The sequence below is a fragment of the Bacillus sp. MYb209 genome (assembly GCF_002975175.1).
GTDB lineage: Bacteria > Bacillota > Bacilli > Bacillales > Bacillaceae_G > Bacillus_A.
The window spans coordinates 1-115,343 of sequence record NZ_PCNZ01000011.1; the positions used below are offsets into that span (position 1 = coordinate 1).

At 34.5% G+C, this 115,343-nt stretch carries 114 protein-coding genes, 7 pseudogenes and 4 other annotated features; of the genes and pseudogenes, 21 read left to right on the forward strand and 100 right to left on the reverse strand.

Features of this window, described 5'->3' with window-relative positions:
- Positions 1–14 precede the first annotated feature (14 nt).
- Positions 15–440, reverse strand: coding sequence for a phage holin family protein (locus tag CQZ94_RS16910; protein WP_105586299.1), 426 nt, complete (start codon positions 438–440; stop codon positions 15–17).
- A gap of 335 nt (positions 441–775) precedes the next feature.
- On the opposite strand from CQZ94_RS16910, the gene CQZ94_RS16915 reads away from it, so the two are divergent.
- Positions 776–1,504, forward strand: coding sequence for a hypothetical protein (locus CQZ94_RS16915; RefSeq protein ID WP_105586300.1), 729 nt, complete (start codon positions 776–778; stop codon positions 1,502–1,504).
- On the opposite strand, the gene CQZ94_RS31230 is transcribed toward CQZ94_RS16915, so the two are convergent.
- The 22 genes from CQZ94_RS31230 to CQZ94_RS17025 all read right to left on the reverse strand — a co-directional run bounded on the left by CQZ94_RS31230 (position 1,501) and on the right by CQZ94_RS17025 (position 20,836).
- Entirely contained in the window at positions 1,501–1,677 is a 177-nt protein-coding gene (locus CQZ94_RS31230; protein ID WP_181149515.1) for a hypothetical protein, read from the reverse strand. The two genes, CQZ94_RS16915 and CQZ94_RS31230, sit on opposite strands and share 4 nt — an antisense overlap.
- 156 nt (positions 1,678–1,833) lie before the next feature.
- Positions 1,834–3,042, reverse strand: coding sequence for a BppU family phage baseplate upper protein (locus CQZ94_RS16920; protein ID WP_105586301.1), 1,209 nt, complete (start codon positions 3,040–3,042; stop codon positions 1,834–1,836).
- A gap of 3 nt (positions 3,043–3,045) precedes the next feature.
- Positions 3,046–5,490 (reverse strand): phage tail spike protein, encoded by a 2,445-nt coding sequence (locus tag CQZ94_RS16925; protein WP_105586302.1) that lies wholly within the window; start codon positions 5,488–5,490, stop codon positions 3,046–3,048.
- Positions 5,487–6,170 carry a distal tail protein Dit gene (locus CQZ94_RS16930; RefSeq protein ID WP_105586303.1) on the reverse strand — a complete coding sequence of 228 codons (684 nt, stop codon included), beginning with the start codon at positions 6,168–6,170 and terminating at the stop codon, positions 5,487–5,489. The genes CQZ94_RS16925 and CQZ94_RS16930 overlap by 4 nt, the downstream gene beginning before the upstream one ends.
- Before the next feature lies 1 nt (position 6,171).
- Positions 6,172–9,723: a phage tail tape measure protein gene (locus tag CQZ94_RS16935; RefSeq protein WP_105586304.1), complete on the reverse strand. Its 3,552-nt coding sequence runs from the start codon at positions 9,721–9,723 to the stop codon at positions 6,172–6,174.
- Between the two features lie 16 nt (positions 9,724–9,739).
- A complete protein-coding gene (locus CQZ94_RS16940) occupies positions 9,740–9,955 on the reverse strand; it encodes a hypothetical protein (protein ID WP_000494315.1) in 216 nt (71 codons plus the stop codon).
- Between the two features lie 5 nt (positions 9,956–9,960).
- Positions 9,961–10,350, reverse strand: a complete 390-nt coding sequence (locus CQZ94_RS16945; protein ID WP_105586305.1) for a hypothetical protein — start codon at positions 10,348–10,350, stop codon at positions 9,961–9,963.
- A 13-nt stretch (positions 10,351–10,363) separates the two neighbouring features.
- A complete protein-coding gene (locus tag CQZ94_RS16950) occupies positions 10,364–11,002 on the reverse strand; it encodes a major tail protein (protein ID WP_105586306.1) in 639 nt (212 codons plus the stop codon).
- 5 nt (positions 11,003–11,007) lie between these two features.
- The gene (locus CQZ94_RS16955) at positions 11,008–11,391 is read right to left on the reverse strand and encodes an HK97-gp10 family putative phage morphogenesis protein (protein ID WP_105586307.1); all 384 of its coding nucleotides are present in this window, start codon (positions 11,389–11,391) and stop codon (positions 11,008–11,010) included.
- Positions 11,391–11,720, reverse strand: coding sequence for a hypothetical protein (locus tag CQZ94_RS16960; RefSeq protein ID WP_105586308.1), 330 nt, complete (start codon positions 11,718–11,720; stop codon positions 11,391–11,393). The genes CQZ94_RS16955 and CQZ94_RS16960 overlap by 1 nt, the downstream gene beginning before the upstream one ends.
- Positions 11,710–12,042 carry a phage head completion protein gene (locus tag CQZ94_RS16965; RefSeq protein WP_105586309.1) on the reverse strand — a complete coding sequence of 111 codons (333 nt, stop codon included), beginning with the start codon at positions 12,040–12,042 and terminating at the stop codon, positions 11,710–11,712. Before CQZ94_RS16965 ends, CQZ94_RS16960 begins: the two co-directional genes overlap by 11 nt.
- On the reverse strand, positions 12,020–12,280 hold the full coding sequence (locus tag CQZ94_RS16970; protein WP_105586310.1) for a head-tail connector protein: 261 nt from the start codon (positions 12,278–12,280) through the stop codon (positions 12,020–12,022). The genes CQZ94_RS16965 and CQZ94_RS16970 overlap by 23 nt, the downstream gene beginning before the upstream one ends.
- Before the next feature lies 1 nt (position 12,281).
- Positions 12,282–13,586, reverse strand: a complete 1,305-nt coding sequence (locus CQZ94_RS16975; protein ID WP_105586311.1) for a phage major capsid protein — start codon at positions 13,584–13,586, stop codon at positions 12,282–12,284.
- A 1-nt stretch (position 13,587) separates the two neighbouring features.
- Positions 13,588–14,172 (reverse strand): HK97 family phage prohead protease, encoded by a 585-nt coding sequence (locus CQZ94_RS16980; RefSeq protein ID WP_142395857.1) that lies wholly within the window; start codon positions 14,170–14,172, stop codon positions 13,588–13,590.
- Complete coding sequence (locus CQZ94_RS16985; protein WP_105586313.1) at positions 14,162–15,346, reverse strand: phage portal protein; 1,185 nt, start codon at positions 15,344–15,346, stop codon at positions 14,162–14,164. Before CQZ94_RS16985 ends, CQZ94_RS16980 begins: the two co-directional genes overlap by 11 nt.
- Before the next feature lie 649 nt (positions 15,347–15,995).
- Positions 15,996–16,544, reverse strand: a complete 549-nt coding sequence (locus CQZ94_RS16995; protein WP_105586315.1) for a tail fiber domain-containing protein — start codon at positions 16,542–16,544, stop codon at positions 15,996–15,998.
- Between the two features lie 113 nt (positions 16,545–16,657).
- Positions 16,658–18,379: a terminase large subunit gene (locus CQZ94_RS17000; RefSeq protein WP_105586316.1), complete on the reverse strand. Its 1,722-nt coding sequence runs from the start codon at positions 18,377–18,379 to the stop codon at positions 16,658–16,660.
- 56 nt (positions 18,380–18,435) lie between these two features.
- The gene (locus CQZ94_RS17005) at positions 18,436–18,987 is read right to left on the reverse strand and encodes a hypothetical protein (RefSeq protein WP_105586317.1); all 552 of its coding nucleotides are present in this window, start codon (positions 18,985–18,987) and stop codon (positions 18,436–18,438) included.
- Positions 18,988–19,025: 38 nt separating this feature from the next.
- On the reverse strand, positions 19,026–19,469 hold the full coding sequence (locus CQZ94_RS17010) for a P27 family phage terminase small subunit (RefSeq protein WP_105586318.1): 444 nt from the start codon (positions 19,467–19,469) through the stop codon (positions 19,026–19,028).
- A gap of 104 nt (positions 19,470–19,573) precedes the next feature.
- Positions 19,574–19,948 carry an HNH endonuclease gene (locus CQZ94_RS17015; protein ID WP_105586319.1) on the reverse strand — a complete coding sequence of 125 codons (375 nt, stop codon included), beginning with the start codon at positions 19,946–19,948 and terminating at the stop codon, positions 19,574–19,576.
- Positions 19,945–20,226: a Rho termination factor N-terminal domain-containing protein gene (locus tag CQZ94_RS17020; protein ID WP_105586320.1), complete on the reverse strand. Its 282-nt coding sequence runs from the start codon at positions 20,224–20,226 to the stop codon at positions 19,945–19,947. Before CQZ94_RS17020 ends, CQZ94_RS17015 begins: the two co-directional genes overlap by 4 nt.
- A gap of 145 nt (positions 20,227–20,371) precedes the next feature.
- Positions 20,372–20,836, reverse strand: coding sequence for a hypothetical protein (locus CQZ94_RS17025; RefSeq protein ID WP_097969941.1), 465 nt, complete (start codon positions 20,834–20,836; stop codon positions 20,372–20,374).
- Positions 20,837–20,952: 116 nt separating this feature from the next.
- Between CQZ94_RS17025 and CQZ94_RS17030 the strand changes: the two genes are divergently transcribed.
- On the forward strand, positions 20,953–21,537 hold the full coding sequence (locus tag CQZ94_RS17030; protein ID WP_105586321.1) for a hypothetical protein: 585 nt from the start codon (positions 20,953–20,955) through the stop codon (positions 21,535–21,537).
- Between the two features lie 83 nt (positions 21,538–21,620).
- Here the strand turns inward: CQZ94_RS17030 and CQZ94_RS17035 are convergent, their stop codons facing one another.
- Positions 21,621–22,016 (reverse strand): hypothetical protein, encoded by a 396-nt coding sequence (locus tag CQZ94_RS17035; protein ID WP_105586322.1) that lies wholly within the window; start codon positions 22,014–22,016, stop codon positions 21,621–21,623.
- A 101-nt stretch (positions 22,017–22,117) separates the two neighbouring features.
- Between CQZ94_RS17035 and CQZ94_RS17040 the strand changes: the two genes are divergently transcribed.
- Together CQZ94_RS17040 and CQZ94_RS17045 are read left to right on the forward strand one after the other, a co-directional pair.
- Positions 22,118–22,942, forward strand: a complete 825-nt coding sequence (locus tag CQZ94_RS17040) for a short-chain dehydrogenase (RefSeq protein WP_105586323.1) — start codon at positions 22,118–22,120, stop codon at positions 22,940–22,942.
- A 272-nt stretch (positions 22,943–23,214) separates the two neighbouring features.
- Positions 23,215–23,820, forward strand: coding sequence for a restriction endonuclease (locus tag CQZ94_RS17045; RefSeq protein ID WP_258166027.1), 606 nt, complete (start codon positions 23,215–23,217; stop codon positions 23,818–23,820).
- Positions 23,821–23,893: 73 nt separating this feature from the next.
- Here CQZ94_RS17045 and CQZ94_RS17050 read toward each other — a convergent pair whose 3' ends face one another.
- The 13 genes from CQZ94_RS17050 to CQZ94_RS17105 all read right to left on the reverse strand — a co-directional run bounded on the left by CQZ94_RS17050 (position 23,894) and on the right by CQZ94_RS17105 (position 31,496).
- Positions 23,894–24,331 (reverse strand): hypothetical protein, encoded by a 438-nt coding sequence (locus CQZ94_RS17050; protein ID WP_105586324.1) that lies wholly within the window; start codon positions 24,329–24,331, stop codon positions 23,894–23,896.
- 50 nt (positions 24,332–24,381) lie between these two features.
- Complete coding sequence (locus tag CQZ94_RS17055) at positions 24,382–24,654, reverse strand: hypothetical protein (protein ID WP_105586325.1); 273 nt, start codon at positions 24,652–24,654, stop codon at positions 24,382–24,384.
- A 1-nt stretch (position 24,655) separates the two neighbouring features.
- Positions 24,656–25,195, reverse strand: coding sequence for an ERCC4 domain-containing protein (locus tag CQZ94_RS17060; protein ID WP_105586326.1), 540 nt, complete (start codon positions 25,193–25,195; stop codon positions 24,656–24,658).
- A gap of 2 nt (positions 25,196–25,197) precedes the next feature.
- Positions 25,198–25,626, reverse strand: a complete 429-nt coding sequence (locus CQZ94_RS17065; protein ID WP_105586327.1) for a hypothetical protein — start codon at positions 25,624–25,626, stop codon at positions 25,198–25,200.
- Positions 25,627–25,892: 266 nt separating this feature from the next.
- Complete coding sequence (locus CQZ94_RS17070; protein ID WP_105586328.1) at positions 25,893–28,247, reverse strand: phage/plasmid primase, P4 family; 2,355 nt, start codon at positions 28,245–28,247, stop codon at positions 25,893–25,895.
- A 71-nt stretch (positions 28,248–28,318) separates the two neighbouring features.
- The gene (locus CQZ94_RS17075) at positions 28,319–28,777 is read right to left on the reverse strand and encodes a DUF669 domain-containing protein (protein WP_105586329.1); all 459 of its coding nucleotides are present in this window, start codon (positions 28,775–28,777) and stop codon (positions 28,319–28,321) included.
- Positions 28,778–28,806: 29 nt separating this feature from the next.
- Positions 28,807–29,478 carry an AAA family ATPase gene (locus CQZ94_RS17080; RefSeq protein ID WP_105586330.1) on the reverse strand — a complete coding sequence of 224 codons (672 nt, stop codon included), beginning with the start codon at positions 29,476–29,478 and terminating at the stop codon, positions 28,807–28,809.
- A 5-nt stretch (positions 29,479–29,483) separates the two neighbouring features.
- Positions 29,484–30,032, reverse strand: coding sequence for a host-nuclease inhibitor Gam family protein (locus CQZ94_RS17085; protein WP_105586331.1), 549 nt, complete (start codon positions 30,030–30,032; stop codon positions 29,484–29,486).
- The gene (locus CQZ94_RS17090; RefSeq protein WP_105586332.1) at positions 30,010–30,294 is read right to left on the reverse strand and encodes a hypothetical protein; all 285 of its coding nucleotides are present in this window, start codon (positions 30,292–30,294) and stop codon (positions 30,010–30,012) included. Before CQZ94_RS17090 ends, CQZ94_RS17085 begins: the two co-directional genes overlap by 23 nt.
- Positions 30,295–30,388: 94 nt before the next feature.
- Positions 30,389–30,739, reverse strand: a complete 351-nt coding sequence (locus CQZ94_RS17095; RefSeq protein WP_105586333.1) for a YqaI family protein — start codon at positions 30,737–30,739, stop codon at positions 30,389–30,391.
- Positions 30,740–30,907 (reverse strand): hypothetical protein, encoded by a 168-nt coding sequence (locus CQZ94_RS31235; RefSeq protein ID WP_181149517.1) that lies wholly within the window; start codon positions 30,905–30,907, stop codon positions 30,740–30,742. It abuts the gene before it with no gap.
- A gap of 19 nt (positions 30,908–30,926) precedes the next feature.
- Positions 30,927–31,115, reverse strand: coding sequence for a helix-turn-helix transcriptional regulator (locus tag CQZ94_RS17100; protein ID WP_105586334.1), 189 nt, complete (start codon positions 31,113–31,115; stop codon positions 30,927–30,929).
- 135 nt (positions 31,116–31,250) lie between these two features.
- Positions 31,251–31,496 (reverse strand): helix-turn-helix domain-containing protein, encoded by a 246-nt coding sequence (locus tag CQZ94_RS17105; RefSeq protein WP_105586335.1) that lies wholly within the window; start codon positions 31,494–31,496, stop codon positions 31,251–31,253.
- A 158-nt stretch (positions 31,497–31,654) separates the two neighbouring features.
- Between CQZ94_RS17105 and CQZ94_RS17110 the strand changes: the two genes are divergently transcribed.
- Positions 31,655–32,284 carry a LexA family protein gene (locus CQZ94_RS17110; protein WP_105586336.1) on the forward strand — a complete coding sequence of 210 codons (630 nt, stop codon included), beginning with the start codon at positions 31,655–31,657 and terminating at the stop codon, positions 32,282–32,284.
- A 75-nt stretch (positions 32,285–32,359) separates the two neighbouring features.
- The gene (locus CQZ94_RS17115) at positions 32,360–33,421 is read left to right on the forward strand and encodes a tyrosine-type recombinase/integrase (RefSeq protein WP_105586337.1); all 1,062 of its coding nucleotides are present in this window, start codon (positions 32,360–32,362) and stop codon (positions 33,419–33,421) included.
- A 56-nt stretch (positions 33,422–33,477) separates the two neighbouring features.
- On the opposite strand, the pseudogene CQZ94_RS17120 reads toward CQZ94_RS17115, so the two are convergent.
- From CQZ94_RS17120 to CQZ94_RS17180, 12 genes and pseudogenes are all read right to left on the reverse strand, one after another.
- A pseudogene (locus tag CQZ94_RS17120) lies at positions 33,478–34,158 on the reverse strand (MFS transporter); the annotation flags it as partial.
- 1 nt (position 34,159) lies between these two features.
- Positions 34,160–34,695: pseudogene (locus CQZ94_RS17125) on the reverse strand (NADPH-dependent FMN reductase).
- 144 nt (positions 34,696–34,839) lie between these two features.
- Complete coding sequence (locus tag CQZ94_RS17130; protein ID WP_105586339.1) at positions 34,840–35,994, reverse strand: CgeB family protein; 1,155 nt, start codon at positions 35,992–35,994, stop codon at positions 34,840–34,842.
- A 34-nt stretch (positions 35,995–36,028) separates the two neighbouring features.
- Positions 36,029–37,249, reverse strand: a complete 1,221-nt coding sequence (locus tag CQZ94_RS17135; protein WP_105586340.1) for a tetratricopeptide repeat-containing glycosyltransferase — start codon at positions 37,247–37,249, stop codon at positions 36,029–36,031.
- Between the two features lie 287 nt (positions 37,250–37,536).
- The gene (gene gnd / locus CQZ94_RS17140) at positions 37,537–38,433 is read right to left on the reverse strand and encodes a phosphogluconate dehydrogenase (NAD(+)-dependent, decarboxylating) (RefSeq protein WP_105586341.1); all 897 of its coding nucleotides are present in this window, start codon (positions 38,431–38,433) and stop codon (positions 37,537–37,539) included.
- A gap of 18 nt (positions 38,434–38,451) precedes the next feature.
- A complete protein-coding gene (locus tag CQZ94_RS17145) occupies positions 38,452–39,801 on the reverse strand; it encodes a GntP family permease (RefSeq protein ID WP_142395858.1) in 1,350 nt (449 codons plus the stop codon).
- A 14-nt stretch (positions 39,802–39,815) separates the two neighbouring features.
- On the reverse strand, positions 39,816–41,354 hold the full coding sequence (gene gntK, locus CQZ94_RS17150; protein WP_105586343.1) for a gluconokinase: 1,539 nt from the start codon (positions 41,352–41,354) through the stop codon (positions 39,816–39,818).
- Between the two features lie 430 nt (positions 41,355–41,784).
- Positions 41,785–42,828 (reverse strand): alcohol dehydrogenase AdhP, encoded by a 1,044-nt coding sequence (gene adhP, locus CQZ94_RS17160; protein ID WP_105586344.1) that lies wholly within the window; start codon positions 42,826–42,828, stop codon positions 41,785–41,787.
- 663 nt (positions 42,829–43,491) lie between these two features.
- Entirely contained in the window at positions 43,492–44,346 is an 855-nt protein-coding gene (locus CQZ94_RS17165; protein WP_002136112.1) for a MurR/RpiR family transcriptional regulator, read from the reverse strand.
- A gap of 141 nt (positions 44,347–44,487) precedes the next feature.
- The gene (locus tag CQZ94_RS17170) at positions 44,488–45,123 is read right to left on the reverse strand and encodes a response regulator (protein WP_105586345.1); all 636 of its coding nucleotides are present in this window, start codon (positions 45,121–45,123) and stop codon (positions 44,488–44,490) included.
- 14 nt (positions 45,124–45,137) lie between these two features.
- Positions 45,138–46,256: a GAF domain-containing sensor histidine kinase gene (locus CQZ94_RS17175; RefSeq protein WP_002202134.1), complete on the reverse strand. Its 1,119-nt coding sequence runs from the start codon at positions 46,254–46,256 to the stop codon at positions 45,138–45,140.
- A gap of 168 nt (positions 46,257–46,424) precedes the next feature.
- Positions 46,425–47,318 carry a mechanosensitive ion channel family protein gene (locus CQZ94_RS17180; RefSeq protein WP_105586347.1) on the reverse strand — a complete coding sequence of 298 codons (894 nt, stop codon included), beginning with the start codon at positions 47,316–47,318 and terminating at the stop codon, positions 46,425–46,427.
- 365 nt (positions 47,319–47,683) lie between these two features.
- Here CQZ94_RS17180 and CQZ94_RS17185 point away from each other — a divergent pair, with 365 nt between their 5' ends.
- On the forward strand, positions 47,684–48,133 hold the full coding sequence (locus CQZ94_RS17185) for an NUDIX hydrolase (protein WP_105586348.1): 450 nt from the start codon (positions 47,684–47,686) through the stop codon (positions 48,131–48,133).
- Between the two features lie 34 nt (positions 48,134–48,167).
- Here CQZ94_RS17185 and CQZ94_RS17190 read toward each other — a convergent pair whose 3' ends face one another.
- From CQZ94_RS17190 to asnB, 10 genes and pseudogenes are all read right to left on the reverse strand, one after another.
- A complete protein-coding gene (locus CQZ94_RS17190; protein ID WP_105586349.1) occupies positions 48,168–48,716 on the reverse strand; it encodes a cysteine hydrolase family protein in 549 nt (182 codons plus the stop codon).
- Between the two features lie 254 nt (positions 48,717–48,970).
- Complete coding sequence (locus CQZ94_RS17195; protein ID WP_255834012.1) at positions 48,971–49,153, reverse strand: hypothetical protein; 183 nt, start codon at positions 49,151–49,153, stop codon at positions 48,971–48,973.
- 143 nt (positions 49,154–49,296) lie between these two features.
- Positions 49,297–49,785 (reverse strand): putative periplasmic lipoprotein, encoded by a 489-nt coding sequence (locus tag CQZ94_RS17200; RefSeq protein WP_105586350.1) that lies wholly within the window; start codon positions 49,783–49,785, stop codon positions 49,297–49,299.
- A 260-nt stretch (positions 49,786–50,045) separates the two neighbouring features.
- Positions 50,046–50,693, reverse strand: a complete 648-nt coding sequence (locus tag CQZ94_RS17205) for a nitroreductase family protein (protein WP_002012699.1) — start codon at positions 50,691–50,693, stop codon at positions 50,046–50,048.
- Positions 50,694–50,791: 98 nt separating this feature from the next.
- The gene (gene dat / locus CQZ94_RS17210; RefSeq protein ID WP_105586351.1) at positions 50,792–51,667 is read right to left on the reverse strand and encodes a D-amino-acid transaminase; all 876 of its coding nucleotides are present in this window, start codon (positions 51,665–51,667) and stop codon (positions 50,792–50,794) included.
- A gap of 131 nt (positions 51,668–51,798) precedes the next feature.
- On the reverse strand, positions 51,799–52,761 hold the full coding sequence (locus CQZ94_RS17215) for an ABC transporter substrate-binding protein (RefSeq protein ID WP_105586352.1): 963 nt from the start codon (positions 52,759–52,761) through the stop codon (positions 51,799–51,801).
- Between the two features lie 298 nt (positions 52,762–53,059).
- Positions 53,060–54,061, reverse strand: a pseudogene (locus CQZ94_RS17220) (N-acetylmuramoyl-L-alanine amidase).
- Positions 54,062–54,166: 105 nt separating this feature from the next.
- The gene (locus tag CQZ94_RS17225) at positions 54,167–54,502 is read right to left on the reverse strand and encodes a hypothetical protein (protein ID WP_105586353.1); all 336 of its coding nucleotides are present in this window, start codon (positions 54,500–54,502) and stop codon (positions 54,167–54,169) included.
- A 45-nt stretch (positions 54,503–54,547) separates the two neighbouring features.
- A complete protein-coding gene (locus CQZ94_RS17230) occupies positions 54,548–54,907 on the reverse strand; it encodes a GNAT family N-acetyltransferase (protein ID WP_105586354.1) in 360 nt (119 codons plus the stop codon).
- Positions 54,908–54,998: 91 nt separating this feature from the next.
- The gene (gene asnB, locus CQZ94_RS17235) at positions 54,999–56,900 is read right to left on the reverse strand and encodes an asparagine synthase (glutamine-hydrolyzing) (RefSeq protein ID WP_002158005.1); all 1,902 of its coding nucleotides are present in this window, start codon (positions 56,898–56,900) and stop codon (positions 54,999–55,001) included.
- 217 nt (positions 56,901–57,117) lie between these two features.
- On the opposite strand from asnB, the gene CQZ94_RS17240 reads away from it, so the two are divergent.
- Positions 57,118–57,585, forward strand: coding sequence for an Hsp20/alpha crystallin family protein (locus CQZ94_RS17240; RefSeq protein ID WP_105586355.1), 468 nt, complete (start codon positions 57,118–57,120; stop codon positions 57,583–57,585).
- Positions 57,586–57,620: 35 nt separating this feature from the next.
- Here CQZ94_RS17240 and CQZ94_RS17245 read toward each other — a convergent pair whose 3' ends face one another.
- Entirely contained in the window at positions 57,621–58,208 is a 588-nt protein-coding gene (locus CQZ94_RS17245) for an SCO family protein (RefSeq protein WP_105586356.1), read from the reverse strand.
- Positions 58,209–58,617: 409 nt separating this feature from the next.
- Between CQZ94_RS17245 and CQZ94_RS17250 the strand changes: the two genes are divergently transcribed.
- Positions 58,618–59,592: an MBL fold metallo-hydrolase gene (locus CQZ94_RS17250; RefSeq protein ID WP_142395859.1), complete on the forward strand. Its 975-nt coding sequence runs from the start codon at positions 58,618–58,620 to the stop codon at positions 59,590–59,592.
- A gap of 180 nt (positions 59,593–59,772) precedes the next feature.
- Here CQZ94_RS17250 and CQZ94_RS17255 read toward each other — a convergent pair whose 3' ends face one another.
- From CQZ94_RS17255 to CQZ94_RS17270, 4 genes are all read right to left on the reverse strand, one after another.
- Positions 59,773–60,615 carry a DegV family protein gene (locus CQZ94_RS17255; protein ID WP_105586410.1) on the reverse strand — a complete coding sequence of 281 codons (843 nt, stop codon included), beginning with the start codon at positions 60,613–60,615 and terminating at the stop codon, positions 59,773–59,775.
- 152 nt (positions 60,616–60,767) lie between these two features.
- Positions 60,768–61,019, reverse strand: coding sequence for a DUF2535 family protein (locus CQZ94_RS17260; protein ID WP_105586358.1), 252 nt, complete (start codon positions 61,017–61,019; stop codon positions 60,768–60,770).
- 409 nt (positions 61,020–61,428) lie between these two features.
- Positions 61,429–62,169 (reverse strand): twin-arginine translocase subunit TatC, encoded by a 741-nt coding sequence (tatC, locus tag CQZ94_RS17265; protein ID WP_105586359.1) that lies wholly within the window; start codon positions 62,167–62,169, stop codon positions 61,429–61,431.
- A 53-nt stretch (positions 62,170–62,222) separates the two neighbouring features.
- Entirely contained in the window at positions 62,223–62,399 is a 177-nt protein-coding gene (locus CQZ94_RS17270; RefSeq protein WP_002141629.1) for a twin-arginine translocase TatA/TatE family subunit, read from the reverse strand.
- 213 nt (positions 62,400–62,612) lie between these two features.
- On the opposite strand from CQZ94_RS17270, the gene trhA reads away from it, so the two are divergent.
- Positions 62,613–63,269, forward strand: coding sequence for a PAQR family membrane homeostasis protein TrhA (trhA, locus tag CQZ94_RS17275; RefSeq protein ID WP_105586360.1), 657 nt, complete (start codon positions 62,613–62,615; stop codon positions 63,267–63,269).
- Positions 63,270–63,306: 37 nt separating this feature from the next.
- Here trhA and CQZ94_RS17280 read toward each other — a convergent pair whose 3' ends face one another.
- From CQZ94_RS17280 to CQZ94_RS17300, 5 genes are all read right to left on the reverse strand, one after another.
- Positions 63,307–64,026, reverse strand: a complete 720-nt coding sequence (locus CQZ94_RS17280) for a lysophospholipid acyltransferase family protein (protein ID WP_105586361.1) — start codon at positions 64,024–64,026, stop codon at positions 63,307–63,309.
- 112 nt (positions 64,027–64,138) lie between these two features.
- On the reverse strand, positions 64,139–64,774 hold the full coding sequence (locus CQZ94_RS17285) for an FMN-dependent NADH-azoreductase (RefSeq protein WP_105586362.1): 636 nt from the start codon (positions 64,772–64,774) through the stop codon (positions 64,139–64,141).
- A gap of 236 nt (positions 64,775–65,010) precedes the next feature.
- Entirely contained in the window at positions 65,011–66,996 is a 1,986-nt protein-coding gene (gene pbpC / locus CQZ94_RS17290) for a penicillin-binding protein 3 (protein WP_105586363.1), read from the reverse strand.
- A 156-nt stretch (positions 66,997–67,152) separates the two neighbouring features.
- Complete coding sequence (locus CQZ94_RS17295) at positions 67,153–67,641, reverse strand: dihydrofolate reductase (protein WP_105586364.1); 489 nt, start codon at positions 67,639–67,641, stop codon at positions 67,153–67,155.
- 19 nt (positions 67,642–67,660) lie between these two features.
- Positions 67,661–68,617, reverse strand: coding sequence for a thymidylate synthase (locus tag CQZ94_RS17300; protein ID WP_105586365.1), 957 nt, complete (start codon positions 68,615–68,617; stop codon positions 67,661–67,663).
- Positions 68,618–68,815: 198 nt separating this feature from the next.
- On the opposite strand from CQZ94_RS17300, the gene CQZ94_RS17305 reads away from it, so the two are divergent.
- Complete coding sequence (locus CQZ94_RS17305; protein ID WP_105586366.1) at positions 68,816–70,273, forward strand: serine hydrolase; 1,458 nt, start codon at positions 68,816–68,818, stop codon at positions 70,271–70,273.
- Between the two features lie 197 nt (positions 70,274–70,470).
- On the opposite strand, the gene CQZ94_RS17310 is transcribed toward CQZ94_RS17305, so the two are convergent.
- The 7 genes from CQZ94_RS17310 to CQZ94_RS17340 all read right to left on the reverse strand — a co-directional run bounded on the left by CQZ94_RS17310 (position 70,471) and on the right by CQZ94_RS17340 (position 77,130).
- Positions 70,471–71,334 carry a phosphatase PAP2 family protein gene (locus CQZ94_RS17310; protein WP_105586367.1) on the reverse strand — a complete coding sequence of 288 codons (864 nt, stop codon included), beginning with the start codon at positions 71,332–71,334 and terminating at the stop codon, positions 70,471–70,473.
- 8 nt (positions 71,335–71,342) lie between these two features.
- Entirely contained in the window at positions 71,343–72,452 is a 1,110-nt protein-coding gene (locus tag CQZ94_RS17315) for an alpha/beta hydrolase (RefSeq protein ID WP_105586368.1), read from the reverse strand.
- Positions 72,453–72,584: 132 nt separating this feature from the next.
- On the reverse strand, positions 72,585–73,466 hold the full coding sequence (locus tag CQZ94_RS17320; RefSeq protein ID WP_105586369.1) for an AraC family transcriptional regulator: 882 nt from the start codon (positions 73,464–73,466) through the stop codon (positions 72,585–72,587).
- Positions 73,467–73,614: 148 nt separating this feature from the next.
- Entirely contained in the window at positions 73,615–74,250 is a 636-nt protein-coding gene (locus CQZ94_RS17325) for an HAD family hydrolase (RefSeq protein ID WP_142395860.1), read from the reverse strand.
- 107 nt (positions 74,251–74,357) lie between these two features.
- Positions 74,358–74,945 (reverse strand): YpjP family protein, encoded by a 588-nt coding sequence (locus CQZ94_RS17330; protein ID WP_002031682.1) that lies wholly within the window; start codon positions 74,943–74,945, stop codon positions 74,358–74,360.
- A 282-nt stretch (positions 74,946–75,227) separates the two neighbouring features.
- Positions 75,228–76,427, reverse strand: a complete 1,200-nt coding sequence (locus tag CQZ94_RS17335) for an ABC transporter permease (RefSeq protein ID WP_105586371.1) — start codon at positions 76,425–76,427, stop codon at positions 75,228–75,230.
- Positions 76,420–77,130 carry an ABC transporter ATP-binding protein gene (locus tag CQZ94_RS17340; RefSeq protein WP_105586372.1) on the reverse strand — a complete coding sequence of 237 codons (711 nt, stop codon included), beginning with the start codon at positions 77,128–77,130 and terminating at the stop codon, positions 76,420–76,422. The genes CQZ94_RS17335 and CQZ94_RS17340 overlap by 8 nt, the downstream gene beginning before the upstream one ends.
- Before the next feature lie 166 nt (positions 77,131–77,296).
- Here CQZ94_RS17340 and CQZ94_RS17345 point away from each other — a divergent pair, with 166 nt between their 5' ends.
- Together CQZ94_RS17345 and CQZ94_RS17350 are read left to right on the forward strand one after the other, a co-directional pair.
- Positions 77,297–77,728 carry a GNAT family N-acetyltransferase gene (locus tag CQZ94_RS17345; RefSeq protein WP_105586373.1) on the forward strand — a complete coding sequence of 144 codons (432 nt, stop codon included), beginning with the start codon at positions 77,297–77,299 and terminating at the stop codon, positions 77,726–77,728.
- 29 nt (positions 77,729–77,757) lie between these two features.
- A pseudogene (locus CQZ94_RS17350) lies at positions 77,758–78,282 on the forward strand (HAD-IIIA family hydrolase).
- Between the two features lie 60 nt (positions 78,283–78,342).
- Here CQZ94_RS17350 and CQZ94_RS17355 read toward each other — a convergent pair.
- The 7 genes and pseudogenes from CQZ94_RS17355 to CQZ94_RS17385 form a co-directional block, all read right to left on the reverse strand.
- Positions 78,343–79,086 carry a DUF3888 domain-containing protein gene (locus tag CQZ94_RS17355; protein ID WP_105586374.1) on the reverse strand — a complete coding sequence of 248 codons (744 nt, stop codon included), beginning with the start codon at positions 79,084–79,086 and terminating at the stop codon, positions 78,343–78,345.
- A gap of 102 nt (positions 79,087–79,188) precedes the next feature.
- Complete coding sequence (locus CQZ94_RS17360; protein ID WP_060750294.1) at positions 79,189–79,629, reverse strand: GNAT family N-acetyltransferase; 441 nt, start codon at positions 79,627–79,629, stop codon at positions 79,189–79,191.
- Positions 79,626–80,099: an SAM-dependent methyltransferase gene (locus tag CQZ94_RS17365; protein WP_105586375.1), complete on the reverse strand. Its 474-nt coding sequence runs from the start codon at positions 80,097–80,099 to the stop codon at positions 79,626–79,628. Before CQZ94_RS17365 ends, CQZ94_RS17360 begins: the two co-directional genes overlap by 4 nt.
- 88 nt (positions 80,100–80,187) lie before the next feature.
- A pseudogene (locus CQZ94_RS17370) lies at positions 80,188–80,885 on the reverse strand (aspartate/glutamate racemase family protein).
- Between the two features lie 164 nt (positions 80,886–81,049).
- Positions 81,050–82,249, reverse strand: a complete 1,200-nt coding sequence (locus tag CQZ94_RS17375) for an iron-containing alcohol dehydrogenase (protein ID WP_105586376.1) — start codon at positions 82,247–82,249, stop codon at positions 81,050–81,052.
- An 88-nt stretch (positions 82,250–82,337) separates the two neighbouring features.
- Positions 82,338–83,777, reverse strand: a complete 1,440-nt coding sequence (locus tag CQZ94_RS17380; RefSeq protein ID WP_105586377.1) for a GntP family permease — start codon at positions 83,775–83,777, stop codon at positions 82,338–82,340.
- 217 nt (positions 83,778–83,994) lie between these two features.
- Positions 83,995–84,660 (reverse strand): annotated as a pseudogene (locus CQZ94_RS17385) (HAD family hydrolase).
- Positions 84,661–84,851: 191 nt separating this feature from the next.
- On the opposite strand from CQZ94_RS17385, the gene CQZ94_RS17390 reads away from it, so the two are divergent.
- Positions 84,852–85,649: a lipid II flippase Amj family protein gene (locus CQZ94_RS17390; protein WP_071745224.1), complete on the forward strand. Its 798-nt coding sequence runs from the start codon at positions 84,852–84,854 to the stop codon at positions 85,647–85,649.
- A 24-nt stretch (positions 85,650–85,673) separates the two neighbouring features.
- Positions 85,674–86,249, forward strand: coding sequence for a nucleotidyltransferase family protein (locus CQZ94_RS17395; protein WP_105586378.1), 576 nt, complete (start codon positions 85,674–85,676; stop codon positions 86,247–86,249).
- A gap of 39 nt (positions 86,250–86,288) precedes the next feature.
- Here CQZ94_RS17395 and CQZ94_RS17400 read toward each other — a convergent pair whose 3' ends face one another.
- Complete coding sequence (locus CQZ94_RS17400; protein WP_105586379.1) at positions 86,289–87,203, reverse strand: alpha/beta fold hydrolase; 915 nt, start codon at positions 87,201–87,203, stop codon at positions 86,289–86,291.
- A gap of 36 nt (positions 87,204–87,239) precedes the next feature.
- Positions 87,240–88,580 (reverse strand): sodium-dependent transporter, encoded by a 1,341-nt coding sequence (locus CQZ94_RS17405; protein ID WP_105586380.1) that lies wholly within the window; start codon positions 88,578–88,580, stop codon positions 87,240–87,242.
- A 117-nt stretch (positions 88,581–88,697) separates the two neighbouring features.
- Positions 88,698–88,946, reverse strand: a binding site (T-box leader).
- 152 nt (positions 88,947–89,098) lie between these two features.
- Between CQZ94_RS17405 and CQZ94_RS17410 the strand changes: the two genes are divergently transcribed.
- A complete protein-coding gene (locus tag CQZ94_RS17410; RefSeq protein WP_105586381.1) occupies positions 89,099–90,025 on the forward strand; it encodes an ABC transporter permease subunit in 927 nt (308 codons plus the stop codon).
- Complete coding sequence (locus tag CQZ94_RS17415; protein ID WP_105586382.1) at positions 90,018–90,989, forward strand: peptide ABC transporter permease; 972 nt, start codon at positions 90,018–90,020, stop codon at positions 90,987–90,989. The genes CQZ94_RS17410 and CQZ94_RS17415 overlap by 8 nt, the downstream gene beginning before the upstream one ends.
- 35 nt (positions 90,990–91,024) lie before the next feature.
- On the opposite strand, the pseudogene aspS reads toward CQZ94_RS17415, so the two are convergent.
- Together aspS and CQZ94_RS17430 are read right to left on the reverse strand one after the other, a co-directional pair.
- Positions 91,025–92,323: pseudogene (gene aspS, locus CQZ94_RS17420) on the reverse strand (aspartate--tRNA(Asn) ligase).
- 110 nt (positions 92,324–92,433) lie between these two features.
- Positions 92,434–92,645, reverse strand: a binding site (T-box leader).
- A gap of 67 nt (positions 92,646–92,712) precedes the next feature.
- Positions 92,713–94,080, reverse strand: a complete 1,368-nt coding sequence (locus CQZ94_RS17430; RefSeq protein WP_105586383.1) for a UDP-N-acetylmuramoyl-tripeptide--D-alanyl-D-alanine ligase — start codon at positions 94,078–94,080, stop codon at positions 92,713–92,715.
- 81 nt (positions 94,081–94,161) lie between these two features.
- On the opposite strand from CQZ94_RS17430, the gene CQZ94_RS17435 reads away from it, so the two are divergent.
- A complete protein-coding gene (locus CQZ94_RS17435) occupies positions 94,162–94,641 on the forward strand; it encodes a hypothetical protein (RefSeq protein ID WP_105586384.1) in 480 nt (159 codons plus the stop codon).
- A gap of 108 nt (positions 94,642–94,749) precedes the next feature.
- Here the strand turns inward: CQZ94_RS17435 and CQZ94_RS17440 are convergent, their stop codons facing one another.
- A complete protein-coding gene (locus tag CQZ94_RS17440; protein WP_105586385.1) occupies positions 94,750–96,261 on the reverse strand; it encodes a M36 family metallopeptidase in 1,512 nt (503 codons plus the stop codon).
- 327 nt (positions 96,262–96,588) lie between these two features.
- On the opposite strand from CQZ94_RS17440, the gene CQZ94_RS17445 reads away from it, so the two are divergent.
- Entirely contained in the window at positions 96,589–97,185 is a 597-nt protein-coding gene (locus CQZ94_RS17445; protein ID WP_105586386.1) for a TetR/AcrR family transcriptional regulator, read from the forward strand.
- Positions 97,175–98,260 (forward strand): DUF418 domain-containing protein, encoded by a 1,086-nt coding sequence (locus CQZ94_RS17450; protein WP_105586387.1) that lies wholly within the window; start codon positions 97,175–97,177, stop codon positions 98,258–98,260. Before CQZ94_RS17445 ends, CQZ94_RS17450 begins: the two co-directional genes overlap by 11 nt.
- A 204-nt stretch (positions 98,261–98,464) precedes the next feature.
- Here the strand turns inward: CQZ94_RS17450 and ileS are convergent, their stop codons facing one another.
- From ileS to CQZ94_RS17475, 4 genes are all read right to left on the reverse strand, one after another.
- A complete protein-coding gene (ileS, locus tag CQZ94_RS17455) occupies positions 98,465–101,566 on the reverse strand; it encodes an isoleucine--tRNA ligase (protein ID WP_105586388.1) in 3,102 nt (1,033 codons plus the stop codon).
- A 55-nt stretch (positions 101,567–101,621) separates the two neighbouring features.
- Positions 101,622–101,860: a binding site (T-box leader), on the reverse strand.
- Positions 101,861–101,958: 98 nt separating this feature from the next.
- Positions 101,959–106,161, reverse strand: coding sequence for a bacteriocin-processing peptidase family protein (locus tag CQZ94_RS17460; protein WP_105586389.1), 4,203 nt, complete (start codon positions 106,159–106,161; stop codon positions 101,959–101,961).
- A gap of 465 nt (positions 106,162–106,626) precedes the next feature.
- On the reverse strand, positions 106,627–107,400 hold the full coding sequence (locus tag CQZ94_RS17470) for an endonuclease/exonuclease/phosphatase family protein (protein ID WP_105586411.1): 774 nt from the start codon (positions 107,398–107,400) through the stop codon (positions 106,627–106,629).
- A gap of 31 nt (positions 107,401–107,431) precedes the next feature.
- Positions 107,432–108,307 (reverse strand): class I SAM-dependent methyltransferase, encoded by an 876-nt coding sequence (locus tag CQZ94_RS17475; protein ID WP_105586390.1) that lies wholly within the window; start codon positions 108,305–108,307, stop codon positions 107,432–107,434.
- Between the two features lie 294 nt (positions 108,308–108,601).
- Between CQZ94_RS17475 and CQZ94_RS17480 the strand changes: the two genes are divergently transcribed.
- A complete protein-coding gene (locus CQZ94_RS17480) occupies positions 108,602–109,057 on the forward strand; it encodes a stage III sporulation protein AH (protein WP_105586391.1) in 456 nt (151 codons plus the stop codon).
- Between the two features lie 73 nt (positions 109,058–109,130).
- Here the strand turns inward: CQZ94_RS17480 and CQZ94_RS17485 are convergent, their stop codons facing one another.
- The 8 genes from CQZ94_RS17485 to CQZ94_RS17520 all read right to left on the reverse strand — a co-directional run bounded on the left by CQZ94_RS17485 (position 109,131) and on the right by CQZ94_RS17520 (position 115,316).
- Positions 109,131–109,349, reverse strand: a complete 219-nt coding sequence (locus CQZ94_RS17485; protein ID WP_105586392.1) for a hypothetical protein — start codon at positions 109,347–109,349, stop codon at positions 109,131–109,133.
- A 29-nt stretch (positions 109,350–109,378) separates the two neighbouring features.
- Positions 109,379–109,708 carry a DUF2085 domain-containing protein gene (locus tag CQZ94_RS17490; protein WP_105586393.1) on the reverse strand — a complete coding sequence of 110 codons (330 nt, stop codon included), beginning with the start codon at positions 109,706–109,708 and terminating at the stop codon, positions 109,379–109,381.
- A 256-nt stretch (positions 109,709–109,964) separates the two neighbouring features.
- Positions 109,965–111,653 (reverse strand): arginine--tRNA ligase, encoded by a 1,689-nt coding sequence (gene argS, locus CQZ94_RS17495; RefSeq protein ID WP_105586394.1) that lies wholly within the window; start codon positions 111,651–111,653, stop codon positions 109,965–109,967.
- 45 nt (positions 111,654–111,698) lie between these two features.
- Positions 111,699–111,913 (reverse strand) — a binding site (T-box leader).
- 40 nt (positions 111,914–111,953) lie between these two features.
- Positions 111,954–112,730, reverse strand: a complete 777-nt coding sequence (locus CQZ94_RS17500) for a class I SAM-dependent methyltransferase (protein ID WP_105586395.1) — start codon at positions 112,728–112,730, stop codon at positions 111,954–111,956.
- 49 nt (positions 112,731–112,779) lie between these two features.
- Positions 112,780–113,214 (reverse strand): BrxA/BrxB family bacilliredoxin, encoded by a 435-nt coding sequence (locus CQZ94_RS17505; RefSeq protein ID WP_105586396.1) that lies wholly within the window; start codon positions 113,212–113,214, stop codon positions 112,780–112,782.
- 83 nt (positions 113,215–113,297) lie between these two features.
- Positions 113,298–113,681, reverse strand: coding sequence for a thiol-disulfide oxidoreductase DCC family protein (locus CQZ94_RS17510; protein WP_105586397.1), 384 nt, complete (start codon positions 113,679–113,681; stop codon positions 113,298–113,300).
- A 3-nt stretch (positions 113,682–113,684) separates the two neighbouring features.
- Positions 113,685–114,812 (reverse strand): conserved virulence factor C family protein, encoded by a 1,128-nt coding sequence (locus CQZ94_RS17515; protein WP_105586398.1) that lies wholly within the window; start codon positions 114,810–114,812, stop codon positions 113,685–113,687.
- A 165-nt stretch (positions 114,813–114,977) separates the two neighbouring features.
- Entirely contained in the window at positions 114,978–115,316 is a 339-nt protein-coding gene (locus CQZ94_RS17520; RefSeq protein WP_105586399.1) for a single-stranded DNA-binding protein, read from the reverse strand.
- Positions 115,317–115,343: the final 27 nt, after the last annotated feature.

The following is a 115,343-nucleotide window of genomic DNA, read 5'->3' on the forward strand; positions in this document are numbered from 1 at the left end:
AATATGTTTTTTCATTATTGAACATCTCCCTTTTTATCTTCTTGTTTTTGTTTACTACCTAAAATTTCAACCGCGTTTGTCAAAGCTTGTGGAAGTGGGATTCCCATACGACCAGCATTTTCTAAAAGTGATAATAATTCATTACCGATAAAGAAAAAGATTGTCGCTTCACGAATTGCGCTATTTGTGCCCAAAACCGCATCTGCTTGAGTAGCTGCTGCAACCAAAAGAAAAAGCACCACCTTTTTGGCGATGCCTTTGAAACCTACTTTACTTTTTAATTCCCCATTGAATCCTGCTGCAAATACTCCTGTTAAATAATCGATAGCTGCCATAATTACCAAGACTTTCAAAGTTGTATCCCACCCTCCCAAAAAGTACCCACAGAAACCTCCAAAACCGGTAATAAAGGCTTTTAATAATACATCGATACGATCCAAATTCTTTCCTCCTTCTTCAAAATAAAAAGAGAAGCACGTTATGTGCCCCTCTTTGTTATATAAGCCGTATTTTGTTTGAAATTATCATTCCTGATTTAAAGATTCAAAAAAACCTTTGTCTATAATCCTTAACTTCTTGATCTAAATCTTCATATGCATAATCGTTGTTACAACTTTATTCAATAACACACCTCATAGACATCTCCCATTTTTTTAATACTTCCTCAAATACTACCATTAACTTTTGTTTATCAAGGGATTCACAATAAAATAATCACTCTCCCTTACCTATTAAAAAATGTTAATATTATAAAAGATAGAAGGAGGTGATTTAATTGCGTTATGACGATATAAAAGAATTACTAGCTGAAGTTGAAGAGTCCCTACTAGTAATTAAGGATAAATATGAAGAAGTTACATTGTCTAAAGATGTACGAGAAATTGCTAAGCCAAAAATTTTAGCTACAATGGTCCAATTAAGAAGTTGCTTAGATTATTGCATGAAGGACATTAACGAAATAGTTCTCAAACAAAATGGCGGAAAGCAATACTTCCCATATACTGATACTAAAAGGCGTTTTAAGGAAAAAATCAAGTCCGATTATCCTAAATTACGAAATGAAAACTCTAACGTCTACGCTATATTAGAATCTGTTCAGGATTTTAATAACACTGAGTATTCGTGGCTATCCCTACTTTGTAGAAAAGCAAATAAAAATAAACATGACTCACTAATAAAACAGAGCAGACAAGACAACTTCACAATTGATATTCCAGGATTTATGAAAATTGAGAATAGCACCAATATTACAGTTGAAAATTGTGCGGTTGCTTTTGGAAATGACCTCATACCTTTAAATTTCACAATAGACGAGAATGGACAATCTTCTGATCTAAAATTACTAGACAAACGTTTATCTGCTGAACGAATTGACTGGGTTACCTTCAATATAGAAGGGACAGATAAGGATGTATTAGAGTTTCTAACAAAATGCACGCGTGAGATTAGATGTATGGTAGAAAAATTATATAAAGAACTCACTAACCAAAGAACTAATCATTAATTATAATTTTCTTTGTGTGCTTTTATCGATAAGGGGCTGTTTGGCACAACAGCCCACCCTTTACAATCAGCCTCTCCACATCTGCATGATAATGTCACGAAATACTCGTGATATTCTTCTAACGTAATGCCTGAACGTTTACAATATTCTTCTTCAAATTTTTCTTTTGTCATAGTGTCCTCACCTGTTTTAAGTCATATTTTTAAAGGTTATTCGTTATAAACTCTATTTAATCCTTTTAAAAATATTATATGCACCTCTTATGAAATTAACTTTGGGCATCGTTTCAAAATAAAAAAGCCTGCTTCTGCACGCTTGATTTATTATTTCTAAACTGAAAAGCTCATTGCAATATGAACTGTATTTCCACTTTGAACCCCATTTACAAAAATTCCACCATCACTCTTTGCTGTGACTTCACAAATTGTTGGCACATTTCCATATGCAAGTGCTGGGAAAGCAATGTTTTGTACTGGTCTAAATCCAGCTGGAAGTGTTGCAAATATTGTAGTATTTACTGCATTTTTAACTGAACCAATTACCGTAATCTGTTCACCACTTCTTTTATATTTCGGAATCCTGTCAGGTACATTTTCTACACCAGTTGTTGGAAGGTTTGTCCAATCTTTATCCATTGCTTGTTTAATTGTGCCATCCGGTTTAATTCTGAATGCCTTTGACCAATTCCAGTCAGAACCTCCAGGTGTAATACTAGGAACAAATGTACATTCTCCGTTACTAGATTGGTACATTCTCCAACGCGCAGCATCTAAACCGCCACCCTGAATGATACCTGCTCCTAACGACTCAAACATTGATGTTCCTGCCATTTTTAAGTCACCTGTCATCGTACCGCCTGCTGTCTTGAGGAGATTCGTATTTGGTGTGTTAACTAGTAACCCAAGCGTCGTGTTATATCTCATGATAACTGCACCTGATGTGTAATCATACAAGTATATCTCTTTATCAGTTCCCGTTTGTCTCCCCGTAATAGCAAACGCTGGAACATTGTTTATATCATATCTTAAATTGATAGATTCAGGAGCATTAAGTACTAAATGCCCTGTCATTGTATCTCCGGTTTTCTTAACAACATCCATCTTATCAACTTTTTTTTGCAACTCATCTATCGTTTTCTTAAGAATCTCAAAATCAGAAATATAGTTTTCTATTTTAATATTTCCCTCTTTAACATCTCTCTTTAACGAAATTCGGATATCAGGTGTACTCGTTCGCTCTGTACTTTTTTCCATAACGAAATAAGCAGTCCAATCTGCCGATGTTGAAACAGCTTCAGCAGATAGCGTGTATGCAAATACACCATTCTTTGCATCAATTACTTGGGCATCATCACGCATAAATTGTCCTGTATGATTTTCCGCTTCATATTTGACTGTGTATCCTGTTAAATCTTCGCTTTTACCTTTGTTCTTTAGATGTACAATAATTTTCAAACCATTTTTATCATTCTGCCGAGAACGGATTGTTTTCGTAAACACTGGATCAGCCAAGTCGATAATAATTTCTTCCTCTCGCATATACTAAACCCCTTTCTGCAACATCCTACTTTTAATGTGTCTAGTTTGTCTTCTGTTGCGTTTTGTTTTATTCCTATGTTTTATATTACCCTTTGGTTGTATTGGTTCTAATTCTCGGATTCTAGCGTCTGTTTTTGTTACGTATTCTTGAAAGGCTCTAACCTGCTGTGAAATCATCCCATACAAACCCTTTCCTGTTTCTTCAGATTCGTTTGGAATGACAATACCATAATGAGTTGGAATGTCATTTGTCGTTAAAGTTGGTTCCCCCTCTTTACGATCCATACGCATTTCATAAAGTTTGGCTACATCCATTTTAAGGTTATATTGTTTTATATCCCAATTCATTACTTCATCTAATACATCAAATTTAATGTCTCGGATATTGGTTTTATATTTCCGTTTTGAGGAGACTTTAAAATCCCCTGCAATTATTCCACCATAGAATGAACCTGTACCAGATTTAACTTGAAGATACCCATTCTCATAATCCGAATTACGCAACATACAATATTGCATGATAAGATCCGTGTCTCCACCAGAAGAAGTATCAAAAGATAATATTCTTTTACCGTTTTTATGGTAATAAAACTTTTGCCCAGCAGTGAAATGCATATTTCCATTTGTGGCTTCAGCGATAAAATCATTTTTTGCTTTTGCTGCAAAGTTTGTACCAGCTTGTAGGTTCATATATGACAATTGAGATTCAAGTTGCAAATATTCCTCTGCTTTTACGTTTATATCGCCATTTTGACCAAATTTAATAATGGCAGGAAAATATAAGTCTGTATTACTTCCACCAATATAACCTCGTGTAATTCCTATCCCTGCTGCTTTAGGATAAATATTTGAATACTGATAAAGTGCAAGGGCTCCTTGTGAAGCTGTAATATCATTGTCTCCACCTATAAGTAAAGTGGGTTGTAATTCATTCCTCGAATTTTTGTAGTATCCTAAAAACATACGAGCAATATCACTTTCCATAATTCGCATGAATTGTTTAGATATGCTTACATAGTTTTTTGTATCATCGGATCTTAAAGTGGTACCACTAATTTCTCCACCTTTAATTAAATTACCAGTAAGTGTTCCAGCTGTTATAAAATCAGCGACAATTCGCCCATCATATGTAATGGCAGTTTCATATGGGCCATTTACTCCCCAAGGGGAATATCCTAATCCATTGATGTTCCACTGCCAAACCTTTGAAGCGGTCATTTCAGATTTTGTGTCCATAATCAAAATACGATCAGGATAAACCCTAACATGTCCCCCAAATCCAGAGTTAATAAGATTCGTCGCATTTGCTTTTGCTGCATCTAATATAGAACCAGGCATATCCTTTAATTCATCATGCATTTGATCCACTTTACCTGACATATCAGTGAAATTTTCTTTAAAGTTACCGATTGTTAAATTTATATATTCCTTCTTTATTGGATCATATTTATAAGAAATAACTTTAGCCTGGATATCGATGTTGTCTTCCACATGCTTGACAGTAACGATATCCCCCATATATACACGTTGCAAAATAGCATAATCCTTATACTCTTCTGTTTGAGATAGTTCTTGAAACTCAACTTTATATGTCGCTTTAGGTTGGTCAACCTTTTGAATTTCAAACATATCATATGCTGCCCTACGCAAAAGTCTATAAGCTTCCTCTAAAGGAACTGCATCATCATCATTTGCGTTCTCACCAAGAGCTGCTTTTATATCTTTGAATTCCACGACTCTTATCTTTGGATGAGGATACTTATTTATAAGTGGACTGTTTACATACTTTTCTGGTAAAAATAATCCGTCAAATCCTTGTGGCATAATTTTAGTAATCGGGCTCTTCCAATCCACATCACCCTCATAGCCTAATAAATCCTTTTTGTGTTGAATAACAACACCACGATCCATACCACGACTTTTGAGCATTTTAACATCAAAATTATCTCGTTTTAATTCTCCGCCCCACCGATTGATAAAAGAATTATCTAAACTCGTATCTAACATTGCTTCAACTGGATTTTTCCTTACAATACGTGCACTTGCTATAGTCGGTATATCGGAATAAAAAATAAAAGGATGCTTATATTGGCATCCTGTTGATAAACGGCTCATTGCAGCATTACCGTTTGTGGTTTGAATGAAGATATCTTCTATTAAATTCTCTGTTAGATCATAAAAGATGTGATAACACTGTACAGTTAGTTCTCCCATACTCGGTTTAGGGTTCACAACACGGAATAACTGGTCACCATCTGGCGTGGGAACTTTAACGATACTCATACCATCGATATCAATTCCGTATGGAGCGAATAACGGATAACTAAATGTAAATGCAAATAAACCGTTGAGCTCTTCCTCAACAGTTGCATTGTAAATATTCTTATCCAGAATACCGATTCCATTATGTGTGAAATCAGTCTCATTTGGTTTATATAGTGTAATCATAAAAATCTCCACCTTGGTTCAACTATAATTTTAGTAACTGTTTCAGACCATGAAATTGAATTTATTCCATCTTTAAAAAGTGGAAATTCGCCTATCATTTTAGAATTCATTGATGTTGTTCCAACATATGCTTCTAGTAGATCTGAATCGATGGTAACGGAATAAGCCACTCCTTTTATTCGGAACGATATATCATTAATAGTAACCGTTATATCACCGCTACCATAAACCACTAATTTCGGCTCGGATTCTACTGTTCCAGGATTTAAAATGCTTTCTGGTTTTGTTAATACTATTGGTGCTGTATCAATATATTCAAAAGGATCAAGCGTAAATTCCACTTCAAACTCTCCATGTTCTTCAATGTCATTAGCGATATCCCCGATTTTCACATGTTTTATTTTCCGATATACTTCATCATCAGTAAAAAACAGCGTTTTTCCATTAATAAATAATGACTTCACACGTCTTATTAATGGTTTTATGTTTTCATTTTCAAGCAAGTTGAATTTGACTTTAAAAGGGACATCTTTATACGCCCCTTTCTTTGTAAGCGAACCATGTCTACCAGGAACAATTATATGCTCTACTTCTTGTTCGGCGGTTGGAATAACTGGACGACCTACCATATATACTCCGAAACTACTTACTAATTCATTGTCAATTCCCATGTCCAGCAATTTAATTCCTCCCTATCCCTATTTTTGCATTACGTCCCCGTTGAGCAAGAACACTATCAATCTCTTCACCCATTAGTTTAATATCCCTATCATTCCTTACAACTGGATTATTAATATTGATAATTGTTGGCTCTTTTGACATAGTTGCTGCAATACCTTCACCAATTGCTCCTAATGTCTTTTTATTAAGAGGTAGTACTCCTTCTGGTCCCGCTTCACCAGCACCTTGTAAATTCCCACCGTTCATACCGAAGATAGTTGGTCTAGTGAAAATACCACCTTTAGCACGCCATTGAACATTAAGACCAGATGGATACGTAATGTCTTTCCCTAAAACGTTTTTCGTACTAGTTTCCAAACTAAAGTGTGGCATTTTGGGCATTTCAGGCTTTGGAATTTTCAATTTCAGATTGTCAAAGAAGCCTTTAATTTTATCAATGAATCCCTTCACCCCATCAACCGCATCTCTTATTGGATCCATAATAAATCTTTTCGCTGCTTCAAACTTTTCTTGTGCAGCATTCTTTACAGCATCAAATTTTTCACGTGCTGAATTATACAAACTCTCGAATTTTTCTTTAGCTGAGTTATAAGCTTCTGTAGCCGGTTGAACTACATATTGTTTTACTAAATTCCACGCTGCAAGTGTATAGGATTTTATTTTTTCCCAATTTCCTAATATCCAGTTTGCCAAATCTCCAAGTTTTTCTTTTGTTGTATTCCACAATTCTTGTACTGGTTGGATAACATACTGTTTTATTAAATTCCATCCTGCCAACGTATAAGACTTAGCAAGCTCCCATTGTGAACTTAACCAAGAAACTAAATCAGAGAATTTTTCTTTCACTAAGTTCCATGTCTCCTGAACTGGTTGAATGATATATTGTTTAAATAAACCCCATCCAATTTGTGCCGCAGCCTTTGCTATTTCCCATTGTGTACTAAGCCAGCTAACTAACTCGCCGATTTGTCCACTTACCCAATTGTAAGCTTCTTGAATCGGCTGAATAATATATTGAGATATTGCCGCCCAAGCAATTTGTGCACCTGCCTGTATTAATAGCCACCCTGCTTCGAGAACCGTAGAAATTAACGAAATAATAGGATCTAAGACTGTGAGAATGGTATTCCAAGTTTCCTGCCAGGCTTGTGTTAATGTTCCCCACAATTCTGACGCTGTTTCGACAAGAGACGACCAACAAGAAGATGCAGTTTCGACAATTCCAGACCATAAATCACTAAAAAATTGACCAATCGGATCAAAGAAACTATGCATCATTTCTGTAAATGAAGACCACGATTCAGAAAAGAATTCAACAATAGAATTCCATGTATCACTACATATCTGACCTATATCCTTCCACAAATCGCTAAAAAACTGACCTATTGGGTCAAAAAATTCATGCATCATTTCAACAAAAGATGACCAAGCTTCTGAGAAATACTCAACTGTGGAATCCCACCCATCACTACAAGCTTGAACTATACCAGACCACAAGTCACCAAACCATTCTTTAAAATCCGACCACTTTTTAGAAAGCCAGTCGGTTATGGCTCCCCAGTTTTTTATCACCAATACAAGTGCTGTAATCCCAACTATAGCAGCCATAACAACTGCAATGATCGGTAATAAAGCTCCATCTAGTGCCATGAATGAAACAGCTAGTGCGGCAATAATTGGTGTCAAAATAAGAAATGCTGTACCTAATAACCCTAAAACAGTAATAAACTGTTGAATTGGTTCTGGTAGTTTAGTAAACCACTCAGATACCTTCTTTACTCCATCAACTACTTTAGGTAAAATTTCTTTCGTCATATCTGTTAATACTTTTCCTATTGGTTCTAGTGCTGTTTGTGTTTCACGTAATGCGCTTTGGAATTGTTGACCTAATGATTCTTCTTGAAGCTTTTTCATTTCATCCATACGCCCATTTACATCACCAAGGCCACCGTTTACATCAGTAAGCCCTAATACAGCTTTCGCTCCCATGTCTTCCCAACGAGTTGCGAACAATCCAACGCCAATTTGATTTTGTTTGACTTTGTCGTCCATGCTTCCCAAATCGCCTATTACAGCTTTAAACACATCGGCGGCTGTTGCTTTACCATCGTTAAAAGCTTTCCAAACGCCTTGAGTCTCTTTTGAAAGCCCTGCAAAAGCATCCGCGGTTCCTTTTGAACCGTCCTGTACCTTCTTTCCGAATTCGGCAACTGTGTCATTGATATAATCCAAATTATAAGCACCATCACGCGTTCCATTCGCAAGAATGGTAAACATTTCTTGAGCACTAAAACCACCTTGTTTGAATAAAGGCGCATATTCAGAAAGGTTATCAAATAACTCGTCTGAATAATTTAGACCTTCTTGGGCACCTGCTGCTAGTAAATCAAATGTTTCTTGTGTAGATAAACCAAATTGACTCATCAATTGTCCTGCACCACGAGTTGCTTCGTTTAAGTCCACATCATAAACCTTTGCAAGTGTTAAAACATTTTCTGATGCCCCTTGTAATTCTTCATGTGGAACATCACGCATATTTTGATAGACTTTTATTAGCGCATTGTCTACCTCTTCAAGGTTTTCACCAAATCCCTTTTTCCATGTATCTACCGCTATTTTCTGAAGGTTCTCAGCACCTTTTTCAGTCAATCCCAATGAAGCTTGAATTTTTCTTTGCGACCCATCAAATTCTATAGCGACACCTGCGACTGATTTACCAAGTTCAATCAGTTTTTCAGACATTCCCTGCAATATCTGAGTAGCTTCCAACATATTGTGCAAGTCCATTTTCTTACCTAGTTCGGCCATACCATCTGCCGCTTGTGAACCACTTCTCCCAACACTTTGCAATGAATTCTCGAATTGCTTCAATGTGGTTTTAGCTTGGTTTAACTTCGTCTCAAGTTGTTGCACCTCTGTGGAATTCTCACCATATACACGCTTTGCTGCACTTAATTGCTGTTCTAAATTGTGTACAACTCTATCGGTCATTTCCATTTGCTGACGTAGTTGTTTTTGTGCCAACTCTAACTTATCTGCTTCACTAGCATTTTGACCTAATTCAGCATTTTGAAGCTTAAACGAGCTTGTTAAACGCTTTTGTTCCGCTTCAAGCTGTTTAGTATTAGCTTCAAGTTTCTCCATGTCTTCACGTGCTTCTCGTGCTTCAGTTGCTTGCTCTGAAAGACCTTCGTTGACTCTTTTCATTGCATTATTAAGTGAAGTTTCAGCACGTTCCGCATCAAGCAATTTACCGTACATTTTATTGAGTTGTTCAGCGGTGGTATTAGTATCCTTAGACATTGCTTCAAATTCAGCACGTAACATCGATGTACGTTTCTTAGCTGCTTCCATTTGGATTTCTAACTTTTTCTTTTCAGCTGCTAATTTATCAGTCATTGTCGCATCTTGACCCATTGCTGCAATATGATTTTTATATTCTTTTGCTGCATTATTCATAACCATGTTAATTTGCTTCAATGTCTGAGCATACTGAACCTGACCATCCATCTTGAAATTAAGAACAACATTTCTTTCTTTATTCCCTGGCATTTTCTCACCTCATTCCTCAATAAAATGGTGTCTGATCTAACGTGTAGACTTGTTTTGGTTTCTCTTCAACTAATGCATCCGGATTGTTGTATCGAAGATGCATAATGTATTGTTTTAAAAAATGATTAGGAGTGATTTTCCAAAAGTCATCCATACTTAAACCAAGCAATGTGTTACCAACATAAAAATAAAAATCCCAGTCTAATTCAGACTGAGATTCCTTGGTAAACACATTCTTTACTTTTTTTCATCCTTCTTCAACTTCTCCATATCATCAACTTGGAAGTTCTGGCCGTTAAAGATATCCCATACTACTTGGAAGATACCAGGTACATCGTAAAGCGGAATTGCGTGCTTAATTTCCATAGGTGTACACTCTGTTCCACCACTTCGAACCATTGCATAAATTAAAGAGCGCATCAGTTTAGCTTCTTTTTCACCTAAAGAAAAGTTAGCCTTCCCTACCATTTCATTCATTTCTTTTTCAAACTCATGATACGGTTTCCCATAAGATTCTTCCACATAAGGGAATGATTCAAACGAAAAAATAACAGGGATTTCTACACCCTGTACTTTGATTTTATTTATATTTATTTCAACATTAACTAAATCACTTAAACGTGCCATTTACATTCTCCCCCTACTGTCCTGTACTTGTTCCCAATGTATTTAATTGAGATTCATCACAAATAACTTGTTTCATAAAGTCTTTAATTGTAACGCCTGTTGCGGAATCACGAACTTCTGAAAAATCCACTTCCGTTACATCATTGAATAATAACGGGGTTGCTTCCATTACTAACGATTGGTCTTTAACCTCTGCTTCTTCGGTTGTTGTCGAGAACTTTTCTTCGGCTGGTGTAATTTGAACACGAGGATACCAACGACCAACACGAGAACCATCCGATAATGGAGCAACAAACCCTAAAGCGAACATTGGGAATTCTTTTACTGTCGCTTTATTAAATACCACACCTTTTGTTGCAATATATCCATAAATTGCATCTTTAACAACCTGTGATAATGCTGCAAAACTTAAAGACAATGTGTATTTACTATTTTTACTTGCATTTACAAATAATTTATTACTGGCCCATTTTTGAACTGTCGTACTATTTCCTGCAATCCCAAGTTCAGTAATGATGTCCATTACATAAATATCTTTTTCGTATGTTGGAATTGCGAGATTTGTATCTTTTCCACCAGTCATCATTGTAATATATAATGATTCAATCCCCACTGGATATAATAAATCCTGCGCTTTTGTTGTCGGTGCCATCTATATCATCCTTCCATCTTATCTATTATTTTTTCTGCTAAAATATCGGCTACTTTGTCACCCTCTGCATCAAATGTGTTTTGAGAAAAGTGTAAGCCTTTCACATGACCTCTTCCATTCGCTTTTTTATGACCATGTTCAGCTAAATACCAATACCAAGCGCTATCTTCAAATTCCACAGAAACACGATCATTTTTTATAACGACTTTCAAGCTATTTTTTAAATGTGTTCTTTTGTTCTTGTTTGAGAGTTTAATATTTGCTTTTAATTTTGATGCAAAATATTTAGCTGCTTCCTCTAATACATCCATTTCTACTTGCTTATTAACTCTAAGCAACGTATTAATATCTTCTAAAGCATCAGCAAATCCATTATTGTTAGCAGCCATTAATTAATACACCTCACCGATGTTATGAATTGCGTTACAGTGTCATCATTCTCATCATAGGGAATGCCAAAAAATGAAGCATATTCAACTCCATTTTCATTAAAAATTGCTGTTAATGGTTCATAATCTTTTTCAGTACCATTTGTAATTACTGCAATTTGATATAAAGGCATTGACTTAATAACTTTAGATGATGCACGTTTATGTGTTTCGTTCACAAATTCATACACAATGTAAGGATACTTTGCCTTTGAAGGAGCTTCATCACGATAGACTGGAATACCTGATTTTTTCATGATGTCTCTTAATTGCTGAAAATTAATTTGCATATGATAGTGACACCTCCATCATTCGGTCTTCTTCTCGTACATAAATGCGCTCAATATCGTAAATACGACCACCAACTTTTACACGGTAATCCTTTTGGTTGTTTTCAATATCTCTATCAATACGAACCTCAATTTTCTTTATAATTTCATTCGTATCTTTGGTTGTAAATTTATCTGTAGCTGTAACTCCGATATTGTTATAACGAATTTTACGTTCAAATGGATATCCCATCACAACACGGTCTGTTTCTGGATTAATCGTCTCCCCTAATTTGAGAAGATCTCCCAGCCATCTGAGTTTATTTGTCTGTCTCTTCGGCATCGTATACCTCCTGGATGAAGAAAGGTGTCATTGCATCAAGTGCCTGACCTAATTCTTTTTCCGCTACACGATATTCATAAAAAATACCTGCGCACATAATGACCAGGTACTCCACTTCTCTTCCACATGATTTTTTTACGTACCGCTGCCCTTGTTCAATATAAAAAGGGAGCATAGATTCATCCATGCCCTCTTCCCAATGAATATGAGATTTTAATCTCTCAATTAAATCATCCATATTAAACTCCTGTAGAAGCTGCTAAAACATATTTATAAACTGGAACCTCAAATGGTGAGTGAATTAATTGAGCATCTAATAGATTCCAAATACGGAAACCTACACGATTTGTACGTGAGAATAACTCAACTAATTTTTGTACTTCTAATGAGCCGATAACATCTTGAATATAGAATTTCGAGAAGTCACCAAAATAGAACACTGGTGTATCTGGTGAATCAGGAATGTCAATTGCATCCTCTTCTTCAACTGGGAAGCCTAATAATGTATATCCAATTCCACCTTCTGCTTGATTAAATGGACGAAGCAACGGGAAGCCATCATCTGTTTTCATTGTTTCGATTTTAGTTAATGCTGCCGTATTTAATACCCATCGTGCTTTTTTACGTACTTCTTTAACTGGCGTGTTCTTCATTTTTACTAATGCGTTGTATAAATCTTTTTCATCCGTTTTAAACTCAACAGCTTTCTTTGCTAATGCGCCATCATTTACGTTATTAGCTTCATCGCCATTAACCATATATTGAGTTTCTTTACGAACATAAGCTTTCTTCAATTCATCCATCACGATTTGCTCAATTGGTAACCCAGTGCGTGCTAATAATTTTTTCGTTACAGTTGCAAGCGCATCAAACTCTGTTGGAGATAGTTCGATCTCATCGAATTCAATATCCGTTTCCGGGATTTCATTATTTGTTCGCTCATTTTTATGACCTTGAGCTTCTGCCTTTTTAACTAAAATAGGATACTTAATATTTTCTTTTGTTTTTACTCCTGTTCCTAATCGACGTAAAAAGTTTTCTTCTTGAGCATACGTAATAATTTCTTTACTTAAGAAATCTGGAATAGTAACAGAACCATTACCAGTAACTAACCCTAACGCGCGAGCTTCCCTTTCATCAATATTACCCACAATATAATTAGCAAAAGCTGAACGAGTTTCCTTTTCTTTGTTTTTAGTAGATTCATGACCTTTAGTAGAAAGACCTGTTCCAATAGATGCCATAATTGCGGAACGTTGTTCTTCTGACAGTTCAGTTTTTGTATCGGGATTTCCCTCTTTTTCATCAGGATTTTCTTTTTTCTCATCTTTCTCTTTGCCTGGATCTTCTTCTTTTTCGTCTGCTTCTAATTTTGCTAATTCATCAGCAAGAGTTTGCGCTTCTTTTGTTAATGCTTCTACTTCAGCCTTAACTGCTGCTAAATCTTCTGAACGAACTTCACCCTTCTCTACTTTCCCTTGTAATTCTTCCAAACGAGCTTTATTTCGCGCTTGAGATCCTTTTAAGATTTCTTTTAAATTCATTTTACATTTCCTCCAGAACATTTTTTATTTGTTTGATAAGATTATTTCTTTCTTCTACATTGTCATCTTCAAGAATGGTTTTTACAGTTGCTGCTTCACTTCTCATTTCAATCATGGCGGTATTTTCGCCCCTGGTTTCAATGGAAGTGGCAACATATGCTGGTGTCATATCCAAAATAGACACTTCTAAAAGCTCTAGTTCTTCAATAGAACGCTTTTGAACACCAGATTCGCCCTCTTCCCATGAATCTTTTTCAGAAACAAAACCAAATGACCAACCACGCAATTCTTTATCCTTGGCTTTTTGAATCACTTGTTCATCTGTAACCGTAGCAATGGCTCTTAAACCAATATTATCTTCATACAATTCCAGATTTCCGTTTTCAATAGAGCCAAGCTTTCTATTTTTATCGTGGTTAAAAAGCAAGTCCACATTCTTTGCTTTCTTTAACGCTTTTTCAAACGTCTTAGGGGCAATCTTCTCTTTGAAATATCCTCTTGGTGAAGGCAACATGCGACTTTCTCTGTCCACAACATTCACATAGCCATCAAGTATGACTTGATTCCCTCGGACCTCAATTTTCATTCTCTTCACCCCCTCCCAATAACTCACCTGTAGTCTGCGTCTCACCAATTTTCGATAAATCATTAGAAATATAGATTGCTTGTGACTCAGGTGTATTTTGTTTAGGGAATCCGAGCATATCGGCAACATTGTCAGGTGAAGTAATGGCTGTACGCACAAGGTTATAACCGATATTTGTCTTGTTGCTATAAGTGACAAAATCAAGAATATTAATCTTGAATTTAATTCGTTTCCCCGAATTTTGACCATAAAAAAGAAGACTCAAATGGTCTTCAAAATTTTTCATTATTGGTCTTACTGCTTTGTTGTGTATATACATCATTGCTTTTTCAATATCTTCTTTGATTAGCTCTGTGTATGTATCCACATTTACACCTAAAAACTTACCCAAATCCTTTTTGTATACATTTAGGTATGCTAGGGTCTTTTCATCGTCTAACGGGCTTTTAAGCGTGTCTATTGAGTACCCTTTTCCAAGAGGTATCATTTTTACAGACCTTGATTCATCGATTGATTCCAGTTGGTCTAAAATTGCATTGATTAACTTTGACTGCGCACCATTCTGTGGATTAATATGGGCATCCAAATTTAACAAGAATGCTAATAAACCACCCTTTTTATATTTGTCAGTTAAAGTTTTCTCAGCTGACATAACGCCCTCGAGTGTATCTCTTCCTAAATCAAGAATACCTTTTCCTCTTAAATGATCTGCACCAATATTTTTCACATGACGAATCATAAACGGAGGGATTTCTTCCCCACCGATGTTAAAATGTTCTACTAAATTATCATCTAACTCTGTAAAAACACTTGAAGCTAAATGTATTTGAGTGCCATTTAATATAGGGAACGTTTCTCCCTCGAGCAAATAGGTATTTGTCATTAACTTAATGAATTCAGATTGCGTTAGATAATCATTAGGATTCTTTAAAATACGAAGTGCAATGTCATCTTTAATTTCATTCCCAAATTCATCTTCCACAACAATATCAGCCAATAACATTTGATTGCTAATATCTTGTAACAATTCATAAACATCACTAGATTCCAAGATATTTGAATCCGTAACATATACGCCACCGTAACGAATACTTTTTCCTAAAACATCATCAAGATAGCCGCGCTTTTCTAGCTTTCGATACAAATAATTTGAAAACCTATCCCTTAAACCCAATTTCTCACCGCCTTTCAATTAACGAACGTTTCCGGATCCGTTAAAGTAACTTTGTTCGTATTTTAAATTTAAGCTTTGCTATGCATGTTAGACAATTATGCATGGACAATTCCCCAAAAAGTATACAGCTAAATATAATATTGTGGAAAACAAGATTAAGATAAGGAGTGATTGTCTTTGTATCGTCAGTATTGTTATAAAGTCCCTTATACCTATGCCCAATGTATGGCGGATTGCACATCTGGAGATAATCCAGGTTTCGATTATGAATGTCGGCCTATATGTTGGCAGTATAAAACAAGACCTTGGTATCTACAATGTACAAGACCTACGGCATATACACCTTATGGCATGAGTCAAGCAGCACCTTACATTCCACAGCCGAATTATTATCCATATTCCTATTTTCCTATGCAACCTTCTTTTCACTGCCCTCCTGATTCTATAAAATGGTGGGTATGCGACGATGGGCCTACCAATTGTCATTGGGAATGCCTTCCAACTTAGTGCTTGAGTATTTGCCGAGAGCCAATCAAACACCGCCTTTCAATTAACAAATGTTTCAATTTCCGTTAAAACTTTTTTGTTGACATTTTACAAAAGAAAAAGGACCTTTTTTGGTCCTTTTGATTAATTCCTTCTTTCCGGTTTATCTCTTAGACTCAAGAGCTAATAAACGAGCCTCAAGTTTAGCTAAATTCTTATGTAATTCAGCATTTTCAGCCTCGAGTTTCTCATTTAGCCCTTGAATAGCCGCCAAGGCTACACCTTGTAAATCAATAGTTGAAATATGTTTACTATCATCACCATCAAGTCCAAAGGTGGCATTAAAGTCCTGAGCAGTTGGGCCAATATGACATCCTTCAGATGTGTCGTTTTTATAGTTCCAAGTCTGAATTGGCACACTCGCTAACTTATCAAGAACTTCAAGCGTGTTAACACTCAAGAAATTCTCCTTGGCGTTTTTGTCACTGATGAGCCTAACCCCGCGTGCATAGACGTCAAAATCTGCAGAGATGTTACCCTTTACATCCATGTTACCTGCTGCCAAGACACCACCAATATTATTAACTTGAAAGACGACGGCGCCTTGAGGAGAAAATCCATAGATAAGCATTCCCAGGTTTGCAAAATTAGTAACATGTAAAGCTGCAACATTTTTCACATTAGACTCTAAGTATTCCGGAGGCCCTGCCATTTGAATCCCCCCTTAAATGTCATTTAAATTAACTAGATATCGGTAAAAGTTTTACATTACAAATATATTTTCAATGTTATATTTTAGAACTCCCTAAAATCATCATTCACGTTTCACCTATAAATCTCATTAATTAAATCATCCATATCTTCACCATCTATATCTTCCATCTGCATCATAGTTTCTTTATGAGCAACTAAAAAAGCCACAAATCCATCAATCTTTTTCTTTGATTGACGTTTTGAAGGCCCCTTCATTCCATTCATATTCACTATTACTACTAGGTTTAATGCACAATATATAAACAATGGATTGTCTGTAAACAAACGCTCTTCATAAATTAAACGTTCTGCATCATCAATCATAGCGTTCATTACGTTTGGATACTGATTAACTACTAAACACTCGAGACCAAGATTCTCACACTTTTCAATGAGTTTTTGAGACATGGCTGGATCATAGTTTAGTTGGTGCACATCGTATAATTCCATGCATTCTTTGATGTAATCCAATACTTGATCCTGGTCAATCATTTTACCATCACAAAACTGAACGTAACCGCGCTCAACTAAGTCTGTATAAGGAACATTGTCCTCCTTTTCACGAAACTCAATGTCTGCATTCGGTATGAAGTACATCTGTTTAACCTTCAGAATGGCTTTCCCGTCTTCATCATAAGTCGGAAAGTTCAAGTTCACGCAAGTTAAGTCTGTTGTTTTTGACAAATCGAGACCAAGATAACAAGTTTCACCTGCAAGGTCACCGAGGTCTTCCACAAGGACATGCTGCACCTGATCTTGTTCAAAATAATTCTCAGCACCATTAACGAATACGTTTAAATGTTTAGAAAGAAACTCGGCTTTCTTGTGTGCTGAACGTGATGCTGAGATGAATTCAGTTTCAAGTGCACTCATCGTTACAGACACACCAATATTCGGGTTAACCATCTCCCAAACATTTCTGTCTGTCCAATCATAGTTCTTGTTAGGTTCGTATATCATGACAAAACTTGAATCATTATCATCACGTTTCAATACTTCTTTTGCTTCACGATACACTCGCATACCAACGCTAGATGAACCTTTACCAGCCGTTGATATATTAAACATAATCGGCTCAGCACGAGAAACTTGCGCTGATTTAAAGTTATCGTACTGATCCATATTTTCTTGAGCATGAAGCTCATCGTTTAAAATGAAGTGTGGATTGGAACCCTCAATGGATTGTATGTTTTTACTCATTACTATGAATTGGTTCTGATAAGCCAAATCATCACGAATATAGTCATAGGTCACACTGGAAATTGTACCTTTTGGTCCTTTATAAATGTGTGAGCAATCCATTAATACATCATGGTTCATAATTGTTGCTGCAAATGGCTTTGCTGCATATTGCGCCTGGTTAAAATCACTCGCACAACAATAACAATCGGCACTGAGTACTCCTTCACCGTACATCGCATAACCAAGAGCACCAACACCGATTAAGGTTTTACCATTTTTCTTAGGAACCTGGATATAAGCTTCACGGGTAACACGAACAACTTTACCTTTTTCATTCTTATGAACCCATCCATAAATCCATGAGTAAGCGAATTTTTCCCACTCCTCTAGAATAAAAGGTTGTCCAGCTAAATCACCTTTAGTATGACGGACAAACGTTTCTACCCAATCCATCATTTCATTTGCACGGTCCACATCGAACCAAATATCTTTACGCTTTTTCCATTTATAATAACGATCTACCATTGCTTTGATAGTATCGGGATATTTTTTAGGGTTCTTTCTTACTTGTTTTGCATAAATCTCTGCATAGTTAATGCCACGTTCAATCACATAAACACCACCTCCAAGGCATAATAAAAAGCCACACAAATGTGTGACCTAATTTTTTAAAGACGCCTTCTTAGAATTTCTTCAGTTGCATTTGTCATAACTTCTTCAATCGTTTTATTTTTTGATGGTTTTACTTTTGAAAATATAAGGTCACGACGCACGTCATCATTTAAAGTTATTACCTCCTGATATTCTTTTTTATCTGTATGATATTTTATCGTGACCTTAATTTTCCCATTGTGTTCTTCACCAAAAGCATTTGCGGAAACAATTGTAGATATTGATTGTCCTGGGGCTATAAAAGCATCCCTGATATTCCTGAAATATTCTTTACCTGACATTGAATCAATATAACTAGGCTCAAAAATTATGGAATCAATAGTAGCTCCACTTTTACCAAAATTCTTTATAATCAAATACTCATGAATAGAAGATAAAACTTGGATATAATCTCTGTATACAACTACATATGGTCTATTTGCTTCTTCAATAGAGCTTTTAGTTACCCTTAAGGAAAGTACAGAAATAATAATTGCTACTACTGAAGTTCCAATCCCTACTATTGGAGAAATTATTTGTACTAAATCTGAAATATTAATGTTATCCATCTATGTATCTCCTAATCATTTTTACATTAATTATAACATTAATTATTCATTTTTCTCCATTTATTCCTATGAGCTTCCAATTCATCTACCACTTGCTTTCTTGGTTTTTCTACCTCTTCATTTTTTCCAACAGTAGAACCACCAGTGACAAATTTCCCTGCTTTAGATTTATTAGTAAGTCCCAATAAATCTAATGCTTTTGTTTTCTTATCCGACCAAGTCTCCACCTGCTGTGCCAATGGATGCTTTGAATTATTTGTAGCACCGGCTTTATTTGTATGTTGCTGCGTTGCCGGAAACCCTTTCTCTTTCCACTCAATAAACATCGTCATATAAACTTCGAAAATATCTAAATAGGATTCAATTAATGGATCTAAAGTAAGGGTGTAAATATCTGCATCACGCATGATTTTTAATATCCGATTTTTCTCAGCTTCTGTTTTATCGGCAACAATTTTTTGACGCTCCTTTTTCGTAGACATTTCACACCCCCCTTTATTTTTTAAAAATGTTGTCTAACGATAGAAATGCCCCCTACGCTACCTATCCTCCCCAAAGGGAAAATTTTATTTTTTGACAGGGGGGCTTATCCAAAATAACTCGGAAAAACCTTTTTCGGTTTATCTTCATTTTCTTCGATTGTGTGACACTTTGGACAAAGTAACCTTAGATTGTTTAGATCAAGTTTAAGTGTTGGGTCATCTTTAATTGAAATAATATGATGAACATGAGCACTTCGACCAAAGACGAACCTTCCACATCGTTGACAGTATCCTTTCTCTCGTTCATATACTTGAGACCTGATAAATTTCCATTCATCTGTTCTATAGAATGGTTTGTTTTCATGATGATAGATGTTCTTCTTATCTTTCTTCTTCCTTGGTTTGTTACGCTTATGTTCTTCACAGTAACGCCCTTTGCTTATCTTGTTACGGCAGCCATTAAAGTCACAGTATTTCATGATAGCAATTCAATGATGTCTTCTTTCTTTTTAACATCAGCTGGAATCTCAACACCTAACTCATCAGCATACTCACGTAACTGTTTCACTGTCATATCATTTAAATTAACTACTGTCTTATCAGGCTCAATTGATGAATCCATGCCTAGTATCATACTGTCAGGATTAACAGTTACTTCGAACCCTGGTTCTTCATCAGTTGGTACAAACAAAATTCTTTTTTCTTTTGAATCCCAATACTCTGTACCTGATATTGTTTTTCTGACTTCAGTAATCATTTTGTTACACCCTCCCTGTCTTTCTACAAAATAAAAAGCAGCGGATTCGCTACTTTAATTGCTCAATTATTCTCTTTGATATTTTTCTGGATAGCACCTAAGTCGCCTCTCACGAAATAAAAAAAGCACCCTTATTGGATACTTTTCATATTTGCTTTTGAATTCTTTTAATTATATTTTCGTATAGTCTATTTATTTCTTCGTTATTAACATTAATAGTTAATGGCTTATTATTAATGTACTTTAATAAAGCATCGTCAACTTCTTTCAAATACATTATAAATTCTTGTAAACTTTTATTGGTTTTCTTATTAAAAAGGATCGAATATTGTTTAACTTTAAGCTCAAATGCAAGAATTTCTTTTTGATAATCATCTTTTAATTCATACAGTTCTGTCTCTGGAATATTATAAAAAGCAACAATATAAACCATAGTTTTTATTCTTTTTTGGTTAACGGAATGTATTTCTTCAATTAATATGTTTCCTTTTGCAACCACTTCATTTCCCTTCCTATTTGTCTTTTGCAAAAAATAATTAGTTCCTCCAGTAAAAATAATTGCTGTTATTGCACTTGTAATAATAGTTCCTAAATTAAAATCAATATCCATAAAACTTAATGTCCCCTTCCAAAAATACCATTAATTTCATTTTATCATACAAATAAAATGAAGATATATCTACTTTTTGTTATAATAATATACAAACATGGAAGGATCTGTATATTATGAGTTTAATAACAATTGTAGAAACCAAAGACATTGTTTCCATTATTTCTGACGGGCAAAAAACCGGACTTGACGGAAACATAGTTGGAACGGGTTTTCAAAAATTCTATGCTACTGATAATTTTTTCATTGCCGTTGGTGGCTCCGAAGCTGTTGCACGATTACTTTTTGAACATTTCAAGGAAGTTAACGCAGACAAAGATTACGTTAAAAATTTAATCGATGAACAAGCTAGCCAAATTAACCATAGCTATTGTATGGTGTTTGGTGATTGTACAAACAAAAGATCTCTATATACGGTATATAATCATTTTAATAATGAATTTGAAGTTCAAAACTATATACCAGAATCAGAAAGCTATTTACCTATCATCATAAACTCTAGTCATTTAAAAGAAGCCCCTATTGGACTTGTAAAATATAAAATAAGTCAAATGGTATTAAAAAATAAAAGTAATGAAGAAATTATACAGGTGCAAAAAGATTTTCATCAGTATGCTGCAAATAATGATCCTACCGTAAATAGTGAAATAATTCCACATATTATTTATAAACAAAAAATTACAGAACAAAAGAGCAACTGATATTTGGTTGCTCTTTTGTTAATTTCTTATGTTATTACTATAATTCATATTTTCAATAGTATCGATTCACTTTAGGAGTGAACCTAAATGATACCTTCTCTTTCCACAAACTTGATAAGCCGAATTATTTCAGCATGTTTCTTTTTAATATGGCTAGAACTATAACTAATTTCCTCAGCTATTTGCTCCAACGTCATGCCATCCACATACTTCATTTTTAGTATTTTATTGTCCAAACCTCTAAACTTGTTAATTAACTTTTTCAGCTTGTACATATCATTCAGCTTATGCGCTAACTCATATTCGATTGCTTCAATACGTTCTTCTACCTTGGAACCTTCCGACTCAGCAGTTAAACGTACATCTCGCAAATCACCACTGATCCAGCGTTTTAATTCAGATTTTGTTTTATCTAAGTTGTAATCTAAGTATGCGATTCGTTCTTCTAATTTCTGATAGTCTTTCAGCCAGTCAAACAAATGATGATTCACCTACTTTCTTTTAAAACTCAATATATTACCAAACTATTCCTTTTAAATTTGCTATACTAATAATAAAAACAACTAAGAGAGGATAAATTATGTCAAACAAAATAGATGCAAATTACCTTTTATTACAACTTGGTTTATACGAACCTGTTCCATTTAATGAAACCAATGCTATTGAATTAGAACAAATATTTAATAATTTCTCTGATATTCAGTTTGATTGTTATTGTATTGAATGTAAAAAAGATTCTACATTTAAATTTCACGAGACAAAGGGCCTTGTATTATATCTCAATGCAAATCCAGATCCAGCTAAAGCAATAAACAGATTAAACACTCATCCAGACCCCATTAATTTAATCTTTAAATGTCAACGAGATAGTTCACATTTGTACTCATTTATGATTCGAATTATCAACAATGAAATAACTAAGGTTGGACAATTTCCATCTATCGCATCTTTAGAATTACATTCTATAGATAAATATCGGAAAATCCTAAAAAGTGACTACCGTGACTTTTCCAAGGCTATTGGACTATATTCCCATGGAATCGGAGCTGGTTCATTTGTTTACCTACGTAGAATTTTTGAAAATCTAATTGAAGAATGTAGGCAAGAGGCACAAAAAGACGATTCCTTTGACGTTGATGCTTTCCAGTGCTCTAAGATGGATGAGAAAATACTAATGTTAAAAGCTTATCTTCCAGGTTTTCTTGTTGAAAATAGAAAACTATATGGAATCCTTAGCAAAGGAATACATGAATTAGACGAAAAAACATGTTTAGAATTATTTCCTAATGTCAAGGTTGCGATTGAATTAATACTTGATGAAAAAATCCATCAACTTGAAAAGGAAAGTAAGATTCAATCAGCTAGAAAATTTATCGCAGCGACTGTTGAAAAATTTAAGAAATAAAACATTCGATCATCCTTTTTAGGGTGGTTTTATCTTTACTTTCTACTAAGAAACTCTAAATCTCATAAAACATGTTTATTTTCCTTTCTAAGACGTTTTACCTTCCACATGGTGAATTACATTAGGAAATAAAAACATCTTAGTTTTTTCTCAATCTGAAAAGCCATTTTTCAGCAAAAGGTTTATTTTGTTATAAAATCTATCTATTCCAAATGAAAAATTTAGTATAATGAGTTGATAACGATATTTATTAGAATAAGGAGATGTAATAATTGTTCGAACTTTTCACCTGGATATTACTGAAAGTATTAACTTCACCCATAATACTCATTACTGCATTACTAGCTATTTTTTTAGTTGTTTTTCTAGGATTCTCCCAACATAAAAAACAACTTGAAATTCATAAGAAGCAACTTGAAATTCAACAAAAACAAATCCAAGCTCGTAAAATTTATATGGAGGAGCTTCGTCAATCTAGCATCAATGAAATTGACAAAATGGATGGTCGACAATTTGAAGAATACTTAAGTTCCTTATATGAATCACTCGGATACCAAACAGAAGTTACAAAAGGATCTGGTGACTTTGGAGCAGACTTAGTTTTAAAAAACAATAACGAAACAATCATTGTGCAAGCGAAACGCTACAGTAATAAAGTTAGCCTTCAAGCCGTTCAAGAAATCGTCGCAGCAAAAGGTTACTATATCGCTAATCATGCATGGGTTGTAACTAATAACTATTTCACAGAGCCAGCTCGTAAACTAGCAGCTGCTAATGATGTATTACTTATTGACCGTGATCTATTAATTAAACTAAGTGCACAAGTTAATCGTCAGAATACCCAAAATCAATCAAACATGGAGCAGATCAGCCAGTAAAAGCTGACTGTTCTTTTTGTTTAAAATGAAATTTTTATAATCGATATCCTGAGCCGAAGCCCAGGACTAATATTTATTCAGCAATCTTTTCTCCATCAACAATCTTTAATTGACCAGGAACAACTTCCGTTGTCCCATCCGGTTTAACGTTGTACTCTACACCTTCATGCGGTTCTGTATAAAATTCATCCAGTGACATTTGCGAAGGATCAATAATGATAGAAACATTTTCACCGGCATATGGATAAAGTTTATTAATTTTACCTTTCGCATCGCGCTTCACATTGAATTTAAGTACGGTTTTCTTACTATCACGTTGGATAGATACAAATTCCGCACCAATCGGTTCAACTTCACTTTCTACCACAGTTAAAACAATAATTGTTCCTGGCATCTTTAATAGATCATCGGCATGTGGAAGCTCATCACTTAATACATGGAACATCAAAACTTCCTTTTTATCGTCCTTTTGCATTTTCTTGAATAAAACGTTCAATTTTACGTTTGTCATAGTTCAAGCTCCTTTTGTATTAGATTGATATTAGAACTAAAGTTTTCCTGTTATTTCTGTACGTTTCTAGCCTTAGAAAGTCTTTCAGTCGCTTTTAGTCTTTGCTCTTCCGTCATAACTCGTAAATTCTTCATTGTTACTTGTTTTTCTTGAAGAATACCTTTAACAGCTGTTTGCCTTCCATCCTCTTCTTCTAAGGTTTGTAATTCACATAGCTTACTAAGTTTCCTAATATGTTTAGGTACAGTAGAGTAAACGTTCCACTCGCCTGTACTATTATCGAAAACCAATGTAGTTTCTTGTTCTTCACGGGAATATGTCATATTAAAAAGATCCTGCTTTCAGATAGTGTCTTGCTTGATAATAAAAGTGATAATATATCCAGTTACCACTGTACTTGTTATCTAAATACACAATTTCAAAACCATATCTCGCTTTAAATGTATTGAGTCTTCCAAGTAACGCTAACGGGCTGTATTTCGAACGATACTGACCTTTTAACATTTTTTCATAGCCTTTAGGGTCTTCCACAATTAAAGTGAATGGAATATCTTTCGAACGAATCAATTCATTTTCAAACGCTGTTTGTTTATCCTTTTGTAAGTTCCCTGTGATCTCATCCATGTGGGCTTTTCGTTCTACTCGGCTATCTAAGTAAATATCACGTGGTATTCCTAACTCTTCATTTTTAGGAATCATACAACCATAATCGCCCGTATCTAATTTTTGGATTTTTACTGGTATATCCTTTTGATTTAAATAATCAAGGATATGACCATTTACATTTTCACGAGTATCAATCACGACTGTGAGTGTTTTAAGGATTTTTTCTATTTCTTTATCTGTGTAATGGAAACGGATCATTCTCATGCTCCTTTCTTTGAATATGTAACCGCACGTTCATATATCTTTCTTGCCATTGCATTTGATTCATCATTTTCAAATTTACGATAATCGTCATACATGTCTGTCCATCCGTTCTTAGCAAGAACAATCGTCCAGTCATAGAACATTTGTAATGAATCGGCATCAGCAAGCAACCATTCATATAATTTTTGATTATGTTTCCACCCACAGAAATGATGAAATATCTTCATTAACGTGATTTTCTCCGCACTTTCATCTTTCCAAGATTTAAACCAATCATAAATAGCTTGATAGTTTTGTTCGGCTGCTTGCATAATTTCCGTTGGAATTAAATCTTGTTTTTTTATCGCAACTTGATTATCTTTTTTATCAAGATAGATATCCGCACCTGATTTCCAAATCGAACTTAAAATTAATAAAACCTGCAAATCTATCACCTCTGTTATCAAAAGTTACTTAGAAGTGTTACTAAAAAACACCGAAAATTAGCATGTGTTACTTTTTAGTAACCCCCTTGAACCTTAGAGCCCCAAGGGATTGAGGCACTCAGGTTACTTTTGTTACCTATTTTGAGCATTAAGCCCCCTAATAGAATACTTATATATATATTTATTTTTTGTTTATATATATTTTTAGTAACAAAAGTAACAAAAAGAATATATAAAGTACCTTGATCCCTTATGTACCAAGGGTTTTAAGTAATTTTAAATGGGTTACTTTTAGTAACACTTTTGCTATTTTCATCGTTTTTCAGTAACTTTTGCTGCTGAAAAGTATTTTTTCGGTCTGTTAAAGTAACACCTTTGACGTAATACTTATTTTTGCTACCACGTTCTCTTTTGAATCCTTGCGATTCTAAAATTCGGTAAAACGCTCTATTTTTTAATTGGTGCTCACCATTCCTGAAACACCAATTGGAATAAACTTCATATAATTCTTTCGCTTCAATTTGAACATCTTCTCTTTTAAAACAACACTCGAACATGAACGGACCGAGAATATCCATTTCATCTTTGTAATCACCTGTTGCTTTCATTACAATTGCTGGATCGTTTAGTCCCGACTTCTGCCACTTCAAGCAACCCTCAATCGCCCAGTTCAGAATGCCAGGCATTTCAAGGCTTATCTTCTCTGGTAATTTCTTATCGCGCTTTTCTTTTGGAAGCTGTAAGTTAAATGGAATTAAGCGAATACGTCTCCAAATACCTTCATCGACACCTTTAATTACTGGCTTATGATTTGTAGTAAAGAAGACTTTAAACTCTGGTATGAACTCAAAATATTCTTTTCTAAGGAAACGAGCCAACACTGGTTCACCACCTGTAATTTGCTTTACAAAAGCTTCTGAGAGTTGTTCACCCTCTTCACTCTCGATAGCCGATACAAAACGGGCTCCCACTAATCTAGCGATATCATTATTGGCTCCTGTTTCTTTCTTCTTAATGAAAGTATCTGATTTAGCTTGTTTACCGTATTCACCCATAAGGTCCTTAATGGTATTAATAAAGGTCGATTTTCCGTTGGAACCTCCACCAATCAAGAAGACCATTATTTGTTCCGTAATTTCTCCTGTTAGGGAGTAACCAATTAACCGCTGCATATACTCAACCAGTTCTTTATCGCCTTGGAAAATTTGATCTAAGAAATTAAGCCATTCTGGACATTTTGCATTTTCATCAAAGGAAATATTAGTGATTTTAGTTAAACCAAGTTCCCGATCATGCTGCTGTAGCTTTCCTGTTTTCAAATCAACAATGCCATTTTCAACATTGAATAAATATTTATATCTATCAAAATCCTCACGTTCTCCAGGAACCAACGGCATAAGGTCCTTGATACTGTTCATTCGGATATTTCTACGCTCACACATTCGCGCCCATTTCGTTTCCGCTTCATCTTCTGACTTATATAAGCTGCGAAGTACTTTTGCTGTAATTCTTTCAATCTCTTTTTTTGTATCCAACTTCCATCGTTTTCCGTCCCATATGTACCAACCAATGTCACTAACATATTTAATTACATGTCCATATTCATAAGCGATACGTTCAGCATTTCCTAGTTCAGTTAGACGGAATTTCTTTTTCGGCTTGTCCTCCACAGATTCGACCGCATCTTCATTAATGAAATCGAAAGAAAACTCTTCGAATTGTTGCTTATTATCTAAAATAGTTGTGGATGTCGAGGAAATAGCCATTGCAATCGTTCTTTCACCGTACGTTTCATTTGTATCGCTAAAATGAATAACATCCCATTTATCACGAATTAAGCTAGTCTCGCGGAACATTGAATCCATTCGAGTTGCTGATTTTCCAGTCCAAAATGCTAAATGGTTACATAATGAAAGGTCACTTGCTGAATGATCGTCATTTATTAAACTGCCATTGTATAATGAACGGATTTCATCACCGTTTTTACTTCTAAACATCCTTTCCCATAAAGCATCATTTGAAATTTTAATTTCATCTTTTTCAAATTCCGCTAGATTCACACGTCCTTGAATGTCGCTATCATCAAAATATTTTTCGAATACTTCAGCTAGTTCATCCGTTCTCTCATATACATCATTGGAATTCTCACGATTTCCCGTGAAGGTAAAAAAACGACCGTATGAGTAAATTTCCAAACCATGCTTTGTATTTTTTCGTCCAGTTCCTAAAACAGATTGTGGAAGGTTCCCTTTGATAATGATGTGAATCCCATTTCCTGATGGTGAAAACTCTGTATAGCTGTCTAATGTATCTATAATTTCTGTTGAAAAAGCATTTGTTTTTCCTTCTGCAACACACTTATCAATATCGATTCCGATGTAATTATCCTGCCTACTAAATACAAAGCCAATTCCGTCATAGTCACCTTCTAAATAGAACTTGACTGCTGTCGCAAACGTTGACCAGGTACTTCTATTATTTGCCTGAGCCATTTCACCAGTGACTTGATATGGAACTTTTGTTGGTTTGCCATTTCTTTTTTCCTTACGCCATAAGATCCATTGCGGAAGGGCTTTTAACTCAGTAGGAATTTCATTAAAATTGTATGGATTTTCTTTCATTGTGCCCTCCAATTAGCTTTTTAGGGTATAAAAAAGAGAAGTCGGCAAAACCAACCTCTCTATTTAGTTATTTAGAATGGTAAATCATCGTCACCGACAGTAACTGGTGCACTTGTTTGCATTGGCGGGTTCACCTTTGAAGCACTATAACTTGACACTTTCGGGAATACACGTCCATCATCTTTTTTATCATGTGTTATATAAACGTTTAAGTGTTTATTGAAAACATCTTTCGCCATTTGTGCAGGACTTTGTGGGCTATAATTTTCAGGCATACCACAAGCTAAGAAAAATGATTTAGCAATACCTCTAGCTATTGGATGCTCAAAAGTAAATGTTGTATATTGGACTTTTTGACCTTGATGATCTTGCGGAACATCTGAACGAATTTCAAAATCCACTGTTAATTTAGCTTTATTATTTTGCGTTAAACCTTCGACAGCATTTAATACAACCGCTTCATAATTTCCTACTTCAATTAATGAAAATCCTTTTACTTCTTCTACTTCATCCATTTTGAAAAATGACATATTAATCTCTCCCTATTCTGTGTTTTATTTTAGTTTGTTGATACCAATATTAATTCTTCCTGTACGCAACCTTGACGCGCATCTAAATGATTCTTAGCGTAAACACTTTGATCACCTTCTAAGATAAATCCTCGTGTACCGTCTGCTTTTTTAACTAATCGTCCAACAACATGAACAATTCCCATAATATGATTAACGATTTTATCCCGAATATCAGGAATGAATTGTGTGTATTGCTGACCATCATCATGAGTAATATTTCTCGTTGTTTCCCAAGCTGTGAAAATAACATTTGCATCTAATGAGTTAAATGTTTCTACTAACTTTAAAAGATGGTTATCTAGTAAAGCGTAATCCTTTAATTCAGGCATACCGCTTTTTGTATTTTCACCTTTTTTAAGCAACCATAACTTTTGGTAATGCGTTAAGTTATCGATAAAGATATTGTCGTATTTACCGATATTCGCTTTCGCGAGTGCATAAAACTGTAGGATGCTATCATGTGGATTTTCACCATCAATTTTAGCTACATCTACATTTTCATAACCGGATAATACTTGGCTTGTCCCATCAATATCCAGGACTAATGTTTTACCTGGAAACAATCCAGCAACCGTTGTTTTGCCGTTACCTGGCTTTGAATACATAATAATTTTTGCCTTTTTACTTTTAGTAATATCAGCACCGTTTTTAATTTCCATTTTGTTTACACCTCCACACTATATGTAATAGATTCAGGTTTAACCGTCACCCCCGGAACAATTTGACCTGTATCATCAATCACAACCTTTTCTCCACTGACTTCCACAATCTTGAGTGACTTTTTCAAGTCGGCCCATTTAACACTATTTTTGATGAATTCGGCTAGATCATTTTGAATGACATAATCTAAAAGCAATGCTTCATCACCCTTATCAGGAGTTTCCTTGCTCTTACGAGTTTTGGATTTACCATAAGGTGTACTAATAGTTTTCTGCTTTGGATCCTCTGCAAGTTGTTCCGCATGATAACGTTGGATATGACCTTCAAAGAATGAAACACTATTGTGGATGGGCTTCAATTCGCTTTGTTCCCATTCAGTAATGCGCTCACGTTCAACATTTGCTAGCGTTGTAACTTGCTTTTCTTGCGCTTTAAGTGCTGAAATTTTACGGAATGCCCAATTTAATTGATTAATATCCTTAATTTCAAACTGTTGCTCCGCATCTTGTAATTCATCAACTTCCGCTAATTCAATTGCTTGTAATGAGTTCATCTATAAAACCTCCAAATTTATTTTTCATTTCCTGTGCGCTATACAGCGAATAATATGTAAAACCGTTATTATCAAAAGAAACTTCAAAAGGATAATCCTTAGATACGCGACTTACTATCATAGGCTGCACTTCCGCTTCCTGTAGCAAGAATTCAAATACCTTGTGAGTTACATGTACTTGATTATCACGAACACTGATAATCCCTTTGTCATATGCATTGTGGATGGCTTGTACACTTTCAGTGATTGTTTTAATATCCATCAATAAAACGCTCCTTTACATGAATTCAATTCATGCTATAATGACTGTGAATTTTGTTTTTCTAAATCACCTGTTGGCGCAGGTGGTTTTCTTTTTATACAGCTCGAAAGCATTCAACATTTTGTTGATCAATTAAATATTCCGTTAGATTTTCTTTAAGTACTACATTTTGACCAAACATAAAATACGTATCATCCTGTTTAATTTCACAACCATAGAAATCTTCAATTGGATGATCAGGTTCCTTAATCGATTCCTTTTCATTAACGTCTTCCACAAAGATTGCATCAATATTGCTTACACTAATGTGGAATGGTACTTTATTAGCGGCACCTTCATATTCGACTGCTGTTAAAGAACCAAAATTATTTTTAAACGTTTTAAATTGTTCAGCTGTAAAACTTGCTGTAGCACCGGATTTAAAAACTACTGTTACCTCTTTCAATTAACTCACCTCCCTTCGTTCTGAAACCTTACGGTTCATTGCATAAATTCTTTTCTTTGCTTCTAATTCAGTAATAAGCAACATCGCTGGGTTATTTCTCATTTCCTCACACTGTTTTACAACTTCTGATGCTTTCATTAATTTACTCGCGGATAATACTCCGTTCATGATTGGTCACCTTCCTTATCTATTTTTTAAAAAGAGTATCAACCGTTGTTTTAAAATGTTTAGCAAGTATTTTTGCTTCAGTAAGGCTAAAATCTCGTTTGCCACATTCTTTTAAGTGATAGCTTTGCTTTGTTATACTTATCACTTTGGCTGCTACTTCCTGTGTCATGCGTTGTTCTCTACGAGCAATAAAAAGATTTTGATACATGTTTCATATCACCTCGGTTCGAAAATTATTAATAAATAATACGTAATATCTTATTAATCACTAATTTACGACAGCATTTTTCGACATTTTATTTTTTTAAAAAAAAGCGAGACTTCCCCTCTAAAAATACTACCTTTAAACGGTAGTACTGTTCAAAAAAAAATCATCATCATAGTTCCCATCGTTTATTATAGGTAATCTAATATAATCAGACGGAATTTTGTATACAATAGATGCTTTTTGCAAAATATGACCTGGAATAGCAGTTATACCTTGTTCATAATTCCGTAGGGTTTTTCCTGTAATATCTAATATTCCAGCTGCTTCATCTTGTCTTAATCCTGCATTTACTCTAGCAGCTTTTAATGTTATCTGAAACATCAAGTTACCTCCTTTCGATAATTTCTAAACTTAATATACTACCTTTAAACGGTACAGTCAATACCAAGCATTATAAAAATTACCTTTAAACGGTATTTTATGTCTTTACATAACTACCGAAAAACGGTAAAATACTATTATAAAGTGAGGTGAGACAAATGGATGCACAGGAAATGAAAGAAATTTTTGCAGCTAACTTAAAAAAATTTTTAGAACGTAATGGTATCACACAGACTTATCTAGCAAATGACATAAATATCCCTGAAACAACTGTTTCAAACTGGATTAAGGCTAATACTTATCCAAGACCAGATAAAATACAGTTATTAGCTGATTATTTTAAGATTAATCGTTCTGACTTAACTGAAGATAAACCCTCTAATTTATATGATGCTAATGTTCATCTGGTTAAGGTGCCGAAATTAGGAAAAATTGCATGTGGCCTACCTATATGTGCTGAGGAAAACTTTGAAGGGTATCGTTATGAAACATCTGATATTTTACCACAAGGAGAAATATATTATTTAGAAGCCAAAGGGAATTCAATGGAACCAACTATACCTAATGGGGCTTTTGTATTAATTAGAAAGCAAGATGATGTGGAAAACGGAGAAATTGCAGCAGTTCTTGTTAATGGAGATACTGAAGCTACTTTAAAAAGAGTAAAAAAGCAGGGCAATGTTGTAATTTTAATGCCAGATAACCCTTCATACGAACCAATAATTATCACTCCAAATGTACCGGCACGAATTATTGGAAAAGCAATACGCTTTACAAGAGATCTTTAAATTTCTAGCGCTAGCAATTTAACATCGAGAGAGTAGACGACGGTCTACTCTTTTACTACAAGAAAGGAGATTCTTATGACAATTTATAAAGATGAAAAAAGAGGAACTTATTACTTTATCGCGAGAATCCGACAGTTTGATGGCACTTTGAAACAAGTAAAACGACGTGGCTTTAAAACACAAGAAGAAGCACGAATTGCAGAAGCAAAAGCTCTCATTCAAACAGAATCTAATTCCAGCCTAACCTTTTCACAATTAGCCGAAGAATATTTTGAATGGTACTGCCAGAGGAGAAAACAGTCTTCTATAAACACTATTAAAAATATGATATATAATCACTTACTAAAGGAATTTGGAAAAATGAAGATAGATAAGATTACAGCAAAACATGTCATGAATTATCAAAATAAGATAATGCATGACTATTCAGCTGAAACTTTAAAAAAGATTCATAACGTACTTTCCGCTATATTTAATTTTGCAATTAAGTTCCACGGCTTAAATCGTAATCCAGCTCGAATTGCAGGAAATTTTGAAATTGAGTCTAATAAAAGAATGAACTTCTGGGAATTTGAAGAATTCAAAAGGTTTATCAGTGTTGTAGACGAATCGATATATATAGCCTTTTTTTCAACACTCTATTATAGTGGAGCTAGAAAAGGAGAACTTTTAGCTTTAACTTGGGAGGATGTTAATTTTGAAGAAAAAACAATTGATATCAATAAAACAAGCTATAATAAACATATTACTAAACCAAAAACGAAAGCATCCAACCGAATCATTATGTTACCTACTATCGTAATGGATCTACTAAAAGAAATAAAAAATAATGCTACATTAAAAGTTCCTTTGAAAAAGGATTATGTTGTGTTTGGTGAGTTTTATGATAGTATAGCAACTACCACATTAGCTAGAAAATATAAAATCTTTTTAGCGGTATCAGGAGTGAAAAAGATTGTACTTCATGAATTCAGGCACTCTCATGCATCTTACCTCATTAATAAAGGTGTAAGTCCGCTTGTCGTAGCCCAACGCTTAGGTCATTCAAATGTAGCAACAACTTTAAACACTTATAGTCACTTGTATCCATCCAAACAAGCAGAAGTAGTGGCATTTATGGAAGAAGATTTGTTATAATCGTTACCAAAGCGTTACCACAACCGTCTAAACGGTTGGTATTACTAGCTTGATGTATATGTCGCAAGTAAAAACCAAAAGAGCTTAGGACGTTTTTTCATAAAGTGAATACCTTCAAACAATTGCTTCTTAAATGTCATCTTCCTTTTTACCATTTTTTTCTTTGTATACGGAATACATAAGAAAAGGAAAAATGCTCCTGCAAAAGTTAACATATCTACTAACAAGATCCATTTCAAAGAAATGATCTCAATTAAAAAGCTAGCAGCTGCACCTGAAATAACTTGCGTTAATTGTCCTTGTATTTCCATTGTGCCACTTAAACTTTTATAATGCTCTGCTTGAAATATCTCTTGGTTGAACGCAAAAATTGTAGGATAAAATAATAGATAATAGAAAGAACCTGCTATATAAATAATAATGTAATGAATAGAATTATAAGATTGCCCAGCAAATCCCCATATAGCCATCATTCCTATAACGGCTATCCCGATACCTTCGTTACATAACAATAAAGATTTTCTTGAAAAACGATCTATACTTTGGCCAATAAATGGCGTTAATAAAAACATTATGAGAGTTGCAACGATAGAAACATAACCAAATGTCGTCTCTCCTCCACTTTCCTTAATCAATAGCCATGGAATCGTAATCATAACAATCCCAGAGCCAATAGCGGATAAACTATTGGCTCCTAGAATGTAATACAAGCGAGAATCATGATAAAGAGAGGACATATCACTCAACTCCTAATTTTTTTTCACCTCTTTATATACACTCATATATGCTTTTAATTCTTTAACTAAATCATGAATTAATGGTTTTGCATCTTCTCCAAGTTCACCATCTTGCACATGTAATCCATCAAGTACTACTTGTTTTGGGATTGCATTTGCGTAAACGCCTCTAGCGACAGTGCGCATACTATTTAATGCATTTATTCCCCCTTTGCCGCCTCCAGCAACAGCTAACAAAGCGACAGGTTTATGGATGAATTCACTGCTACTTAAATAATCTAACGAGTTTTTCAATGCTCCACTCATCGCATTATGATATTCTGGTGTACATAGTACTACACCGTCTGCTGCTTTCACTAAAGCTTTTAATTTTTTTACTGCTTCTAATTCACGTTGTGATTCTTCCCCATTATATAAAGGCAATTCCGCTACTGCTAAATCGTATAACTCCCCTTCAAATTGATCTGCAATATATTTTGCCACCACTCGAGTTCTACCGAATTTTCTTGGTGTACCGTTAATAACGACTAGTTTCATAATTATTTCTCCCCTTTGTTTTCAAATTCTACCTTTATATTATCAGAAATTTCTATACAAAATACAGTAAAAAGAGGTAAAAGCTTTCATAAAATAGTATGAGAAATAAAAAAGAACTCATACTTTCGTATGAGTTTAACAAAATCAGTTTTTTTCACCTTTATGTTTAAGTGTAAGCATGCTTTCTTTAGCTTCAAAATGGTTATACGCTTTTTCAGCTAATTTTGTCCGTTCTTCTGGTAATTCTATATATTTCATTACGTTTTCTATAATTTTTTCGTATGGTGTAAATACAATTCCTGGCCACTCTATTTCGTCCTCTGGATTGCTATTTTCCGAAATAATAAATTTCTTGTTTGCAACTGCATGAGAAACTCGAGGCGTTTCAAGAATTCCTGATAAATAAAAATGAATATTTAATATAATTTTAGACCTTGCAATTAATTCATTTCTAGTAATTCCCCACGCATTATTTTTAAAAACAATATTTAAATTTGGGGCAACTACTTTTAATTGATCGAAAATGGCTTGCCGTCTCGGATTGAGTGCACCTATAAACAGGATATCAATATCTTCCGAAACCTCATCCTCAAATGCATCTTTCTTTATTTCTAAAGTTGGGGCGTAGTTCATTCCTACATGCTTAATCTCTTTTCCTACCCCTTTTTGTTTTAACCATTCTATATTTTGTTTACTATAATCCCAAATCTCCCTATCTTTTAATAATATTAAATAAAGCGGATGTGCATAAGGACTACCTTCATATAACTGTTCTAAATTATAAATAATTGCATCTTTCGGAAGGGCATTCGGATTAAATGCATATGTATGCGCTCCGAAAACAATCGTCTTCTTTGTATTTTCTAATATTGTTTCTGATAGAATAACTGTATTGCCATCTTGCTCCAATCGCCATTTCAAAGCTCGCGCAACATCTATGAAACTACCATACGTATTCGGGCATATATATAGACAATAATCATATTCTTTGTTCAAATAGGCTTCCATTAACCTTAAATTGTTTTTATATAAATCTACATCAGGATGTTGAACTAACAACTGATTCGCATATTTTTTTGCTACTTTATGCAATCCAGCATAATAGGCAGCTATGCATCTTTTTAATTCAACTCTTTCCCGATGTTCTTTCGATAAATCCATATCTAAGAGAAGATTTGCGATAAAATAAGCTTTTAAATGATCACGATCGTAATAATAATCTAGTAGTGGGATCAATTCTTCAGAAGTATTACCATGTACCGCTTCCCCTAGTTCAATCGCCCATCGTATTAATTCCATGATTACTCCACTACTCCTTTAATCCAAAATTTATTTAATAAAATTTCGTATTATTCTCTACCGTGCTCGATATATGCACCGGTAACTCTTCTTTTTTCGATTCAAGATACTTTTGTGATTGTGCACCTAAATGTTTTTTATGCGGTATATAGTATCCACTTATAGAAATTTCATAGTCAAATAAGTAATCATACACATGATAATCTACAAATAAGAGATCCTCTGTTGGAAAAGGAATTTCTTTCCCTTGTAGTGCATACATCAAAGCTATATTATTTTGAGATCGTAGTCGATGCAATCTTGCAAGCTGATATAATGGTTCGGCTCGAGTTGGTCTGTATTCCCATGCTTTTTGAAAATAAAAAATAGCTAACGCTAAATATTGTTCTTCTTGCTTCTTAGCATGTTCTTTTTCCTTATCATCCTTTACTTCATGCTGATTATTTGAAGAACGATTCGCTAGCTGTTCATAACAAAACCCTATTCGCAATAACGAATAGAATACCTCTTCAACCCAACCTCCCGCTTCTACTCTTTTCGTATACCATTTAATTGAATCTTCAAATTGATTTAAATGAAAATAAGTTTGAGCTAAATAAAATAAATATCTTATGTGCAAATCTGGAGTCGTTTCTGGATCATTTATCCCTTGTAACAACAATCTCTCATCTCTTTCAAATTTATCACTTTTACTTCCGCCATCCCCTGGATCATTAACGACGAGAGTATCTAACCTAGCTACTCTCGTATTGTAATCCGCTCCGACTTTAGAACGATCAATATCCCAGTACTCATGAGTAACACCTACAGATTTCCATGGTAAAGAAGCTTTTAAAAGACGCGTAAGCCAATATTTAATATGAATATCATATTGCAGTGTAAGATAATGATCTTCAGTTAAGCTACTTTTATCAAAATTTGGTTCAACTTCTAAAATCATGTCCGCATCAAGTATTAATAAATAATCTGCTTCTGGGTATGTTTTTTGAGCTAATGACACAGCTAAACTTCTGTTATAACCAAAGTTTTTAAATGGTTCATGATGAACCGTTCCTTGTATATTATTCTCTTCACACCATCTTTCAATAATTTCTGGTGTATTATCTGTCGATCCTGTATCACAAATAGAAACAAAATCTACGATTGATTTTGTTGCATTTAAACATCTTTCCATAATCCTTGATTCATTTTTTACAATCATACAAAGACATAGCTTCTTTTCTTTCCTTACATTATTCGCCTGCTCATTTCCCATTTTACCACCTCATATTTTATTAACACGCTCTACTCATATGTAACACCGTTGCTTAGCTACACTGATGACATAATCATCCTTTTACTATTTATGAGAACTTCATTTTATTTATTCTTATTTTTATGTTGAGACATCTTTGATACTTCACTTTCTATTTGATACAATCGGTACAAAATGAACATACAGTACTTAATATAGAACTCAGTACATTTCATAGTTTAAGAGGAGGTTTTTAAAACAAAAAAGAAACTTGTACATAAGCACAAGTTTCTTTTCAAAAAAATTCCCTATTTCTTTACAACCTCATGTCCACCAAATTGATTACGAAGTGCTGAAACAACTTTTCCGTGGAACGTATCATCTTCTTGAGAACGGTAGCGCATAAATAATGACATAGCGATAACTGGTGCCGCCGCTTGAAGTTCAAGTGCAGTTTCAACAGTCCATTTCCCTTCTCCGGAAGAGTTCATTACACCTTTAATGCCATCAAGTTTTGGATCATCTGCAAATGCCTTTTCAGTTAAGTCCATTAACCAACCACGGATAACTGATCCATTTGCCCATACTTTTGCAACATCTTCATAATTGAAATCAAAATCACTTTTATCTAACACTTCAAATCCTTCAGCGATTGCTTGCATCATTCCATATTCAATACCGTTATGAACCATTTTTAAGAAATGACCACTTCCAACGCGGCCCGCATAAGAATAACCGTTTTCTACTGCTAAGTCTTTAAATAAAGGTTCTAATTGATCATAAATTTCTTTTTCTCCACCAACCATTAAGCACGCACCGTATCTAGCTCCTTCTACACCGCCTGATGTACCGATATCTACGTAATGTAAGCCAAAGCTTTTCGCCTCTTCAGCACGGCGCAACGTATCCTTATAGAATGAATTTCCACCTTCAATAACGATATCACCTTCCTCTAATAATGGATATACATCTTTTAGTACTGACTCAACAACTTCTCCTGCAGGTACCATTACCCAAATTGTTCGAGGTGCTTCTAGTTCAGCGATCATTTCTTTTAATGTATGACGTGCAGTAACCCCTAGTTTTCCTGCCTTTTCAACAAGCTCATTATTTACATCGTATACAACTACTTCATGCTTGTCTTCATGTAAGTGTTCAGCTAATGGAAATCCCATTTTTCCTAATCCAATTAAACCTAGTTTCATATTAATCAATCTCCCATTCTATACAAATATATTTAATAACGAAATTAGTCCAAGTGCTACAACAGATAGTATTGTCTCCATTGCAGTCCATGTTAATAATGTTTCTTTCACAGTCATTCCGAAATATTCTTTAATCATCCAAAATCCAGAATCGTTCACATGTGATAATATTAATGACCCTGCTCCTGTTGCAAGTGCCAGTAACTCTACATTCACTCCTGGTGTACTTACCGCAATCGGTGCCACTATTCCTGCTGCTGTCATCATGGAAACAGTAGCAGAGCCAGTCGCGATTCGAATAAGTGCAGCAATTCCCCACCCTAATACTATTGGTGAAATATGTGATTCTTTCGCCATCTCCGCAATTGTAGTTCCGATCCCAGAATCTAATAACACTTTATTAAAGGCACCGCCTGCACCGATAACTAACAGTATGTTTGCAATTGGGCCTAAACAATCATTTGTTAATTGTAATACTTTGTCTTTAGAAAATCCTTTTGCATAGCCAAGACTAAAGAAAGAATATATCGTTGCAATTAATAATGCGACTATTGGATCTCCAATAAAGTGCAATACTTGTGCAAATTGGCTTGTTTTATTTAATGCTACTTCCGCTATCGATGCACCTAGCATAAGAAATACTGGAAGTAAAATAGTAAACAATGTATTTCCGAAGCTAGGAAGTTCCTTCTTCTTATCTCTTTCAATAAATTGCTCCGCTATATCTAATGGTACTTCTTTATGTATACGAGCACCGATCCATTTCCCGTAAAGCGGACCTGAAATTATTGCAGTTGGAAGTCCGACAATTAATGCATATAAAATTGTCTTCCCTACATCTGCTTTAAATATCCCTACCGCTGCCATAGCTGCTGGGTGCGGTGGAACAAGTCCGTGTACAACCGAAAGGCCTGCTACTAGCGGAATACCGATTGTAATAAGTGATACCCCTGTTTCTAACGCAATTGTAAATACTAACGGAATTAATAGTACAAATCCAACTTGGAAAAATACCGGAATCCCTACTATAAATGCAACGAACATCATTGCCCAGTGAACACGTTTTTTCCCAAAACGTCCAATTAATGTGTTAGCAATTCGTTCAGCACCGCCAGACTCAGCCATCATTTTTCCAAGCATTGTTCCTAAAGCTAAAACAATCGCTAAAAACCCTAACGTATTACCAAGACCTAATTTAATAGAATCGATAATCCCCGGATGTTGTGGTGAAGTTCCAATTAAGGGCATCCCCATTGCTAGCCCAACTCCGATTGCTGTTAAAATTAACGCGACAAATGGATGCCATTTTACTACCGTAATTAGTAAAAGTAATATGACAACAGCCGCTAGTACGATCCCAACTACCATTTCTCCCAATCCCCCTATTGTTTACGTTGGAAAGCAGCTATACAATCAAATTCTTCTTTCAAACGATTGTAAAGTCGTTCATACATATAAAACATCTCTAAATATAAAGCCGTATTTTCTTTATTCGGTACATGGTGATGGACAATATCAATCCAATCCTTCACCTCTTCAAGAGAATCAATTTTCCCAATTGCATACAAAGCAAGTGCCGCTGCCCCAAGCGCAGATGCTTCATGACTTTCTGGAACAAGCAATTCTTTCCCCATCATGTCAGATAACATTTGTCTCCAAAATGCTGACTTTGCAAAGCCTCCTGAAACACGTATTTCAGAAAGTGGACCCGTACAATCACGAATGGCAAGTGCAACTGAATACACACTCATACAAACTCCTTCCATGACAGCCCGTATGAAATGTTCACGTTTATGCTGAAGGTTAATTCCAAAGAATGTACCACGAGCATTTGCATTCCAGTAGGGTGCACGTTCTCCAGATAGAAACGGTAAAAATAGCAATCCATCTGCTCCAGCTGGTACACTTTCTGCATACTTAATTAATAAATCATAAGGATCAATCCCAAGCTTCCTTGCAACTTCTTGCTCCGGACTACCGAATTCATCACGTAGCCATCTTAATAAAATCCCGCCATTATTCGTCGGTCCACCGATTACCCAGTGCTCATCTGTTAATGCGTAACAAAAAGTTCTTCCTTTTTCATCTGTATTAACACTTGATGAAATTGTTCGAACTGCTCCACTTGTTCCAATCGTAATTGCAGCTGAGCCAGGTGTGATAGCACCGACACCTACATTTGCAAGAACACCATCACTTGCACCAATAACAACCGGAGTATCCTCACTAATCCCCATCTTTTGTGCTAATTCCGGCTTCATTCCCGATAAAATATATGTAGTTGGTACAGGTGTTGATAATTGTTCTGATGACATATTTAACATAGTTAAAACATCTTCATCCCAGTTTAATGTTTCTAAATTAAATAACCCAGTAGCAGATGCGATTGAATAATCAACTACATAGCGTGAGAATAATTGATAAATGACATACTCTTTAATGGAAATAAATTTATGAGCAGTTCTGAATAAATCCGTTTCTTCTTCTTTCATCCACAGTAATTTAGAAAGTGGTGACATCGGATGAATTGGTGTACCAGTTCTTCTATAAATGTCATGACCATTCATTTGTTGCAATAGTTTTTCTGATTGTTTTGTGCTTCGATTATCTGCCCAAATGATAGAGCGCGTTAACGGCGCACCGTTTTCATCTACTACAATTAAGGCATGCATTGCTGTACTAATCCCGATAGAAGAAATATCTTCCGGTAACACATTACCCCTCTCAATGGCAACGCTTACAGTTTTGTATACAGCAGCACATATTACATCAGGATCTTGCTCCGCCCATCCGACGTTCGGTTGAATGATTGGATAATCAATTGCATGTGATGCAACGACTTTTCCTTTTTCAGTGAATACAACCGTCTTCGTACTTGTGGTACCGATGTCAATCCCGATTACTCTCCCCCTTGTTTCCATGCGAATCTTCCCTTCGTTTCTAGCAAAATAAAATCTAGTAAACCGTTTACATGAATTAGTATATAAAATATTTTTTCATAAATCAATAATAAAAAAGAAAATTTTTTTCATGATTAAATGTAAATCTCTCTTTCCGTTTCACGTGCATGCTAATTTTTGCTTTGCTGTACGGTAAGTTTGAATTACATTCTTTTTACGTGCAATCTAACTTCCTCTCATTAACACCACATACATATTCCTTCAATATTTTCTACGCATTACAGGTTATGGGACATTAAACAAGAGTTGGAGAACTCTATTCACTACTACTACAAACGGATTAAAGCAAAATTAAAAGGCATGAGTCCGGTATCGAACCGGACTCATGCCCAAAAATCTACCTTTTAATATTTAAAGAGATTCACACCGACGATGATTTAAAAAAAGTGAATTATTTACAATCGCAATTACACTTGTGTTGTTTAAAATCGATTACCATACGGCCCTGAATTCTACCTTGTTCCATTTCTTCGAATACATCTTGTACTTCATCTAGTGGACAAGTTTGAACCACCGGCACTACTTTTCCTTCTGCACCGAACATAAATGCCTCCTCTAGATCCTTACGAGTACCAACAAGAGAACCAACTACTTCTATTCCGTCTAGTACAAGTCGTGGAATGTTTAAATCCATAGTTTCTACTGGTAAACCTACCGCCACTACTTTACCGCAAGCACGTACTGCATCAACTGCTGAATTGAAGGCTACTTTAGAAACTGCTGTTACTACAGCAGCATAAGCGCCACCAAACGCCTCTTGAACAATCTTATCAGCAGGACCTTGAGTAATTGGATTGATAGTCATATCGGCACCAACTTCTTTTGCTAAGGCTAATTTGTCGTCATTGATATCTACTGCAATTACCTTTGCACCAAATACATTCTTAGCATATTGGATTGCTAGGTTACCCAATCCACCACAACCATAGATTACGATAGGTTGACCAGGTTTAATGTCTGATACTTTAATAGCTTTATATGTAGTTACGCCTGCACATGTGATTGATGATGCTTGAGCAGGATCTAATCCTTCTGGTACCGTCACCGCATAGTCAGCTGTAACGATACATTGTTCAGCCATACCACCATCTACTGTATAACCAGCATTTTTAACTTCACGACAGAATGTTTCTCTACCAGTTACGCAATATTCACAACGTCCACAAGATTGGAACATCCATGCAATACTTACACGGTCACCAAGCTTAAGTGAAGTTACATCATCAGCAATTTCAGTAACAATACCTACACCTTCATGACCAAGGATGCGGCCATCTGTATTACCAAAATCATGATTCGCAACGTGTAAGTCAGTGTGGCAAACTCCACAATACTCTACATCTACTAACGCTTCGCCTGAACGTAACGGACGTAATTCTTTTTCAATAACTTCGATGTTTGCTTTGCTGTTTTTATTAACCACTACTGCTTTCATATGTGATCTCCCCTTTAGTGTTTTAGAGTTTTAATGAGTTCATCTCACAAATTCTGTCCTCACTGTTTTGGCTAATTATTGTACCAAATTTAAATGTTCAATCATCATTACAGGTTCATCATAACATGGAATTCCACAAACATATTTTGAAATATTGAACAATATTTGAATTATTACATAAAGGTTTTTTATGTATTAAAAGGAAAAAATTGAAACTTTATTATATCTATATTTGAATTTATTAAGCTATTCTTTTGATTTTAAATGTGAAGTATATAGAGGTTAGAAAAAATGAATGGTTGTGAAGATGGGAGACTATAAGTAAAACGTTTTATACAATTTTTTTGTAGTTCATCTTGGAGTATTTACTTTTCTTAGCTTGATTGAGATGGGATATCACCAATAAAGTGAAACTTTAATCAGAGGGGGTTTTGTCCATCCCCCTCTGATTATTAGCCCTCACCAATCGGGCTTTTACGGGCAGTTAATCTCCTACTTAACTTCCTCGTATGTGCCTAATTTTGAGGCGGGAGTCTTACTGCCCGCAAATAGCGGGATAAAACTAATTGAAACGCTAAAGATGAACATGTTGCTTATTTCTACGGGCAAGTAGATCTTGAGGATATATCAACAAACTAAAAAGCTCTTCATTTGAAGAGCTTTTTATATTCGCTTCATTGAAATTGTTTCACGTATGCTTTGTAAATTTTGCAGTGTTTCCTCCTGTCGTTGCAACGACAAACCCACATACAAAGTATCTAATAAACTAAGCTGCGCTAATCGTGATGAACTTGCTTCTGTACGAAATTCAGTCTCACGCGTCGAAGTATATAACGTTATATGAGCAAGTTGGCTTAATGCCGATTTTTGATAGCTCGTAATCGCAATAATTTTGGCCCCTCTTGCTTTCGCTACTTCTAACGCTTCAAGTAAACCTTTATTACTGCCCGAATGAGAAATTGCAATGACCACTGCTTCTTTTGTTAGCAAGCCAGCTCCCATAATTTGAAAATGAGAATCCGTATGAGCAATACAAGAAATACCCGTTCTCATAAACTTATGATAAGCATCCATCGCAATAATACCCGAACCACCATTTCCATAAAACTCAATTCGTTTCGCTTCATTCAGCGCACTTACTGCCTGTTCCAACGCGTTATCGTTTAACAAATGTAATGTATCTTGCAGTCCTGTAATATGTGAATGAAAAACTTTTTTAGCAACAGTGACCATATTATCTTCTACCGATACTTCCTCATGAATATTTTGCATTGGGGTATGTACAATCTCACGAGCTAATGTAATTTTCAAGTCTTGGAACCCTTGAAAACCTAAGTGTTTGCATAAGCGGAATATCGTTGCTTCGGAACTATTCGTAACTTCCGCTAATTCCGTAATCGATTTATGTACAACATCTTGTGGATGTTTCAAAATATGTTCGGCAATACTTCGTAATTTCGGTGATAAACCATTTAACGAAGCCTGAATCTTTCCAATCCCACTTTTTGTACCAGGCATAGCGTATCTTCCCCTTCCATAGTAGCTTTATTGTACCTAATTATTGAAAGAAGAAAAACCTCTATTTGGCGCATCACTATACATTTTATTTGCTCCTATGTATTCTACCGTAACATATGACACAATTATTCATACTTATTTCTAGTTTTCCCCATGCTTTACTGCGTATAATGCAGCTTGTGTACGATCATCTACTTCCAATTTAGCCAATACGTTAGAAACGTGTGTTTTCACAGTTTGTTCTGTAATATGAAGCTCTGCTGCAATCTCCTTATTGCTCCTTCCTTTCGCAATTTCACGAAGTACTTCTTGCTCCCTTTTCGTTAATATGGAAAAAGGATTCTCTTTTTCTTTCTTGACTGCTGACCGTCCTAATAGTGCAGGTGTTACTTTCGGGTGAAAATTCGCATTTCCTTGATATACCGCAACAATTGACGCAACGAGTTGATCTGGCTGCACCTCTTTTAATTGATAACCATCTGCCCCAGCTTCTAATGCTGGTAAAACGTAATCTTGTTCTGAAAAACTACTGAGCATAAGAATTTTTATTGTCTCATCGTATTGCTTTATACGTTTTGTCGCTTCAATACCATCCATTTTCGGCATTGATAAATCCATTAATACTACATCTGGCCTTTCTGTTTGGACGAACGTTAATGCTTCTTCACCATTTTCTGCTTCCCCAATAATTTCAAATTCTTCTCTCGTCTTCAAAAAGAATACGAGTCCTCTTCGAACGATATGATGATCTTCTACAAGTAATAATTTAATTTTCACTGACGTTCTCCCTCTCAAACCGGTAATTGAATTTCTATCTTTGTCCCCTTTTCCGGTTCTGCTTTTATTCGAAAAATTCCCCTCATTAATTCAATTCGTTCTTTCATACTTTTCAAACCAAGTGCTGACTCTCTGACTTGATCCTGTATAAATCCTATTCCGTTATCTTCTATGTAAAAGTGCAGCTTATTATCTTCAATCCTTAAATGAACACATACTTTTTCACACGAAGCATGCTTTTTACAATTATGTAATGCCTCTTGGCTTATACGCCATAAAACTTCTTCTATTTCATCTTCAATTAAAACCATTCCATCAATTCGAACTTCCACTTGAATCCCTAACAGTTTTCCGTAATTTTGAATCGCTTCTGCTAAACCTTTCTCTAATCCTTCAGGCCTTAATTGCCAAATCAAAAGTGTCATCTCTTGTAATGCTTCCTGTGATAATTCTCCAATATAACTTAACATCTCTTGCAAGTCTCTATCCTTCGTCATATTTAGAGTCCCTTTCGCTGTTAGCATAATTGAAAATAACAATTGTTTAACGGAATCATGTAAATCACGAGCCAATCGATTTCTTTCAGCTACAACTACATATTTTCGTTCTTTCTCAACTAATTGAATACGTTGTATTGTCGTTCCAATTTGAAATGCAATCGCTTCTAATAACGCTAACTCTTCCTCAGAAAAATGTGTTTTATGAGGCGAGGCTACATTTAATAGACCAAATTTCTCTGATCCAGATCTTAGCGGGATTGTCGCATGATGTGTAACATCTTCTGTCTCGCCCCAATTACATTCAATCGCATCCTCTATTCGTTTACATTCAATAATATTTGTCGCTTTTTCCAATCTTCCATTCACAAAACGTTCTACACACCAACAATCTCCTTCACACATCGGCTTCTTTTCCTGCCACGTAAGAGCTGGGGGTAAGTTTTGGTCTACAAGCATACGATGCTTTCCACTTTCATCAATAAAGAATATCCACCCTGTTTGTAAATTCATAACTTGTAATAATGTATGTAACACTTTCCCTAACATTTCCTGTAAGTTTGTTGCTTCATTTAGTAACTCAGCAATTTCTTTTAATGCTTCTAAACGATGCATCTCTTTTTCATCTATGTTCATTTTCATCACCAACTACCATTATAACATTAAGAAATTTCTAAATACTACAAACAAAAAAAGAACCGAATTCCTTCAGCTCTTTTTTAGGAGATATCCCATACAGTTCATTCAAATCTGATGATTTGCAAATCTAAATTCTAAACCAAAACAGAAATTAGCTAGTTTTCATTAACTGTCTGATAAAGATTGTCCCACATGGATATTTTGTAAACTTTCAGTGTTAACGAACATATTCGCTGCTGGCATTTGTACTTGATTTTTATGGAGCATAGACATTAATTCAAATCTTACTTGTCTAGAAGTTTCAAAATAATCTTCTGGCCTAATCAAACCTGTAATACAAAATTCATATCCAACATATTTAAGGTTAGGATTTAAGTCTGTAACCCCAACATATTTAAATGGTTCAACAGCTTCATCATCTACTCTATAAAGACTTTGATCCAATTTCCCATTACAAATAACACATACTTCTTCTAACAATTCCTTAACTCTTGTAGGATCTTCCTGATAACTTACCGTGATGCGTTCAATAACTCGCATCCATCCTTTATTAAAATTTTGTATCGTTCTAATCTCTCCGTGTGGTATGGTAAGGAGTTTTCCTGACCATTCACGAATTTGCATAAAACGAATACTAATTTCCTCAATGGTTCCTGAATTTGTTCCGTTAAAAGTAACAAAATCGCCAACACGAAACTCTTTGTCCGCTAATCTTGCAAAGCCTAATATTACATCTTTTAGCATCTGTTGTGCAGCAAAACCGATGACAACTCCCGCTATCCCTGCACCTGCAATAATACTTTTTATATCTACAAATTGACTAATTAAATATATGATCAGACTGATGATAATGATATACCTAAAAATAGATCGAATTACACTTTGAATCGTCTGCTCTACCTCTTCATCAAAAAAGCTTGATTTTCTAAAAAACCAATCAATAATGCGGTTTATGACAAAAGAAATAATCATAAGAACTAAAGCAAATAGTAAAAACCTTAAAAGTAAAAATTCCCTTACATAATTAAAAAACTCCTCAGTATACGTTAATAAACTCATCTATCCACTTCCTTACTAATGAAAATTTCATGCAGAGCTAATCTATTGTAAATACTTATTGATTATCTCAAAACTTGCTTTCGGAACCTCTTTTACCCTAACCTTTCATTTTACTTTCTTAACTATGTATTTGTATTCCTAGTTCATCTTCAACAATATAACCCTTTAATCAATCTTTCAACTTCAGATGTCCTTTTCTATTTACTATAAATATACTCTTTTTAATAATCTAAAGGGAGATAGCAACAGAAATTTTTATAAACGACTTTCTTTCAAGTCCTCAATACTCACCTCGTTACAAGGAAAATATTCACATAACACCGAATATTTCATTTGATACTTTTTTCTCACGGAGGTTACAAACAATGGGATATATTGAAGAACTAAGAGAGCTTGCTGGATCACGACCACTTAATCTAGCAGGAGTTGCTGTAGCTGTTTTTAATGAAGAAGGAAATATATTACTCCAACAAAGACGAAATGGCATTTGGGGTGTTCCTGGAGGTTTTGTGGAACTTGGTGAATCCACAGAAGAAGCTGGAAGACGAGAAGTACTTGAAGAAACAGGTATTGAAATTGGTACACTTCAGTTAGTAAGTGTATTTTCAGGTAAAGAGTTTTTTGTACAATTACCACATGGAGATGAATTTTATCCTATTACAATCGCATACCTTTGCCGAGACATTAAAAGCGGCTCGTTAAAAGCAGACGGAGTTGAATCATTTCATGTACAATTTTTCGATTTAAATGAACTACCAGAAAACATTAGTCCATTCATAAAAAAACTAATTCAGCAACAAGTCGTCTCTATTTAAATGTGAAAAAGAGACCTTTTTGAAGGCCTCTTTTTCACTTCACTTCTGCATTTAAACAAGATTTAAAATGTCCAAGCGCATATTCATGTCCTTGCGCATTAAAAGATGCAACCGCCTTTTCATAAACGACAATTTTAAATCCTTTATTATAAGCATCTACTGCCGTATGAAGAACACAGATGTCGGTACATACACCTACAAGATGCACTTCTTCTATTCCTCGTTCTCTTAACTTCATCTCTAAATCTGTTCCAGCAAATGCACTGTATCGCGTTTTGTCCATGTAATATACATTCTCAGCATTTTTATATTTTTCGTATACATCTTGTAATCCACCAAACAAGTCTCTTCCATTTGTACCTGCTATATTATGAAGTGGGAATAACTTCGCTTCAGGATGATATACATCATTGTCTTCATGTTTATCGATCGCAAATACTACGTAATCACCATTTTCAATAAATTGTTTCGTTACATTTACAAGTTCCTTCTCAATTTCTTGACCTGGTTTCCCACAAGTTAAAGCACCTTTTTCAGCTACAAAGTCATATGTATAATCAATATTTATAAGCGCTCTTTTCATAACTACAATCTCTCCTTCTTCTGTTTCACAGTAAACAATAGAAAATTTGTTATTACGACATCGTATGTACTATTCGACATTACAAATGAAATACCTACATTTCCCTCTCAATACTTACCTTAATCCGAGTTTATCATAAAGTGAAACTTTAATCAGAGGGGGTTTTGTCCATCCCCTCTGATTATTAGCCCACACCAATCGGGCTTTTACGGGCAGTTGATCTCCCACCTAACTTCCTCGCATGTGCCGAATTTTTAGGTGGGGTTCTTACTGCCCGTTAAAGCGGGATAAAACCGGTACCCAATGACAAAACATACAGCTCCAATTAACAAGTCATGAATTTGATAATTGAGCGTAACTTCAACCGCCTCTTGTAAAGTAAACCAAATGACCGAAAACATTATAATAAATAAGAAAATACGAATAACTCGTTTCAAACTTTCAATCCCTTTCTCTTACATGATAGTAAAGAATAAGTTCTTCCTATTCATACTAAAAAGTGAAACAAATTATTTTCAATGACATAATTCAATCCAAACTAAAAAGTACACTACTTTTGAGTAATGTACTTTTTTCCATATTAAGACGCAGGCTTCGTTTCAAACGTCGCTTGATTAAAGCTAATGACTTTTCCTTTTGGGTCATTGTTTTCAAACTGAGCTGCGGTAATCGTATGACTACCTGTCTCAAGCGTCTTTTCTTTTAATTGTACTGTTGTCTGTGTTGTACTAGTTACTTGATGTTTATCTGCAAATATTTGATCTACAAATACAAATGTTTCTTTATCATTTTGAAAATTGGAAAGTTCTAATTCGACTTGCTGAATTAAAGTATCCTTTTTTATGAATACAGTTGGTATATTGCCATTTTCAGAAGTACCATCTGGCGTAGTTACTTTTACTTTCCCTTCTCCGATTGGTACTGCTCCTTCAGGAAATACGACCATATTCTCATCACTTGCATTTACAACTTGTTCTTCCTGGTTTGACTGTGCATCTTCTTTTTCCTCTGGAGCACCACAGCCTACTAATAACAATACAGACAATCCAGTGATTATGAATTTCTTCAAAATTCATCCCCCCTGTTATTTCATTATAATTTATTATACAAAAATAACTTCTTAATTTTAAAACTAGTTTTTAACACTTTCATGAACAAATATTAGCTTGCTCACGATTACTGTACCATACTTTCATTTTAAGAACATTAATTTTTTAAAAGAAATAAATAGTAATTCCACTCTATTCATCATTTTAGCCCAATTCACTAAAGAAATATCCATTCAAAATAAAAAGACATTGTCATTTCAATGTCTTTTCTACATAACATTTAGAAAATAAATGTTGTAATCTCATCAACTTCTTTTCGCGAAAGTTTCTTCGGCTTATCTTTCGGAAACCCGAGTGAAATTACCATATTAATTTGTTTTTGAGGCTCAATTTGTAAATATTGTCGCAGTTCATCTTGAGCTAATAATACAGGTCCTGTCATTGGACAAGTACCCAGTCCTCTCGCATGTGCAGCCAGCATTAAGTTTTGTGCTGCTAAACAGCTACTCTTAATTCCTTCCTCTTCCCATACTGAATCAGGAACGAAGGCAATTGGATCAAATATCTTTTCACGAAACTTTGATTCATATGGTGTTGCTAAACATACGATTAATACTGGCGCCTCAGAGAAAGCTGTCGCATATGGACCGAAAGAACGTGTAAGTAATTTCCCTGCTTTCTCTTCTCCATTTTCTGCTGCTTTTGCCGCAAGTTTATGTAATGCATCCCATGTCATTTGTTCAATTTCTTTAATTTTCTCTCGGTTCATAATGACCAAGAACTCCCACGTTTGTGAGTTCGTATCACTCGGTGCATAACGAGCACAATCAATAATTTCTTTTATATCACTAGTGGATACTTCTTGTTCTGTAAACTTTCTAACACTTCGTCTACCGTGAATTACTTCTTTAAAATCTTCATAATTCATACATTAAATCCCCTTTTTACAGCGTTTTCAAAACTTGTCCTATGGTTGAATTATATCATGAAAAAAAGCTGGGGGAATACCAGCTTTTTTCCTCATTACTAATTTGTCACTTTAAACAAACTAATACTTTCTTCATATACAGCTTGTAGTTTTTTCGTAATTGGTCCTCTTTCGCCGCTTCCAAACTTCTCATCACCAATTTGAACAACAGGGAATATTTCAAGTGGTGTCGCTGTAAAGAAACATTCGTCAGCCTCATATACTTCTTGCAATGAGAATTCACGCTCTTCTACTTCAATATGTAAAGCTTTCGCTAATGTAATAACGTAGTGGCGAGTAATGCCGTGTAGAATGAAATTATCGGCCGGATGTGTAATTAATTTATTATTTTTCACCATAAAGAAATTCGAATGACACCCTTCTGTTACAACTCCATCTCGTACTAATATCGCTTCTTGATACCCTTGCTCGTTTATTTTATTTTTAATCATGATATTAGGTAGAAGGTTTAAAGATTTTATATGACAGAACTTCCAGCGTATATCCTCTTCTACAGTAACCTTTATTCCTTGTTCCATAGTAGCGGTAGGTCTTGGAAACGAAACAATATTCGCAAAATATGTTGGCTGTAAATCTTTTTCATACACATGATTTCGAGCTTGAGCTCCACGTGATATTTGAAGATACACATTCCCATCCTCTTGAAATTGATTTCTTTCAATCATTTGATGAAGTTCTTCAACTAACTCTTCCTTTGTAAACGGCGGAACAATATTTATTTCCCTCATAGATTTAAAAAAGCGTTCCAAATGTAAGTCTAATAAATGAGGCTTCCCATCGTATAGCCTAAATACTTCATATATGCCGTCACCAAATTGGAGTCCTCGCTCTTCTAACGCAACCATCGGCTGTTCTTCTTTCGTATTTACAATTCTTCCGTTAAACAAAATCCAATCTTTATGAGTAGCTTTCATTCCTTCCCACTCCTTTATTCCATGATTGGTTTTATTGTACAACTTATCCACACTTAAAAGAAGGAATTTTCTGTATTTAACTAAACAAAAAAGTACATCACCTATTTAAAGTGATGCACTCAACCATTCATTTATTTCAAAAAATATTTTTCAATATCATCTAGCATTAAGTTTGCAGCTTTAATACCGCCTGCTGTATTCCAAATTACTTCATCCACTTGGAATACTTTATTGTCTTTAGAAGCCTGTAGCTGCTTAAAGAGTGGGTCTTCTGTCCATTCTTTTGCTAACGTGGTTCCTTCGTTATTCTTATCTGCATCTTTATCAGATGTGAAGTAAAATAAGTAATCCCCATCCATATTCGGAATTTGCTCTTTTGTAATTCCTTTTATCGCAAATTCATCTTTATCTTGTAGTGTTGGTCGCTTAAATCCAATATCATTTAAAACAGCACCTGAGAATGAGTTTTTCTGATAAATCCGAACATCACCTGGTACGAAGCGAATGATAGAGACTTTAGAATTCAATTTATCTCCTAACTTCTCTTGCATTCCCTCAATACGTTTTTTATAATCTTCAAGAGCCTTTTGCCCTTCTTTTTCTTTATTTACAGCTTTTGTATAGAGCGTAAAGTTTTCTTTCCAATCCCCGCGCAACGTTTCAGCATAAACAGTTGGTGCGATTTCTTTTAACTGCTCATATATTTTTTCATGACGCATTTTATTCCCGATTATTAAATCCGGTTTAAGCTTCATAACTGCCTCTAAATTAATATCACGCTCAGTTCCTACAACTTTCGTATCTTTTAACTCTTTCGCTAAATGAGGATACCATTCATCACCAGCACGTGGTTTTGTAGTTCCAACTGGCGTTACTCCGACAGCTAAAAGAGCCTCCGCACCCTCATTTGTTAAAACGACAACTTTTTTCGGTGTACCATTTACTGTCGTTTCACCCATTGCATGCTTGATACTATATGAATCTTTTTCCTTTACTGATGCATCGTTTTCTTTCGTCTCTTCTTTACCACACCCTGCGATTATGATCATTAGTAACATAATGCAAAGTATAAGCATATTTTTAGTGCGTGTCATATGTCCTCCTAGTTGAAAGTGATTATCAATAACATTCAAAAGAATAATGTATATCTTACATATTGTCAATACATATATCAGAAAACTTTTTAAATACATATAATTTAGACACTCGTCCCCATTCGAAATACATATATATCCGTCTTTAACCCTCATTTTTTCATTCAAAACATTTGAAAAATCAATGACCATAAGAAAGTAATTATTATTCCAGTCAACAAATAACATAAGTAATACAAAAACATGTCTCCATCTTATCATTTCAGCAATAAGATGGAGACATGTTCAATTATACTTTTCAATATTGATTATATTTAATATATGATGGATCATTATACACCCACTGATTTCCACCAAGGTTCAACCAACCGTTTTGATTAATATATACTAAATAAGATTCCGGATTATTTAATTTACGAATAACTGAAGAAGATGTTGATGGACCACTTCTTAAATTCACATTCGTTCCTTATATATATGCGACACCAATTGCGCTTCCATCACTATTGCTCGTCTTTACAAAATTAATGTACGAAGGGTCATTATACACCCATTGTCCATTTCCTAAGTCTAACCATCCGTTACTTTCCTGATATACGACATACGATTCTGTGGAGTTTAGTTGACGAATAACTGAAGAAGACGTTGATGGACCACTTCTTAAATTCACATTTTTCCCAAGGATATAAGCAATCCCCTTCGTTTGTGGTGTTGGTTGAGGATTTGGAGGTTGTGGATTTGGAGGATTCGGATTTGGAGCTACTCCAAAAATAGCTGCTATTCCGTTTGCATATGCTTGACTTAAATCTTCAATAAATTGTGGGTTTTTCAATAAATTAGCATCAAACGTTGTATCAATAAAAGCAGTCTCAGTTAAAATTGCATCCATTGCAGTCTCTCTTAGTACCGCATAATTTGCTTTTTTTTCTCCTCGATCACGAAGGCCGTATTTTGTTAATACAGGATTGACTGCTGCATGCATTTTTTGTTGCTTTTCATATGCGGAACTACTATTAGATAGCGCGTTGTAAATATAACTTTCAAATCCAGTGCCACCGCCACTATTAATGTGAAATGAGATAAAATAATCTGCACCAAATGAATTAGCAATATTAGCACGTTCTGATAAAGAGATAAACACATCACTATCACGTGTCATTTTAATATTGATTGGATAATTTGCAGATAAAATATCTCGTACACGTCTAGCAATTTGAAGTGTTAACTCTTTTTCCACTAACCCATTACCAACAGCACCAGAATCATATCCACCATGCCCTGCGTCTATAACAAGTTTCATATATCTTTTTCGTTCCTTTCTTTATTGTAATAAGCTTTCATTTCTACTCGTCCTATTTTAGGTTAATTGTACAAGTTCCGTTACAAGTACAAATAAAAAAACCCCTTATGTAAGGGGGGTTCTATCACTTTTTTTTAACCAATTTAAAATGAATATGTATGATTGATAGTGGATGTAGCGTACGCAAAATAAAAGAAATAAAAGAAATATTCCAAAGCCGCTATATAGCAAACCAAACTTCAAAAAGATGTTCAAAAGAGGCGGGAAATGAGATGCGTTTTGTAATACAAATAACATGCAAAACAAAATTACAAACACAGGTATATATTGTAATTCATATGGCCTGCTCTTCTTATACATTCTTTTTCGAATGAAAATCTGGCATAACTCCGCTACAATAAAGCAACTTCCAACTAATGCAAGACCAGCAGTCATTGTCATACATTCACCTACCCCATATTCATTTCATCAAGTAATCAATATTCACTATATTTTCTTTACATATATTCCATTTTCCTCAATAAAACCAGATCCCTCTATGAAAGATTTAGCTTGTTCCGTAAATATCTCTTGCAATACTTTTATTTCTTTCACATTTCTCTGTTTCATCATTTCTTCAAATGTAAAATACGTATTTGTCCCGTATCCATAACCTTGATAATCAAAATGAATAATTAACTGTGACAAAATAGCACTCTCTTCTTGAATGCTATAATCTATTACACCAATATATGTATCATCAACTTTTACACAATACTGAACCTTTTTCTCATCTAAGCTGTGTGAATGAAACATTTCTTTTACAGCGCTTTCATTTTCTATATTTACTTTCTCAAACGTAATCATATGTTGTCCATCCTTTTACTATTATTGTATCAATAATAAATGCAATTTATGAAAAAAACCTTAAGATCGAATGCGACCTTAAGGTTTTTTATTAAACTAAGCTATACGCACGCTTTGTTTCTTCGTGGAACTTATTCGTATCGTATTTATGCTCAACATAAATTTGATGCCATACCATAAACGCAAGTACAGTCCAAATTTTACGGCTATAATCGCCTTTATCTGCACAATGTGCTTCCAGTAAGTTTAATACATACTGTTTTTCGATTAAATGCTCAGTTTTGCTTTCTTTAATAATATTTACAGCCCAATCGTGCATTTCATCTTTTAACCAATGACGAATTGGTACTGGGAATCCAAGCTTTTTACGATCTAACACGTGATCCGGAACAATTCCACGAGCAGCTTCACGTAATATAGCTTTCGTTGTTCCGTTTGCAATTTTAAATTCTGTCGGAATTTTAGATGCAACGTCAAATACTTCTTTATCTAAGAACGGTACACGAAGTTCTAATGAATTTGCCATCGTCATTTTATCAGCTTTTAATAAAATATCGCCGCGTAACCATGTGAACATATCAATGTACTGCATTTTACTTACATCATCATAATCTTTAATTTCGTTATACAATGGTTTCGTGATATCCATATAGTTAACACTTTCATCGTAATACTTCATTAATTCAGCTTTCTCTTCTTCACGGAAGATTTTCGCATTTCCATAGTAACGCTCTTCGATTGGCGTACATCCACGCTCTAAGAAGCTTTTTCCTTTAAACCCTTCTTTAAGAGCACCACTTAATGCCTTTAGAACACTCTTTCCTGGGCTAGGAATGTAAGAGAACATTTTTAAAGAGTTTGGCTCACGATAAATGTTATATCCACCAAATAGCTCGTCTGCACCTTCACCAGAAAGAACAACCGTTACATGTTTACGCGCTTCTTTCGCAACGAAATACAATGGTACAGCTGCTGGATCCGCTAAAGGATCATCCATATGCCAAATAATTTTTGGGAACTCATCCATAAATTCTTGCGCTGTAATGAATACGTTATGGTTTTTAACTCCTAATTTCTCAGCAGTTTCTTTCGCAACATCAACTTCACTGAAACCACGTTGTTCGAAACCAATAGAGAATGTTAATAGATTTGGATTCATTTCTCTTGCGATAGAAGCAATAATAGATGAATCGATACCACCAGATAAGAAAGAACCTACTGGTACATCACTACGCATATGTACTTTTACAGAATCGTATAATACATCACGAATTGCTTGGATATGCTCCTCTTTCGTTGCGCTTGAAGCGTTGAAATAAGGATTCCAGTAGCGATGGATTTCCATCTCTTTACCGATTTCTTTTACGAAGTAATGACCAGGCTCAATTTTGTTAACATCAATTGTTAATGTTTCTGGCTCTGGACCATATTGGTACGTAAAGTAGTGTTGTAATGACTTTGGGTTTACCCCTTTGTCTTCCATTACATGCATAATACTTTTCTTCTCAGATGCGAAGAATGTAGTATCACCTTGTTGTGCGATGTATAAAGGCTTAATACCGAAGTGGTCACGTGCACCGAAAAGTTTCTTTTCTTCACGATCCCAAATCATAAATGCGAACATACCACGAAGGTAGTCTACACATTTTTCTTTCATATGTGCATACAATGCAATAATAACTTCTGTATCAGATTGTGTAGCAAAAGTTGCACCTTTTTCAAGTAACATTTCACGTAGTTCTACATAATTGTAAATTTCACCATTAAAAATAATTACATATCGATCATTTTCATAAGTTAGCGGCTGATGTCCTGCCTCTAAGTCAATGATACTTAAACGGCGGAAGCCAAATTGTACATGTTCATCACGAAAATATCCTTCGTCATCTGGACCGCGGTGGAAAATCATCGTGTTCATATTTTCAAATTGATGTTTTTCTGTTTCTGAAAACTCTCTAGGGTTTTCACATAAACATCCTACAAAACCACACATACTTCTTACCCTCTTTCAGTTTTCATTCTGTCTCAATACTACTATATCAACCCTATTTATACTAGCATAATCAACTGAATATGGCGACCAAAAACTATAAAAAAATCACTCCATTTCACATTTTTAACATTTTTTTATGAAAACATGAAAACTAGGCACTCACCTTTCTCCGCTTTTGTCATATGATATTGCAAATTGATTTCTAGGAGGGAATACCATGAGTGAAGAAAAAAAAGATTCTTCTCGCCCACCGGTTCGTAATTATTTAAAGCAAATTGATGATTTTTTCGAACAAACACCTCTTCGTGGCGTAATTGCTGATTTAAATCATTTTTTCCAAAAAGGAAACCGTTTATTAACATTCCCAGTAGATTTATACGAAGTTGGTGACGAACTCGTCGTTACAGCCGAACTACCAGGTATACAAAAAGAACAAATTCAAATTGAAATACAAAGCGAGTACTTAAAAGTCTCTGTAAAAGAAGATATACTTGAAGAGCCAGAAGAAGAACAAACATCTCATAACTATTATCGCCGAGAACGTTCCATTTCAGAAGCGTCAAGAATTATTAAGTTACCATATTTAATTAATAAAAAAGCAGCGAAAGCTTCTTATCAAAACGGTGTGTTAGAAATTCGCGCACCGAAACTGCCACAACAGCATGACATTTTATCCATAGACTAAAAGAAAAAAAAGAAGGGTGCTAAGCACCCTTCTTTTTAATCCACTAATCGCTTCATATCACGTATAATATCTTCGTATGGCGTATTACTAATACCACTATATTTCTTCATTACTTTTCCATTTTGATCAATTAAATAAAATGATGTACCATGCATTACTTGCCCATTCTCTGGTTTATCTACAAGCGATTGGAAGTTATCTTTTGCAAACTTTGTAATATCCTCCAGTGAATAACCTGTTAACAGGTTCCAGTTACTTGTATCTTCTGTAAACTTTTGAATGAAAGCTTTCAAATTTTCTGGTTTATCAAGGTCAGGGTCTACACTAAACGATACAAACTGAACGTCTAATTTCTCTTCCTTCGCCATCTTCTGTAATTTCGCCATATTAGCAGTCATTGGCGGACAAACTGTTTGACAGTTTGTAAACATGAAATCTGCAACCCATACTTTTCCTTTTAAATCTTTTGTACCAAACTGCTTTCCTTCTTGATTTGTAAATTGGAAAGTTTCTAAATCCCAGTTTAATGGTTTACGGAGTTTCGAGCCTGAATTACTACATCCAGCTAGTACAAAAAGACAAAAAACAACCATAAGACCAATTAACTTTTGATAACGCTTCATTGATTAAACCTCTTTTCTCTTACCATAATTTATGTAGGTTACGTATATCATACCCCAAGTAAACACTATGAGAAAATTGTTTACTTCATTTGTTCACGAAATCGTACGATTTTACGTATGTTACTTCTTATTATTAAGCGAATTACTAGACAAAAGTTCTATCGTTAACTACTATTATTTTTCTATACTTTATTTACAAACAAGAATCCAGTATAAAGTGAAATTTTGATCAGTTTTTTTGGGTTCATCCTCCGCTGATTATTAGCCTTCACTAATAGGGTTAAATTTTGTAAAGGTAATTATCTATTTTTTTTACAATTCCTTAAACATTAATCCATTTTACACACTGTTTTCCTTTACAACATTTCGGTACAATACAACTACAACGATTTTAAATGAGGTGATGTTCATGGCAAAGCGCTATGAAAATATGGATAATGTGAGTACAAAAAAGTCAATTCGCTCCTTCTTACGCTGGCGTAAAGAGAGAAAACAAAACAAAAAAGATTTTTCTTTTCTAGTAGAACACTCACCTGTTAAACAAAGTAAATTTCTGAAAAATAACTTTGAAAAAACGACTGTTACATGGATCGGTCACTCCACTTTTCTCATTCAAACGAACGGCTTAAACATTTTAACAGATCCAGTATGGGCAAATAAATTAAAGCTAGTTCCAAGACTTACACAGCCAGGTCTCGCTATAGATGAACTACCTAAAATTGATATTGTGCTTATTTCACACGGCCATTATGACCATTTAGACTTTTCATCTCTTCGTCAACTGAATGATGATGTTTTATACCTCGTGCCAAGTGGATTAAAAAAATTATTTACTCGTAAAAAATTCATCAATGTAGAAGAATACCGCTGGTGGGACAGTACAACAATTGATGAAGTTGCTTTTCACTTCGTACCTGCCCAGCACTGGACGAGAAGATCATTATTTGATATGAATACCTCTCACTGGGGAGGATGGATTATCGATAATAAGACTACTTCAGAAACCATTTATTTTTGCGGTGATAGTGGTTATTTCAAAGGATTTAAAGAAATTGGCAAACGTTTTTCAATTGATATTGCACTCATGCCAATTGGTGCCTATGAACCAGAATGGTTTATGAAAGTATCCCATGTTTCACCAGAAGAAGCCGTGCAAGCCTATTTAGATATAAACGCTACGCATTTTATTCCAATGCATTACGGAACTTTTGCGTTAGCAGATGAAACGCCAAGAGAAGCTGTAACACGGCTTCGTAATAACTGGAATTTACGAATGCTACCGTGGGAACAACTACATGTTCTTTTTTTAGGTCAGACTTTCACTTATAGCCCTACTACACTAGAGAAAGAGCCAGAAAAAATTATTGAAACCTCTCATGTATAACAGAGCTACTTTTTCGAATAATTTATCATATACTATAGAAAATCGAAAAGGGTGTTTTCCATGAAAGATTACTTACAGACTCGCTATATCATTAGCGGAAGCGCCTGTATTGCCCTTCTCATTTCTTATTTCATTTACACATAAAAAAACTACTTGAAAATATATTTCAAGTAGTTTTTTTTATTCTGCTAAATACATAAAACCAATTGCGCCTGGCCCTGTATGAGTACTGATAATTGGTGTTGTAAAGAAAATTTCCGATTCAGTGAATCCACTCACTTTTTCAACAGCAGCTTTTACACTTTCTGCTAAAGGAATTGCTTTTGCATGTGGAACAGCAACAGCCTTAATAACTTTTCCTGCTGTATCTTGCTCAAATAATTTAGCTAAAGTTTTAACAACTTGCCCTTGACTACGAACTTTTGTCACTGGATTGTATGCTCCACCATCGAGGTTTGCAATCGGTTTGATGTTCAGTAAAGAACCGATAAACGCTTTCCCTTTACCGATACGTCCACCTTTCACTAAATTTTCTAATGTATCTACGACTACATATAAACGTGTATTTTTCCTAACTTCATCAATTCGTTTTAAAATATCTTCTAGTGAGCGTTCTTCTTTTGCCATTTTCGCAGCTTCAATTACTTGATATGCTAAAGCGTGGCTAATGAATTGAGAGTCAACAACCGTTACTTTCGTATCTGTCATTGATGCAGCACTATTTGCTGTTGCAACAGTACCACTCATTCCACCTGTCATATGGATGGAAAGTACTTCACTTCCATCTTCCCCTAACTTTTCATACATTTCTATAAATGTACCCATAGCTGGTTGTGATGTTTTTGGTAATTCTTTTGATTTCGCCATTTCTTCAATAAATTCATCTGGTTGTAAATCAACGCGATCTAAGTATGTTTGTCCATTTACAGAAATAGATAATGGTAAAACATGAATATCATACTTCGCAATCACTTCTTGAGATAAATCTGCAGTTGAATCTGTTACAATTTTAATTTTTTGCATATTATATTCTTCCCTTTCCAATACGCTCTCCTTGTTATTATACTAGCATTCCCATTGCTTTCAACAATTTCGAACAAATTTCACCAAATTAATTATATTTTTATATCTAAAATGAAAAAGACAGAGCTTACCCACTCTGTCCTTACTGTATATTATGCATTCTTTTCAAGAGTATTTGTTTTATATACATTTGAATAATCACTCCACTTCAAACAACTTTGTAAATATTCACGGAAAGAGTACGAGAATCTTGGGTTTTTATGTTTTTGAATTTTCGCAATAAACAATTGAAGACGAGACTGAATTAGAAACGCTAATGGATGTTGTGCTTGTAGGACAGGAATTTCAAATATTTTAATACAATCCCCTGTTGAATGAGTGAAATAAAAACTTTTCGTAATCACAATATCAATCCTCTTTTTCGTTGGATTTTTGAACTTCCTCCACTTCACGCTTCGACACGTTGTTTAAAGTGAAGGTTTCCTACGAATACTAAAGTATCCTTAGGCGAACCCCGTAGTCCCTACGGTTAGAAGCTTTAGGCTCCATTCATCTCCACCTAATCCAGACCCTGTCCTATATATCCCTTGAGACGGGAGTCTTATTACCCGTAAATAGCTAGATAAATCCAGTATAAACTTATAAAAGTGAAAAGTTTGTCTAAATTTTGGAGATTCTATAATTTTTTTCTTCTATATATTGTATACGATTTTAGCTAGAGTATAACAAATAAAGTGAAACTTTAATTAATGGGGGTATCCACCCCCCACTGATTATTAACCAACACCAAGTGAAATAAATAAAAAAGTGCCTTTATAACGAGGCACTTTTCGACTGTATTTCTTCCCTTTTCTTTTTTCGCTTACTAACAATCTTTGATAAGGCGATACTAATTTCATAAATACAAATAAGCGGTACCGCAACTAAACTATGAGATAAAAAATCAGGCGGTGATATACACGATGCAATGATAATCAATGTTACGTAAGCATACCTTCTTATTTTTATTAGAAATTCTGCCGTAAGTATGCCAATGCTCGTTAAAAACATAACAACTACAGGTAATTCAAATATAACAGCAAACGGAACTGTTAAATTTAATACGAACTGAAAATATTTTTCCGTCGTAAACATCGTATTAAACATTTCATTACCAATTGTCGTTAAAAAATGAAACAGAAACGGCATTACAATGAAATATCCGAAACATAAACCCGCAATAAATAATATAGATAGTACCGGTATATACATTACTGTCATTTTTTGTTCATTCGGATGTAAACCAGGTTTTACGAATAACCAAATTTGTATCGCAGCAAAAGGAATCGTACAAACGATAGCAAATACTGTAGCAATCGAGAAAAAAATCCACAATACATCACTCGGACCGAGAACTGTTAACTTCATCGGCAAATCTTTTACGAGCCAAAAATATATATCCTTCGTAAAAGTAAATCCAATAATTAAAAACAATACAAATGATAAGACTGTATATATTACTCGTTTACGAAGCTCAACAATATGTTCTACTACGCTCATTTCCCGATCTTCCATCTCGTTCACCACACTTTATTTATCCATTCCGAGGAAAACTCATCACATTTTAATTACTTCTTTTCCTTCTCTTGAAATGCCTCATCAGTCAATTCTTTCGTTGATTTCTTAAATTCTTTTAACGTTTCCCCTAAAGCCTTTCCGATTTCCGGCAATTTTTTAGGCCCAAATAAAATTAGTACAGCTACTAAGATTAAAATTAACCCTGGAAAGCCAATATTTGAAAACATTTCCCCATCTCCTTTTAAAGTAGATTTCTTGTCCTACTATTACTTAATTTTATTTTGTCAAAAAAGTTTGAAAACGTCAATGAATCCATCGTCTTTTGTCAAAAAAATTCAAAAATATAATCAATTATACAAATTTCATTTTCTATTTCACTTGTGTATGATATGGTAAGTAAAACAGCATATTATTTCATAATAATAGGAAGGATTTTCAAAATGACAGAAAAAATGACACGTATGACGCAATTTATGAAAGAAGAAGTCGCAAATGCAATTACTCATGGTATCGGTGCCATTTTAAGCATCCCTGCCTTAATCATATTAATTATCCATGCCTCTAAACACGGTACAGCATCTGCTGTCTTTGCATTTACTGTTTACGGTGTAAGCATGTTCTTACTGTACTTGTTTTCTACTTTGTTACATAGTATTCATCATCCAAAAGTAGAAAAGTTATTTACCATTTTAGATCACTCAGCCATTTATTTATTAATCGCAGGCACATATACTCCTTTTCTACTTATTACACTACGCGGACCACTTGGCTGGACGTTACTTGCAATTATTTGGACACTTGCAATCGGCGGAATTATCTTCAAAGTTTTCTTTGTACGTCGTTTTATCAAAATGTCAACATTATGCTATATCATAATGGGATGGCTCATTATCGTTGCTATTAAACCGCTATATGAAAATTTAACTGGTCATGGTTTTTCACTACTATTAGCAGGTGGAATTTTATATTCTGTCGGTGCTATATTCTTCCTTTGGGAAAAGCTACCTTTCAATCATGCCATTTGGCATCTTTTCGTATTAGGTGGTAGTGCAATGATGTTTTTCTGCGTACTATTTTATGTATTACCAGCAGCATAAAAAAAGTTTCAGCTTAAATTAAGCTGAAACTTTTTTATCACTTATGTAATTGAGATGCAATAACGTCTTGTGTATGTTTTGTTAATTCTTTAATATCCATACTTGCATATTCTTCTGGTGTAATTGGCTTAGAAATTGTTACCGTTGCATGTGCTGGCTTCATACGGTTTCCATTTGCCTCAAACATTTTATATGTACCGTCTAACGTTACTGGTAAAATAGCTACGCCAGATTTTACTGCAAGGTGAAAACTACCAGCTTTAAACTCTCCTATTTCGCCGCCCTTACTTCTTGTTCCTTCTGGAAAAATTACGATAGAATGCCCGTTCTTTAATAGCTCGATTCCATCCTTAATTGCTTTAAGAGATTGACGACGATCGTTACGTTCCATAAACACACAATTCATTAGTTCCATCCAAGTTGGTACAACCGGAAACTTTTTAATTTCTGCTTTTGAAACGAATCCAATTGGCTTATTTAAGTAACCAAGTAAAACAGGAATATCCATATTACTTTGATGATTACTTACAACTAGTACTGGCTTGTCTTTCGGAACATTTTCAAGTCCCTTTACTTCTACAGTCGACCCGGCTACACGCACCATCTTCTTACCAAACCAGTTTGTTGTTTTATACACAACACTATCTTTTTCTTGCGGTGACATCGTATTTACTTTTCTTTTAATACGCCACAGCCTTGGTGTAATCGCAATTACGATTAAAATTAAATAAAAGATTTTAAAAAACGTTTGAATCATACAGAACCCCCACCTATTATCATTCCGACCTTCATTATACTAGACAAACGAAGGAAAAAGAAGAAAAAATGTCCAAACAACAAGTGTTTGGACATTTTTAAAGTATTCTATATTAGAAACGTTTTGCTAATTCACGTGCATTAGCAATTGCTGCTTCTTTAATTTCTTGTGCTTTTTCAGGGTTTGCATTCATTCCCTCAACTGCAATATATTCAGTATCATTTACACCGATGAATCCTAATACTGTTTTCAAGTGATTGCGACCGAAGTCCACAGCTGCGTATGCTCCTTCAGAATAAACGCCACCTGTAGCTTGAATGTGAAGTGCTTTTTTGCCTTCTAATAAGCCAACTGGACCATTTTCAGTATATTTGAATGTTTTACCTGCGATTGCTACGTTATCTAAGTATGCCTTTACTACTGGTGGATAGCTAAAGTTCCACATTGGAGTTACGAATACATAACGATCGGCATGCATAAATGTTTCTAGGTTTGTGTTCATTGCTGCGACTTTTTGTTGTTGAACTTCCGTTAAAGTTTCAAAACCTTCACCTGCTGCAAATTTACCCCAAGCAGCAAATACATCTGCATCAATTGCTGGTACAGTAGTATTGAATAAATCAATTGTTACTACTTCGTCTTGTGGATGCTCATTTTTATAAGCTTCGATGAAAGCTTCGCCTACTGCTACTCCGAAAGAACCTTCTGCTGAATTTGGATTTGCTGTAATAAATAGTACTTTTGTCATTGTATTCTCTCCCTTTTTACATTTTATCTTCAATTCAAGATTTATAATTCGAAAGTAAATAACTTATCTTATGTAAGTATAATACAAAAAGCCATACGTAATGTCAATAAAAATAGCTACTTTTTTTTCGTAAGTTAATAAGAATTATATTGTTTATTTTTTTGTATATAAGCATTAGGATTTTAACCAATAAAAAAACTACCTCCATATTTCATGGAGATAGTCTTTATCAATTACTACTTTTGAAAAACATGTTTCACTTTTTCAGCCGGAATATTACTTCCACCTCTACCTTTTACATCTTCAATCATCATTGTAATGACCATATCCGGTGAATTTAAATCAAACGCAGCGAACCAACCTAGTTCTTTTCCTTCTGCCTCTTTTGATACTTTTAATTCTGCTGTACCTGTTTTACCAGCAAGGGTCATACCATCAATTTTTGCAATTTTCCCCGTACCATCTGGATCATTAATTACTTTCGTTAAAGCCGTTTTCAATATATCTTGAGTTCCTTTAGAAATCACATTTTCTTTCCAGGCCTTTGGTTGTTTATCTGTTTTAATAAGATGTGGCGACGGAATCGTTCCATCATTTACAATCGGTGCATACGTTAAAGCTAAATGAAGAGGAGTCATTAAGACTTGTCCTTGTCCATATCCTGTATCTGCCATTTGGATATCATTTTTTATGCCATCATTTGCGATTTTAGAAGCTGGGAATCCGTATTCAATTGGTAATTTCTCATCAAATCCGAATTTTTTTGCCTCAGCCATAAATTTATCTTTTCCAATTTTCAAAGCTTCTTGTGCGAAATAAATATTATCCGAGTATTTCATTGCCTTATCAAAATCAATCGGATTTGCATCTTTTACACGTGTTACGTAATAATTACCCCAAGAAGAATCTTTCGTCCATTTCAGTCCTTCAATTTTCAATTCTTCTTTTGGATCGATTGTTTTTGTTTCAAGTCCAATTGCACCTGTAATCGGCTTAAATACAGAACCCGGAACCGATAATTGTGTAAATCGATTCGTCATTGGTTTTTTCGGGTCATTATTCCAAGCTTCACGTTGTGCTTTCGATGTCCCTCGCACAATTAAGTTAGGATCATATGCTGGACTACTTACAAGTGCAATCGTTTCTCCACTTTTCGGATTAATTGCCGCACTTGAACCAGCTTCTCCCTTCATTTCATTATAAGTTTTTTCTTGAACTGTACTATCGATAGTTAAAGTTACATTTTCTCCATCAACAGCATCTGTTTTTGCTAAATTTTTAATTTCTTTTCCTTGTGCATCTTCTACAAAGACACGGCCACCTTTTTTACCGCGCAGCTTTTCTTCCAATACTTGCTCTAATCCAGCCTTACCAACTGGATCATCAGCTTGATAACCTTTCTTTTGTAGCATTTTTAAATCTTCAGCATTTACCTTTCCGATATAACCAGTTAGATGAGCTGCCGCTTCCCCTAACGGATATGTACGAACATTTACAGGTTTTGTTGCAACACCTGGTAAATCAATGTACGTATTTTGCGTTGCTCCCTCAGGCAAAATTCCAATTGGTACGAGATACCCTGGTTTTACCCATTTAGCAGCTAGTTTTTGATCAATCTCTTCTACAGACATATTTAACAACTTCGCTACTGTTTCTTTCGTTTGTGGAGCAGTAGCATCTAATTTTTCTGGAATGATTCCAATTTCAGAAGCTTTCCCATTCGTTGCAAGACCTTTTCCATTACGATCGTAAACTTCACCACGTTTTGGTTGTGTTGTTTGCATACGCACTTTACTATCTTTTGTCATGCCAGGGAAAATGAAATCAGGAGTCCAATCTATTTTCCAAGATTCTTTATCTCCATCTTTTTCTTTCACCATTTTTGCTTCATGGCCAAAAGTGATTTTACCACCAACTGTATCCATGCTTACCTTAAAAGGAACAGGGCCTTCATCTTTTTTATCTTCTTTTACTTCCCCTATTTCTACCTTTAAGTCTTTCACTTCGATACCAGAATAAATCTTTTCATATTTCTCAGTAAACTCTTTCTTTGAAATATCTTTTTTTGCATTTTCTGATAATTGATCATACATATCTGCAAATTTTTGTTTATTCCATGCTTTTACATATGTATCAAACGCTTCTTGTGGTTTTTCTTCTTTACCGCATCCAACTAACATGAATGTTAAGCAAAGAAAAAGAATCCCCCATATTTTTCTCAACCGATTCTCCTCCTCTTTCTATATAGCATACTTCTAAAGATTTTAGCATTTTTTATATGCTAGCTCTCATTATAGCACTACCGAATCACATCTATAAAGATACATCTAATAATACAAATAAAAAGGTTGATGTGAATATTCACATCAACCTTTTTCCTATTGTTGCTTCTCATATATATGGTAATAGTACGTATACGGATTTTTTTCATCCGTAACACCCTGCTCGACAAAAACTTCTTTCCAATTCGTCATATCCATTTCCGGGAAGAACGTATCCCCATCAAACGCATGATGAATCTTTGTTATATACAATTTCTCCACATACGGTAAGAATAAATCATAAATTTGCGCTCCTCCAAAAATAAAGATTTCTTCTTCATCTTTGCATAGCTCAAACACTTCTTCCACAGAATGTGCAACTTCACAACCTTCAACATGATACCCTTCATTACGAGTTACGATAATATTACGTCTTCCTGGGAGCGGTCTACCAATCGCTTCATAGTTCTTTCTTCCCATAATAAGCGGGTGACCCATCGTTGTTTTCTTCACATACTGTAATTCACTTGGCAAATGCCACGGTAATTTATTATCTTTACCAATTACTCTATTTTCGTCCATTGCGACCATAAATGAAATAATCATTTTTTCATCTCCTCTACAATTATACTGCAACTGGTGCTTTAATTGCTGGGTGTGGATCATATCCTTCTATTGTTAAATCGTCCATTTCAAAATCAAACACAGATTTCACATCTGGATTTAATGTAAGTTTCGGGAACGGACGTGGCTCACGTGCCAACTGCTTTTCTACTTGTTCAAAATGATTTGTATAAATATGCGCATCACCAATTGTATGAACAAATTCTCCTACCTCAAGACCACATTCATGTGCAATTAAATGTGTTAGAAGTGAATAGCTTGCAATGTTAAATGGAATGCCAAGGAAAATATCACCGCTTCTTTGATATAACTGACAAGAAAGTTTTCCATCTGCTACATAAAATTGGAATAGCGTATGACAAGGTGGCAATGCCATACTTGGTACATCTTCAGGATTCCAAGCAGAAACAATTAGGCGGCGTGAATCTGGTGTTTTCTTAATCATTTCAATTACATCTTTTAATTGATCAAGTGTCTCACCAGCTGTCGTTTTCCAAGCACGCCACTGCTTTCCGTATACGTCTCCTAAATAACCATATTTATTCGAAAAATCATCATCTTCTAGAACGTTCTTTTTAAACAATTCCATTTGCTCATCGTATTGCTTCTTAAATTCCTCATCTTGTTGAGAGCGAAGACCGAAATCTGTCATATCGGGACCATTATACTCGTCACTTTCTGCCCAGCTCTTAAAAGCCCATTCATTCCAAATATTATTATTATGTTGCAATAAATAACGAATATTTGTATCACCTTTCATAAACCAAAGCAGTTCACTTGCTACAAGGCGAAATGGGACTCTCTTTGTCGTTAATAAAGGAAATCCTTTACTTAGATCGAAACGCATTTGATATCCAAATACAGATACAGTACCAGTTCCCGTACGATCTTCTTTCTTCGTACCGTGCTCCATTACATGACGGCATAAATTTAAGTATTCATATTCAGCATGTTTCATATGTAGGAAAACCTTCTTTCAATCTTATATGAGATTTATCATAACATGAAAAACAGCGAATTTAATAATCCAAATTAATAAAAATTCTTTCAATATTTCTTACAAAATTATTAACTTTCAATATTAAAAAAGGTTTTCACTTTTCTATTACAGAAAGTATAGTGCGGAACATAAAAATTATATTTGGAGGTTGGAGGCATGTCTAAAATCAAAACTCCTGTTTTAAGTACGTTACAACATAAGGTTGAGAAGATGATGAAGGATTTACACGTTCCTGGCGCTGCTATAGCTGTTATAAAAGATGGTGAGGTCATTGTTTCTGAAGGTTTCGGTTATCGTAGCATAGAGAAAAAAGAGGCTGTTACTCCGCAGACACGATTCGCAATCGGTTCCGCAACGAAAGCATTCGGTACACTTTCATTAAGCTTATTAGCACAGCAAAAAAAGTTTAATTGGGATACTCCTGTCCAAACTTACGTACCTAACTTCTCTTTCTCCGATATGCTCGCTAACTCGCAAGTTACAGGACGAGATTTAGCTTCTCATCGTACTGGGGTAAGTCGTCACGATGCTCTTTGGTACAGCTCTTCCTTATCTCGAAAAGATATCGTAGAAAAAATAAAACATTTATCACTTGATGCACCGTTCCGCACAGCATTTCTTTATAACAACTTAATGTATGCGACCATTAGTTATATTGTGGAAAACATTACGAATCAAACGTGGGAGCAATACGTTACAGAACATATTTTAGAACCTTTAAATATGAGGCATACAAACTTCTCTGTTACAGACTCACAAAATACAGATGATTATGCTTTACCTTACGCTGAAGATGATGGTGAAATAAAAGAAATTCCATTCCGAAATATCGATACGGTTGGAGCGGCTGGATGTATAAACTCTACTATTGAAGATATGGCAAATTGGGTACTTCTGCATTTAAATGCAGGAAAAACAGAAAATCATGATTTGATTTCTACTGAACTACTCCAAGAAATGTATACACCGCATACTCCAATACCGGATCAGCCAATGTTATCAACGAGTGAATCACCATTAAATAGCTACGGACTAGGTTGGTTTATTAGCGCTTACCGTGGTTATAAACTTATTCATCACGGTGGTAATATTGATGGATTTTCTGCACTTGCGTCATTTATGCCAAACGAAAATATCGGTATTATCGTACTAACAAATTCCGGGCAAACTTTACTCCCTACTTATATTACAAAACATATTTACGACGAACTTCTCGGACTAGAATATATCGACTGGCATGAACGTGCTATAGAAGATAGTGAAAAAATGAAAGAAATGATGAAAGAGGCAACTGAATCACTTCCTGAAGCAATAAATGGGACTATCCCTTCTCATACATTAGATCACTACGCTGGAACTTTTGAGCACCCTGCTTATGGAACACTGAAAATATACAAACAAGATGATTCCTTACATGTACAATTCATGGATACGGAAATTAAACTACAGCACCATCATTACGACATCTTCTCAACATCCATTAGTTTGTTCCAAATGAAGATGGGGCTTTTATTCGCTTATGATATGAATGTAAATGGTGAATTCCCGGCTCTTCAATTACATGTACCTGCAATGTTAAGTACTCAACCCCTTACATTTACGAAAATTAAATAGTTAATTTAATAGAGGGAAGATTGCGCTTCCCTCTATTATTTTGGAATTAGAAATACATCCTGCAACCTATAATCCAATTATTGAATTTAATAAATAAAATGAGAATAACCCAAATGCTAACTTATTTATCAAAACAGCTTAATGGACAAGCCATGCATTAATTATTATATATTCCCTCAAAGGAAAAGACTTTCTTATCACCGATTCAATGAATGTGGAAGAACATCATTATTATTGATGCGTTTATTTTTCTTATCCTTCCAAATCAATTTTTTCAAACACATAAAAACAGTAACTGAAATAGCGACTCCAGCTGTAACATCTGAAGCAAAATGAGCTCCTACCATAATACGACTCATTGGTACTAGTATCATCCATAAAAGAATGAGAATCCAAACACCTATTTTTTTTCTTTTCAGTGAAGCAAAATATTCTGGTAATAAACTAAACCAAATGACCAACGCTGCATTAGCACTATGGCCTGAAGGGAATGACATAAACTCATCACTTTTAGCAATTCCTTGAGGTATAAACCATTTTGAAAACCCTTCAAAAGATCCAATAGAAATCATATGCCGATAGCGTTCTCTACCCCATCCTAGTTTTATTAGATTAAATGTAATTAACACAATAACTACACTTAATAATCCAACTAATGCAATATCTCTCAATCTTGCATCATCATATTTACTCCATGATTTAGAAATCATATAACAAGTTACAATAAAACAAAGCATAAAAATTGGAATCAATAATTTTGAAATAGTTAAATAATGTACTAGCATAAATGCAGCTGCAAAAGCGAACAAAAGAATGATTACTCCATAGCCAATTCCAGATAGATAATACCCTCTTGAACCTTTATTCTTTCTAGCTTTAAATAAATACATACTAGAAAATAAGGCAATAAGCATTGCTGGAATTTCTCCTATAGCTTGTAAAAAAAGAGCGATCTTATTAGTTGGTTCATATAGACTATGGGATATCTGTAGGTCTGTAAATGCAAAGATACATAATAAAATAGCGAAACTTGAAATTAATATCACTTTTCTATTTTTCATCATTCCTCCTACTTCCCACTATGTTTTAATATAAAATTCCCCATCTCAATTGCTAAATCTTCACTTTGAGGATAGACACCTACATTATCTCCATAAGCGTGCCCTAAACCACGATAAAGAACTGTTTCAGTATCAACTCCTTTTTTAGTTAATTTAGCTGCATACGCTAAACATTCTATCATTAAAAAATCATGCTCTCCTACCGTAATAAATGTACTTGGATAGTCTGGGGATACATCAACATATGGACTTAAATACTTAGAATTAATTTCTTTCGTACCAAGTACTTCTGACATACCCCCAACCATTGAATGCATTATATTAAGCATTTTTTCTAATCCTTTTTTATACTTAGGAGCAATTTCATATTTGTCTATACTCCAAGAATAAAATTCATCTTCATAGTCACACATATTAAGTGTAGGATATAGAAGTAGTTGTCCCTTAACGAGATTTCTACCATCTTCCATATCTCTAGTAGTACAATACTGCGTTAAGTTACCTCCTGCACTATCACCAGCAACAAAGATATTATTCTTATCACCGCCTAATGTGTCAGCATTCTCATAAATCCACTTTAAAGTAGTGTAACAATCTGTATGCCCAGTTGGAAAAGGATTTTCCGGAGCTAATCGATAATCCACAGAAACGGCTAGTATATCTGTTTTCTCTACTATCAATTTCACAAGTTCTTCTACCACATCTGGTGATCCTGCCATAAATCCTCCGCCATGAATAAAGTATAAAATTGGTGCATTCTCTCGTTTAGAAATACTATTATAAATTCTTACCGGAATATCAAATCCATTTTCTGCTTTAACAGTTTTATGCATAATATTAATGTCTTTAGTGACAATGGGAACACTTTTAATACCATTAAATTGTTTTCGCATATTCTTTACTGATTTTTCAGAAGCATCCATTTTCATCATATTTTTAGGCATAAACCTCATTACATTCATTTGAACCTTTGTGTCCTTATAAAGGCGTGAATCCATAGCCCCTTTTTCATCGCAATCTGGTATGTTTTTTACTACAACTTTTGCCCCCTGTACGTTGATAGTTTCTTGTTTTTCTTGAATTTTCCCTAAAAGGTCTAAGTCATACTTTCTAGTCATCCAGTATTCATCCTCTCTTATTTTAAGCGCTTTCATTTATTCGAATTATATAAATCACATTTGAATCTTACTTCATCTGCTATCACTAAATTAAAAACGTTCCATGTACAAAATGTAACATGGAACGTTTTTTTATTGTTGTTCATATTTGATTCGATTATTGTCATTTTTTGATATGATATTTTTCCTATACTGTAATGGTGTATATCCATATTTCTCTTTAAACTGTGAAATAAATGATTTCACATTTGGAAATCCATGTTTTATTGCTATATCTTGTATAGAATTTGTACTTCTAATAATATCTTCATAAGCTTTATAGAGCCTGTATCTCGTTAAAAAAGTGGTGAAATTTGATCCGAAAGATTTTTTGAACATACGTGAAAAATGTTCTTCACTTACAAAAAAATGTTTAGCTACATCTTTCAGTTTAAGTTCTTCATCATAATGTTTATAAATATACGTAATTATTTCTTTCTGTTTATTTCCAAGTTGATAATTATTGTCTATACTCTCTCCATCTTTGCAATATCGCAATAGAATATAAACAATTTCATAAATTAAACTATTAATTTTTATGTAACTTAAATCATCAGAATTTGTGACTAACTCCTTTAATTCATAAAATATTTGCTGGAGGTTAGTTTTCTGAACAACTGATTCTTTTATATTAAATCTATATTTATCAAGATCTCCATTTACCTCTTTAAGAAATTCATAAGAAATAATTAACATCATTACTGCACAACTTGTATTTTCAACTTTTTCGAATTCATGAACATCTCCACTATTCACAAAAATAAATTCGCCAGCGGATACTTTCTTTTTTTGCCCATTCACATACAAGAAAACTTCTCCATATACGACTAGGCTAATTTCAATACTTCTATGCCAGTGAGGAGGAATATAATAGTGAAAACCAGTAGGTAACATTGTATCCTCTATATATTCAACCATTCCTGGAATTCTATCGCGTAATTTTATTTCTTCATATTTTCCTTGCCTGGTTTTCAATAGTCCACCCCCTTTTTATATTATAAAGTAGACGTCCGAATGATGATTCATTTCAATAGGACCACGTATAACCTTCACCTTATTACCAGCAAGAAACTTTGCTACCCAAAATTCAATATGATGAATACCTGCTCAAAGTTTATTTATATTAAGAATGTGCCGCCTGTACTACTTGCACAATTTCCCCTGGCGTATTAACCATATAATCTGGCGCGTCTCCTTTTACCGTCTCAATTACGTCATACCCCCACGAAACCCAAATGACATTCACACCAGCTTTTTTACAAGCTGCAATATCACGTTGTTCATCACCGACATACAACATATCTTGTTCTGTTAGCTTTTTCGACTTTAAAAATCTTTTTATCATTTTATCTTTACCAAACAAATTTTTAGAACAATACACTTCTTGAATATTTTCTATGCCATTATTATGTAAAAATGCCCTAATATGCTCTTCTGAGTTCGAAGATATAACCGCGATCCCGTAGCCTTTTTTATGTAATTCATCTAATACATCCTTCATCCCATGGAATAAAACGAGATCTTTTATGGCAGGTTGATATAATTTATAAAACTCTAGCGCCAATATAGGAAGTTTATAAAGTGGTACATCGAGTTTTTTACATCTTTCAGAAATAGTCAATTTTCGTAAAGGCTCAATCTCTTTCTCACTAACTGTCTTATATCCATGCTTTTCAGCAAGTTGATTATAAATTAGTACAAATATATTTTGTGAATCTACTAATGTGCCATCAAAGTCAAAAACAATGTATTTTTGCATTCCCATACTCCCTTTGTTTTTTTTCCTAAACCTATGTTATTCAACAACATAAATGTCTTACCCTTTCATACACATAAAAAAAGAACAAGATTTTCTCTTGTTCTTCATTAAGACAACCATTTCGGCGGTACATTCGTATTCCAATAAATATTTCCTAACTCATGGTGTCCTGAGTATCCATCATCAAAACGATGATAATGGAAATTAAAATAATATCCATCTTGCGGTGGATGATCTCTCCTCACATGAAATCGCAGTAAGTCATTTCCTGATTTCGTGTCATAAACATGAAAAATCTTTTCATTATTTCCGCCAGCTGGTCTTTGAGAAATCGCTAATGATTGCAACGATTCTTCTGGCACATCATTTGCAAGTTCCGCAATTGCCTCTTCAATTTTAGGTAATACAACATCTTTAAATTCATCTTCAATTACAGGCCCAATTTTAGAGCCGAATTTTTGCATAGATTGCTTCTCTGCTTCTTGCATCGCATAGTTAACAAAAGTATCGGTGGTTAACCTATCATTCGTTTCTTCATATGTATAGGACGTACTCTCCAAATTTTGTTGCCCAGCTGTGCTCGTAGGCTTGTCCGCAGCTTTGGCATTATCAAGTAATATGGAAGGAGGCGTCACTAAACCAAACGTAAATACGGTAATTAATGCGACTAAGGTTTTTCTAAACCAATTTGGCATTTATGTTCCCTCCCCTTTCACTCATTATATTTTATATAACGGTTGTTTCTTCTATTATACAAAATGATTGTAATTTTTGCACTTTACAAATTTGTTAACGTTCACATATTTTTCACTTGAATATGAAATTGTAAGATTTCATACACTATAAATACAACAACAATGAGGAGGCGATCAGATGACTTTAGATGTCATGTACTCCGCCGCAAGCATACTCGTTTTAGTATATTTTATTTATCAGTGTGTTACAGACTAGAAAAAGAGCCCTTTCCGGCTCCTTTTCTATGGTAAAAATACAATCCAACCAATGAATACTATAAAAATAACTCCAATAATTACTGCTGGCAATAAATAAAACTGTGAGAGGATGACTGTTCCGTACATAAATACGACTGGAAGGAGCAAATAACGATCCGCCTTCCATCTTAATAATAGTAATTCTCCCTCGTCACAATATAAATGTAGAAACATTTTCTTCGTAAATTCATTCCAATAATCACGCGCATAGCGAGAAATAGCAACTATAGCAAATACAAGAATAATAGCTGTTATCCACTGCGGAGTCACGATAATACTTACAGTACTTATACATACAATTTGAACATAAAACATTAAAGCACTACTTGTACGCAAAAGTTCTTTTAAAAAAGATTCTACAATACGCGAATCAGAATTTTTTCCTAATATCTTTTTAGACCGAGGGAACATCCACGGTTTTTTATTCGAACTACTTGGTTTAGCTGCATGACCACCAACTTGCATAATCCCTACAGTCCAGCGCATACTTTCTTCTTTTTCTTTCTCAACTTCTTTAAAAAAGAAATTTTTATAATTCATCTTTTCTTTTACTAAGACTACAGTAAGTACAGCTACTAGGCCGGTAAATAATATGAAATACAATGGATTTTTAAAAATGAAAAATACACTGATTCCAAAATAGACTAAACTTAAAGAAAATATAACATCTTTTATAATCAATAAAACCCATCGTTTCCCCACACGTACATTTATGAATCTCGTCAACAACGATAGCATAAATCGAAAAACAGTAAAGAAAATCCAAAACAGTATAATTTGTATAATTGTTGCTCCCATACTTTTCATCAATATAGGTAACATAATGAATACTATACATACGTTCGTTATTGCAATCCGAATTAATGTATATATAATGCCAATCTTCATTAATTTTCGCATATGATTTGGGTACGAAATTAAAAATAAGCTATCTGCTTGTTCAAAAAATGAGCGAACTCCTCTTGAAAATGTAACAAAATAAAACGCGAGTAAACCTAAGCCAAAATAAACGGTCTCTTCCATCGACAATTCTTTCATCCATAGTGAACGATAGTAGATCCCTGCAAATATAATTGCTGGAATAATAATATATAATGCTACTGTCCAATCTGTTACAGAACGAATCGCCTTCCATTTTCTTTGCAATTCATGACGTAACCTCTTATTAAACTGATGTTTAATCATGTTGTTCCCGCCTTACAATTGCATCGAAACAATCTAACAGTGTACTTCCTGGCATTTCTGCTAACGATTGTATCGCCTCTAAATGCCCGTCTGCTACTAACGTACCCTGCGAAATGAGTAAAAATCTTTCACAAATTCTTTCAGCTGTATCCAGTACGTGCGTACAAAGTAAAATTCCGGCTCCTCGCTCTTTTTCTTTATATAAGTAATTCAAAAATTCTTTCGTAGCTACTGGATCTAAACCGATAAAAGGCTCATCAATAATATAAAAATCTGGCTCTGTTAAAAATGCTAATATAAGCATCGATTTTTGTTTCATACCTTTTGAAAACTTTGATATGTATTCGTGTATATGTTTTTCCATTCGAAACGTATGTAATAATTCCCTTGCCTTAGCCTCCCAATTTCCTACTTCATTTCCACGAGCAGCCATTAACAATTCAATATGCTCCCATAAAGTTAGATAATCATAATAAGTGGGATGCTCCGGTACATATGCATATGGATTTTTCTTTTCACCAAACGAAATTTCACCATCCATATTGACAAGTAGACCGAGTATCGACTTAATTGTCGTACTCTTTCCTGCACCATTTGCGCCAATAAGAGCAACTAACTCTCCTTTTTCAATTGCAAATGCAATATCGTGAACTGTCTTTTCACCTACTTCATATCCGGCTGAGCGAATATTCACTTCTAGCATACATTCCCCTTCTTTCCATTTACAATACAATCAAGGAAAATGATAACATATCCCTCTTAATATAGTATTATATCATTTCTAAAATGTTTGTTTCGGTAGCAGGAAAAAACACACTTTAACAGAATATTTAATGTTTGAAGATTTTAAAGTAAATGGGGTTTATCATATGTCAGTTCAAATTCGTGAAGCGACTATAGATGATATAGATTCACTTTGTTCTCTTACAAAAGAATTAAAAGGGTCCTCTATCTCTAATGAAGATATGAACAATCGTTTACAATTCGTAAAAATGAGTCCTTTTGATTTTTTATATGTATATGAAGAAGAGAATACTATTTTGGGATTACTAGGATTTCGCATACGTGAGAATTTAGAAGATGTAACTCGTTATGGAGAGATTTCAATTATTAGTGTTGATTCTACAATACGTCGTAAAGGTATTGGACAAGTGTTAATGGACTACGCAGAACAATTAGCAAAAGAGCATAACTGTATTGGTACTTGGCTTGTTAGTGGAATGAACCGAAAAGAAGCACACCCCTTCTATGAAAAATTGGGCTATGAAGTAAATGGGTATCGATTTGTAAAACATTTTTAAACTACTGGTACAAAGAAAGGACTATAACTATGACAAACATTGAAGCAATATTCATTGATCGTGACGGAACAATTGGCGGTGATACTACAATACATTATCCAGGTTCTTTCACATTATTTCCTTTTACAAAGGCATCTTTACAAAAGTTAAAAGCTCAAAATATTAAACTATTCTCTTTTACGAATCAACCAGGTATCGCGGATGGAAAAGCAGCTGCGAATGATTTTGTGCAAGAATTAAAAGGGTTTGGTTTTGATGATATTTACCTTTGTCCTCATAGACATGGTGATGGCTGTGAATGCCGCAAACCGAGCACAGGTATGCTCCTGCAAGCAGCGGAAAAACAGGGGCTTGATTTAACAAAATGTGCTGTAATTGGTGATCGCTGAACTGATATTGTTGCTGGTGCAAAAGTAAATGCAACAACAATATTAGTTCAAACTGGCGCTGGATATGACGCTTTACATACGTACCGAGATAAATGGGCACATATTGAGCCGAATTACATTGCAGAAAACTTTGAGGATGCTACGAATTGGATATTAAATCAATGATGGTATAAATTAAATGAGACGCCTTCACTTTGAAAGCGTCTCATTTATCCTCTATTAAAATTACATATACCAAAGAAGCTCCCTCTCTAACTTCTTACCTGTTTTATAGTTAATTTCGACCACTTTCCACTCATCATTTTCTTTTTCCACAGTGTATACTACATTTCGTCCATCAGCTCTTTTAAAAAGAATGTAACCTTGATTTCCTTTAACAAAACTTATAGGCGTAATTATATTTTTATATGGTGAAGAAATATCTGCCTTCAAAATTTCAGTTGTAATCCTTACTATACTATTCGAAAGTGATTTATAATTATTCTGCTGATCCGCCTTATAAAGAAGTTGCTCGTTATTATATTTTTTATATGTTTCCAATTGCAAATTAAAAGCCCTCGCTATTTCAAAAATGACCCTATTATAAAATGTATTTATTTTCTTTTCCCACTCATCTCCTTCATGCTGAAATGAAATGACGCTGACTCCTTCACCATCCATCTTAAAAGTAATCGTTTCTTTCCCGTACGGTGGATTGTGAGCATCATTAAATGTATGAACCCTCATCTTTATAATAAATGTCCCGTTCACTTTTTCAATATTTACAATTTCAGTATCATATAAAGAATACTGCTTCACTTCTCCATAATAATTAAAAATAGTTTTTTCTATTTCATGATTTAATGTTAACAGTAAAGTTTCTTTAATAAGTTTATGCTTCAATTGTTGCTCCTTGGCATAAACAGAATGCAATGGATATACTTGAAAAATTAATAAAGTCATTACAATTATTTCATATATTTTCCTCATATCTTTCTCCTTTTGACTATTCTTTTCCTAAATGCCAAAAGGTATGAAAAATAATAAAAGCTCAACCTACGAAAAAAGTAGGCCGAGCTTTTATAGATTAGTTTAAAAAGTTAATTCATAATGGAAATAACGATTATCTCTCAAATATCCATTTTCAGCATATAATCGCTGTGCTGATAAGTTATCAATTTCTGTTTGTAGCTTTAAACCTTTTGCACCATTTTCTAAAGCGAACGCTTTAGCAGCTTCTAACAATTTTTTACCCGTTCCCGCCCCGCGTTTCTTCGCTTGTACAAATAAGTCATTTAATATCCATAATTCCTTCATCGAAATAGATGAGAATGATGGATATAATTGTGTGAAACCAATGTATTCCCCGTCTTCCACCGCTACAAAAATGACTGATTCTTTTCGCTCAATTCGATTTCGTAAAAATGCTTTTGCTCCTTCAATATCGGAGTCTTGTCGATAAAATACGCGATAGTTATTAAAAACAGATGCTAGTCCGTCTAAATCTGCAATTGTTGCTTCATATATTCTCATTTTACTTTATTCCCCTTCCAATATTGTTTCATAATATCCGTTGCCCATTCAGGCTGTTTTATTTCTTCTCTCGGTATAAATTCATTCATAACTGGCTTTATATCCAAAATAGGCGTGCCATCGATTGCGTCTAATCCTTCAACAACAATTGTCTTTCCATCTCTTCTTATCACTTTAACAATTGTTGCTCCTAGTCGATTCGGACGATTTTTTCCACGTTGTGCAAAAACCCCTACCTTTGGAAAATCACTATTATTTCTAGGGTGTCTAGCAGAATACTGAATTTGTTCATCTGTTACTTTATGAAAATAGAAAATAACCTCAATATGAGAAAAATCTTCAATCCCTTGTATACTTTCCTCTGCAAACGAATCTCTTAAAGTAATAAGTGATCTTATTTCTCCCCAATCATCATCTACTATTTCCGTTCTTTCATTATGTACAAATGCGATTGGTTGAACTGAAAACATCCGCATTCCCCCTTAAATGTAACCACTTACATTATAAAATATTTTCTGAATGTTTTCCACATATACGAATATTGTTTACATAATAAAATTATATCCTATCTTGTAAGGCTATATTTACAGCTTCAATAGCGTGTATGCGGGCTGTATCAAATAAAGGAACTATTGAATCTTCCTGTTTTACTAATAGCCCTATTTCCGTACACCCTAATATAATGCCCTTTGCTCCTCTTTGTGCCAAATCTTCCATTACACTTTTAAAATAATCCCTTGATTGTGGGTTTATTTTTCCTAAGCATAATTCGTTATATATTATTTTATTTACTCTCTCTCTATCCTCTTCTTTCGGTACAATTACTCTTATATCATTTTCTTCTATACGTAATTTATAGAAATCCTGTTCCATCGTGTATTTTGTCCCAAGTAGACCAACTGATTGAATCCCATGTTGTTTTATTTCCTTCGCTGTTGCATCAGCAATATGTAATATTGGAATACTGATTCTATTTTTTACATGCTTAATAACTTTATGCATTGTATTTGTACAAATGATTATAAAATCAGCACCCCCTTCTCCAAAGAAGAAGCTGCATTTCCCAATACCTCTCCCGCTTTATCCCAATCCCCTTCAGATTGATATCGCTCAATTTCTTCGAAGTCAACGCTATAAAGTAGACATTTTGCTGAATGCAATCCACCTAATCTCATTTTTACTTCTTCATTTATCATTTTGTAGTACTCAGTAGATGATTCCCAGCTCATACCGCCAATAAGACCTATTAATTTCATATATTCTCCTTCAAAATAATATTTTAAAACGCTCAATTTATACTATAATTTATACATAATAAATAATATTTATATCCTATAAAAAAATAATCTTCCTCCAATTAACTTAACTATTACATTTATAATAATTCTTTTTCATTTCCGCGGAAATAATCATAGAATATTCAGAAAATAACCTTTGTGGTTATCTCATATTGATAATCAAAACATTTTCGATAGAGCTCTTTTATTTCATCATAAGATGGAACTCGTGGATTGTTACTTGGACTACCACTTGCAATAGCATCTTTCGCCATTTTAGAAATAGCATTTTCAAATTCAACTTCATCAATTCCGTATTCTCTTAAATTTGGAATATGAAGATCAAAGCACAGTTTTTTAATTTCAGCAATCGTATAGTTCGCCACTTCTTCATCAGAATACGAATACAAATCTTTATTTAAGCTACGTCCTACTTCAGCTAACCTTTTTACTGCACTCACTTTTGTAAACTCTAGAACTGTAGGTAATAGTATTGCATTCGATATTCCATGTGGCACATGAAATAATGCTCCTACTGGCCGGGACATACCATGGACTAATGTAACGGAAGCATTTGAAAAAGCAATTCCAGCTTGTAATGAAGCAATCATCAGTGCTTCTCTCGCTTCCATATTATCCCCATCTTCATATGCAATACGTAAATATTTCATTATACTTTCAATAGCTGAAAGAGCGAGCACATCTGTTAGTGGTTGTGAAACTTTAGAAATATATGCTTCAATCGCATGGCATAATGCATCTACTCCTGTTGCTGCAGTAATTTGAGGTGGTAACGAACATGTTAAAATTGGGTCTATAATCGCCACTTGCGGGATAAAGCTCGGATGCTTCACCATCATTTTCACATCCGTTGTTTTACTCGTAATTACTGTGACACTTGTTACTTCCGATCCAGTGCCTGAGGTTGTTGGAATTGCGATAAGTGGCAGCGGATCTTTTTCTATTTCCACATCCTTTTGTACGTAATCTTCAATTTCTTCACCGTTTGTATGTAACACTGCTACTGCTTTCGCAGCATCAATACAACTTCCACCGCCAATAGCGATAATAAAATCACATTTTCCTTCTTTACAAATAGATAGCGCTTCTAATACGTGTAAATTTGTAGGCTCAGCGTTCACTTTATTATACGTAATAGCTGTAATCCCTTTCGCATTTAATTGCTTCAAACAACTTTCAATATACCCTAATTTCTCCATAATTGAATCACTAACTATAAAAGCACGTTTCCCTAACTTTTTTGATTGCTCCCCTAATTTTTCAAGCGAATTTCTCCCATATAATACAGACTTCGGCATACGAAATTCAGCAACTTCTTGCAAGTACTCCACCCCTTCTATTTCTATTGAATATTTTATTATATAAAATATCAATTTGATAAATCTTTTCTTTTCATCTATTAACTATTTATTAATAGATTCCTGTTAAAGTATAGAACGCGATGACTAAAAATACAGCAACCGTTTTCAAAATTGTAATAGCAAATATATCTTTATATGACTGTTTATGTGTTAATCCTGTTACCGTTAGAATAGTAATAATTGCCCCATTATGTGGTAATGTATCCATTCCGCCTGATGCCATTGATACAATGCGGTGCATAACTTCTAACGGAATATCATATTGATTGGCCGCTGCAATAAATTTATCTCCCATCGCACTTAAAACAATCCCCATTCCTCCTGATGCTGAACCAGTAATACCAGCCAAAATATTCGTTGTTACTGCCCCATTTACTAATGGATTCGTGAAAGTTGCAGAGATGCTATCTCTCATAATTGCAAAGCCTGGAAGTGCTGCAATAACACCACCAAATCCAAACTCCGCGCCTGTATTCATTGTTGCAAGTAGCGCTCCACCAATACTTGTATTCAATCCAGCTTGAAATCCAGTTACTACTCGTTTCCAATATAATAAAAGCGTTGATAAAATCCCAATAATAAGTGCCAATTCTACAGACCAAATTCCAACTACCGCACTTAATTCTACTTTTCCAAATGCTTTCATACCGATTGCTGAGAAATCAAAACCATTTGGATACCACTTTGGTATCATGATTGTGAAAACTTTATTCATTACACCTACTAAAATAAGTGGTACAAACGCAATTACTTGCTGTACTCTTGTAATTTCAATACCGCTTAGTATCGGCATATCTTTTTGTTCTAATTGTAAAGATGCTGCCATTTCAGAATTTCCAACATTAAAACCAAAATACCCTTCTCCTGCTGCTTTTGCCTTCTTACGCCTACTCTCTAAATAAAGTAAACCTAACGTTAGAACAAAGATTGCTCCTAAAATACCAAGTATCGGTGCTGCATAAATATCAGTTTTAAAAAAAGTTGTAGGTATTACATTTTGAATTTGTGGTGATCCAGGAAGCGCATCCATTGTAAATGTTGCTGCTCCAAGAACGATTGTGCCAGGAATTAAACGCTTTGGAATATCCGCTTGTCGAAACAACTTAGCCGCAAACGAAAATATAGCGAACACCACTACATACACACTAACACCGCTATACGTTAAAATAGCTCCCATTAAAACAATCGCTAAAATTGTACGTTTTTCTCCAACTAACTCTACAATCGTCTTTGCGATGGAATCAGCGATTCCTGACATTTCTACTACTTTCCCAAATATTGCTCCAAGTAAAAACACAGGGAAATATAGTTTAATAAATCCTACCATTTTCTCCATAAAAATATTAGAAAAGAAAGGTAATACAAAACTAGGCTCTGTTAAAAATACCGCAAATAATGCAAAAATCGGCGCGAATAATATTACAGAAAATCCTTTATATGCTACAAACATGAGTAAACTAAGTGCTAATAAAATAATAACTAGCTCCAATTATAACCCTCCTTTTAAACTGAAAATTCAATCTTTTAACAACGAACTTTTACTAGTATTTCGCACCCTTTTATTTCATGACATCCCTCCTCTTTTTATTACAAATTTTTCATGCTAAAAATGTCTAATTATAAGTATTCGATTACATATGTAAAATCCCTTTAAACAAAAATGATTTCATCGTCATATGTTATAAAGGGATTTCTAGGTTCTATTTCTATAATTTTACCGCACTATTCTCTATACAAAAGCTTTGTAACTCTTCGACATCTTTCACTATATGAATCGCCCTAGCATCACTCAATTCATTCTCATTACCATATCCATACAATACACCTATTGAAGCAATTCCGTTACTGTTCGCACCGATTACGTCATGCTTTCTATCACCAATCATCACAATTTCTTCTTTTTAAAGTTCTTCATTTGTTTGTAAAATATGAGCAATTATTTCTTCCTTTTTTATTCTTGTCCCATCTAAATTACTCCCAACATTCTCTTCAAAAAAAGATGTTAACTGAAAGTGCTCTATTACTTGTTTCGCAAATACAGTAGGCTTTGAAGTTGCTACAAACAAACGATTGCCAGCATCCTTTAATTCTTGCAATAGGGTTGGAATTCCATCGTATACTTTATTCTCTAATAAACCACTTTGCTTTAAATATTCCCGAAAGTAAAACACTGCTCGTTCTACTTCTATTTCATTCATATTATATCTATCTACAAAAGATTGTTGTATTGGTGGGCCGATAAATGAATCTAACTCGCTTATATTTACTTCTTCAATCCCGATTTTTTCTAACGCGTATAGAACAGAATTTATAATCCCTTCTTTCGGATCAGTTAATGTTCCATCTAAATCAAATAGAAATGTTGTATACATATTTCATTCCCCCACTGATTTTATATGTACCCCATTAAGGCCATTCTCCTACTTACACCTTTACTATAATATCACCATTTAACTTTTCAGAAAATTGTTTTTTCTAACCCTTATACTTTCAGTTACAAAATCACAAAAGATATGATAAAGTGAAAAAGTTATAATTAATTTAATAGAAACTGGTGAATCAAATGTCAATTACGTTAATTTTTATAATGGCTTTCACAATTGTTATCCACGCAGTTGAAACTAGCTCTTATAGTATTCGATTAGCTGGTGTACGTTTAAAAAAGATTGCCGTTGCCTTATCTGTCGTAGGAATGGTACTGCTTATTTCAAGAACATCTAACTTACTACAAGCCTTTTTAATCGGTGGTATTGTCGATGAAGCAAAACTAGATTCTTCTATTAATTTAGAGCATATTATACGGCTTGTTCTATTATCTGCTTCTGTCGGTACATTGCTCGCGATTATACTCTATCCAACTTTGACAAAGCTATTTGGATACGTCATTCAAAACTTTGAAACAGATGGTTCATTCATTCGAATGATGAAGACGAATAACATTCAAAAATTAAAGTATACAAAAAAATATGTACGCTTCCCCAAATTCGAAATGATTCATCGAATGAGGATCGGTGGTATCCCAAAGCGTATTATGCTTATCAACATGTTTGCTACTGCAATTTATACAGCGGGTGTCCTTTCAGCCCTTTACGCTTCCTTTTTAAACCCAGATTACGCAACAAATGCAAGTACAGCTTCTGGCCTTGTTAATGGTTTTGCTACCATTTTATTAACAGTGCTACTAGATCCACGCATTGCCCTTTTAACAGAACGTGCTTTACAATCAGAAAAGGGTGCTGAAGCAATGAGTAAAATGTATGGTTGGCTTATGATTTCTAGACTTCTCGGCACATTATTAGCACAACTACTATTTGTACCAGGTGCTTACTGGATTTTATGGATTATTGAACTGATGCATTAATTTACTAGAAAGGTGAATTTATCAATGAATATAAAAACAGAGCAAGATATAATTCGCTTAATAAAAAACGACAAATGGATGATGGACGTATTACAAATGGCAAAATCACTAGAGCTACCTGATTGGTGGATTTGCGCTGGATTTGTTCGTTCTAAAATTTGGGATACATTACATAACTACGAAGTAAGAACAGCTACACCAGACGTTGATGTTATTTATTTTGACACTTTTCATAAAGATGAGGCATACGAACAATCATTAGAAAAGGAACTGACAAATTTGGATGATTCTATACCTTGGTCGGTTAAGAATCAAGCTCGTATGCATGTAGTGAATGGAATGCCACCATACTCTTCTTCTGTTGATGCTATTTCTAAATTCCCTGAAACAGCAACCGCCCTTGGTGTTTCATTAGACGAGAAAAATAATGTCATATTAACATCCCCGTGCGGAATAGAAGATGTACTTTCATTACAAGTGAAACCTACACTTCATTTTCTTGAAACGAAAGAACGAATACATATGTACAAAAAAAGAGTTATGAAAAAGAATTGGCAAAGCAAATGGCCCAACATTACAATCACTTATCCAGAGATTTAAAGAGGGTGCTTCTCATTATTAGAAGCACCCTTTCCTTTTTCAATTCAAAAAATGAATGACTGTTTCAGCGAAGCGGTCTGCTTCTTCATAATGTGGTGTATGACCACTCTCTTCAAACACGATATACTTACCATTTCGAGTATCTCGATTAAATACTTCAATTTGCTTTTCACACGTTACTACATCATGTTCTCCTACAATTAGCAGCATCGGATTTTTCACTTCTTGCAGTTTTAATAGAAACGATTTATAAATCTCTCCCTCATCTTTTAATCTTCTAAAGTGAATCTCTGAACGTCTTGCAAATTCTCCCCACTCTTCATCACTATATAAACTATAGTCAGTTTTATCCTCCTTATTTTCATAAATCTCCATTCGATTTTCTTTTAATTCATCACTTAATCTTATATAAGCTTCTAGCAACTCTTCTGAACTAGCATTACTAGATGAATAAGTAAAACACTCTTCTGCAGCCACTTCTTTTCCATACTTCTTTAATAAATTCCCTGTCTTTTGTAAGAGGGATTTACTTGTTAATGCAAAATCAAAAGTCGGCCCTTCAAATATTATTTTCTCTATTGAATTTGGATATATCGACGCATATAGCAATGCTAAATATCCACCGAAAGAATGTCCAATTACAGACCATTTCTCAATTTGTAATAGTTTTCTTAGTTCCTCACAATCTTCAACTAAATCACTTAATCCAAACGATTCTTCTTCAGTAATTTCTTCTGAACGACAAACCCCTCTTTGATCTATCATAATTACATATAAGGAATCTTTTAATCGTTCCGCTTGATGAAATGAAAAATCATAGCAACTCTCTCCTGGTCCACCGTGCAAATATAATACTGGTTTATTTTTAGGACTTCCATGTGTTTCAACGTATAGTTTTTTCCCTCTAATGTTCATGTATTTCCCAACTTCAATCAAATTCGTCTTTATAATCATCACCTCATTTTTTACTGAATATTATAACATTTAACCCTAAATAATCCCTATTACATTTAAAAAGACGATAATTATTGCAAGTGGAGCTATAAATCGAAGTAAGAATGCCCAACAAGTAAATATTTTCTTTCCGTAATTTCCACCTACAAAAAATTCTGCTTCTAGCACTTTCTTCTCCATTTTAAATGATACGAAAATACTGATAAACAATGCTCCAAGTGGCATTAATATATTACTAGATAAAAAGTCTACTGCATCAAAAATATTCTTCCCAAAAATCGTAATATCACTCCATACTCCAAATGATAACGCAGATGGTATACCCACTAAGAAAATGCAGAAACCGATGATCCATGATAGTTTATTTCTTCTTTCCTGCTCACCATTTGCTAATGCTGAAACGACCGTTTCTAGTAGAGAAAATGCCGATGTTAATGTCGCAAATGTAAATAACGCAAGAAATACTGTTAAGAAGAGTCCACCGAATGGTATTTGACTAAATACAGATGGTAATACGATAAATAGTAATCCCGGTCCTTCTGTTGGCTCCATTCCTAATGAAAATACTGCCGGAAATATAGCAAGTCCCGCAAATAAAGAAACGAATAAATTCAATCCAACAATCGTAACTGCCGATTTTGGTAAACTTTCTTTTTTATTTAAATACGAGCTATACGTAACCATAATCGAAATCCCTATACTAATCGCAAAGAATGATTGCCCCATTGCGAACAAAATACTTTCTGAAGTAATTTTTGAGAAATCTGACTGTAAGAAAAACTTCACACCTTGCATCGCATCATCAAGTGTTAATGAACGAATAATAAGAGCGACAAATAATACGAACAACGCTGGTAACATATATTTACTTGCTTTTTCAATTCCGTTTTGTACACCTTTTGATACAACCCATATCGTTATGAACATAAAAGCGAAATGGCCCATAATAGCCCAAACGGGATTTCCAATTGTTTCAGTAAATAACGAACCGTAATTTTGTCCCGGAGTAATAAGTTGTCCTGTTACTCCTCGGAAGAGATAAATTAAAACCCATCCACCTACAACGCTATAAAAAGATAACAATATAAAACAAGTTCCAACGCCAAGACGTCCAATCCAGTGCCATCCTGTATTTGGTGCGATACTTTTAAATGCTCCAACTGCTTGTTTCTGTGTACTGCGTCCAATCATAAATTCAGCAATAAGTAGTGGTAGTCCAATTAATACAGTAAATAATATAAAGATTAAAAAGAATGCTCCTCCCCCGCTCTTTCCAGCGATATAAGGAAACTTCCATATTGCGCCAAGTCCAATTGCTGATCCTGCTGCTGCCATTATAAAACCTAATTTCGAAGTCCATTGCTCCGTCTGTTTCATCTTATTTTCCTCCCAATTAAATCTTTTTATATAAATAATTAAATTTTATAAACCAATCCAAATAAACCCTCCATTTCTTTTTCTATAAAATAAAAAATGGCCCAGCATCTCTTTATATAAAGAGACGCTAAGCCATTTACTTAACGCGGTACCACCCTTATTGATTCCATTATGAATCCACCTTAGTAGTAATCGTTTGATTACAAACCTAATATCGAAGGTTAACCGTTAAGATTTACTAAGAATGTGATTCCGTTCCACCTTACTGCTCCTAGGCGAGTTCAGGATGTCATTTGACTATGTCGCACCAACCCATAGCTCTCTGCACAAATACATGACCTTACTACTCCTATTCAACACATTTTAATATTTAGAATATATTTTCTTTTGAAATTAATATGAAGTATATCGGTTATATTTGTTACTGTCAAGGTATATATTAATTATTTTGTCGAAAAGGATTTTTATAGGTTTATATAGAAAATATTTACAAATAAAATATAAGGAGAAAATATGTTATGTCACTTTTAAAGAATGGATGTTTTTTTATTATCCGCTCATTTTTCATCATCTTTGGTATTATTGCGATTTGTTCTTTGCCACAATTGTTTTTTGGTACATCTCCAAGTGCATCAAGAGCGTTAGCCATGCCGCCAACACCAACTTTACAATTAAATTTTAGTAACTATTTAGATTCGATATCAAATGTTATTTCTTCTTTGTTCCACCCTACAGGTATTACTTATAAAATTAGCAATGCTGGTACTCAGTCGCCAGATCGTGATCTTTTTCCATATTTATTAGAATCATATACGCATTCATTAACTATTATGATTTGTGCCTTCCTTATCGCCGTATTCCTTTCTACTACTTTTACCATACTTACATTTTACTTTCCTAAACGCATTCAATCTCTTATCCTTAAAACTTTACACGTACTAGAATCATTGCCAGACTTATTTTTTGTCGTCTGTGTACAGTTATTTGTCATTTGGATTTATAAAAATACGAATTTACTCGTTACAGTACCTTTTTCTACTATGCAAGAAAAAACATATTTGTTACCGATATTAACACTGAGTATTTTACCGATTATTTACTTATACAAAATTTTCCTATTAAATTATAATGATGAGCTACAAAAGGATTATATAAACGTTGCGGTCGCAAAAGGATTAAAACCGTTTTACATTTTATATAAACACGTGCTTATCAACGCCTTACTCTCCATCTTTTATAATGCAAAATCTATTTTTTTATTTATGATTTCCAATATGATTGTACTGGAGTATTTATTTAATTCCTACGGCTTATTTAAATTTTTAATTATGCACCAAACACCGGAAATTATTACGGTAAGTATATTATTTTTAACAATTCCATTCTATCTCTCCTTTGAACTATTAAAACGCATTTTACCAGGAAGAAGGGATTTACATGCTTAAAAAGGTAGTTTTTAATATACGATTTTTAATCGGTCTTTTTATTTTAGTAACTATTATTATTTCAAGTTATATTACGAAAGAGAAAGTAGACGCAGGAAAAATCAAACCTGTACCTCCTTATCAATATGTCGATGGTAAACTAACTAGTACAGCTCCAGCACCGCCATCTTTTTCTCATCCTCTCGGTGTTGATCAAGAGGGGGATGATGTTTTAATTCGGACTCTCTATGATGCAAAAACACCCATATTTTATGCAGTGATTATTAGCTTTTTTCGGATTGTTTTTTCACTTATATTCGGTGTTCTTCATGCATATTTTTATCGATATGTACGCTTTTTAGATGTTCTATTCGAAACATTCCAATACGTTCCTACCACCTTATTAGCGATTTTTTTATTATCACCTGTAATGTTTGTATCTCCAGATGAAGAACATCTGTGGCTTACTTATATGATTTCGGTTTTAATTTTTATTAGCGTACCAAATTTAGTACAACTTTTCAGTAATGAAATTCGTTTATTACTACAAAATGAATTTGTGATAAGTTCTAAAACACTAGGAGGTAGTTTTTTTCACATTTGCAAGATCCATTTAAAACCCTTTCTTACGCCCAAAATTTTCATTTGGATTAATCAACAACTGCTGCAAACTTTAGTTTTATTACTGCATTTAGCACTATTTCGAACCATTTCATTTAACATTGCTGGTACACTTGTATTACTTGGGCACAATCATCAATTTTTAAATGTTTTACCTTGGGTAGCATTCGGCCCTGTTTTATTTTTCACTATCGTTATTTTAGCTGTATACATGATGTTATCTGGAATGCAAAGCGCACTAGAAAAAGATGTGAATTATATAGATAACTCGCTTTTATTAAGTGTTCTAGCAAAAGAAAAAAGAGAAAGGAAGAGTCAATATTTTTCCCTTTTTAAACCAAGTGTAAAAATAAAAGAACACTAAAAAAGAATCTTCGCGATTATCGCGAAGATTCTTTTTCACGGTATAAGTCGTGTACAATCTCTCGGAAAAGCACTCGCCTCCCGGATGTTTGTTAACTCTAAAAATTTATATACAACTCTTTCTAAACCTATACCAAATCCGCCATGCGGTGGACATCCATAACGGAATGTATCTAAATACGATTGAAATTTCTCTGGATGTAATCCTTTTTCTTTAAAAGAAGCAAGTAACATTTCATAGTTATGAATTCGCTGTGCACCTGACGTAATCTCTAGCCCTTTATACAATAAGTCAAAAGAATCAGTAATAGCTGAGTTCTCTTTATTTGGCATCGTATACATTGGTCTCGCTTCTTTCGGATACTGTGTAATGAATACAAATTCACTATTATATGTTTCTTTCACATATTTCCCTAGTAACTTTTCACCTTCTGTATCTAAATCCCCTACAGGAGATTCTTTTCGATACTTCATTTTCAAAACTTCTTGTGCTTCTGCCAACGTAATTTTAGGAATTTCTGCAATAACAGGTACTGTTACTTGTAATAGTTGTAGTTCTTTTTCACATTTTTCTCCTACTTGTTGAAACATATATCGTAAAATATCTATTTCTAATTGCATCACTTCATGAAAATCATGAATAAATCCAAGTTCTACGTCTAACGATATATATTCATTTAAATGTCTTGAAGAGTTATGATGTTCAGCCCGGTACACAGGAGCAATTTCAAAAACACGTTCGAGTCCTCCCGCTACCATCATTTGTTTATAAAACTGTGGTGATTGAGCTAAATACGCTTCTTTTTGGAAATATGGAAGATTAAAAACATTTGCTCCTCCTTCTGCCCCTTGTGAGACAATTTTCGGAGTAAATATACGTGTGAAATCGTTCTATATTAGAAATTCACTAAAGCTTTGAACGAGTGTCGATTTCACTTTAAAAATCGCGGTGATTCGCTCATGTCTTAATGATAATACCCGTTCATTCAATAGTTGATCTAAACCAACTTGTAACTTCTTTTTATTTATTTCAAATGGAAGTGATTCTGCTCCATTTAGTACTTTCACTTCATGTGCAAGTACTTCAACACCTAATTCTGTTTTCGGTGTCTCTACTATTTCTCCAAGTATTTGGACGACACTTTCAACATCAACTTTGTATCCAGCTAACTCGTTTTCTAATACACATTGAATAACTCCCGTTCGGTCCCTTAATAATAAAAAACTAACATTCCCTAGATGACGAATCTTTTTTACCCATCCTTGTAGTAATACAACCTTTCCGCTATGCTCCGTACATTCTCGTGTGAGTGAACGCTTCATTATTTGATCCATTATGTTTCCCTCCATTAATTTTATTTTTATTTACGTTATTGTTATTGTTGTCGTCATCATCATCCACGGTCACTCACCTCCTTTCAAAGAATACAAAAATCCGCCCCTATAATAGGGACGGATTATTCCGCGGTACCACCCAAATTGTCATAATGACCATCTTAGCCCTAATAACGGTAGGTACCGTTTGCTTTTACTAATTATCACGTTCAAAGCATCACTCACAGGTGTCTTTCCATCATGCAGTATCGCAATCTTCCCAGCAACCGATTGCTCTCTGTAGACCCTTGCATCATGTACTTTTCCTGATCATCACTTTTTATATTTACAGAGTATTCTATCTCTTTATTTTATAAAACGCAAGCGTTTTTTTGATATGTTCTGATTTTTCACATCCATCTTTGTACAATCTCCTCTAAAGCCATTCCACGCGAGCCTTTCAATAATACAATGTCCTTTTCATTCATTATTTCTAAAATCTTCTCTGCTACTTCACCTTTATTTTGAAATGATTGCACATGATTTTTAGGATAGTTCTTCTTTGCTTCTTCCGCTATCATCATTGAAAGCTTACCATACGTAAAAACGTATTGAATTTTCTCTGGATTTAATATTCTTCCGATTTCTCTATGATATGCCTCAGCTTCCGTTCCTAACTCCAACATATCCCCAATTACAATGATTTTTTTCTCATAAGTATGTAACTTCTCTAACGTTTCAATTGCTGCTGTCATTGAAGACGGACTCGCATTCCATGCATCATTAATAATCGTAAAACCTGTTGTAGCTGTTAGAAATTGAAAGCGCATATCTGTAATGTTTATTTGTTGTAATGTTTCCTGTATGTTCTTTGTAGACACATTATACAATTGACCTACAGCTATTCCGATGATTGCATTTAATATATTATGTTTCCCATACAAAGAGACGTCATACTGTACTTTTTTAAATTTATTTAATTTGAAATGACTACCATATTCATCCAATTGCACATTCGTAGGATAAAGATCATTTGTATCCTTTTCACCAAATGACCTATATTCTATACCTCCTTTTTTGTTATTTTGAGAAAGTAATGATTCATCACCATTATATAAAAACAAACCTTTTTCTTTTAATCCGTCTATAATTTCTAATTTAGCATTCGCAATTCCTTCTCTTGATCCAAGCGTTTCTAAGTGCGACTGTCCAATCATTGTAATTATCGCTACATCGGGCTGCGCTATATTTGATAATTTTCGGATTTGTCCTTTCTCACTCATTCCCATTTCTAGTATTAAAAACTCGGTATCTCGCTTCATTTCTAAAATCGTTAATGGTAATCCAATTTGACTATTTAAATTACCTTTTGTTTTATGTACGTTATACGTTGTATTTAATATTGCTCCTATTATATCCTTCACCGTTGTCTTTCCGTTACTACCGGTAATACCGATTACTTTCACATTCATTTCATTTCGATAAAATCGTGCTAATTTTTGTAGTGCGAGTAATGTGTCATCTACAAATATAATCGGTACTCCTTTTGGTGGATCACCGTGAGATTTTTTCCATAAGCAAGCAGCCGCTCCGTGATTCATTGCTTCGTGGACGTAGTCATGACCATCCTTCACTCTAATTATTGGAATGAATAAGTTTCTTTCTTGAATTTTTTGAGAATCAATAGACACTCCCGCTGCAACTAATTTATAAAACGACTCATGTAGCCCTTTACCATCTACTACTTCTTCAAGTTCTTTCAAACTAATTTGAATCATTATGCCACCCTTTCCATTTTATTACATAAAATCTATGTTTTTTACGCATATTAATATAAATTTTCTAGCGGAGGTGTACATATGAGAAAAACCATTAGCTTCTTTCTCCTATTGTTATGCATAGTTGTAGTTAAAGAAACGTATGCTTATTCCCCAAAATCTTTACCCGTCTCTCAAAACTCTAATCAATGGCAAGTGAATATTGATGAAGTGAAAAAAACAAGTGAAAAATTGTTACAACCAAAAAAAGGTGTATTTCAAACATATCATTTCTCTGTAAAAAATCTCGGAAAAAATGAAGTGTATAATGTACACGTTGAAGTTTTCCGCAGCGAGCCAAATACAAAAACAAAATATGAACTTTATTCTCAAAAAGAAGGCCGTTTAGCAAGTGGCAAAACTGGATTTAGACATGCTAATTTACCGATTTCTACAAAAGCCGATGAAGTTGACGTGATCATTACGTGGCAAGAACACCCTTTCCGCTCTATGAGAAACGGTCAAAAAGTTGAGGCTAGAAAATTTAAAGAGCATTTTGTTTTTAAAGACGCAAAAAAGTAAATGGAATGTGGATATATTCACACTATCATTGATATAACTGTATTTACTAGTACCAGTTCTTAAGCAAATTAAAAAGTCGTGGCTTATTAAACGCCACGACTTTTTATATTAATTCGTACTAATTCCTCTTGCTGCCCAAATACGATCGATATCAGCAGCATGTTGTCCGCCATATAAAAGAGCATCCGCTTGCTTAATTGCTTTCGCTCCATCACGGAATTTCGCATTTGGCGTTAAAGACCAATGTGATTGTAAAATAATTTTTGTTGCAACATCACGACCAAAAGCTTGTGCCATTTCGTATTGGCCTTGAGCCCAAATTTCCCCATCATCATGTACTTCGTTCGTAATATCTTTCGGATATACTTTATTCGTATCTAATCGGCGTAAGCATGTTGGATCTGAACTAGAGTAAGCAGTCGCATCCCATTCTCCAACACATGCTTTTCCGTATCCTGTCGTCGATACCGCATCTTCATAAGTAGCACCTAAGAAATCTCCAAATCCTTCTCCCATCGCTCCGCCTTCTGGTGAACTTCCGAAGCCAGGTACTTGATTATCTTGAATAGAATGTCCATATTCATGCGCAATAATGCCAGCATCTTCTGCATCATCTACTCCGCCAGTACCGAAAGTTAAAGCTTTCGTTGATGGAGAATAGAATGAATTATCGTCAGTTGTACCATTTACATTCACTTTAATCGAACGTTTATTAACATTTTGAAAGCCTAATCCTTGAATGTAACGCTGTAATGTATCAATATGATAATACGACATAACATCTTCAAAGCTATCATTTGCACGTGTATAGTTAAATTGTAAGTTTGTAGATTTCGTCTTCGCTTTTGATGAAATTGTTACATACTCCCCAATTAAAAACCCACTACCATCTAAACCTTTTAGAGTAACGGTTTTCAATTGATTCGTTAGAGCTGTAGAATCTGCATCATTATTATCCTTTAATCCTGCTAAACTACCACTTGTTACGACAGGATTAGGTAAAAATACTTTTCCTGTTCCTTCTGCTTTTCGGTTTATATCAACCTTTTTAATTAACTTTCCATTTTCTGCATCAATAAATGTTTCCCATGCACCAAATGGATTATTAGAGTGGACTAAAACTTTATAAACTGGGATAGCTACTCCATCCTCAATAATATATCCAAATTCTTTCTCTGTAGGAGCCCATAGATTTTGCTCACTTTCTCCTCCAACATACGCCATTGATTTTTGTTCAGCATCTTTTTCACTAATCTTATTCGCTATTTCTTTCACACTTTGAACCGCCTGGTAATCAGACACAGCAAGTACGCCTTGTCCCTGTCCATTAATAGTAACTGTTATTTGTTTTGAGAATACAGGTGCACCATTGACAACTTGTTGAAATCTAACGTATGAAGCTACTGACGTTTCTGTTGTAGAAATATATTGTAAGTCTGAAAGGTCTGGCTTTAATCCATACTGATCAGCATTTCCTTTTAAATATTCAATTGCTTTTTTCTGTGGTGAATAAGCTTCTAGCTTTACTTGCTGTTGTTTTTCCAATGCCGAAACCGTAGAAATCGTCCCCATTACTAATGGCACAGTCATTGCCATTGCCACCATTTTTTTGTTTAACATAAAACCACTCCCCCTAATAAATTGAATCCTTTACCCCATTCCTATAAGGCTATTACTGTCCACAAGTAACGAGATAAATTGAATCTACGAGTAATTCTATACGAGCAATTCTATTACCTTCACATTTATGGTGAGTGAAATTTTCTCAATAATTATGTATAAAATGAGAACAATACTTTAGAAATATATTTATTTCCCACTTCGATTAACTATATTTCACCAAAATAATGTTTTGAAAAATAGGTTATTTTTTACCTAACGATAGGTTGAAAAATACCTTAATAAATGATACGCTTTAATTAACCTTTTTTATTGGGAGGATTTATTATGAGTAAAAGTGAAGAAACACGCTCTTCCATAATCGAAGCAAGTTATCGACTATTTGCCGGTCACGGCATTGCCAAAACGACCTATACAATGATTGCTGAAGAAGTTGGTATCGCCAAGCCATCTATTTATTATTACTTTAAATCTAAAGATGCTTTAATCGAAAGTATTTTTAATGAATTATGCGAAGCGATGCAGTTCTCCTCATTCTTTCGTACAGAAGAATTTACGAAAGAGAATTTCATTGAGAAATGTATTAAAATTGGCTTTAAAATGATAGACGAACAACAGAAAGATCCTTATTTTAATCGTGTATTACAAGAATATGTATTACTATCTTCAAGAAACGATATGTACAAAGATCGATTACTAACTGTACAAACAGAATATTTAAACGGATTTGAATCACTCCTAACAAAAGCAAATGAACTTCAACTCATTCAAAATAAAAATCTAGTTTCAAAAGCTCATATGTTGGCATTAGTACTTGATAATATCGGAAACTTCATGATGTTTGATGTAAATATGAATTATAAACAAATATGGATTGAAGCCGTCCACAGCATATTCGAAAGAAGTGATTCATATGAAAACTAAAAAACGAATTATCGGCTTAGATTTTGCTAGAGCGTGGGCGATGTTTGGAATGTTACTAGTTAATTTCATGGTGATAACAGGGGCGGAAGGAAATGGGCCTCCTCTGTTAAAAACCTTTATGACACTTTTTGAAGGTAGAGCTTCTGCCTTGTTTGTTATACTTGCTGGGATTGGCATAACTTTAATGACTAAATCATCTGTTGCTAGCCAAGAAAAAATACAAATCAATACCAGCCGAATATTGATTTGGAAACGATCACTATTCTTATTTATTTTAGGATTATTATTGTATGTAATGGAATGGACGGGAGATATTTTACACTACTACGGCGTTTACCTTTTCATCGCTGCATTACTAATTACTGTACGAAGAACTATACTAATATGGCTTTCTATCATTATTTTACTTGCTGCACAATATCTCCAACTTACTTTCAACGCCTTCGAAGGATGGGGAGGCACAATCCCATTTATAAACTATATAGACTTTTGGACCTTTAAAGGATTTCTTCGCAACTTATTTTTTAATGGCTATCACCCTATTTTCCCATGGTTTTCTTTCTTCTTAATCGGTATGATAATTGGCAGATTAGATCTTCATAATAGAAAAATTAGACATAGGTTGCTCTTACTCGGTATAACAGTAACGATAATTATAGAGCTGTTGTCCAAAGCATTAACTCACCTTTTTATCCCATACATTGGTGAGGAAGCATCTACATTTTTGTTTAATACAGGCCCTATTTTACCAAGTATATTATACGTCGCATCTACTGCAGGATCCGCTATTGCTATATTAATAATTTGCCTCTACATTGCTGAAAAACATGAAAAGAATTGGTTTATTACATCCATTGTACAAACAGGCCAATTAACATTAACTCATTATGTAAGTCATGTATTTATCGGTATTGGGATATTGATTCTATTAAATAGGATGGAACATCAAACACTATTATTCGTTTTACTATTTGCTACTGGATTTTTCATTTTCAGTGTTTTATTTAGCGTGTTATGGAGAAAGAAATTTCCTAGAGGCCCTATCGAATGGATTATGAGAAAATTAGCCGGATAAAGTGAAACTTTAATCAGTGGGGGTTTTGTCCATCCCCACTGATTATTAGCCCTCACCAATCGGGCTTTTACGGGCAGCCCGACTCCCAACTAACTTCCTCGCATTCGCCGAATTTCGAGTTGGGAGTCTTACTGCCCACAAATAGCCGGATAATCTCCTAGCATGCAAAAAGGAAGTTGGAATGATTCCAACTTCCTTTTTTCTTTAATTAGCCGCGTTTAATTTAATTCGGACTTTTGTCTCACCTAAAGAAAGTTCATCGTCCTCATTCGTTAAGTGACCAAATGTAAATTGCTTGACGAGTAAGTTTTCTTCCAATAAATCTTTATGATTCGTTAACGTTTGCTGTAGTTCTTCTTCTGTATCAAGAATTACATCCACTCGTAAATTAACCGGTAAATTCAACTGCTTACGATATTCTTGAACTGCACGAATAAATTCACGTGCTACTCCTTCTTGTAACAATTCCTCAGTTACATTCGTATCTAACATAACCGTATATTGTCCGTTAGTCGTATTTGAGAATCCTGATTTCGCAACTTTCTCTACTAATACATCTTCAGCCGTGACGATTACTTCTTCCCCTGCTGTTGCTTCGTATACTGCTTTCTCTGTTGATACAAAATTTTGTACTTCTTCTTGTGATAATTGTTTTAGCCACCCGTTTACTGCATTCACATTCTTACCAAACTTCGGTCCCGCTGTTTTAAAATTCAACTTTAATTGATATGATGTGTATTTCGATTCATCCAGTTCAACATGGAATGTTTTAACATTTAGCTCATCCATTACGATATCACGATAAGATTCCCAATCGATATCATTTTCGTTATGCTCAAGTAATACAAGCTCTGCTAACGGCTGCTTTACTTTTAATGAATGTTGATTACGATTACTTCTTCCAAGTTCAACAACTTGTAAAACAGCATCCATTTCTGCTTCTAACTCAGGCTGAATAAGTGATTCGTTTACAACCGGATAATCTGCTAAATGAACGCTGCTTCCTTCTAAATTCAGATGAATATCCTCAGCTACAAACGGTGTAAATGGTGCGATTAATTTACTAATTGTTACAAGCACTTCATGAAGTGTTTCATACGCAGCTGCTTTTTCAGGATTCATACTAGATTCCCAAAAACGATTGCGTGAACGTCTTACATACCAGTTACTCACTTCATCTACAAGAGCAGCAATTTCACGAGCTGCATTTGTGAATTGATAATCATCAAGTGCAGTTCTTACCTTCCTCGTTGTGCTATGCAGTCTTGATAACACCCATTCATCTAATTTCGTACGTTTAACTTCATACTTTTCTTTCGGATTATATTCATCTAAACTTGCATATAAAACATAGAAGCTATACACATTGACTAACGTATCTACAAATTTAGATTTCGCTTCTTGTACTGTTCTTTCAGAAAATCGTTTCGCATTCCACGGCGCACTATCAACGAGTAGAGCCCACCTTAGAGCGTCGGCACCAAACTTCTCTACTAAATCAACAGGATCTAGTGCATTCCCTTTACTTTTAGACATTTTCTGTCCTTCTTCATCTAGAACATGCCCTAATGATAATACTCGTTTATATGGTACTTTCCCTGTATATAGTGCTGATACCGCTAATAAACTATAAAACCAGCCGCGTGTTTGATCAATTCCCTCCGCAATTACATCTGCTGGAAACTGTTCTTCAAATAACTCTTTATTTTCAAACGGGTAATGATATTGCGCAAAAGGCATGGAACCACTATCAAACCAAACATCAATTACTTCTGGTGTTCGATTCATTGTACTTCCGCATTTTTCACAGCACACTTGTACTTCATCTACATATGGCTTATGCAATTCTAAATCTTCAGGCGTTTCTTTTGTACTATGCTTTCTTAATTCAGCAATACTTTTCGGTGAAAATTGATGATCACAGCTTTCACATTCCCATACGTTTAACGGTGTTCCCCAATATCTATTTCGGCTAATATTCCAGTCCACCATATTTTCTAAAAACTTACCAAAGCGTCCATGTTTCATATGATCTGGATACCACGTGACAGAATTATTATTTTGTAAAAATGTTTCTTTAATCTCAGTAGTGCGGATTAACCAGCTTTCTCCTGCATAATAAAGTAACGGAGAATCACAGCGCCAACAGTGTGGATAGCTATGCTCATATTTTTCTTTATGATATAGCAAACCTTCTTTAGCTAAATAACGAACGATATCAACGTCACATTCTTTTACAAACTTTCCTTTTAAGAAGGGTACTGCTTCTGTATACTCACCTTTCTCATTTACAACATGTAAGAACGATAACCCTTCACTTTGAACGATTTTATAATCGTCCTCTCCATATGCTGGAGCGATATGAACGAGTCCTGTACCACTATCTGCAGTAACAAAATCTGCCGCAATAACACGGTATCCATTTGTAACTTCCTTCATCGGAAACGGTGCTGTATACGATGTGTTTAATAATTCTTCGCCTTTATGAACGGATAATACTTCATAGTTTTCTTTTAGCACTTCTTGCACACGTTCTTTCGCAACAATGTATACATATCCTTCTTGTTTGGCTTTAACGTATTCCATATTCGGATGTACGGCAAGTGCAACATTCGCTGGGAGTGTCCACGGTGTTGTCGTCCATCCAAGGAAATATTCATTTTCACTATCTTTCACTTTAAACTTAACTGTCGCGCTTAAATCTTTCACTGTTTTATACCCTTGTGCAACTTCATGTGAACTAAGAGATGTTTGACAGCTTGGGCAGTACGGTGAAACTCTATGCCCTTTATATAACAAGCCTTTTTCATGAATTTTCCCTAAAATATTCCATACACTTTCAATATATGGATTCTCTAGAGTAACATACGGATCATCCATATCTACCCAATATCCAATACTCTCCGTAAATTCACGCCACTGCTTCTCATATGTGAATACACTTTCTTTACACTTTTGAATAAATGGTTCAATGCCGTACTCTTCGATTTCATGTTTACCTGAAATGCCAAGTTGTTTTTCAACGCCTAATTCTACAGGTAATCCATGTGTATCCCATCCGGCTTTTCTTAAAACTTTATATCCAGCCATCGTTTTATATCTCGCTACTAAATCTTTAATCGCCCGTCCAAGTGCATGGCCGACGTGTGGTAGTCCGTTCGCTGTTGGTGGCCCTTCATAAAACACAAAAGATTGTGCGCATTCTCGATTCTGAATTGATTGCTCGAAAATACTTTGTTCGTTCCACTGCTTACGAATACGTGTTTCTCTCCCTACAGCTGACTCTTTTACATCAACTTTTTTCATGTACAATCACTCCTTTGAATTTTTTAAAAAGCACACAAAAAACCCGTCCCTATGAAGTAGGGACGGGTTTACCCGCGTTACCACCCTAATTCTATTAGCTTTTCACTAATAGCACTTAGCAACGTACTAACATACGCGTTCTTTGTAACGGTAGACATCCGTCCGAGCTTACTTTATTCAGCCACGGCTCCTCGGAGATGATTTTCAAATAACGTCTGCACACCGGATTTCAGCAATACACCGGCTCTCTGGGGAACAGCTCACTATCTTACTCTTTCTCGTCTTCAGATTTGTATACTTTATTAAAAGTTATTTTATGCCATTCAACAATTAATTGTCAACTAATTCAAAATATATTTTTATTTATACCCTTTTTCTCTATTCTTATACAATTACTTTTCAAACTCTCGCAATCCCGCTAAATCTTCATCTTCCTCTGCAAGTTCAGCGAAAAATCCCGTTTCATCTTCACGAAGCACAATTTCAAGTTCATCTCTTGCCTCTTCATTTCTGTTTAATAATGTTAAATAACAAGCATGATCGTATCTTGCTAACAAGTCAGTAGCATCAATTTCCAATATTTCACTTGTTAATTTTTCTGCCTTTGCCGTTTGCCCAGCTTTATGATACGAGGATGCTAAAGCAAGAAGAATTGCCGTTTCATTTGGATGATGTACAGAAGCATCTTCTAATAAATGAATCGCATCCTCATACCTCTCTTGACTTTGATATACTTCTGCTAAAGCAAGGAATCCTCTACTTACAAATGGCGTTTTCTCAATTAATTGCAAGTAAATTTTTTCGGATTTTCTTTTTTCTCCAGTCTTACATAATACATTCGCTTGTAAAAGAAGAGTGTCATAATCATCCGGTAACTCTCGAACCATTTGTTTCGTTAATTCAAAAGCATCTCGTAACATATCTTCTTCCTCACACTCAATGAAAAGATTTACAAGTTGCTTCGCTACATCATAATCCCACTTATTTTCTAACGATGTTTGTAAAACCTCTATAGCTTCTTTATTCATCGCCGCATTCTCATAAAATATTGCGAAACGCTGCGCTACCATACTATTTTTCGGGTTTAACTTCAAGGAGATTTCAAATAAATCAATAATAACTGTAATCATTGAAATTTCCTTCGCACGATTTTTCATGCGATAAAATGTTCTTGTAAATATAGATTTTTTCGGTTGCTCATTTTGCTGCCTTTCTACTAATCTTGCGGCAACCGCAGTAGCTGCATACATAAACGCTGTACTTCTTTCTGCTTTTTTCACCTTTAGCGTATGAAGTACGTCTCGTATTTGGGATAATTTTTTATGTTGTTCCATTGCTTTTACGTACACACCAAATATACGTTCACTTTCCAAATCTTTATGCATTACTTTCAGCGCAACTTCGATTGCTTCTGCACTCTGCTTTTTAACTAGTACTTTCGCATAATGATATAGTACTTCCACATGCTCTTCATCTATTTTCATTGCATATTCGATATATTCTTTTTCTTTATCTATGTCATTCATCGCGCCAAACACGTATGCAATCGCATCTAAACGCCATGTTTCAGGAACTTCTTCCGCTAATTTTTCTAATTCAACTAGCAATTCTTCCTGAAGATTCATTTCTACTGAAAGCTGCGCTAAATATTCCATATTTATATGCATTGGTTCTTCTTTCATCGCCTGGATCATATGACTTTGTTCTTTGGAACGATTCTCTTCTTTTTCGTATATTTCAGCAAGCTGCAAATGTACACCTAAGAAATTCTTATTCATTTCTAAACATGTTTCATATGCATGCTTCGCTTCTTGAAATTGCCCTAACGCCATGAATGTTTCACCGATACGGAAATACGGCAATGAATCTTGTTTTTTCTTAAGTGCATTATTATACCGCTTTATCGCCTGATCATACTGTCCAATAGATTCATATAAAACACCAGCGTAACAACCGTATTCAATTACATCCGTTTTCTCTTTTTCTAACGTTCTTAAAAACGCTATGCCCCGTTGCACAAAAGCTGTGTCTTTTATTCGATTTACATACTCATCCAACACGCTCGCTATATTAGCGTATACTCTTCGTATACCGTTCTCTAATTTAGAAAGTGCAAGTTTTAACTCTTTTTCATCCTCGCCTAATGCAATTTCAGCATCCCATAGCACCATTCCAGCATTCATAAGGAAATCTTGATTGTCTTCAAATTGCTTATTGATACTAACAATATAGTTTTTTGCATCCTCATATTGTTCCTTTGCCATATAAACTTGAGTTAAACCGAAATGAGAATATACATCTTCATTATTTTCTTCTAAAGAACGCTTATATATAGTTTCCGCTTCTTCAAGTTCATCATTTTGAAAATGCACATCTCCTAAACGAACATATAAAGATGCCTGATCTTCACAATTTTGAATTCCTTGTAATAAAATTTCCTTCGTACTTTTCCCATCATCCAAATCTGATTCATAGATTTCCGAAAGCTTCGTATATAAATAGGCTGCTGTTTTATCTAATTGAATTGCTACTTTAAGTCCTTTTACCGCCAAATACACTTTTCCTAAATGCTGAGCACATCTTGCACGTTCATACCATATGTGCGCTTCATACTTATATTCTTTTAATAAATCATTAAAGAATCCATATGCTTCTTCATATCGTTCTAAATCTATTAAAATTAAACCGTGATTTACAAGTGTAAACCTTTCTGGGCTACGTTCTATAGCTGTTAGAGAATACTCTAGCCCCTTTTCAGATTGATCCATATACATGTATGATAATGCTAAGAAACTCCACGCAACTGGTTGATCTGCATCCAATTGTAATGATGAACGAAAACTAGCAATCGCTTCTGCATAATTATCTTGCTCAAAAGAATGACGTCCATTTATAAAATGATACAACGCTTGATTGCTTTTCTTCTCCACACTTTGAAGCATATGTCCTGCTTTTTCCATATCTTGCAGACGAATAAAACACTGTGCACTATGCAATTTCACAAAGTCAGAGCTCGGAAACTTTTCCATTAATTTTTCTATACAAAACTGAATAAAATCTTTATCTACTTCAGCATCTAAATGTTTAATCGTATATAGCCAAGTGTTTGGATTTTCACTTGTTTCTTTTAAAAATAGTACTAACTTTTCAATTCCCTCTTTATCTTGCTCAGCTAAATGATCTGTAAGAGAAAAGATTGTTTTATAATAAGTGTGTTCTTCCTCATTTAAAAATGAAAGTTGTTCCATTCTATCTTTTGGTATAAACGTAATAGCTAAACAATCTGTATAACGATATTTTTCTTGCAACTTATCATATTCCACAAGAATCGGTTCCAAGAAATTCGGATCTTGAATATAAAAAGCTTGCAGTACATCGTCATAACCAGAAAGCACTTGTACATGGGAAGCGTGCTCAATATCTATACTTAATAAAACGGGAATACCTTGATTGAGTAATTTCTTATAATTTTCCTCATTCCCTTGAAAATAACGATATTCGTAACCTTGCTCTTCTATATATGTAACTGTATCTGAAAACTTAGAACCTGTTACATCAAAAATATGTTGTGCAATTTCATCTTGCGTACGTTTTTCTCCCCATACCCCTAACATCATTTCCAAACTAGTCGGAACGCAATAGTTATCCTTTTGTACAACCGGAACTATCGGTAAGCGCACCTTTTTTCCATCAGGATTTTTTTCTATATGATGATATAGAGAATTTTTTAAACTCTTTTCACTTTTCAATAGTGCTTGCAAATCGTGAATATTATTCATTTTATAAAATGCTTCTGCACGTAAATGTATAAAATAAGTTGTATATGCATGATGCGGAAGCATATGATTCATTTTATCTATTACCGCTAACATTTCTTCATAGCGCCCTAAATCTAATAAATATTTTACTTTTTCAAAATAGAAATATGGTACTTGAGGGAACTTTGCAATCGCATCATTAATGAGTTGTAATGCTCGCTGCTGTTCACCTTTATATGCATATAATTGCGCCAATAAGTACGTAGCTAACTCTTCACAATCTTTATGCTGCTGACCGGATAAAAGTTGTTCCTCTGCCTTCTCCCACTCACCAGTCTGTATATATAAGTAACCCCATTTATCAAAAACTGCACGTGTACTATACTTTTCCGCCTTTTGCATATAGGCATAGGCCTCTTCATTTCGCTTCATATCTAACAAACATCTAACTAACGTAAAATATGCTTTCGTTAAAACATCCGCATCAGTTTCTTCTTCATTTACCTCTTCCAAAGAATCTTTTAATAATTGTTCAGCATCAAGAATTTTACGCTCATCAATTAACTCATCACAATATAAAGAGAGCGTTCTCATATTCGGGAATTTTTTATACGTATAACGAATTAAAAAGGAGCTATATTGATGCATCAAACCTTCATCAGCAAGACGAATTAATGTATCAAACTCCGCAAATGATGCAACGTTAGAAAGCCAGTTCTTCACGTATGATAACTTTTTCGTTTCTTTTATATGTGCAATTTCATTATTTATCTCCTGTAATCCATCTACAAATCTCTTTTCTTTCAAACAAATCTCTAATTGCTTAAAATCTAGCATGCATTCACCTCAAATTATTATTTATACTGCCATTTGCAAGCAGTATTCTAACCTACTTGCTTAGATTTTACACATCATATAGTATGCATTCAACTAAAACCTCATATAATGAACGATATAATTTAATATTATTCAAGTTTATAACTAAATATCTTAAAAACATTGATTTTTATGGGGATTTTGTTTAATTTGATGAAATAACATGTATTATTCGAAGATGGGTTTTATCTTCTTTTTTGAGGCTTCATTCAGTGAATGAAATTATATCAACGATTTCCTGAATATATCTATCGTAATTTACAATATATCAACGATTTTTCAAATATATCTATCGTAACTCAAAAAATATCAACGACTCGACAAGATATATCGATTTACCGACAAAAACGACAATCATCCTATCTTCAATTTCATAATATTAGGGCGGTTGTTCCAAATTACCTTTGGAACAACTTCCCTTTTGTTTCACTTTTCAAATTTTAAATCCACAAAAACACCGTAATGATCACTTGGGAATACGCATGATGAAGTTAATGCTGAATCCGCAAATATAGATACATCTTCTATATTTGGAAATTCAAACGCGACATTTTCTTGTATCATAACCCAATCATATCGTTCTCCTTGCTTTTCATCCCCTATTAAATTTGTATTCTTTCCATAATCTAACGTTGGCTGGGCAAGAATGTTATCTTGATTTTCTTTAAGCTGAGCCACATCTATCCATTGATTACTTATTAAGTATTGATGCACCCCTGAATGTGGATCATCATTAAAATCACCACATAATAATTCGTAGCCACTAACTCTGTTTTTAATCCAATTATTCACGGTATTCATTTGCTCTTGTCTTACCTTACTAGATTTCCAATTTAAATGAACATTCGTTATCCCGAGCTTATACTCTTTATATTTTAACATGATTCGAATGGCACAATAATTCGATTCCTCTATATCGGTTTCCCAAATAGCTTCTTCAGCTAAGATAGGAATTTTACTTAAAAAAGCTAGGTCTTCATCTGGAGAATCTGGATACTCTTTAAATATACAAAATGGATAATTTATTTGATCCGCAAGATATTGTGCACCATTTGTCTTCTTTTCTTCATTAATACAACTCCGAACTTCTTGAATTGCTAAAATATGAGGAGCAATATTTTGGACTTCTTCACAAATAGCCTCTAACCTTTCAGACCACAATGTTTCATGATTCCAAATATTAAAAGTAGCAATTCTCATTATATCCCCTACTTTTCTAGTATGATATTTATCACTTAACTTCCCCAAAAGTAATCCTCATATTTGGAGCATATAACAAAGAAGAGTGTATATGAAACACTTCAAAAAATCGTAGTTCTGCTTCATATTGAGCGAGTGCTTCAGCAAACGTTAAGCCCCTACTCATTAAACGGTTTATAAATTGTTGTTTCTCACCTGGATTACTAGCGATTCCCTCTTCTTTTAGAGAATTATATAAACCTTGCTTCTCATTTTGATTTATATTAGAGTCTAAAAAATTCACTTTATCGCTTACTCTACATTCAATATTTTTAACACCTAATTCACTTAAATATATCGGTATCTTCATACCAATATTGCCATCTTTACCACTTCTATGTGCATCTTCTTCAAATAGCTTCTGCAAAACACCAAGCCGGATAATTTCCGATTGAATTACTCCATCTAGCGTGTATGAAGACATATTAGAAATCCAATTCGGTTCAAAACATATTATCTTTCCGCCCTCCTCAATTGAATTTATCATTTTTTGCAACATCGTTTTGGGCGAATTCATATGTAATAAGAAAGCATGACTGACAGCTATATCGTATTTATTTTTCAATTCAATTTCTGTAGCATCCCCCTCAAGAAATTCAGATTCATATGGAAGTGTACGAAACAACTCTCTCGCTTCAGCTATTAATGCTTCCCCGCTATCAATGCCTGTATACTTTGATCCATTTGGAAGTAAAGGCAACAAAATTAAACCTAAATAACCATATCCACAACCATAATCAACAATATGTACAGGTTCAGTAATCTTCCAAACTGAATTGACTAAAAAACTTAAATAATCATCGTTATAATATAAATCTCTCGTATTTCTTAAATACGCTAGCCTACTATTCCAATCATACTCTTCCAAGTCTAACGGCCCCCTTTTATATACACAACTAAAGTTCTCTATATTATAGATATATTCCTACACTTTTGTTGAAATTTTAGATAGTTAAGACCAAATAAAAACAATACATAATACATGTACTTTATATCTCCCCGCCTAATCGATAAACTAATTTTTAAAAATAATTATTAATCCCAATCATACAGAAAAACCTTGTGTGCATATTAGTGGTTCGATAAGATAATAATTGTATATAATTCGTAATAATCCCAATAAATAACATTATTATGTAAGGTTGAGGAAAGGAGATAATATATGATAGTAATAGATTCCAATCCGAAACAACAAACTTATGTTGATTTACTAGACTTAGCTTTTGACATTTGTGATGAATTCCATTTAGTTTTAAGAAATGATATGGGACCGTTACACTCTTTTGAGCCCGTCTTAATGAAACTAGAAGGTTCATTCAAAGAAATGACTGAGCAATCTGAGTGGGCCAGTACTATTTTAGGCGATAATCAAACAGCAAAAGTGTATTTCTATTACGCTGATGCCAACGCTAAAAACGTCCTGAAGGAATTATCTAATTCTTTATATGAATGGGTAATGCCTTACTTACCGGAGGATTTATCATTCTTTAAATCCAGAAAAAAATGGTTAATAACGTGTTCTCACGAAAAGGAAAGCTTTATTAATACAGAAGATAAAGAAGAAATCGAAAGAGTATTAAATATCCGGGGATTACAAGCACATATAGGAGAATTTTAAACAAAAGGCCAGTACATCTTTAAAAATACGCTAGCCTTTTTTACTTATTAAAGACATATAGATAAGTAAAAGCTTAATCAGTACAATCACAATCTAAACAATCAGTACAATCTAAATTGCTACAATCAAAATTTCTCTTCTTTTTTCTTCTTTTAAGATAATAATATAGTAGTCCAATAAATAATACGCAAATAACAAACGCTATTATTGCTTCTGTATATTTTTCATGAATAATAAAACCGATTCCACTTCCTCCTGAAATGAAAATTAGAATTAAATAGATCCAAAACATATAAGTAGCTACCTCCGTTGATATGTGGTTTAAGATATAATCCATATAATACTAGATGCAATAAATAGTCCCATACCATTACCGCTTAATAAGCCGGTCGTTACTCTTAGCAAATTTGTGCTGTTTCTCCATTTCCACTTTTGGGTGAATCCATCGATGAGTAAAGGAATTTGAGCAAAAAAGAATAGCATTAATGGGAGAGTAAACGAAGGGGTTATTAAAAAGTAAATTGGAAACATACAGAAACCAATAAGCATACCTGTGCATCGTGCACATAAAGGTATGTGTTTTTGTAATTTATGGAAACTCCTTTTCGGTATTCTATGACAAGGAATATGTAAAATGAAATCTCTGATCAATACGAACCATCCTCTCTACAAATATTTTAATTGATTTCGCAACAAAATTATAGAGTTCTTACACTTCGTATCATATAACTCCTTATAGTTAAGAGGTTTATTCAAAAAAGCAAAAAAACAAACCGGATAAATGATTCATCCGGTTTTTTTTTTTGTTTCTATATTACACTTATTTTGTATATATCATTCACAGTTCATTACCAAAGTAACGTATATAATTGTCATTGTACATTAAATGGATTCTTTCCGTTTCTTTTTACATCTCCTCAGGAGCACCCATCCCAAGTAAACGTAAGCCTTCTTTTAATACAACCGTCACAGCATAAGCTAATGCGAGTCTACTCTCTTTTTCTTCGTTCTCTTCTAAAATACGAACATTTCCATAATATTTATTGAACGCTTGTGCTACATCTAATACATATTTTGAAATAATAGATGGCTCATTTTTGTTGAAGGCCGCTTCAATTACTTGCGGGAATTTGTTGAGTAATTTTACTACACTCCAGCTGTAATCGTCTTTTAATTCAAAATTACACGTTTCAAATTCCACACTTTCTTTTCTTAAAATTGAACACGCACGCGCATGCGTGTACTGTACATACGGTCCTGTTTCTCCTTCAAATTTCAACATATTTTCTAATGAAAATTCGATATTATGCATACGCTCATTTTTTAAATCGTGGAAGATAATTGCTCCAACACCGACTTGTTTTGCCACGTCTTCTTTTTGTTTTAAATTCGGATTTTTCTCTTCAATATTTTGTTCCGCAAGTGCAACAGCTTCTTCTAGCACTTCTTCTAATAAAATAATTCTGCCCTTACGTGTCGACATTTTCTTACCGTCTTTTAATATGAACCCGAATGGTACATGTTCCATACCATTGACCCAGTCATAACCAAGCTTTTTTAATACAGTGAAAAATTGATTAAAATGTAAACTTTGTTCTGGGCCAACTACATATAGCGCTTTATCAAATTCGTATGTGTTTTGACGATACACAGCTGCCGTTAAGTCACGTGTTGCGTAAATGGTAGCACCATCTGATTTTCTAATTAAGCATGGCGGCATACCTTCTTCTTCTAAATTAACGACTAATGCCCCTTCTGATTCTTCCAGTAAGTCGTGCTCTTCTAAAATCCCAACAAAGTCTTCCATTTTATCGTTATAGAAAGCTTCTCCTTGAAAATTTGTAAATTCCACACCGAGAAGTTCATAAATACGAGAAAATTCTTTTAAAGACTCATGACGGAACCAATTCCAAAGTTCAACTGCTTCTTCATTTCCTTCTTCTAGTTTTTTAAACCATGAGCGTCCTTCTTCTTCTAGTTCTTTGTTCTCTTTTACTTCTTCATGAAACTGAACATATAGCTTAAATAACTCACGTATTGGATCCTCTTTAACTATTTCTTCATTTCCCCATTTTTTATATGCAGTAATTAACTTCCCAAACTGTGTTCCCCAATCTCCAATATAATTGATTCCTACAACTTCATATCCACATTTTTCGGCGATATGTTTCAGCGAATTACCGATCATTGTAGAACGTAAATGCCCCATTGAAAAAGGTTTCGCGATATTAGGAGAGGAATAATCGATAACTACCGTTTTTTCACATCCAAAGTGATTTTGACCGTACTCTTCTTTCTCCGCTAAAATTGTTTTTAATACTTCATCACTTACTGTTTGACGATTAAAAAAGACGTTTACATACGGGCCAACAGCCTCTATTTTCGTAAAAAATGGGTCATTTAATTTCTCCGCAACTTCCTTTGCGATAGTAGCTGGTGATTTTTTATATTGTTTCGCTAGTGAAAAACATGGGAACGCTGCATCACCGAATTCATCTTGTTTTGGTGTTTCGATTAAATCTAAAATTTGATTTTGCGTTAATTCGTTCGTAATAATATTTGATAAGCTCTTCGCAAACTGCGTTTTATACTCCATACTGTAACCTCCTTATTTTTTAAAACACAAAAAACTCGTCTCTAAAAAAGAGACGAGTTTTAACCCGTGGTACCACCCTTGTTGTTCATTCCGAACCACTTTCCCGTTTATAACGAGGACAGGGGGCCTCGGCTTACTCTACTATTCGTTCAAGAAGCGTCTCCGAAGTGCGCTTCATCTTTTTCTTCTGCACTAGGCTCACACCATCCCTAGCTCGCTTTCCTTCTGAAAAAGACTACTCTCTTCATCACAGACAGTATATTTAATTAATTATTGCTTATTATACATCTTTTCAAACAATTAGCAAGGGTCAATTACACCAAAGTGAAACTTTGCACTTTTTCTTTTATATACGTGAAAATTGTGTTTTTCAAATCTAGAACTACGGAAATGATCTTTCAGAACGACACGCTTTCTCGCCACACGCTTCGCTTCCGCAATTGTTTCATCAGTAATATCATGATACAAAGCGAAGTGTTTTAACCCTTTAATTCCATCTGATTCTATGACAGTTTCTTCAAACATCGGATCAAGGTATACGACGTCATAACTATTATCTTCACATTGCGTTAAAAATGCGAAATGCTCCGTTTGTTTTACATCAATTCTTTGCATTGCCTCATCGATTTCAGAAACAGATGAAGACCATGTTTTTAAACCATTTTTCATAATATAAGCCATATATTCATTGCCTTCAAGTCCTGTTACCTTTCCACTTTCACCAACAACATAACTAGCTACAATACTATCTGATGCCATACCGAGCGTACAATCTAATACTGTCATTCCGCTCTCTAATTTGGCAGCTTGTATAAACGGATCATGTTCTCCGCGCATTAACCTTTTCACACGAAACATCGCTGAGTTTGGATGAAAGAAAAACGACTCTTCCGTACCCTTTGGATAAATAGCTAATCGGTTTTTCCCTACGATAAGCACATCTTGTTCATACTGCTCATGCAGTTTGTGCACAGGTATATCATTACGTAAAACGAAAGGACTCTTTAATTCTGCCGCTACCTTATTTGCATAAGCTGTCATTTCTTTATTTGTTCTTCCTGCTGTTGTTACTATCATTGTGTCACCTCTATATAAAGAAAAGAGGGAGATTTACTCTCCCCCTTCTTTAGCAATTCTTTTCGAAAGCTTGTTCTAAGTTCGTAATAATTTCGTCCATAGTTGCACCTTCAATTTCATGACGGTGAATGAAGTGAACAACTTCTTTTCCTTTTAGTAATGCCATAGATGGTGAAGATGGAGGAATTTCTCCGAAGTATTCACGCATTTTTGCAGTAGCATCTTTATCTTGACCTGCAAATACAGTTACAAGATGCTCAGGTTGTTTTTCAGCACGAACAACCGCTTGACCTGCTGATGGGCGTGCTAAACCAGCTGCACAACCACAAACAGAGTTTACAACTACTAAAGTTGTACCTGATGCATTCTCCATAAATTCTGTTACAGCTTCTTCTGTAGTTAACTCTTCAAATCCAGAACGCACTAACTCTTGACGCATTGGAATTACCATTTGACGCATGTATTCTTCATATGCATTTGACATCTTGTAATCTCTCCTTCAACTTTCATTCCAAATTCATCATATCACGCTCTATTAATAGGTGCAAAAGAAAGATAACGATGATTTCATTTTTTTGTAGGGATTTCACAAACCCCTTCACGGCAGTGTCCAACTGGGACAAGTTTTCTATTGTTGGCAATATATTCGTATACTTTACTTCCAAATCCAACTACGATAGATAGCTTTATAAAAGGAACTGCAAACCAATAAGATGGAACAGCCTTCGCTAATACGTAAATGCTGTGAATTCCGTCATACCACTTATTATTTTTTAAAATATACAGTCTTTGTTCCATCTTACTTTGTAATTCTTGAGATAGTTCATACTTCTCAACTACATCTTCATCTCGAAATGAAACAAATTTCATTTTTCCCTTTTTATCTAACCTTTTCGTCCGCTCTGCCACTGCCGTACACATCGGACACCAACTATCATAGAAAACAATCATATATTATTCCCCTTTACGAGACTCCGTCATTTGCTTCCATACAGAACCTTTTGCTTCTTCGCCGCCTTCAATACGTTCTAAAGCTAAACGTGCTTGCATTGCTACTTCAAACTCTGGATCATCTTCTGCTGCTTTTAATGCCGGAATTGCACTTTCATCACCAAGTTCAAATAAGAACATTGCTGCACGCCAACGTACTAATTTACTTGAATCTTTCAGAGATTTAATCATAACGAACATCGCTGCTGGGTCACCTACATCTGATAAGCAATCCCCTGCTGTACGGCGAACACTTACAGAACGATCTAATAATGCTTTATATAATAACGGCAATACTCCATCACCTTTTACCATCCCTAAATAAGCTGTTGCTAAGCGGCGGATTGAGACTTTCTCATCATCTAACGCCATTTTCAATACTGGCATATCCTCTTCTGATGGATCCATTTGTTCTAAAGCTGCAAAACGGTTTTTCCAGTCAGAATCTTTCATCATCTCTTCTGTTACTTTATATGGCTCACGCTTTTGAATCGTTACTTCAACAGCACCTGCTTGATCTAATAATTCTTTAACTGTTTGATTTACACGTTCTTCTGAATACGCAGCAACGATTTCTTCCACAACTTCTTTACCGATTTCTTCAAAATTACCGTAACGTGTACTTTGCTCTACCCATTTGCGTTCTTTCACAACGTTAGGCGCAGACATTTGCACCTTCATAATTGATTCTTTAAAGCGCTCGGGTAAGCCTACACGCTCTTCTGTCATTCCATCTGTTAACTTCACTTGCATCGGAATTGTAAAGAACATTTGAACAAACACTTTTACTTCTCCAAAGTGAGAAAGTTGTTGCTCTTCATTTTCTCCTACTATTTCTTCGCCGAAAACAGCACGAACTTGTTGTAATAATACTTTCCAGTCAAACTTCGCATTTCGCTCCACTGCTAAAAAGTCTGCTACATGATACACACCTTTAATGCCTTCAATTTTCAAAATCTCTTGCACTTGCACTGGTGCTTGTTCTTTATTTTCATTTGTATAATTATTACGTGCCCCTGATGGTAATATTTCATTTAAAATAACTTTCATTGTATTCGGACTTGGCGTCGGTTCAATTGCTTTAATCTTCACGTGAAAAACTCTCCTTTATTGCATGTTCTTAGGGGTATTGTAACATGTTCCACCTATCTAAACCTACTCGGATGCTTTATTTTGCTGATTTCTTTCCACTATCATACTTTTTCATTCTTTCTCTTTCCACCTAATTCTCCCGAACCTATTGTTTAAAATCCCATTTTATTGCGATGCCCCCTCCCTCCTTCTCTCCAAAAATGTAATACTCTCAATTACAACTTCAGTTCTATACATTCTCTTTCCTTGTTCATCATCGTAATTACTCGTATGAATACGCTCTGTAATCCCAACAAGTGACCCCTTCGTACAATATTCTGTTACATTTTCAGCGGATCTTCGCCAAACGACACAATTTATAAAATCGACTTGTTGTTCACCTAAACTATTTCGAAATCCTCTATTTACCGCAACACATATTCGTGCATAAGCGACTCCTTGTTTTGTGTAGTATAATTCTGGCTCCTTTGTCAATCTACCGATTAATACAACTCGATTCATCATAAGTTATACCACCTCACATATTTTTCT

Bases quoted from the DNA above. Each gene is read 5' to 3' on its own strand.
- CQZ94_RS17145 (WP_142395858.1), bottom strand. From the start codon at position 39,801: ATGGTAGTTGGGATCGTACTAGCGGCTGTTGTCATATTACTTTTACTA.
- CQZ94_RS17105 (WP_105586335.1), bottom strand. From the start codon at position 31,496: ATGTTTCAGATAACATTAAAAGCTGCTAGAGTAAATGCAGGATTAAGA.
- CQZ94_RS16920 (WP_105586301.1), bottom strand. From the start codon at position 3,042: ATGCGAGAGGAAGAAATTATTATCGACTTGGCTGATCCAGTGTTTACG.
- CQZ94_RS17020 (WP_105586320.1), bottom strand. From the start codon at position 20,226: ATGATTACTGAAGTCAGAAAAACAATATCAGGTACAGAGTATTGGGAT.
- CQZ94_RS17115 (WP_105586337.1), top strand. From the start codon at position 32,360: ATGACAATTTATAAAGATGAAAAAAGAGGAACTTATTACTTTATCGCG.
- CQZ94_RS17470 (WP_105586411.1), bottom strand. From the start codon at position 107,400: ATGAGAATTGCTACTTTTAATATTTGGAATCATGAAACATTGTGGTCT.
- adhP (WP_105586344.1), bottom strand. From the start codon at position 42,828: ATGAAAGCAGTAGTGGTTAATAAAAACAGCAAAGCAAACATCGAAGTT.
- CQZ94_RS17090 (WP_105586332.1), bottom strand. From the start codon at position 30,294: ATGGATATTAAAACAATCACTGAAAGTGTACAAGCCATCCACAATGCA.
- CQZ94_RS17185 (WP_105586348.1), top strand. From the start codon at position 47,684: ATGGGATATATTGAAGAACTAAGAGAGCTTGCTGGATCACGACCACTT.
- CQZ94_RS17085 (WP_105586331.1), bottom strand. From the start codon at position 30,032: ATGAACTCATTACAAGCAATTGAATTAGCGGAAGTTGATGAATTACAA.
- CQZ94_RS17175 (WP_002202134.1), bottom strand. From the start codon at position 46,256: ATGAACATAGATGAAAAAGAGATGCATCGTTTAGAAGCATTAAAAGAA.
- CQZ94_RS17075 (WP_105586329.1), bottom strand. From the start codon at position 28,777: ATGTCATTTTTCAAAATGGATGAAGTAGAAGAAGTAAAAGGATTTTCA.
- tatC (WP_105586359.1), bottom strand. From the start codon at position 62,169: ATGGAAGATCGGGAAATGAGCGTAGTAGAACATATTGTTGAGCTTCGT.
- CQZ94_RS17310 (WP_105586367.1), bottom strand. From the start codon at position 71,334: ATGAAAAATAGAAAAGTGATATTAATTTCAAGTTTCGCTATTTTATTA.
- CQZ94_RS17205 (WP_002012699.1), bottom strand. From the start codon at position 50,693: ATGAATTATGAAGATTTTAAAGAAGTAATTCACGGTAGACGAAGTGTT.
- CQZ94_RS17055 (WP_105586325.1), bottom strand. From the start codon at position 24,654: ATGACATATTCCCGTGAAGAACAAGAAACTACATTGGTTTTCGATAAT.
- CQZ94_RS16995 (WP_105586315.1), bottom strand. From the start codon at position 16,544: ATGGCAGGGCCTCCGGAATACTTAGAGTCTAATGTGAAAAATGTTGCA.
- CQZ94_RS16970 (WP_105586310.1), bottom strand. From the start codon at position 12,280: ATGGATGATTTAATTGAGAGATTAAAATCTCATATTCATTGGGAAGAG.
- dat (WP_105586351.1), bottom strand. From the start codon at position 51,667: ATGAAAGCTACTCATAAAGATTGGATTTTGTTTAACGGAAGAATTGTA.
- gnd (WP_105586341.1), bottom strand. From the start codon at position 38,433: ATGAAACTAGGTTTAATTGGATTAGGAAAAATGGGATTTCCATTAGCT.
- CQZ94_RS16935 (WP_105586304.1), bottom strand. From the start codon at position 9,723: ATGCCAGGGAATAAAGAAAGAAATGTTGTTCTTAATTTCAAGATGGAT.
- CQZ94_RS17165 (WP_002136112.1), bottom strand. From the start codon at position 44,346: ATGCCTGGTACAAAAAGTGGGATTGGAAAGATTCAGGCTTCGTTAAAT.
- CQZ94_RS17445 (WP_105586386.1), top strand. From the start codon at position 96,589: ATGAGTAAAAGTGAAGAAACACGCTCTTCCATAATCGAAGCAAGTTAT.
- CQZ94_RS17315 (WP_105586368.1), bottom strand. From the start codon at position 72,452: ATGACTAGAAAGTATGACTTAGACCTTTTAGGGAAAATTCAAGAAAAA.
- CQZ94_RS17240 (WP_105586355.1), top strand. From the start codon at position 57,118: ATGAGTGAAGAAAAAAAAGATTCTTCTCGCCCACCGGTTCGTAATTAT.
- CQZ94_RS17410 (WP_105586381.1), top strand. From the start codon at position 89,099: ATGTCACTTTTAAAGAATGGATGTTTTTTTATTATCCGCTCATTTTTC.
- CQZ94_RS17355 (WP_105586374.1), bottom strand. From the start codon at position 79,086: ATGAGGAAAATATATGAAATAATTGTAATGACTTTATTAATTTTTCAA.
- CQZ94_RS17230 (WP_105586354.1), bottom strand. From the start codon at position 54,907: ATGATTACGTTTGAGAAAGTAAATATAGAAAATGAAAGCGCTGTAAAA.
- CQZ94_RS17050 (WP_105586324.1), bottom strand. From the start codon at position 24,331: ATGACAAACGTAAAATTGAACGTTTTATTCAAGAAAATGCAAAAGGAC.
- CQZ94_RS17215 (WP_105586352.1), bottom strand. From the start codon at position 52,761: ATGACACGCACTAAAAATATGCTTATACTTTGCATTATGTTACTAATG.
- CQZ94_RS17005 (WP_105586317.1), bottom strand. From the start codon at position 18,987: ATGGATAACATTAATATTTCAGATTTAGTACAAATAATTTCTCCAATA.
- CQZ94_RS17520 (WP_105586399.1), bottom strand. From the start codon at position 115,316: ATGATGAATCGAGTTGTATTAATCGGTAGATTGACAAAGGAGCCAGAA.
- CQZ94_RS17060 (WP_105586326.1), bottom strand. From the start codon at position 25,195: ATGATCCGTTTCCATTACACAGATAAAGAAATAGAAAAAATCCTTAAA.
- CQZ94_RS17070 (WP_105586328.1), bottom strand. From the start codon at position 28,247: ATGAAAGAAAATCCATACAATTTTAATGAAATTCCTACTGAGTTAAAA.
- CQZ94_RS17365 (WP_105586375.1), bottom strand. From the start codon at position 80,099: ATGTTTTCAGTTCAACCAATCGCATTTGTACATAATGAAAGAACGGAA.
- CQZ94_RS17325 (WP_142395860.1), bottom strand. From the start codon at position 74,250: ATGCAAAAATACATTGTTTTTGACTTTGATGGCACATTAGTAGATTCA.
- CQZ94_RS17030 (WP_105586321.1), top strand. From the start codon at position 20,953: ATGAGTTTAATAACAATTGTAGAAACCAAAGACATTGTTTCCATTATT.
- CQZ94_RS17110 (WP_105586336.1), top strand. From the start codon at position 31,655: ATGGATGCACAGGAAATGAAAGAAATTTTTGCAGCTAACTTAAAAAAA.
- CQZ94_RS17390 (WP_071745224.1), top strand. From the start codon at position 84,852: ATGTCAATTACGTTAATTTTTATAATGGCTTTCACAATTGTTATCCAC.
- CQZ94_RS17280 (WP_105586361.1), bottom strand. From the start codon at position 64,026: ATGATTCAAACGTTTTTTAAAATCTTTTATTTAATTTTAATCGTAATT.
- CQZ94_RS17270 (WP_002141629.1), bottom strand. From the start codon at position 62,399: ATGTTTTCAAATATTGGCTTTCCAGGGTTAATTTTAATCTTAGTAGCT.
- ileS (WP_105586388.1), bottom strand. From the start codon at position 101,566: ATGAAAAAAGTTGATGTAAAAGAGTCAGCTGTAGGGAGAGAAACACGT.
- CQZ94_RS17435 (WP_105586384.1), top strand. From the start codon at position 94,162: ATGAGAAAAACCATTAGCTTCTTTCTCCTATTGTTATGCATAGTTGTA.
- CQZ94_RS16980 (WP_142395857.1), bottom strand. From the start codon at position 14,172: ATGAAAATTGAGGTCCGAGGGAATCAAGTCATACTTGATGGCTATGTG.
- CQZ94_RS17415 (WP_105586382.1), top strand. From the start codon at position 90,018: ATGCTTAAAAAGGTAGTTTTTAATATACGATTTTTAATCGGTCTTTTT.
- CQZ94_RS17360 (WP_060750294.1), bottom strand. From the start codon at position 79,629: ATGAGAATATATGAAGCAACAATTGCAGATTTAGACGGACTAGCATCT.
- CQZ94_RS17510 (WP_105586397.1), bottom strand. From the start codon at position 113,681: ATGATTGTTTTCTATGATAGTTGGTGTCCGATGTGTACGGCAGTGGCA.
- CQZ94_RS16955 (WP_105586307.1), bottom strand. From the start codon at position 11,391: ATGGCTGCTAACAATAATGGATTTGCTGATGCTTTAGAAGATATTAAT.
- gntK (WP_105586343.1), bottom strand. From the start codon at position 41,354: ATGGAAACAAGGGGGAGAGTAATCGGGATTGACATCGGTACCACAAGT.
- CQZ94_RS16945 (WP_105586305.1), bottom strand. From the start codon at position 10,350: ATGGCACGTTTAAGTGATTTAGTTAATGTTGAAATAAATATAAATAAA.
- CQZ94_RS17225 (WP_105586353.1), bottom strand. From the start codon at position 54,502: ATGACAATGACTGCTGGTCTTGCATTAGTTGGAAGTTGCTTTATTGTA.
- CQZ94_RS16965 (WP_105586309.1), bottom strand. From the start codon at position 12,042: ATGCCGAAGAGACAGACAAATAAACTCAGATGGCTGGGAGATCTTCTC.
- CQZ94_RS17450 (WP_105586387.1), top strand. From the start codon at position 97,175: ATGAAAACTAAAAAACGAATTATCGGCTTAGATTTTGCTAGAGCGTGG.
- trhA (WP_105586360.1), top strand. From the start codon at position 62,613: ATGACAGAAAAAATGACACGTATGACGCAATTTATGAAAGAAGAAGTC.
- CQZ94_RS16950 (WP_105586306.1), bottom strand. From the start codon at position 11,002: ATGGCACCGACAACAAAAGCGCAGGATTTATTATATCCAGTGGGGATT.
- CQZ94_RS17395 (WP_105586378.1), top strand. From the start codon at position 85,674: ATGAATATAAAAACAGAGCAAGATATAATTCGCTTAATAAAAAACGAC.
- CQZ94_RS31230 (WP_181149515.1), bottom strand. From the start codon at position 1,677: ATGACAAAAGAAAAATTTGAAGAAGAATATTGTAAACGTTCAGGCATT.
- CQZ94_RS17100 (WP_105586334.1), bottom strand. From the start codon at position 31,115: ATGTATCAAAATCTTTTTATTGCTCGTAGAGAACAACGCATGACACAG.
- asnB (WP_002158005.1), bottom strand. From the start codon at position 56,900: ATGTGTGGTTTTGTAGGATGTTTATGTGAAAACCCTAGAGAGTTTTCA.
- CQZ94_RS17460 (WP_105586389.1), bottom strand. From the start codon at position 106,161: ATGCTAGATTTTAAGCAATTAGAGATTTGTTTGAAAGAAAAGAGATTT.
- CQZ94_RS17130 (WP_105586339.1), bottom strand. From the start codon at position 35,994: ATGGAATTAATACGATGGGCGATTGAACTAGGGGAAGCGGTACATGGT.
- CQZ94_RS17040 (WP_105586323.1), top strand. From the start codon at position 22,118: ATGTCAAACAAAATAGATGCAAATTACCTTTTATTACAACTTGGTTTA.
- CQZ94_RS17285 (WP_105586362.1), bottom strand. From the start codon at position 64,774: ATGACAAAAGTACTATTTATTACAGCAAATCCAAATTCAGCAGAAGGT.
- CQZ94_RS17245 (WP_105586356.1), bottom strand. From the start codon at position 58,208: ATGAAGCGTTATCAAAAGTTAATTGGTCTTATGGTTGTTTTTTGTCTT.
- CQZ94_RS17485 (WP_105586392.1), bottom strand. From the start codon at position 109,349: ATGTTTTGGATCTATTTAATTCTAATTTTCATTTCAGGAGGAAGTGGA.
- CQZ94_RS17340 (WP_105586372.1), bottom strand. From the start codon at position 77,130: ATGCTAGAAGTGAATATTCGCTCAGCCGGATATGAAGTAGGTGAAAAG.
- CQZ94_RS17295 (WP_105586364.1), bottom strand. From the start codon at position 67,641: ATGATTATTTCATTTATGGTCGCAATGGACGAAAATAGAGTAATTGGT.
- CQZ94_RS17180 (WP_105586347.1), bottom strand. From the start codon at position 47,318: ATGAGTTTATTAACGTATACTGAGGAGTTTTTTAATTATGTAAGGGAA.
- CQZ94_RS17440 (WP_105586385.1), bottom strand. From the start codon at position 96,261: ATGTTAAACAAAAAAATGGTGGCAATGGCAATGACTGTGCCATTAGTA.
- CQZ94_RS17345 (WP_105586373.1), top strand. From the start codon at position 77,297: ATGTCAGTTCAAATTCGTGAAGCGACTATAGATGATATAGATTCACTT.
- CQZ94_RS31235 (WP_181149517.1), bottom strand. From the start codon at position 30,907: ATGAACGGAGTATTATCCGCGAGTAAATTAATGAAAGCATCAGAAGTT.
- CQZ94_RS17400 (WP_105586379.1), bottom strand. From the start codon at position 87,203: ATGATTATAAAGACGAATTTGATTGAAGTTGGGAAATACATGAACATT.
- CQZ94_RS16975 (WP_105586311.1), bottom strand. From the start codon at position 13,586: ATGAATTTAAAAGAAATCTTAAAAGGATCTCAAGCGCGAAATAAAGCT.
- CQZ94_RS17135 (WP_105586340.1), bottom strand. From the start codon at position 37,249: ATGGGAAATGAGCAGGCGAATAATGTAAGGAAAGAAAAGAAGCTATGT.
- CQZ94_RS17335 (WP_105586371.1), bottom strand. From the start codon at position 76,427: ATGATTAAACATCAGTTTAATAAGAGGTTACGTCATGAATTGCAAAGA.
- CQZ94_RS16960 (WP_105586308.1), bottom strand. From the start codon at position 11,720: ATGCAAATTAATTTTCAGCAATTAAGAGACATCATGAAAAAATCAGGT.
- CQZ94_RS16925 (WP_105586302.1), bottom strand. From the start codon at position 5,490: ATGATTACACTATATAAACCAAATGAGACTGATTTCACACATAATGGA.
- CQZ94_RS17250 (WP_142395859.1), top strand. From the start codon at position 58,618: ATGGCAAAGCGCTATGAAAATATGGATAATGTGAGTACAAAAAAGTCA.
- CQZ94_RS17505 (WP_105586396.1), bottom strand. From the start codon at position 113,214: ATGTCAAATGCATATGAAGAATACATGCGTCAAATGGTAATTCCAATG.
- CQZ94_RS17500 (WP_105586395.1), bottom strand. From the start codon at position 112,730: ATGATAGTAACAACAGCAGGAAGAACAAATAAAGAAATGACAGCTTAT.
- CQZ94_RS17025 (WP_097969941.1), bottom strand. From the start codon at position 20,836: ATGGATATTGATTTTAATTTAGGAACTATTATTACAAGTGCAATAACA.
- CQZ94_RS17300 (WP_105586365.1), bottom strand. From the start codon at position 68,617: ATGAAACATGCTGAATATGAATACTTAAATTTATGCCGTCATGTAATG.
- CQZ94_RS17480 (WP_105586391.1), top strand. From the start codon at position 108,602: ATGATAGTAATAGATTCCAATCCGAAACAACAAACTTATGTTGATTTA.
- argS (WP_105586394.1), bottom strand. From the start codon at position 111,653: ATGGAGTATAAAACGCAGTTTGCGAAGAGCTTATCAAATATTATTACG.
- CQZ94_RS17405 (WP_105586380.1), bottom strand. From the start codon at position 88,580: ATGAAACAGACGGAGCAATGGACTTCGAAATTAGGTTTTATAATGGCA.
- CQZ94_RS17305 (WP_105586366.1), top strand. From the start codon at position 68,816: ATGTCTAAAATCAAAACTCCTGTTTTAAGTACGTTACAACATAAGGTT.
- CQZ94_RS17255 (WP_105586410.1), bottom strand. From the start codon at position 60,615: ATGCAAAAAATTAAAATTGTAACAGATTCAACTGCAGATTTATCTCAA.
- CQZ94_RS17015 (WP_105586319.1), bottom strand. From the start codon at position 19,948: ATGAAATACTGTGACTTTAATGGCTGCCGTAACAAGATAAGCAAAGGG.
- CQZ94_RS17330 (WP_002031682.1), bottom strand. From the start codon at position 74,945: ATGCCAAATTGGTTTAGAAAAACCTTAGTCGCATTAATTACCGTATTT.
- CQZ94_RS17190 (WP_105586349.1), bottom strand. From the start codon at position 48,716: ATGAAAAGAGCGCTTATAAATATTGATTATACATATGACTTTGTAGCT.
- CQZ94_RS17080 (WP_105586330.1), bottom strand. From the start codon at position 29,478: ATGGAAATTAAAAACGGTGCTGATATTACTAAAAGTAAAAAGGCAAAA.
- CQZ94_RS17010 (WP_105586318.1), bottom strand. From the start codon at position 19,469: ATGTCTACGAAAAAGGAGCGTCAAAAAATTGTTGCCGATAAAACAGAA.
- CQZ94_RS17430 (WP_105586383.1), bottom strand. From the start codon at position 94,080: ATGATTCAAATTAGTTTGAAAGAACTTGAAGAAGTAGTAGATGGTAAA.